Source organism: Ensifer sp. VA4, from assembly GCF_055710065.1.
In genome coordinates this window covers 1-113,788 of sequence record NZ_JBVQPO010000014.1, presented here as the reverse complement: position 1 = coordinate 113,788, position 113,788 = coordinate 1, and the positions used below count along the sequence as shown (strand labels likewise).

Genomic DNA, 113,788 nt, shown 5'->3' with positions numbered 1-113,788 from the left:
CATGCGCCGCTGGTATCGCAACGCCGCATTGCGTGCCAAGAGAGCCGGTTTCGACATCATCTATGTCTATGCCGGTCACGACATGAGCGTGCTGCAGCACTTTCTGTCGCGCCGCCACAACCAGCGCAGTGACGAGTATGGCGGCTCCTTCGAGAACCGGCTGCGGCTGTTCCGGGAGATTATGGAGGACACGCGCGAAGCGGTCGGCGATACCTGTGCGCTCGCCGTGCGCCTCGCAGTCGACGAGCTGATGGGGCCTTCCGGCATCACCAGCGAAGGAGAAGGCAAGGACATCATCTCGGCGCTCGCCGATCTTCCCGACCTCTGGGACGTCAACCTTTCCGACTGGTCCAACGACAGCCAAACAGCGCGCTTCTCCGAGGAAGGTTACCAGGAGCCCTATACGCGTTTCGTCAAATCCGTCACGACCAGGCCGGTGGTCGGCGTCGGGCGCTATACCTCGCCGGACAGCATGGTGCGGGTGATCCGCCAGGGCATTCTCGACTTCATCGGCGCGGCAAGGCCGTCGATCGCCGATCCTTACCTGCCGAAGAAGATCGAGGAGGGACGCATCGACGACATCCGCGAATGCATCGGCTGCAACATCTGTGCGTCCGGCGACAATACCAACGTACCGATGCGCTGCACGCAGAACCCGACGATCGGCGAAGAGTGGCGCAAGGGCTGGCATCCGGAAATCATGGCACCATCACGGGCGCCCGAGCCGGCGCTCATCATCGGTGGCGGTCCGGCCGGCCTCGAAGCGGCGCGTGCTCTTGCCCAGCGCGGCGTCGACGTCGTGCTCGCGGAAGGAAGCGGAGAATGGGGTGGTCGGGTCGCGCGCGAATGTCGCCTGCCGGGGCTTGCGACCTGGGGCCGTGTGCGCGACTGGCGCGTCGGTCAGCTAAGCACGCAGGTGAATGCCCAACTCTACCTGCACAGCCCGTTGAGCGCCGACGACGTTCTGCAATACGGCATGCCTCACGTCGCGATTGCGACCGGCGCGCGCTGGCGATGCGACGGCGTCGGCCGCACGCACCGGCAGCCCCTCGACTTCATTTCGCAGGGCGCTCTCGTTTCGCCCGATGCCCTTCTTGCCGACGGCGTCGCGGCCGTATCCGTCGACGGTCCGGTCGTAATCTTCGATGACGATTGCTTCTACATGGGCAGTGTGCTTGCTGAGCTGCTGGCCAGGGCTGGCCGAACCGTAACCTTCGTGACGCCCGAATCTCAGGTGTCACCGTGGAGCAAGAACACGCTGGAACAGGGACGCGTGCAACGGCGTCTCATCGAGCTCGGCGTGGACATCATCCCCGCCATGGCGCTTGCCGGCCGCACGAAGGATCGGCTCGAGCTCTCCTGCATCTATAGCGCAAAGACGCGACAGATCGACTGCGGCACACTCGTTCCGGTCACGGCACGGCTACCCGACGAAACCTTGTGGCATGAGCTGAAAGCACGGGAAGCGGAATGGGCCGATGCCGGCATCAAGACCGTTGTCCGGCTAGGCGACTGCCTGGCACCCGGCCTCATCGCTGCCGCCGTCTATTCGGGTCACGAATATGCCCGAACCTATCAGGAGCACGTCGACAGGGACATGGTCCCCTTCCGGCGCGAAGACATTGCGACCCTTCACGACAGACCTGGCGAGATTGGGATTCGCTAGGCCAAGGTGGGGCTTCATTCTATCGAAAGGACAGAGGGGCTGAGCGCTGGCGACGAGCCGCCCTTCGGTCCGCCTATCCAGTTCGAGAGTGAGAACTCCACCCTGCCGGTCGATGTCCAGATAGCCAATCCAAACGACCGCGTCGCGGCGCTCGCACGACGAGCGCCGGCATTCGGCGGCAGATTGGATGCAACCGGTCGGTTGCAGCCAAAGCGGCGCCGCCGTCACGGGACAACAAAACGCCGAAGGGCCATGGCTCAGCGCTTGCGGACGAACTCGGTACGCAGCACCAGGCCCTTGATCGTATCGTGGCGGCAGTCGACCTCTTCCGGATTGTCCGTGAGGCGGATCGACTTGATGACCGTTCCCTGCTTGAGAGTCTGACCGGCGCCCTTGACCTTCAGGTCCTTGATCAGGACGACGGAGTCGCCGTCTGCGAGAACGTTGCCCGATGCATCGCGCACCTCGGCGGCTTTTGCCTTTTCTGCAGCGATTTCGGAGGCGGGTCGCCACTCGCCTGTTGCCTCGTCATACACATAGTCGTCGTTCTGATCGCTCATTTCTTCCCTGCATCGTATCGAATTGCGCCGTGACTCTTGGTCATGCGGACGGCTCCAACCGGAGCGGCCAATGAGTGCCTCTATATCGAATGCAGCGCCGAGGCAAATCTCGGCCGAGTTGGCGTCAGATACCGAGAGGCCTTTACGCGACTTCACGTTTTGAAATGAACGGTCATTTAAAATGACTTCCCATTGCGAGCCATTGTGGTCATGTGACGATCAAAGTTCGTCTGAGCCACCGCTCGACGACCAACGGACCGAAGAGCTGACCGCATGGAAAACCCGATCGCATTCAACCGCCTTGCCGAAAACAACGTCTTTCGCAAAGGAGATGTTTTCGTCCTCTTCGGCGAGTTGTTCGGTCGCGGATACGCGACTGGCTTGCTCGACGAAGCCCGGCGGGTTGGAATGGAGATCGTGGGAATCACGGTCGGACGGCGCGACGAGAACAATGCGCTGCGTCCTCTTAACGCCGAGGAACTCTCTGCCGCCGAAGGCCGACTCGGCGGCAAGATCATCAACATACCCCTGATGGCCGGCTTCGACCTCGACGCTCCGGCAGGCGGCCCTACTGCGACCGATCTCCTGGCGAACATGACGCTGGAGAGCTGGCAAGACGACAGGCTCGACTGGGACTACCTCGAACAGTGCCGCAATATCGCCACCGAGCGGTTCACGAATTCGCTCAAACAGGTCATGGCCGTCCTCGACGGAATGATTGCCGACGGCCGTAACGTCTTTTTCGCCCATACGATGGCCGGAGGCATCCCGAAAGCGAAGGTCTTCCTGGTCATTGCCAATCGAATCTACAAGGGTCGCGGTGCCCGCCACATGTCGTCGCAAGCCCTGCTCGACAGCGACATGGGCAAGCTCATCCTGCAGAATTTCGACGAAGTCTCCGCAATCACCTTCCGGCATCTCATCGACTTCAGCACGGCGATCCGGCAGCGCATCGAGGCATCGGGCGGCCAGGTCCGCTATACGGCCTACGGCTACCACGGAACGGCCGTCCTGATTGACGGGAGCTACCGTTGGCAGACCTACACCAACTACACGCAAGGCTACGCCAAGATGCGGCTCGAAGGCATCGCGCAGGAAGCCTGGGAGGCGGGTATCAAGGCAACCGTCTACAACTGCCCCGAGATCCGGACCAATTCGTCCGACGTCTTCACGGGCATCGAGCTTCCCTTGATACCGCTGCTGCTTGCGTTGAAGAAGGAGAACGGCGGCCAATGGGCGGAGTACCAGTGGCAGGCCTGCCAGCAGCTTCTGGCAGATGGCTTCACGATGAAGGATGTGTTCCAGAAGATTACCGATATGCAGGCCAACGAGGTCATGCGTCCGTTCTACGACTTCTCGGCGTGGCCCATGGCGAACAGTCAGGCACAGTCCGACCTGACCATCGGCACGTCCAACGAGATCACACAGATGCATCGCGACAGCAAGGTGATGATCAGCGACCACCTGAGTGCTCTCGTGGTGGAGGCGACGGGGCAGCTGATCTTCGGCGCGTCTTCAGAACCGTCCGGTCCCGTCCAATGGCTTAACCACGATATCGTGGCGCGCCGGCTCAATGCTTCCCACCTGCAATGGGAGCCTCCGGCTCCGTCGATTGCGCAAGCGACGAAGGATACTCAGGTCGAGGTGGCCTAACACCTTCCCAGTGCTGGATCGGAAGCAGACATCTCCCCGGGAGCTTCAAGGGCCCGGGAGGGTCGCGCCTGCCTTCGCCTGAATGCTACGCTCGGGATCGGCATGATCCACTTCGGTCAGGATGCCGAACAATATAACTATCCCTGAAGGCCGGGCACGATTTCTCCATCGATTGCGGTGGATGTTACATGTATTGCACCGGCGAGGCGCATGACCCCTCCTCGCTACTTCGGAATGATTAAAGACCAGCCTCCTCTACCTGATGTAGAATCAGGATTCCCTAAAAAACAGGAGGAGTGCGATATGCCGAAGAGTACTCTGTGCGTCTTAACGGCGCTGACCCTCTCCACATGTGGCATTGCCCATGCGGAAACGGATGCTGTGCAGATTGCGGGCCACAAATTCAAAACCGCGGAGAATTGCGAACGCCGGGCGCCCATCGGCCAGTTCGATCAAAAATGCGACATCCCGGCTGCCGGATGGCGTGGAGCCGAGGGCATTTGGCTCCCAAATGTTTCCCAAGGTGCCGGGTAAACAAGCAGCAAATCACAAGCGTCCTCGTGCGTGGACGGATGGCCTGATGAGCTTTGGCGGTTCAGCCCTTCACTTCGATACTCCGCGGTGTCCAAACTCGCGGCTCGCGGTTGGGATTGCTGAAGAGGCGGCGCTCACCCGGCTAAAGCCGCAGTTTCTGCCCGGGGCGCTTCAACGCGATCGTTGGGAACGCCGGCAGCTCCAGTAATTTTCGCCCTTTGCCTGGACCGCGCGCCCTGGGAGCAGCCGACGCGTCAGGACGAATGGCGGACTGGGAACTCCAGTGGGATCAGCGGGGCTTGACGGTCAGCGACAGCAAGTGCGCCCTCAACGCATCAAGCTCGAGCCCGCCGACTTTTGAATCGGCGGTCACGTAGGAGAGCCATGCCCCGTCGGCCGCCAGCCGGACCACGTTAAGTGTTAGGTCGTCATCCGTGGCTCTGTGCCGTTCCAATCTTTCGCCGAACCATTCACCCCATCGGCGGCGCAGCACCGAATCGCCGATCACCGCCACAAACAGGGTCGACCACGGGGTTTCGAAGCCAAATGCCTTCCCGACAAACACGGATTTCACATAGGCGCGCGTGAAGCTTCCGTAAGGGACAGGGTCTTCTGCGATGGACGAATCTATTTCCGCGTCGAGTTTCTCGAGCAGCGCGTCGACCATACCGTCCAGCAGCGCCTGTTTCGACGGGAAATGGTGGAACAGCCCTCCCTTCGTGACCCCGGCACTATCGGCGACAGCCTGCACCGTGACGCCGGAAATTCCCTGATCCGCAGCGATCTTCGCAGCGCATTCGAGCAAGGCACGCTGTACCTGTTCCGGCTGCTTCTTTCGACTGTAGCTCATCGCCTAGTGCACCGCCGTCTGCGAGAACAGGTTGATCACGAAAACGCCAGAGACGATCAAGGCGATGCCGACGATCGCGGCGAAGTCGAGAGCCTGTCTGAATATCAGATAGCTGGCCGTCGCCGTCAGGATGATGCCTGCCCCGCCCCAGATGGCGTAAGCAATGCTCAGCGGGATTGCCTTGATTGCGTGGGTCAGGGAATAGAACGACCCCGCATAGAGCGCCACCATGGCAAGTGTCGGCCACAGGCGCGTGAACTGGACGGACTTCTGCAAGAATACAGATCCTGCGACCTCCAAGATGATTGCGAGCCCCAAAGCCGCATAGGCGAAGACGGCGGAGTTCATGGCTTTCCCTTTTTCTAACCCGACAGCCGTAAACATACCGCGCGGTCGGTATCTTTGCAAGAGGCGTTCTTTGTCGCGTATCAATGTCGATGACCGACGGGCCTGGCGCACCCTCTCAGCGCGCTCGCTGACTTAAATCGTGCTGAAGTTGCGCGCCCATAGTTCGCGCAGGTCGGGATCCGCGTCGACACGCAGCGCTATACCGAGCAGCTTTGGGCAGTTTTCCGCCAGCCAGTCACGTCCCGGTCGCCAGCGCGTCATCGCTGCGATCCAGATGTCAAGCGCCGAGAACGGCTCTCCGAGCGCCCACGGCGCAGGTGCAATCTCGTCCTCCCACTGTCGCCACAGGTCCATGCGACGTCCGAGCACGCTGCCCCGCAGCTCGTCAGGCATGCTCGGAGCCCAGCGTTCCGGGTAGTCAGCGTAGGTGAACGTCCCGTACAGGGCAGTCACGAGCCAGATCAGACGACGGAGAAAGACGGGGCGAAGCGGGTCCCCTACCGGCGGTGCAAGTCCGGCTTCCGGATAGGTCTCCGCAAGATGAAGGAGTATGGCCGCGCTCTCCGTCATCACCGTGCCATCGGGAAGGACGAGCACCGGCACCTGTGCGAGCGGGTTGACGGCGAGAAGACGGTCCCGGGCCGGTCCGGGCCTATCGAACCCCGTGACGTCCTCGAGCGTATAGGGCAGCCGCGCGCGCACCAGCACCGCTTCGACAAGAACGGAGCCCCAGCCCGGAACGCCGTAGAGGCGGTAATGTGCTTGCGTATCGGCCATCGTTATTTTCCTCACAGCGCAAGGTGCCAGTTTGATCGCCACCCCGCAAGGTTGTGCCAGAAAATCCGGCTCACACATCGGCGCACGCCAGGATTGGGATCAGGAGCGGTCGCCATTGAACCTCTCCGCGCCAACGGAACAAATTTCCAGGCCAGGCGTTCTGCGCCGAACCGGAGGTCACGCAAATGCAAGCTATGATTTGGGATCGCCCCGTCAGGGTTGGCGAGAAAGGCGAGCGCTACATCAACGGGCCACAGGATGCGCTGCAATATCTCAGCGAAATGCCGCAAGGCGGATGGCTCTACGAGCGGGCAAGAAATCGCTGCCATGCTGCCTTGGAGCGCGGCGACGAGCTTCAGCTCTCGCGGAAAGCCTTCATTGGTGCGGCCATCGAATCGTCGTTCCCGGTCTCGGACGACGACGTTCCATCCTAAGCCGCAACTGGTCGCGACCACACGGGTGGCGACGATTGCTACAGGTTCTCTCCCTGCGCGCCTGCCGCCCACGCCATTGAAGGCATTGAGCCGGAACCGCACCTCGTCCCGGCGGATCAATTGACCCGCGTGCCATCGGCGGCGAACAGATGGATCTTGTCCGTCTTTGGAGCGATGTGGATCTGCTGATCGGGTTCGAGGTCCACCCGGCGATGCAGTACGATCCCAGCTGTCTGTGTACCGACCCGCACCGAAAGATGAGTTTCCGCCCCCGTCGGTTCGACGGTGAGCACCGTTGCCGGGACGCCCGTTTCGGCGAGATCGAGGTCTTCCGGACGGATGCCGTAGGTGCGGGCCGCGCTGTGGCCGATGGCAGCCGGCAGCGGCAGAAAGAGTCCACTCTCGATGCGGAAGCCATCGTCGCTTATCGCGCCGTCAAAGAGGTTCATCGCTGGTGAACCGATGAAGGTGGCAACGAAGGTATTGCCAGGGCGATCATAAAGCTCGAGCGGCTTGCCGACCTGCTCGATGCGGCCGGCGCGCATGACGACGATCTTGTCGGCCATGGTCATCGCCTCGATCTGATCGTGCGTGACGTAGACGATGGTAGTCCCCAACCGTCGGTGCAGGTCCTTGATTTCGCTGCGCATGGTTACACGCAGCTTCGCATCGAGGTTCGACAGTGGCTCGTCGAACAGAAACACCTTGGGATGACGCACGATGGCGCGCCCCATGGCGACGCGCTGGCGCTGGCCGCCGGAAAGCTGTTTCGGCAGACGGTCGAGCAACGGTTCGAGGGCCAGGATGCCGGCCGCCTCGTTCACGAGCTTGTCGATCGTCGCCTTGTCGCGGCCTTGGAGTTTCAGGGCGAAACCCATGTTCTCGGCGACCGTCATATGTGGATAGAGCGCGTAGCTCTGGAACACCATGGCTATGTCCCGTTCCTTTGGCGCCACCTCGTTGACGACGCGCCCGTCGATACGGATCTCACCGCCGCTGATGTCTTCCAGGCCGGCCAGCATGCGCAGAAGCGTGGACTTGCCGCATCCCGAGGGTCCAACGAGCGTGACGAACTCGCCGTCCTCGATATCCACGGAAACGCCGTGGATGACGGACGCTGCGCCAAATTGTTTCAGAACGCGATCGATCGCTACCGATGCCATTTTCTTCCTCCCTCAAAGCTTGAGTTGCCACATTTTTGCGCTCACCTCGGCAGCGGTCAGCGTTGCCGAACGCGCCGCGGAAAATCCGGGGATGCGCTTGGTGCCCGTCCAGCGCCCATTGTCGGCGAAAACTTCGATGGAGCCGGCGTCGAGGAAGATGCGCAGTTCCGAAGGTTTGGCGCCGGACGCGAGATAGCGCGGAGGCGCTTTCCCAGTACCGGCATCGAAGACGATCGCCAGGCCATCGCCATCAAGCTTCACGCCGAGCTCGACGTCCGGATGATCGAAAGTGAGCGCAAACGCGGTACCGGGCTTGGGTAACGAGAGCACGATCTCGACCGCGCCGTTGCCGAGCGGAACCGTCTCGCCGGCGCCAAGCGCCGTTTCATCGAGCAGCACGTGGCGGAGGCTCTCGGCTGCTGCGACAGGCGGCGTCAGGACAGCGTCCCCATCGAGAAGCACACGACGCGGCAGGGTCATGGCCGTCGGAAAATCGTCCTTCTTGGAAAAGTCCGTCCAGTTGGCGAGCCAGGCAATGCCGACCGGCTCGTCGCCATCGACGAAGGCCTGGAAGGCATAGGCGTCGGAGCCGAAATCCAGTTCCTGCTCGAACTGCGCCGTGAAAGCGCGGCCATCGAAGCGGCCGACGGTGACGGAGGTGAGGTTGCGGCGCCCGGTGGCGGGGTCGCGGCTCGTGAGCAACCCGAAGATCAGCGCCCAGCGGGTATCCGGGTCTTCGGCCCTGCCGCCGACCGGCACCATGCAGGGGCATTCCGCTGCGGTCATACCGAAACGGTCCTCGCGATGAATGATGCTAAGGAACGTCCAGCCGGTGGCACCGTCAGGGTCCGTCGTCTCATAGAGCAGGACGACGCCGCCCGCCCTGTCGCGGCTGCCGAGCAGCATCTTCCAGCGGCCGTCCGGGCCCTTGAACACATAAGGGTCGCGGAAATCGGTGGTGAGGTTCAGGCCATCCGGACGCACTGGCAGGACCACCTCTGATTGACCGGCGACGATACCGTCGCGGCTGAGGGCGGAAAGCTGGATCTGTTCTTCCGGCTCGCGGTCACGGACATGCTCGGTATAGAAGACGCGGATCTCCTCCCCCTTCGAGCCGGAAATGGGGATGGCCGATCCGGAGAAGGCGCCGCCGCGGCCGTCGTCCGTCTCGCAAAGATGGTCTGCCGGGAAGAGGAACATCGGCAGGTGCGTCCAGCGGATGAAATCCTTTGAGACGGCATGGCCCCAGTGCATGGTGTTCCAGCGCAGGCCGTGCGGATAGTGCTGGTAGAAAAGATGACCGCGGCCGGCAAATCGACCAAAACCGTTCGGGTCGTTCATCCAACCGAAGGGCGGCCGGAAGTGATATCCGGCCGGCAGTTGCGGCGGTGCCGTGCGGGTATCGCGGAAGAGCACATGGATCCCCTCCTCCAGTACCATCTGCGGATGAAAGGCATAGGCGACGGAAACCGCCGTTGTGGTCGCGTCGCAGGCGAGCACCGTGCGCCCGCCTGCCTCCAGAGCGACCGCGAAGAATTCGAACTCCGCTGCGCGATGGGTCGACGGAGAGGCAAGATCATTGCCGCCAACGGTGACGAAGAGCTTCGCTTCGCTGCCAGCCGAGCGCGCCTTCAACCAGAGATGCAACACCGTCCCGGCAGGAAGGTCGGTCTCTATGATTTCAAGTGCGGCGTTCACAGGTTTTGCTTGGAGAGTCATAGTCAACCTTTCACGGCAGAGCCGACGAACGAGCTTACGAACCAACGCTGGAATGCGAGGTAGAGGATGAGGACGGGGATCATCATCAGGACAGACGCGGCCATGGCGCGGTCCCAGTAGATGCTGTCCTGTCCGAAGAAGGTCGCGATCGCGACGGCAATCGGCCTTGCATAATCGGTCTGGGTGACGAGCGTCGGCCAGAGATACTGGTTCCAGCTTTCGATCCCCATGAGGATCGAAACCGTCGCAAGCGCCGGCAGACTGAGCGGCATGTAGATCGATCGATAGATGCGAAAGATCGAGGCCCCATCCATTTCTGCGGCTTCGTAGAGTTCCTTCGGCAGTTGCGCGAAGAACTGATAGAAAAGGAAGACGTAGAGCGGGCTCGCCACCCAGGGCAGAATCTGTACGGCGAAGGTATCCGTCAAACCCGCCCGAGACATCATGACGACGAGGGGCATGATGATGCTCTCCTGCGGGATGACATAGAGCGCGACGACGAGCGCAAGCAGGATGGCTTTGCCGCGCAGTGAGCCCCAAGCCAGCACGAAGCCTGCCATGGAATTGATGATCAGTCCGGAAACGACTGTGACGACGAGGATCACCAATGAATTGAAGAGATAGCGGCCATAGGCGAGTTCGCCGGAGAAATTGGCGATCTCCCTATAGTTCGAGAGCGTCGGATCATTCACCCAGAAGGCTCGGAAGCTGCCCATGTCGGCGAGGATGCGGAAGCGATCATCCTTGAGGCTGGCGATGAGCAGCATGAAGAGCGGCGAGATCATCACCAGCGCGATAATGAAGATGCAAACGGTCTGGACGATACGCAGGCCGGTCTTGCTGTTGCCCCGGGAAATGGCCAGCGGGGCGGGCTGGCTGAGCACGAGGTCAGACATCGAAGCGCCTCAGGAGTTTGCGCTGGAGAAGCGCGATCAGGAGAACGATGACGAACAGGATGACGGAGACGGCGGACGCGTAACCGAGCTTCTGTTCCTCGAAACCGGCGCGCACCATGTAGTGCACCACGGTCTCCGTGCTTTCCTTCGGCCCACCCTGGGTGAGGATCGCCACCTGGGTGTAGAGCTTGAAGGCCTGGATCGTGGTGATGACTAGCACGAAAACATGGGTGGGGCGCAGCCCCGGCATGGTGACGTGCCAGAACCGGCGGAGCGCGCTTGCCCCGTCAATGCGGGCGGCGTCGTAAAGCTCCTCAGGAATACCCTGCAGGCCTGCGAGGTAGATGATCATCTGGAAGCCATAGGCCTGCCAGGCGGAGAGCAACACGATCGAGAACATCGCCCAATTCGGGTCGCCAAGCCAATCGATCGGCTGGATCGCACCGCCGGAAAGGAAACCAACGATCTGATTGAGAGGACCGCTCGGATACTGGAACAGCGTGCCCCAGATCACGCAGACCACTACCATGGAGGTGATCGCCGGCAGGAAGAACATGCCGCGTAAAAGATTGCGCATCGGCAGCTTCTGGTGGAGCAGCAGCGCCGTCAGGAAAGCAAGGCCGCATTGAACGGGCAGCACCCAGACCGTGAAACGCGTGACGTTCCAGAGCGACGTCCAGAACAACGGGTCGGTGAAGACCCGCTGAAAGTTCAGGAGGCCGACGAAACGCACCGGCGTCGGGCGCGGCACGAGCGGTTGGTTGGTCATCGCCGTCCAGAAGGACAGAAGGAACGGCGTGATCAGGAAGGTTGCGAGCAGCAGTACGGCGGGCGCGATCATGGCAACTTCCTGCCAGAACCGCTGCCGGTCGTGCCGCCTGCCCGAGCGCGGAATGGCCGGCGCGGACGTCTGTTGCAAAGTCATGGTCTCCTCCTCATCGCTCATCCTCCCGAGTGGCTGCGGGGCCGGCCAACTCACCGGCCCCGCAAAAGCGCCTTAGTGCTGTTCGTCGAAGGGCGGATAGCCAGCGTTGTCCTCGATATCCTGGTCGATTTTCTTGGCTGCAGCCGTCAGGGCTTCCTGTGCGTCGCCACCGTTGAAGATCTTGTCGACCGCCTGCATGAAGGCCGAGGTAATCGTCGGGTAGGCCGGGTGCGGCGGACGCGCGACCGCCGTCTTCGAGGCCTGTTCGAAGGCCACGGCAAGCGGCCCGCCTTCTGCGTAGAGCGGCGATTCCGCCGCGAAGCTCTTGAGGCCCGGATAGGCCGACTGGGTCTTGGCGTATTCGCGGTATTCCTTGTCCTTCAAGAGGAAACTCAGATACTTGCCGGCGGCCTCAGGGTTCTCGGATGTCGCCGAAATGCCCCAGATCCAGGTACCATTGGGGCTAACGCCCTTCTCGCCGATCTTCGGCAGCGGCATGACGACGATATCGTCCTTCATCGCCGCGGCGGCCTCCGCGTAGAACCAGTGCCCGCCCATCGCGAGTGCGGCCGGCTGACCTTCGGCATAGAACTGGTTGGTGCCGGACGACGTGGGGACGACCCAGCCATTTTTCACCCAGGTTTGCATCATGGTGAGCGCCTTGACGCAGGCTTCGCTATCGAGCGTGCCGCTCGCAGTCCAGGTCTTGCGATCGATCAGATCGCAGCCGGCGCTTTCGAGGAGCGGGCCGTAAGCATAGGTGATCCATTCCGTCTTGATGCCGTAACCGCGAAACGTGTCGATCGGCCACTTCACGCCTTCGAGCTTGGAGAGCTTTTCGAGATAACCTTCGAACTCCTCGCGCGTCCAAGCGTCATCGACGGATTTTGGAATGCGCGCGCCGATGGCCTCGAGGTATTTCTTGTTGCCATAGAGGACGACCGAGGAATCGGTGAGGCCGATCGCATAGAGGTCCTTGTCGATCGGATAGGTGCCCTGCGAGATGTTCGAGCTCGTCATGTCATCGAGGAGATCCTGATCAACGAGCGGCTTGATCGGCTGCAGGTAGCCAGACCAGACGTAGTTTGCCAGGAACGGCGCGTCGAGTTCCATTACGTCCGGAAGCTGCTTGGCCATCACCGCAGCGCTGAACTTTTCGTTATAGGCGTCGTGCGGTGCGTAGATCATCTCGACGTCAATATCCGGGTTTGCCTCCTCGAAACGTTTGGCGACATCGCCGTAGGCTTTCACCCAGCCCGGATCCCCCTGGTGCATGACATGAACGACAGTCTTTGCCTCGGCCATACCGGCAGCCCCAAGGAGCGCTGCAGTGGCAAGAAGTGTGCGAAGTAAACGATTACCCAATTGCGCAGTCATGAAAGTTCTCCTCCGTTTGAATGCGATTGAAACTGATTCCTAGACTGATGCCCGTTCGACCAGGTGGAAGGGCAATTTCCGCAGATGCGGCGGTTCAGGTTGCCCAGCCAGAAGGATCTCCATGGCGAGGCGCCCCATGGCGCGGTGCGGCAGGGCCATCGTGGTCAATGGCGGATCCAGCCGGGAGGCAAGTTCGACCTGGTTGTCAAAACTCGCCACTGCAATATCGTCAGGAATGCGACAGCCAGCGCGGGCAAGCGCCGCATAGACTTCCATTGCCACGCGGTCGTTGCCGCACAATATGGCGTCCGGCTTTTGACCGGAAACGAGCAGCGCGTCCACATGCGAAGCGACAAGACTTGGCGCGCGGTCGCTGTAGACGCTGCGGCGCACCGCCGGGAACACGCCGAGTGGCTCAATGCTCGCCTCCTCAAGCGCAGCGCGAAAGCCCTTCTCGCGCAACGTGCCAGCGAGAATGCCCGGTAGATTGATGAAGGCGATGCGGCGTCGACCGGCGGCCAACAGGTAGCGGATGATTTCGCGCGCCCCACCCTCCTCGTCGGGCACCAGTGACGTCACCCGCCCGGCAGCCTCACGGCAATTGATCATCACGCCGACTGCGCCGGCCAGTGTCCCGGGTAAATCAACGTCCTTGTGGTACATGGCGGCGTAGGCAACGGCGCGCGGCCGGAATTGCTGCACTTCGTCGAGCACCGAGCCGATCGACTGTCCGGTGCTGTGATTGACCGCGAAGACGGCCATGCCGGCGCTGCGGGCCGCGCCGTCCAATCCCCGAACGATCTCAGTGGCAAACGGCGAGGTAATCAGCCCATCGGAAACGACGCCGACGAGCGGCAGCCACCCCTGCCGGACACCACGAGCGGCAAGGTTCGTGACATAGCCAAGTTCCTCGGCAATCGCCTTGACCTTCTGGCGCGTTTCATCCGACATGCGGGCGGAGCCGCCATGCAATGCACCGGAAACCGTCTTCACCGAGACGCCCGCACGCTCCGCGATGTCAGAAAGCGAGATTGTCAACTTGGCTCTTTCCGTTGGGTTATCGATTACCCAATATTCCAAATATATGGCCATTGTCAAGCACCACGAACCGAACCGACCGGCCTTGAACGTATCTGTCGCCGCTGGGATTGATGCCTATGACGAGGCGGGCGTCGTGAAAGGAAGAAAAACCAAAGCCGGCGGCCCACCAAAAGCATGATAGCAACGAGGCAATAGGCTCGCTTGACGGTCGGCTTTCACCGTCAAGCACACTTCCGGAAACGCCCGCTTGTCCACGGCCGCCGTTTCGTGAGAAAATGAACTGAGTTGGAAGTTGCCCGAAGCCCTCAATCGGGAAGTTGGGCCAACTCCAGTCGCGTATCAGCCTGTTGTCGACAGCGCCGCGCTTCTGATTAGACGCGCAAAGGTCGCTGTAGCATTTTGAATTGCTGCATGTTTTTGTCCTTTAATCGCGTACGATTAAAGGAAACATACAGTAGAGCGCGTCGCGATCCTTCAAGTTCGCTTCTTGCGCTTTAGGTTTTTGATATTCCGCATGTCGTGGGCGCAAAACCGTTGCACACGTTGCGCGACATGCTCTAGGTGGCCGCGGAACATGGAAGTTCTCTTCGCCCTTGGCCTGATCGCCATCAAGATCGCGTTGCTGATCGCAATGCTGCTTCTCCTGCCTTTGCCTTTGACCTGGCTGGAACGCAAGATTGCCGGCCACATGCAGCAGCGGATGGGTCCCATGCGCGTCGGGTGGCATGGGCTGCTGCAGCCCGTGGCCGACGGTATCAAGCTCCTGACGAAGGAAGACCACATTCCCGCAGAGGCCGACCGTTTCCTGTTCAAACTGGCGCCAATCCTGGCGCTCGCGCCACCCTTTGTCGTGTTCGTCGCCATTCCCTTCGGCGAGACGATCTCAGTGCTCAATGCCGAGATCACCCTCTACGTTTCCAACCTGAACGTGGCGCTGCTTTTCGTCTTCGCGGTGATCGGGCTGGAAGTCTATGGCGTCATCTTCGGCGGCTGGGCCGCCAACAGCAAATACGCGGTCCTGGGCAGTCTCAGGACCTGCGCGCAGATGATCAGCTACGAAATCCCCATGGGTTTCGCGGTCATCGGCGTCGTCATGCTGGCGCAGTCGATGAGCCTCGTGGACATTGTGCGCGCCCAGAGCGACCTCTGGAACATCGTGTATCAGCCGATCGGGTTCTTCGTCTTCTTCGTCGCGGGATTGGCCGAAGCGCAACGCATTCCCTTCGACCTGGCCGAGGCGGAAGGGGATCTCGGCGCCGGGTTCCACACCGAGTACAGCGGTATCCGTTTCGCGTTCTTCATGGTCAGCGAATATGTCATCGTGCTTTTGGTATCGGTCCTCTCGGTCATCCTGTTTTTTGGCGGCTGGAACGGCGTCTTGATCCCGTTGCCGCCGCTTCTGTGGTTTGCGCTCAAGGTAGCATTCTTCATTTACGTATTTATGTGGTTCCGCTTCACCTTGCCCCGCTATCGTTATGACCAACTGATGGCGATCGGATGGAAGGTCTTGCTTCCTCTGTCGATGGCGAACATAATTATTACTGGTATTGCTTTTACTTAGGAGCCATGGCGGCTTCTCCACGTGTTTCCCTGGATCGGTGTCGATCTCAGGAAAGAACGTGCAGCGATCGAAGGGACTACAGCGACCCTCCTGCGGTGGAACGCACGCCGCTGTAGAACGACGCAACGATGTCACGCGTAGTCGACAGAGCTGGAACATGGATCGGCTGGGCGCTTTTTGTCGATCTGGCAAAAGCTTTCATGCTGACCTTTGGCTATATGTTCTCCAGGCCCGTGACCATGCAGTATCCGGACAAGGAGAAATGGCTCCCCTACTCGCGCTATCGCGGCCATCACTTCCTGAAACGGGATGAAGAGGGCGAAATCAAATGCGTCGCGTGCGAACTTTGCGCTCGCATCTGCCCCTGCGATTGCATTGAGGTCGTCCCCTATGAGGACGAAAACGGCTACCGCCACCCAGCAAAATTCGAGATCGACACGGCCCGGTGCCTGTTCTGCGGCCTGTGCGAGGACGCTTGCCCGGCGGACGCCATCGCCCTTGGTCAGCAGTATGAGTTCTCGAGTTTCTCGTCACGCGACCTTGTGATCGGACGTGATGATCTGCTTGGCAAACCTGGAAAAGCAATGACCGGCGGTGGCGTCGTCGCTGCGCGTCTGAACACGGAACAGGATGTGCTGGTCGAGACGAGCGAGCCGCATGGCTACAACTGGTGGCGCAACATCCGGCGAACGTGAAGGAATCAAACCGGGGCGCGAAGATAGGAGGCTCAGATGTTTGTCGGTGAAATCGTGAAGGACAAGGGCGTCGGGGTGATCACAGTCGCTCCCGACCAGACGATGGTGGAGGTCCTGCGGCTCTTTCGTGACAACAACATCGGCTTCGTGGTCGTCAGCCACGCGCCAGGAAGGTATCTCGGCACGCTGTCGGAACGAGATTGCTGCAACGCGCTTGCGGAATACGGTCCCGAGGCAGCGCTGATGCCGGTTGCCGACATCATGAACCGCAATGTAGCGATCTGTTCCACTCTGGATGGCCTGCCCCTGGTGATGTCGATCATGACCCAGCGGCGGACGCGTCACGTGCTGGTGATGGAGGAGGAGGCCATTGTCGGCGTCGTCAGCATCGGTGACGTGGTCAAGCATCGGCTGGACGAAGCGCAACGCACGGAGCGGCATCTGCACGAATACATTGCCGGCGCCGGTTATCATTGATGTCGCTTCGCGCCGGCTGGACGAGGACACCACGCCTTGTGGGCGTTTCGTCACGGTCCGCGCCAGATCCGGGCGCTGGCATCGATCTCATGCGCAGTTTGCGCCATTTGAACCTCGACCGGACACGGGTATTCACCTCGCCGCATCAGGCTGTTGAGGCGCAGAGACCGATAGTTTTCGGGAACGAAGACGAGGCCCATGGGAAACGCCTTCTCGACTTTGAGCCGCGCCGTCAGCGCACTGCGGGTCGAACGAACGACCACCTGATCGCCGTCCGAAAGGCCGAGTTGCGCAGCATCCTCAGCACTCAAAGCGACATAGGGGTCGTTGGCGACCGTGTTCAGGACCTCCGAGCGCTCCGAAAGATAACCATTGTGAAACAGGCAGTTGCCCGTGACGAGCATGAGCCCGTCGCCCTTCTGCGAGACAGGTGACGGAGCGCGGAAAGCGCCCGCCGGCGGCGTCGAACCGGCCTTGGTAAAGGCACCGTCGGCGCCAAGTTCGGCCCAAATCAACGCCTGATAGGCCGGGACCAGCCGGGCGATCTCTTCGAAAATCTCGACCTGCGTCGAATGCTGCAATGTTTGGCCGCGCGAAGCTGCGACAAGATCGAAGATCGCGAGATTGCCTCGCGCCTCGAAGACCGGTTCCCGGAACTTGCGCACCTGCTGGACGCGTCCCTCATTGTTGGTAAAGCTGCCGGGTTCTTCACCGTAACCCGCTGCCGGCAAGACGACTTCGGCAAGACCCGCCGTCTCCGTCAGGAAACTGTCCTGCACGATCAGCAGATCGACGGCACCGAGCGCCCGGGCCACGAACTCCCTGTCCGGATAGGCGATCAGCGGGTCGGCTCCGACGAGATAGAGCACGCCCATCTGCCCAGCGGCGCAGAGATCCAGCATCCCGTCGAGATCGGCGCCCGGCTCATGGCGGATTTCGGCCGCCCAGTCCCGGGCAAGAGCGGCGCGCCCCGTATCGTCGGCGACCGCCTGCAGCCCCGGCAAGGCACCCGCTACGACCCCCATGTCCCAGGCGCCCAATTGGTTGGCGCGGTCGAAGAGGATCTGCAATGCCAGGGTCTTGCCGAGGAGACGGAGAAGTTGCAACAGATTGCTGAGCTGCTGCAACGACGCGCGCGCTTCGGACGATCTCAGGAGGTCGACACTGACAAGCACGGTGACGGTGCTGCCTTCGTTGAGCGCGGCGGCCAGACGATCTGGCCCGTCGCTGCCATTGCCCGCCGGCCCGCCGTTTGTCACGCCCATCTCGTCAAGAGCGTCGACCGGCAGTTTCTCACCGGCTGCTACCGCAAGGCGAGCGACCACGGCCGCAAGGCTCGCGGCCTCCCCGCCGGGGGCCACGCGAACCACGACATCGGCATCGGCGTCGAGACGGGACGGCCGCGTCGTGAGCATGAGCAATCCGGTGCGCCGCCGCCGGGCGGCATCCCGCAGCAGATATTCGGTAACCGGGTTTTCCTCCGTCACATTGCCGCCGATGACGAGCACGCGATCGACGCCGATCACCTCCTTCAGCGGCGCACGCGTGTAGTTCGCCATCAGCGGGGCGAGCGCATCGAAGGGAGTAGACCAGCGCGACGAGCAGTCGATGTTGTTGGTTCCGAAGACCGTGCGCATCAGTTTCTGGAACTGATAGAGCACCTCGTTCGGCAGGCGCGGCGAGACAATTCCGCCAGCCGCCTTGCTTTCGACCGCCGCCAGCCGCCGACGCAGATAGGCTCCTGCTTCATCCCAGGAAACCGGAGCCAAGACGCCATCGCGGCGGATCATCGGTCGCTTGATCCGATCATGTCCCTCGATGAAGTCGAGGCCGAAGCGGCCACGCACGCAGAGCGTTTCGCGGTTGACGCCGTGCTCCTCCTTGGAGCGGACCCGCATGAACTCGCCTTTGCGCGCCCCGACGGTCAGCTGGCAGCCGGTGCCGCAATGCGGGCAGACGGTGTCGGTCTCGGCAAGGTCCCAGGGTCGTGCCTTGTAGCGATAGGGGAAGCTCATCAGTGCGCCAACCGGGCAGACCTCGATGCAGTTGCCGCACTGGTCGCAACTGGCAAGACTACCCTCGAACCCGGTGACGGCCGTATCCATGCCTTTCTCGACGGTGCCAAGGGCGACCGCGCCGACGACCTCCTCGCACATCCGCACACAGCGCTGGCACTGGATGCAGCGGTTGACATTCATGATGACGACTGGGCTCAGCCGAATGTCGCGGGAGTGGAAGACGCGCTTGGGATCATGAAAGCGGCTTTTCCCCGGGCCATAGGCCATCACCATGTCCTGAAGTTCGCATTCGCCGCCCTTGTCGCAGATCGGACAGTCGAGCGGGTGGTTGGCGAGCAGCATGTCGAGCATGGATGAACGCGTTTCATCAATCAGCGGCGTGTCGGTTCGCACGACCATGCCGTCCGTGACCGCGGTGGCGCAGGACGGCTGCAGCCGGCGCAGTCCCTCGATCTCGACGAGACACATGCGGCAGGAGGCAAGCGGCGGCAGGCGCTTCAGGTAGCAGAAGGTCGGAATTTCGATGCCCAATTGCTGCGCCGCCTGCAGCACCGTCGTGCCGGCATCAACGTCGAGTGTTTGTCCATTGATCGTAACGCTTACCATGACTTACTCGCGCCCTCGCCGAGGGCGTCCCTCAAACAAACGGGCAGCGCCGCTCCTCGATATGGGCGACGAACTCATCGCGGAAGTGCGTCAGCGAGGCCCGCAAGCCCATAGCCGCGCCGTCCCCCAGGGCACAAAAGGTATTGCCGAAAATGCCCTTGCACAGCATGTCCAGCTGCTCCATGTCGCCGGGCGCACCCTCGCCCGCCTCGATCCGGCGAAGCACTTTCACTACCCAGTTCAAGCCCTCGCGGCAGGGCGTGCACTTGCCGCAGGATTCGTGGTGAAAGAACTCGATGATCCGGGTAGCGACCTTGACCATGCAGGTCGTATCGTCGACGACGATCACCCCGGCCGAACCGAGCATGGAGCCAACGGCGGCAAGCGAGTCGAAATCCATCCCGACGTCCAGGCCCTGCTCCGGGATCACCGGCGCGGAAACTCCGCCTGGGATCACCGCCTTGATCTTGCGCCCGGTCGGCGGCCCGCCGGCATGATCCTCGATGAGTTCGCGAAGCGGAATTCCCATCGGCAGTTCGTAAAGCCCCGGTTTGCGCACATGCCCGCTGACGCAATAAAGCTTCGGGCCGGGGCTCTTCTCTGGCCCGATGCCGCGGAACCAGTCGGCGCCGCGCGCCACGATATGCGGCACGCAGACCAGGGTCTCGACATTGTTGATGACCGTCGGGCTGGCATAGAGCCCCGCGACCGCCGGGAACGGCGGCTTCAACCGCGGCTGCGCCCTCTTGCCCTCGAGCGAGTCGAGCATCGCTGTCTCCTCGCCGCAGATATAGGCGCCCGCGCCGCAGTGGACGTGCACGACGAAATTGAAATCCGAGCCTAATATCCGCGCTCCGAGATATCCCTTGGCCTCGGCCTCGGCGATCGCCTGTTCCAGGCGTCGGATCGCCAGCACATACTCCCCGCGGACGTAGACATAGGCGACCTCGGCCCCGATCGCGTAGGCGCTGATGGCCATGCCTTCGATCAGCTGGTGCGGGTCCCGCTCCATGATAATCCGATCCTTGAAGGTTCCGGGCTCTCCTTCGTCGGCGTTGCAGCAGAGATATTTCGGCTTATCGGCCCGCTTCGGCACGAAGCTCCATTTCATCCCCGTCGGAAACCCGGCTCCGCCGCGGCCGCGCAGGTTCGATCTCTTTACGAGCTCGACGATGTCGTCGGGCGTGTATTCCTTGAGCGCTTTCTCAAGCGCCCGATAGCCGCCGCCAGCCTCATAGGTGGCGATGAGATGTCCATCCGGCACGTACACGTTCTTCAAAAGAACCGGCTCGAACATGGCGCTATTCCCCCGGTGGTTCCGCAGCCGCAAGATCGGCGCCGATCGTCTGGGGCACCGTCGCGCGCAGCCGTGCGAGGAGCGCATCGATCCGCGCAATGTCGAGATTGCCGTGGTAGTCATCGCCGACCTGCATCACCGGGGCCATCTCGCAGGCCCCCAGGCATTCGACGGTCGAGAGCGTGAACAGGCCATCAGCAGTCGTGCCGCCCTTCTCGATCCCGAGAACGTCCTCCAGATGCCTCAGCAGATCCTCCGATCGCCGCAGCATGCAGGAAACATTGTCGCAGAGCTGCAGATGAAACTTCCCCACCGGCTCGGTGTGGAAAAGCGTGTAGAAGGTCGCAAGCTCGTAGACCCATATCCGCTCGACGCCGAGGATTTCTGCCACCTCCTCCAGCACCGGCCCAGGCAAATGGCCATGTTGCCGCTGCGCGATCAGAAGCGCGGGCATGATCGCCGAGCGCCGATCGGGGTACCGCGCCGCCGCCTGTTCGATCTTTTCGCGCATCGTCATCACGTCCAAATCCCCGCTACTTGTCCACCTCCGCCATCACGGGATCGAGGCTGCCGAGCACGGCGATCATGTCCGCCAGATAGCGGGCGTTCGTCACCCCGAAGACTGCCTGGAGGTTGACGAATGAGGGCGCCCTGACCTTCATGCGGAACGGCTTCGGCGAGCCGTCGCTGATGATGTAGAAGCCCAGCTCGCCCTTGGGCGCCTCGATTGCCGAATAGACCTCGCCCTTCGGCACGTTGAAGCCATAGGCCGACAGGTCGAAATGCTGGATCAACGCCTCCATCGAGCAATGCACGCGCTCTTTGTCGACGGGGAAGGCGACGGTCGGCATGTCGATCTGGAATGGCCCCTCGGGCATCTGCTCGATGCATTGTTCGATGATCCGGAGGCTTTCACGCATCTCATCGACCCGGCACCGCCAACGCGCATAACAATCGCCCTCCTCGCGGGTGATGACATTGAATTCAAGCCGGTCGTAAATCTCGTAAGGCTCGTCGCGGCGGATGTCCCAGTCGACACCGGAAGCCCGCAGGTTGGGGCCACTCAGGCCGAGATCAATGGCGTCCTCGGCAGCGATCACGCCGATCCCCTGGGTGCGTTTGAGGAACACCCGGTTGTTCTCGAGAAGCCGCTCGTAGTCGCGGATCCGGTTCGGGAAGATGTCGCAAAACTCCCTGATCTTCGCAAAAAACCCGTCAGGCAGATCCTCGCGCACGCCGCCGACCCGACAGAAGGAGGTGTGCATGCGCGCACCGGTGATCATTTCCAGGAGATCCATGATCATTTCGCGCTCGCGCATGACGTAAAGCAGTGCGGTCATGGCGCCGAGATCCATCGGCAGCGCACCGGTGATCAAAAGATGACCGGAGATGCGCGCGAGTTCCGCCATCATCACGCGGATATATTGCGCCCGGATCGGCGCCTCGATGCCGAGCAGTTTCTCGACCGCGAGCGCGAAGGCCAGGTTGTTCGACGGTGGGCAGAGATAGTCGAGCCGATCGGTCAGCGGGAAGATCTGGGTATAGGTAAAGCTCTCCGCCAGCTTTTCGGTGCCGCGATGCAGGTAGCCGATATGGGGATCGACGCGCTCGACATACTCGCCGTCTAATTGGAGGACGAGCCGGAGGACCCCATGGGTGCTGGGGTGCTGTGGTCCGAGGTTGAGAAGCACTTCCTTGCTATTGAGCGCTTCACCTTCCGGTCTCGTGAGCTCGGTGACTTCGGTCATCTCAACTCTCCGGCGTCGATCGGCCCGCGTAGTTTCACGATGATTTCGGATCCGTCCAAACGGAAAACCGCGCGCACCTTGCCTTCTCCCTCCCTATGGAATGTCCCGGGTGGCGAGGTCGGGCTGTGTCGGCGGCGGACCTTCGGCACCAAACGGGTTCAGCTTGTCCTTGTAACCCCTGAGCGGGAAATCCTTGCGCTGGGGAAAGCCCTCGAAGCCCTCCCACATGTAGATCCGGCGCAAATCGGGATGTCCCAGAAAGCGGATGCCATACATGTCCCATGCCTCTCGCTCGTGCCAGTTGGCGGTGCGCCAGACCCCGGTGACAGAGGGGACTTCGGGCGGATCGCCAAGTCGACACTTGATGCGGACCCGCCAACGATTGGGCAGTGAATAGAGGTGGTACACCGCCTCGAAGCGCGGTGTTTCGGGATAGTGGTCAACCCCGCAGATGTCGGAAAGGAAATTGAACCGGAGCTCCGGCTGGTCTTTCAGGAAACGGCAGAACTCGACGATCTTTTCAGGCGGAACGGCAAAGACATCAATGTCATGCGCGGTGCCGAGATCCTCGATCGCTTGCCCGAAGCGCTCCAGGATTGGAGCGCGATTGAGAGACGGCTCCACACTCATGATGCCGCAGCCCGATCGAGAGGCGTTCCGGCCAGTGCGCGGGACCTCTTGATCTTCTCTTGCAGCAGCAGGAAACCGTGCATTAGCGCCTCGGGGCGCGGTGGACAGCCAGGCACGTGCACATCGACCGGCACGAAGGTCTCAGAGCCTTGCACGACGGCATAGGTGTTGTAGACGCCGCCCGATATGGCACAGGTGCCCATGGCGATCACCCAGCGCGGCTCGGGCATCTGGTCGTAGAGCCGGCGCACGACAGGAGCGAATTTCCGGGTGACGGTGCCGGCGATGATCATCACGTCGGACTGCCGCGGCGACGGGCGGAACACCACGCCGAACCGATCTAGATCATAGCGCGCGCAGCCCGCCGAGATCATTTCGATCGCGCAGCAGGCGATCCCGAAGGTTTCGGGCCACAGGGCCGATCTTCGGCTCCAACTGATGACGCTGTCGGCCGTGGTGAACAGGACGCTATCCTGGATCGTGTTTCCTATTCCTCCCATTCCAGCGCTCCCTTCAGCCAGGCATAGGCGAAACCCACGAGAAGCAGCACGATGAAGACGAACATCTCAAGATAGCCGACGATACCGATCTCTTTGAGGACGACGGCCCAGGGGAAGAGAAACATCGCCTCGACATCGAAGACGACTAAGAGGATCGCGAGGATGAAGAACTGCACCCTGAACCGCCCGCCGGCTGCCTCGCCTGATGGGTCCATGCCGCATTCATAGGGCATGTTCTTTTCGGGGTAAGGATTGGACGGCCGCAACAGCGAGGAAACAAATAGCGTCACCCCCGCCACCAGAACAATTCCGGCGATCATGATAAGTACCGGCAGGAAATCCGCTGCAGACATATCGCGCAGCCCTGTCACCTATCGGGGGGCGTTGCACAAGCCGCGATCGACTCATTCAGGCCGGTAACGCGGTCGCCCCAGGGAAGCGACGAAGGGCATTCCTTTCCTAAACTGCTAGTTTATTCCGTCGGATAGGCCAATGCAAATCCGATCGCTCAGCCGCCGAAGGCCGACTGCTGCGCCAGCCTTAGAAACCACGCAGGAAACAAACCGATGCCGACAGTGCCGGCGGCAGTGACGGCGAGAGCAGCACCGACCAGGGGCGTTAGCGCCGGCTCGAACTCCCGCGCCGGCTCGCGCATGAACATCACCATGACGATACGGATGTAGAAATAGGCGGCAACAGCGCTCAAGAGCACTGCGATCACGGCCAGCAAGACGAAACCACGTTCGACGAGCGCCACCAGCACATAGAACTTGGCGAAAAAGCCGGCTGTCGGCGGAATGCCCGCGAGCGAGAACAGATAGAGCAACATCAACAATGCCAGCCCCGGATGCATCTTGGCGAAACCCGCATACTCCTCGATAACCTCGCCCGAGAAATTGCCGTTTCGCATCATGATGACGGCACCGAAGATACCGAGATTCATGAAGGTGTAGATCAGCAGGTAGAGCATCACGCTGGCGATCCCGTCGGCACCGCCGGCTACGATGCCGAAAATGGCAAAGCCAGCATGGGCGATGCTGGAATAGGCGAGCAGGCGCTTGAAATTATCCTGCACCAGCGCCACGAAACTGCCGAGCGCCATCGTCACCACCGCGATCACGGCCAATATGATCCAGACATTGGAGCCGGCAACAAGGGGGTTGAGGAACACTCTGAGGATCACCGCGAAGCTCGCCGCCTTGGGCCCGACAGACATGAAGGCGGTTATCGTCGTCGGTGCGCCCTCGTAGACATCCGGCACCCACATGTGGAACGGTACCGCGCCAATCTTGAAGACCAGTCCGGCGACGATGAAGACCACCGCCAGCAGCAGGCCCGGATCGAGCGGATCGCCGGTGACGGCCGCCGCCATCCGGTCCAGTTGCGTCGTGCCGGTGAGGCCGTAGACCAGCGAGACGCCATAGAGGAAAATCCCGGTCGAGACCGCGCCGAGGATCACGTATTTCAACGCCGCCTCGTTTGACCGTTGTTCACGCCGCAGGAAGCCGGTCAGCACGTAGGTGCAGAGCACCATCAATTCGAGGCCGACATAGATCGACAGGAGATCGATGGCCGAGGCCATGATCATCATGCCGGAAAGTGCAAGGAGCAACAGCACGTAGTATTCGCTGCCGCCGATCCCCTCTATGTCGGCATAATTACGCGAGAGCAGAAACGTCAGGACGACCGCCAGGTAGAACAGCGACTTGAAGAAGACGGAGAACGGGTCGGCCACGAACATGCCCGCATAGGCCGGCGGCCCACCCGACAGCGTGAATGTTGCCAGGGCGGCAAAGAGCACGACTGCGACCGAGGCCCAGACAATGATGGCTTCCTGTCCCTTCGGCACCAACTGTCCGACGATCAGCAGGATGCAGGCTCCCGCAACCACGGTGATTTCGGGCAGGCTCGCTAGGATCGACGGAAGGAGCGCTGCGGCGGTCATGGGCCGCTCCCCTTGTCGTGGAGTTGCTGCAAGAGATGCATCGCCGAGCTATCGATGATGGCGAGAAAGGGCTTTGGGTAGAGCCCGACCCAGAGCACGAAGACGGCGAGCGGCAGGATCGCTGCCATCTCGCGGCCATTGACATCGCGGACCTTGAACCGCGCACCGACGTTCGCCGGGCCAAGCGCCACTCTCCGATACATGCCGAGCAAATAGGCCGCGCCCAACAATGCCCCCAAAACTGCGATCGCGCCAAGGGCAAGGTTGGCCGCAAACCCGCCCGACAGCACCAGCAACTCGCCGACGAACGCATTCGTCCCCGGCAGTGCCATCGAGGACAGCACGAACAGCGCCAGAAATCCGGTGTAGACAGGCGCGACCTTCATCAGTCCGCCATAGTCGGCGATGCTGCGGGTGTGGGTCCGCTCGTAGATCAGGCCAACGAACAGAAACAGCGCGCCGGTCGTCACGCCGTGATTGAACATCTGCAGGATGCTGCCCTGGAGGCCGAGCGGGTTGAGAGCAAAAATCCCAAGCGTCACGAAACCCATGTGGCTGATGCTGGAATAGGCCACCAGTTTCTTCAGATCGTCCTGCGCCAGCGCAAGCAGGCCGCCATAGACGATCGCGAGTGCCGAGAGCGCCATCATCAGGGTCGAATAATATACCGAAGCCTCCGGCAGCATCGGCAGTGAGAACCTCAGGAAGCCGTAGGCGCCCATCTTCAGAAGCACTCCGGCGAGGATGATGCTGCCCGCCGTCGGAGCCTGCACATGGGCGTCCGGCAGCCAGGTATGGAACGGCACCATCGGCACCTTGACTGCGAATGCCACGAGGAAGGCGAAGAACAGCCAGGACTGAACCTCGAACGGCAGGTCAAGCGCCATCAAGGCGAGGATGTCGAAGGTCCTGCCGCCCTCGAAGTACAGCACGATGATCCCGACCAGGAACAGGAGGCTGCCCGCCAAGGTGTAGAGGAAGAACTTGAATGCCGCATAGACCCGACCGTCGCCGCCCCAGACGCCGATGATCAGATACATCGGGATCAGCATCGCTTCCCAGCAAACGTAGAACAGGAAGAGGTCGAGCGCCGAGAACACACCCAGCATCAGGGCCTGCATCGCCAGCAGGCTGATCGTGAACTGCTTCACCTTGCGGTCGATGGCGATCCATGAGGCGAGCACCGAGATCCAGCCCAGCAGCGCCGTGAGAAACACGAAGAGCGCGCTGATCCCGTCGACGCCGAGCGCAAAGGTAATGCCGAGCGCCGGCACCCATGGGCGCCTCTCGACGAATTGCATCCCGGAGGTCCCGGTGTCGAAACCGGCAAGCATCACGATGGCGAGCGCCAGGTCGAGTAAAGTGACGGTAAGTGCCGCCCATCGCACGAGATCGTCGCTGCGCAGGAACATCACAACCGCTGCCCCGGCGGCGGGTACGAGGACGATCAGGCTGAGCAGAGGGAACGCCATCACACCTCCTACTGCCACACGACGGCAAAAACGGCGACCGCCGCGATCACACCGGCGATCATGGCGAGCGCGTAGTGAGTGACGACGCCGGTCTGCAGACGCCGGAGCGCGCCACCGCCAACAAGGATCGCGCGGGCGAGGCCATTCACGGCGGCATCGACACCATTGAGATCGACCCGCAGTCCGGCCCGCGCCGTCCCATGCAGGAGCGGCAGCGCAACGGAGTCGGACACGTTGCTCACTGCCTTCTCATAGCGCGCCAGCGGCTTCTCGGCGAACCACAGGAAGGCCTGCGCGCCCTTTCGGTAGAACCAGTCCGTGTCGATGCTAACAGTGTTTTCCGGATCGAGCGCTTTCAGGAACAGGACAAAGCCCAGCGCCGTAAACATCAGCAGAGCGAGGCTCTCGGTGACGTGGGCGTCCGTATAGGGCTCGAAGGCGACAGGATGGGGAAGGAGCGCGTAGAGCGGCCCCGGGAACACGCCAATCACGATGCAAAACACCGCCGCAATCGCCATGGCAACCAGCATGTTGCGAGGCGGCTCGCGCCCTTCCAGCTTTCGATCGGTTCCGAAAAACATGTAATACGGCAGCTTGAGGCCGGTGTGCAGGAACGTCCCCGACGATGCCATCGTGAGCGCCAGAACCACGAGCGCCCGGTGGTCCTGCCCGGCGGCGGCTATAACCATCGACTTGGTGACGAAACCCGAAAAGAACGGAAAGGCCGAGATCGCGAAGGCGCCGATCATGTAGAGGGCAACCGTCAGCGGCATGGACTTGTAGAGCCCGCCCAGTTCGGTGAGCTTGCGCCGCCCGGTGACCTCGATCACCGCTCCCGCTCCCATGAAAAGAAGCGCCTTGTAGAGGATATGGGCGAAGGCGTGGCTGGCGGCTCCGTTCACGGCCATTTCGGTACCGATACCGATGCCCGCCACCATGTAACCCACCTGGCTGACGATATGATAGGCGAGCAGCCGCCGACAGTCGTTTTCCAGCACCGCGTAGATGACGCCGTAGAGCGCCATCACCGTGCCAAGCCAGACAAGAAGCTCGGTCCCCGGAAACGCGCGCGCCAGCACGTAGACGGCCGTCTTCGTCGTGAAGGCGCTCATGAACACCGCCCCCGTGACGGTCGCTTCAGGATAGGCGTCGGTCAGCCAGGCGTTGAGCGGCGGCACGGCGGCATTGAGGAGGAAGCCTGCAAGGATCAGATAGCCGCCGATACCCATCGTTCCCGCAATCGGGCCGAAGAGCAGTGAGCCGGCGGCGAGCCCGTGAAGCACGATGCCGCCAAGCAGAACGACACCACCCGTGACATGAACCATCAGATAGCGGAAGGCGGCACGGATCGCCTGTTCGCCCCCTTGCGCGAAGACCAGATAGGCCGAGGCGAGCGCCATGCCTTCCCAAAAGAGGTAGAGCGTCAGGTAATCGCCGGCGAAGACCACGCCGAGCGCGCCGCCAACGTAGACGAAGGCGGCCACATGCTGGCCCGCCGTTGGCAGATGCAGCGCGTAGATCGTGCCGATCAGCGCCATGATGGTGAAAACAGTGGCAAAGACGATGCTGAGCTTGTCGACCTTTGCAAACAGGATTTCCTGCCCGATGAATTGCCCCGCGCCATGATTGCCTGGCTCCATCGTGAGGACCGCGACGATCGCCAAAGCGGGAACCAGCACCAGGTAGGCCTTGCGGATCGATCCCTTCAGGAACGGGATTGGCACGGCGCCAAGAATGAACAGAAGTGCGGGATGGACGAAGTCAATCATAATAGTCCTCGCGCCGCATGAGCCCGCCCTGATGGCCGAGGAACTTGGAAACGAAAATGAGCAGCACACAGGAGCCGAAGCCGTAGGCGGCGGACCAGCCAGGCAAACGGTCCCATAAATATTCGGCGTGTTCGCGCGCAACCAGAAGATCGGCGACAACGACCAGAACGAGCATGAGATAGAACAATCGGCGGCGCGACCTCGCATGGCCCTCGTCACCAAAGAAATCGACGACACGCTTGATCATCTGACCACTCCTTCCGCCAAGGCGAGGAAGTAACCGGGGAAGATACCCATCAGCACCGACAAGGCCGCGGTCGCGACCAGCGGGATCGTTACCAGCGGAATTTCACGGACCGGCTCCACCGCTCCCGGCGCGTCCGCTTTGAAAAAAGCGATATAGCTCACCGGCAGGAAGTAGGCGGCGTTGAGGACCGAACTCGCCAAGAGGACGGCCAGGAAAGCCATCTCGCCAGCTTCGACCGAGCCGAGCGTCAGATACCACTTGCTGACGAAACCGGCGGTCGGCGGCACGCCGATCATGCTGAGTGAAGCGACGAAGAACGCCCCCATCGTCCAGGGCAGCCGGCGGCCAATGCCGGCCATGTCGCTGATGTTTCGTTTTCCCGAGGCGCAGTAGATCGATCCGGCACAGAAAAACAGCGTGATCTTGGAGAAGGCGTGCACCGCGATATGAATGATACCGCCGACCATCGCGACGGGGGATAAAAGCACCGCGCCTAGCACCACGTAGGAAAGCTGGCTGACGGTCGAATAGGCGAGCCGCGCCTTGAGGTCATCCCGCGTCAGTGCGTAGATCGACGCCATCAAGATGGTGAAGGAGACGAGATAGGCCGTTGCAATTCCGAGCCCCAGCCTGCCGACCAAATCCACGCCGAAGACATGGAACACGACCCGCAGCACGCAGAACACGCCCATCTTCACCACCGCCACGGCATGCAAGAGCGCACTGACCGGCGTCGGTGCAACCATCGCAGCGGGCAGCCAGGCATGCATCGGCATCACTGCGGCCTTGGCGAAACCAAAGAGGTAGCAGAAATAGATAATCGTCAGCAGCGGCGCCGAGGCATCGGCCCTCGCCAGCAACCCGCCGGGTAGAAAGTCGAGCGATCCGGCAATTTGATAGGTCAGCGCCAGCGCGGCGAGAAGCACGCTCTTTGACGCCCCCATCAAGTAGACGAGGTACTTGCGGCTTCCCGCCCAGGCCTCTTCGTCCTCATGGTGATAGACGAGCGGATAGGTCACGAGGCTCAGCACCTCGTAGAAGATCACCAGCGTGAAGAGATTGGCGGCAAAAGCACCACCGACTGCCGCCGCGAGACTGGTGGCAAAGCAGGCGAAGAAGCGGGTCTGTGCGTGCTCGTTCAGGTGCCGCATGTAGCCGATGGAATAGACTGCCGCGACAATCCAAAGGAGCGACGAGACGGTGGCAAACACCATGCCGAGCGCATCGACCCGGAAAGCAAAGTCGATCCCCGGCAGGATCTCGAACAGGCGCTGTTCGACGGTGCGGCCCGCCAGCACGGTGGGCGCCATCGAGATCACGATCGCGAACATGGCGACCGCGGCCGGAGGCGAGACGGCATCCCGGATTTTCTCATGCTTGTTAAGAAGGAGAACTGCAAGTGCCGCCAGCCCGGCGATGGCGACGGCAAGTAGCGGCCGGACTGACAGCACCGGTTCCAAGCCGCTATCCTTTCATCGTCGTCACGTCGTCGATCTTGAGGGTGGACTTGTTCCTCACGAGGGCGACCAGAATGCCGAGGGCGACGGCAACCTCCGCCGCGGTGATGGCGATGACGAAGATCGCGAATATCTGTCCGCGAAAATCATCGTAGTAACGTCCGAAGGCAATGAAATTGATGTTGACGGAGTTCAGCAGCAGCTCGAGCGACATCAGCACGACCAGGATATTGCGCCTGAGCAGCACACCCGCGGCTCCGATCACGAACAGGACCACTGCGAGCGAAATGTACCACCAGAGCGGAACCATCACCCGGACTCCTTGCGCGCCAGCACGATGGCACCGACGAGTGCCGCGAGAAGGATGATCGAGGCGACTTCAAACGGCAGGAGATAGTCGGCGAAAAGTGTCGTGCTGAGCTGCCTGACTTGGTCGCCGCCACGTGGCGCGATCGGCTCAGCCGCCGAAAAGCGCCCACTCCAGAACACCAGCGCAAGCATCTCGACGCCAAGCAGGAGGAGCAGCACCAATGCAGGCAGATTTCGCCCGGGCAGAAACCGCTGCAGCATTGCTTCGCGCACGTCGATCATCATGATCACGAACAGGAAGAGGACCATGATGGCGCCGACATAGACGAAGATCTGCACAACCGCGAGCAACGGTGCCTCGAGCAGAACGAAGATTGCCGAGATTTGCAGGAAACATGCCATCAGCGCCAATGCGCTATGAACCGGGTTGCGCGCCAGGACGACTGTCAGGGCAGTGATCACGGCCCCCGCAGCAAACAAAAGGAAGAACCCCTGGCCCATTGACGCAGCCTCTCCCGCGCGAACCATTCTGCGGCGCGTGACGGCCGGAATTTAGATAGCGCCGCACTTCAGTTGCGTTCATAAATTGTGCCTTAGGGAAGGGTTTTTCACAAGAATATTGTCGGCAACACAATTCAATGGGGCCGCACTGAGCCCAAGCCGGGTTCGCATAGGCGATCTGCCGGTGCGCGACCGCCAGGACGACCTCCGTCTTGGCCAGTCTGCGCGCGCTCCAAAACTGACGATTTCATGAGCCCACGCAAATTTGCGGTCCCTTGCGCCGGAAGGCTGAGCGCTACTCGCTCTGGCGGAAATTGCGGATGCGATCGAAAAGGACCGCGAGAATCGTCGCACTGCCGATGAACGTGCCCTGCCAAAAGGCGCTGATGCCGAGAAGCCCAAGACTGTTGCGGATCACCTCGATCAGTGCTGCACCGACGAGCGCGCCGAAGGCAGTGCCGACGCCGCCGGCGAGATTCGCCCCGCCGATCACGGCGGCGGCGATGACCTGCAGCTCCATGCCGGCGCCGATATTGGTTGTCACCGCCCCGAGCCAGCCGGTTTGGATGATACCGGCGATGCCGGCCGAGAGCGCCGAGACCATGTAGACACAGACCTTGATGGGCAGTACCGGGAGGCCCGTCGCAACGGCCGCCTGCTCGTTGCCGCCAATGGCGTAAATGTAGCGGCCAATCCGCGTCCAGCGCAGCACGAACCCGGTCAAAAGTGCCAGCACGATCATGTAGATCACCGGGTTGGCGATACCGAAGACGGACCCGCCGCCGAGCGCCAGCAGCTTGTCGTGGTCTGGGCCGAACTGGAAGACCACGGTATTGTTGGACGCGACCATCGCCAGGCTCCGGGCAATCGAGAGCATGCCGAGCGTCACGACAAAGGGCGGAAAGCCGAGATAGGCAATGAGGATGCCATTGAACGCGCCGATCACCAGCGCCGTTGCGACAGAGACGGCAATTCCCGTCTCGATGCCGTATCCCGCGTGCATCGTGACCGCGAGCACCATGCTGCACAGGCAGAGGACCGAGCCCACCGAGAGGTCGATCCCTCCAGTGATGATGACGAGCGTCATACCGAGTGCGATGATTGCGACGAAGGTGACGTTGCGGGTGATGTTGTAGAGGTTCTTTGCCGTCGCGAAGCTGTCGGTGGCAAAGGACAGAAAAATGCAGGCAAGGATGACGGCAACCAGAACCCAGAAGGTCTGATTGCCAAGGATCGCTCCTCCGAGCGTGCGCTGCCTGCGGGCGATCGTCTGGTCCAGCGTCGTTGCCATCGTTCCTCCCGTTCCTCCGGTGCAGACGATTGAGTTTGCCTTCCCCTCATCCACCCTCGATGGCGCCGGTAATCAGCCCCGTCACCTCCTCCGGCGAGGTCTCTGCGATCGGCTTGTCCGCCACCTTGCGGCCCCGGCGCATGACGACGACTCGATCGGCGACCTCGAAGACATCGGGCATACGGTGGCTGATGAGCACCACCAGGATGCCGCGATCGCGCAGTTGCCGGATCAGATGCAGTACTTCGGCCACCTGGCGCACGGAAATTGCCGCTGTCGGCTCGTCCATCAAGACGATCTTCGCCTGCGAAATCATCGTACGCGCAATCGCCACCGCTTGCCGCTGCCCACCCGACATCTGCCGCACGAGGTCGCGTGGCCTGGTCTCAGAGCGGAGTTCCTTGAAGATCTCCCCGGCGCGGCGGTACATTGCCTTATAGTCTAGCACGCGCAAGGGGCCGATACCGCGCCTCAGTTCGCGGCCGAGGAAGACATTCGCGGCCGCGGAGAGGTTGTCACAAAGAGCCAGATCCTGGTGAACGATCTCGATGCCGAACTGCCTTGCCTCGATGGGGCGATGCAGGACGATATCGTTGCCGTTGAGACGCATGGTTCCGTGGCTCGGACGGAAATTGCCTGCGATCATTTTGACAAGCGTCGATTTGCCGGCGCCATTGTCGCCCATAAGGCCGACAACCTGACCGGCCTCCAACGACAGCGAAATGTCGTTCACGGCCTGTATGGCCCCGAAGTGCTTGGAAATATTGCTGAGTTCTAGCAGCACGACCAGCCTTCCAGACTCGCCAAGACGCGCCAATCCGCCAGGACGCCTCGCCGTATGCCCGCCTCCTCGCGAGCAAACGGCTGCTTATTTACGCAAATCGTCATGAACGCGTCAATGATCTCTCACCCGATAAACCTGTTTTGTATGACAAATAGACATTGACGGGCGAAGCAATCGTATATTAGCTAGTGCTTGGGAGATGAGCATGCTTATCCTTGTCACCGGGGCAACTGGCAAGGTCGGGCGGCACCTCATAGCAACGCTGCTTGATCGGCCACGTTTTTCGCAAGCGCGCATTCGCGCGCTTTGCCACAACCGCGTGCTCGCTCCGACCGAGCGGCTTGGCATCATCCGCGGCTCCATAGCCGATCGCGCGGTCGCAGAAGGTGCGATTGCCGGTGTCAGCCACGTCGTGCATCTCGCGACCTGCAAGGAAACACCCGCCGACGTCATGGACGTGACGGTCAAGGGCCTCTTCTGGCTGCTCGAAGCGTTCAGAATGAGCCCAACAGCCCGGCAGTTCATCCTGATCGGCGGCGACGCAGCGGTCGGCCATTTCTTCCATGCTCATGACGGACCGATAACCGAGGCGACACCGCACCGCGCCTATCCCGGCTGCTACGCGCTCTCGAAAGTGCTCGAGGAGGTGATCGTCGAGCAGTACGCAATCCAATACGGGATGAACGTCTGTTGCCTTCGGGCGCCGTGGATCATGGAAAAGGACGACTTCAAGTACTCGCTCTCCTTCGGCGACGACGTGTTCGGCGGACCCGACTGGAAGACTTATTTTGCGCCCGACGAAGCCAAGCGTCACGCCGAAGCCGGAACGGTGCCGCTGCTGCGCGATGCCGATGGAAGGCCGCTCAAGCGCAACTTCGTCCACGTCAGCGATCTCGTGTCGGCAGTGCTTAGCGCGATCGACAATCCGCGCGCAGCGCGCCAGCGTTTCAACATCGCCATGGACCGCCCGGTGGATTATGGCGAGGTCGCAAGCTACCTCAAGCGCACGCGCGGCTTGCCGTCCGTCGACGTTCCAAGCCATTTCCACTCAAACTGGATGGACAACAGCAAGGCAAAATACCTGCTCGACTGGCAGCCAGAATACGATCTCGAAAGGCTTATCGACCAGGCCTGGCAATACGAGCGTCCGCAAAACGATCCTCGCATCGTCTGGTATCCGGGTTGATTTGTGCCGCGGACGGATAGTGTCCGCTTGTTCAACGGGAGGATAGAATGAGGAAAGCATTGGTGCTTGCAGTTGCAGCACTCGCGCTGGCCACCGGCCCCGCCGGAGCCCAGTCGAAGAAGCAGCTCGTCATTGTCGTCAAGGGCCTCGACAATCCGTTCTTCGAGGCAATCAATCAGGGATGCCAGAAGTGGAACAAGGAAAACACAAGCTCGGAATATGAGTGCTTCTATACCGGCCCTGCGTCGACCTCCGACGAAGCCGGCGAGGCGCAGATCGTCCAGGATATGCTCGGCAAGTCCAGCACGGCTGCGATCGCCATTTCGCCATCCAACGCCAAGCTGATTGCCCAGACACTGAAGACAGCCAACCCGACAATCCCGGTCATGACACTCGACGCCGACCTCGCGAAGGAGGATGCGGGCTTGCGCAAGACCTATCTCGGCACCGACAACTACATGATGGGGGCGCGGATCGCCGAATACATCAAGAAGGCCAAACCGAACGGCGGCAAGATCTGCACGATCGAAGGCAACCCTGGTGCCGACAACATCCTGCGGCGTGCCCAGGGAATGCGTGACGTTCTCACCGGGAAAGAAGGGCTGACCGAACTGAAGGGCGAAGGCGGCTGGACGGAGGTCGCAGGTTGCCCGGTCTTTACCAATGACGACGGCGCCAAGGGCGTGCAGGCGATGACGGATATCCTCGCTGCCAATCCCGATCTCGACGCCTTCGGCATCATGGGCGGCTGGCCGCTTTTCGGGGCACCGCAACCCTATCGCGACCTGTTCAAACCGATGGCGGACAAAATCGCCAAGAATGAATTCGTCATCGGCGCGGCAGACACGATCGGCGAGGAAGTGGCGATTGCCAAGGAAGGCCTCGTAACTGCGCTCGTCGGCCAGCGCCCGTTCGAAATGGGCTACAAGGCGCCGTCGGTCATGATGGACCTTATTGCCGGCAAACCGGTGGAAGATCCGGTATTCACGGGTCTCGACGAATGCACCAAGGACACGGCGGACACCTGCATCCAGAAGTAAATCGCCGCCGGGGCGCCCTTTGACGAGTTCCCCGGGCCATCGCCCTATCCGCTACGACCGTGGTCAGCGCCCCGTCTTGCTGGCTGGCCGCGGCAACCTGTAACGACGCCGCTTGGAAGATCCCCCTTGCGAACTATCATCGATAGGGATCATCCACCAATCTTGCAGGATATGGAGAATACAATGAGCAAGCGGATCATCTTCACCGGAGGCAGCGGCAAGGCCGGCCGCCATGTCGTACAATACCTCGTCGAGCACGGCCACCAGATTCTCAACCTCGACACAAGGCCCCTCGACAACCCGAAGGTGCGCACGCTGCTCACCGACATCACAGACAGCGGCCAGGTGTTCAACGCGCTGTCGAGTTACACGGGCCTGCACGAATTCGATCCGTTGCTCGCACCACAGCCAATCGATGCCGTCGTCCACTTTGCCGCAATCCCGCGCATCCTGATCGCCCCCGACAACGAGCTCTTCCGCGTCAATGCGATGGGCACCTACAATGTCATTGAGGCGGCGGTAAAGCTTGGCATCCGCAAGATCGTCATTGCATCGAGTGAGACGACCTACGGCCTCGTCTTCGCCAACGAGCCGCGGAACCCTTGCTATTTTCCGCTCGACGAAGACTATGATGTCGACCCGATGGATAGCTATGCGCTTTCCAAGGTCGTCAACGAAAAGACCGCGCGCGCCTTTGCACTCAGGAGCGGCGCCGACATCTATGCGTTGCGGATCGGCAACGTCATCGAGCCGCACGAATACCATCTCTTCCCAAGCTGGTTCGCGGATCCGGGCTTTCGCAAGCGCATTGCCTGGAGCTATGTCGATGCGCGCGACCTCGGCCAGATCACGCTCAAGGCCGTGGAAACCGATGGCCTCGGGTTCCAAGTCTTCAACGCGGCAAGCGACGATACGTCTTCCGACGTTCCCACCCTGGAACTGATCGACCGCTTCTACCAAGGCGTGCCGGTCAAGGGACAGCTCGGCGAATACGAGACGCTCTTATCAAACCGCAAAGCACGCGCGATGCTCGGTTTTCAACCGCAACACAGCTGGCGGAAATATGTTGCCGTCAGATGACGCAATGCGCGGCAGGGCGGCATAGACGCGAGAAAATGACGAAAATGGCCGAACGACAATCAGGAAAAGTCTCCACCGGAGCGGCCGCGGTGGAGGCGGCGCGTGCAAGCCGACGTCTCGACGCGCCGCGCATGTCGGGACCCAGCGTTCACATGTCGCTTGCCGATGACATAGGGCTCAAGATCGTGCGTGGCGACTATCCGCCTGGATCGATCCTGCCGAACGAGGCGCAATGGGCGGAAATCTTCGACGTCAGCCGCACTGCGGTCAGAGAGGCGATCAAGATATTGATGGCTAAGGGGCTGCTTGCCTCGCGCCCGAAAATCGGAAGTTGGGTCGAACCGAAGGAGCGTTGGAACCTGCTCGATCGCGATGTGCTTGGTTGGTACGCGGCCTCACCTGACCGACTGCAGTTCCTCAAGACCGTGCAGGAATTTCGCCACATCCTGGAGCCGGAAGCGACGGCGCTTGCTGCCACCCGCCGAAGCAGCGAGCAGATGGCCGAAATCAACGCGGCATTGAGAGACATGCAACAGGCGTCAACGCTGCAGAGCCGCATCCAGGCTGACACGCGCTTCCACCTTGCAATCCTGCATGCCTCCGGAAACGATCTCCTGGTACCACTGGGGGCGCTGATCGAATCTGCGCTCAACCACCTTTTCCAATTGGTAACTCGGGAGGACAGCAGCTCCGTCCATGCCCTGAAACTCCATGAGAACATCGAGAAAAGCATTCGCCTTCGACGCCCGAACGCGGCCCGCACCGCCGTGCGGCGGCTTCTGGCCAATACCGATGAACTCATTGCGCAGCCGGAGCGCAAGGTGTGATCGTGAGGTCATACGACAGGGAGGCGTGAGCGGCTGGCCTTGCCGCTTGCTCACGGTCGAAATCCAGACGCCAGCCCCAGAATCCTTCTTCAGTTCGCTCTCGAATATATTATAATCTACTCATATAACCTTGGAGAGAGAACCATGAAGGACTCCGGGATCACAATGAACGCCGAGTTCCACGGCAGCGCCGTCAGTGTATTGTCGAGCGACCCGCTTCTGGGCACTTTCGAACTCGCCGGCTCGACCGGCGGAACAATCGAGGTCTTGCTCGATCGCTACAGTGCGGAGGCATTGCTTTCAGCCCTGACGCAATTCCTCGCTCATGATGAGGATGCACGGGCATCCTGGTTGCAGTGAAGGAGTTGGTTTGGACTGGCTGAACAAGCAGGTTTAACTTTTACACTCCCCGAACGATTTTACGCTCCGGATGCCGTTCCCCGCCCTTTCGGATCATAAGAAGGCAATCACCGATAGCGAAGCCGGTGATCGCGTTCGCATCCGGCGCTTGGCGGCGAGAAGCCCGCAAGGTAATCCCGCGGGCTACGCGCAGAGTGCGGCAATCCGATTGCCGCCGAAGTCATCTATTGCTGTGCCGGAGCCGTCTTTTGAAGTTCTGCCTGGACCTTCTTGGCGACGGCCGGATCGCTCTGCGCTGCGGTAAGGATCGCCGAATATTCTTCGACCGAAATGGACGGCGAGGCCTTGACGGCTTCGACCATTTTCTTGCTGCCTTCGGTCTCCAGCGCTTTCTTTGCCGCCGCGTCCGATGTCGCTTCTATCTTTGCGGAATATTCCTGCCTGACCTTGTCGACCTGCAGATAGGCAACAGCAAAGGCTTCGATCTTTTGATCGCTGATGACGGCCCCCGTGCCCTTGTTGTCGGTCTGTCCCTGCGTCGGCTGCGTCTCTTGCGCCTGAGCAATTTCAAGGGCAGATGCCGGAGTGAAGACCATGACGCTGAAGATTGCAGCCGTCAGCGACGCAATGGATGTGTAACGAGTCATCATATTCGTTCCTCTGTGATGTGCATGACGTGATCGGCAGCGGAACTGCCTTCAATCGCCCCTCACGTCGGCCGGATACCGAACGCGGCCGGAACGATGAAGCCCTTGCAAGGGCTCGCTGCGGCGGTACCGGGGCAATTTGCTGACCATTGAACGGCAGCTTTGTGGCTCACGGGGCGAGCCAGAGCAGAAATAGTGGGGGGCTGGACCGGCATTCACAGCCGGTATCTGAGTGGTTTTGCAGAGTTCGTTGCTTGATCGGGTCGATCATCACTTCGCATTCCTGTGATCGGCAATAACCAGCAGGCGGCCACAGGAGGTCATCAGAATCTGCATCGCCATGCGGCTTTTCATGCGCATGGCGATGCAGATTTCCGTTACCGCTGCGCCACTGGGCGCACCAGCGGTGTCACGCGGCGGATGGTCACGCGGCGGTTTTCCTCCTCCGGCTCCTGCGTGCGGATCTTCAGGAAGCGCTCACCATAGCCTTGAGTGACCAGGTTTTCCGCCGGGATGCCATAGACCTCGGTCAGGAGGACTGCGACGGACTCGGCGCGCTCGTCGGAGAGCACCAGGTTCGAGCGGTCGGAACCGACAGCGTCCGTGTGCCCCTCGATGAAGAAGGTTTCACCGGGATCCTTGTCGAGGATCTTCTGCATTGCGTCGGCGACCTTTCGCAGTGTCTTTGCCTGGGACATCGATACTTCGGCGCTACCCGTCGCGAAGTGGATCGTGTCGAGATCGATGCGCCGGACCTTGTCACGGAGGCGGGCCGAATTGCGGACCTCATCGATCGTATAGACTCGCTCGACCTGTTCGACCGGCGGCTCGGACAGAAATTCGTAGTAGTCCAGATCCGGTTCTTCCGAGTAATCGACGATGTACTCGTCGACCGGAATCGTCAGGCGCATCGGCGGCAGCTCGTAACCGACGTCGATGATCGCCGGACGTTCCTCCTGATAGTCCGGTGCGTAGATCAGCACATATTCGTTGCCGTCGCGGTCGATGCGCGAACGCTGCAGGATGTTGCCGTACCGATCGTAGACCGTGACGATCTGGTAGCCACCCGGGCGAACGATCGTTTCACGAACGCGGCCGCGCGACAGCTGATCGTAGTAGCTCTCCTCGGAATCGCGGCGGAGCCTCGGCCGATCGTCGCCACGCACGAAGATCTGGTCACCGACGCCGAGGACAACGCGATCGTCGACCCTCTCGACCACCTGCACCTCGGTCACGTTCGTCGTGTTGTTGACCGTCGTATTGTTGATCACCGTGTTGTTGACAATGTTCGTCGTCTCCGGGACGGCGAAGGCCGGCGCCGCTTCGACGCGCTCGCCCTCTTCCTTCATCGCAGCCGCGATCCTCTTTGGAGCCGCCTGCCGCACCTCGGCCGGAATCTCCGCCTGGGCCGCGGCGTCGTCGGTCGGCGGTGCTACGTTCTTCTCCTGGGCGCGCAGTTTTTCGCGCTGTTTGCGCCGGGCCTCGCGCGCCCGCTCGCCACCGGCGTTGTCGGCGTCCTTGTCACTGTCGAGCACAGCCGCGCCGTTATCGACGGGAAGCACCACGGTTTCGTCGGTCGCCGCAGGATCCTGGGCGATCTTGCGCTTCTCTTCCTTCGTGCGCTTGTCGACGACGATCGGAGCGGGCTTGGCCTGAGGTTCCTCACCCTGGCGCTGCTCGGCCGTTGCGGGTTGTTCGGTCCCCGGAACCGGCTGCTGCTCACCTTCGCCGGTCTGCGGCGTTGGCTGCTCGGCGGAGGGTTGATCGGTTGCGCCTTTCGGTGAGGCACGCTGTTCGATGGCCTTCTGCTCCTCCGGTTGCTGTTCTTCAGCCTGCTGCTTGCGCTTCTTGGGCACAGGTACCTGCTGTTCCTCGGCCTTCTGAGGGGTGCCTTCCTCTACGCCGGGCTGCTGTTCTTCGGCCTGCTGCTGGCGCTTCTTCGGCACAGGTGCTTGCTGCTCCTCGGCCTGCTGCGGAGCGCCTTCCTCGACACCAGGCTGCTGCTCTTCGGCCTGCTGCTTGCGCTTCTTGCGCGCAGGAGCTTGTTGCTCCTCAGCCTGCCGCGGTGCGCTTTCCTCTACGCCGGGCTGCTGTTCTTCAGCTTGCTGCTTGCGCTTCTTGCGCACAGGTGCCTGCAGTTCTTCAGCCTGCCGGGGTGCGCTTTTCTCTACGCCGGGCTGCTGTTCTTCGGCCTGCTGTTTACGCTTCTTGCGCACCGGCTCTTCTACCTGGCGCTGCGGCTCATCGGCCTGTGGTTGCTGCTGTTCTGTCTGCCCTTCCTCGGCGGCACGCTGCTTCTTGCGCTTCTTGAGCAGCAGCAAGTCCTCGGGCGACGGCTGGTCGGCCCCTTCCTGCGCTACCTGAAACGGCGCCTTCAAGCTCTCCGCCAGCGCCGGCTGCATAGCGAATGATACGGCGAATACAGGCCATGCCACCGTCGCGAAAAGTTTGGATCGAATCGACATGATCTTTCTTCCTCTTATTCTGAGGTCCCCGCGCCAGTTGCGCTTATCGCCCGCGTCAAAGCCGATCGGGCGGCGCGCCTGTTCGCGCGTCCCAAGGGGCCCATGACCCGCGGCTCCGACTTTTTTGTGTCAGCCACCGGCTAATCCCAACGCCGCAACAACCGATCGGTTCCGCTTGCGGGCCGATCCCGGACCTGCTGAAAGCAGATCACTTCGTCCGTCGTATTGTTCCAAAAGGTGAAAATGCGGAGGCTGCCGGCTGGGGCGCGCGACCGGGTCGCCCCGCCCATGTTGGCCGATACACCTGCCTGTGACCAACCCGCAACAGCGGTGAGGTCCGGCCGCCTACGATTGTCAACAAACCTAATGTGAACAGTACGCATAATTGTCGACAAAATCGTTGACAAACCATCCCTGTGTGCGATGGTGCCATCAGCAAGACACGAGCTAGGGAGGAGCCAGTGTTAATGCAACGTCTTTGCAGGAACATCGCGACCGCGTATCCGCGGGACTTTTGGCGACGGCCGCACATGCCGACACGCTCCGCCGGGCCGGCCCGCGTGACATCTCTCATTCGATCCCTATTCCCACGCCCGACATCGAACCGCGCGTTCCTCAACCACATTCATGAAGGATTGGTGCGGGAACGAGCCTGAGCTGAAGGTGGTGTCTGCGCCGGCTATCGACTGGCCGTCGATCGACGACGAGCTTCGACGCTTCAAGCTGTGCCAGAACGTCAAATGACGGTGCGGATTCCAACGCTGACGATTTGATGGCCTCGCTGGCCAAGGAACTCGACCGCCAAGAGCGTCTGGCATCGAAACGGCGTCGCCTAAGCTGGTGGCCAGGACGCATGATCCCGCTGCTCCTGCGGCCGATGGCCGACAGGATCGAGCAGGTCATGTCCGCGCCGACAACAAGTCGCGACACTGGCCGACCCGTGTCGCCGATTAGACATACGGCTTGCGGGTCGTCCTTGCCTTCAAAGACGAAGATTCCCCTTCACGGGATAGGTAACCTCAACCAGGGAGAACTGCAGAATGCTCAAGAAATTGACCCTCGCGGCCGTCATGTCGGCCGTGCTTTCCGCGGCTGGCCATGCGGAAACGCTGAAATGGGGCGCCTCGCGCGACATTTATTCGCTCGATCCCTATTCCTATGGTGACAGCTACACGCTGTCCTTCCTCAACCACGTCTACGAGGGGCTTGTCCGCTACGACGCCAATCTGAAGATCGAGCCGGCGCTGGCTACGTCCTGGGAAACCGTGTCGGATACGGTCTGGCGGTTCCATCTGCGCGAGGGCGTCAAGTTCCACGACGGGGCCGACTTCACCGCGGACGACGTGATCGCCTCTCTCACTCGGGTCAGCGATCCAGCCTCTCCGCTCCGCGGCAACCTTCCGGCCTACAAGTCGGCAAAGAAGGTCGATGACCACACCGTCGATATCGAACTCACCGGCCCCTATCCGCTGCTGCTGAACGACCTGACCAACATCCACATTTTCGATCTTACCTGGCTCACCGACAATAACTCGCTGAAGCCGACGGACGTCGGCAAAAAGATTGAAGGCTACGCCACCTACCACACCAACGGCACCGGTCCGTTCAGGCTCGAGAGCCGCACACCTGACAGCAAGACCGTCCTCGTCAAGAACGCCGAGTGGTGGGACAAGTCGCAGTCCAATATCGATCGTATCGAGTTCACGCCGATCGTTTCGGCCGCAACGCGGGTAGCCGCGCTGTTGTCGGGCGAGATCAACTTCACCGAGAACGCGCCCGCACAGGATATTCCGCGCCTTGTCGCGCAGCCGAATCTGAAGGTCATGGAGCGCACCGACCTGCGCACCATCATGATGGGCTTCAACCGCAAGCCGAAACTGGCTGACGGCGTCGACAACAAGTTCAACGACCTGCGTGTCCGCCAGGCTGTCGCCCATGCGCTCGACAAGGATCTCATCCAGAAGCGGGTCATGCGCGGCAAGTCTAGGACGGCGGGCGCGATCATTGCACCGGAGATTCCGGGATATGTCGAGGCCCTGGACACGGTGGTACCGTACGATCCCGAATTGTCGAAAAAGCTGCTCGCCGAAGCCGGCGCCAGCGATCTCCCCTTCACCCTCGTCTGCACGAACGAGGCTTATGTCAACGAGGAGGAGCTTTGCCAGAGCATCGTCAACATGCTGAGCCGCGCCGGTTTCAAGCCGCAGCTCGACATCGGCCCGACGGCCGCACAGGCGCCCAAGCGCACGGGTGGTCTGTCTGACGTCTACATCATCGGCTGGGCGAACGAGCCGATGCTCGACAGCTACTCGATCCTGCTCCAGATGATCGAAACGCGAAGCGACAAGGCGGGCGTCTTCAACTGGGGTGGCTGGAGCTATCCAGAGATCGACAAGCTGATCATCCAGGCATCGACCGAAATGGATCGCACGAAGCGGCTCGAGCTGCAGACCAAGGCACTCCAGATGGTCAAGGACGAAATGATCATGCTGCCGTTGCACCAGCAGCCAATGGCCTGGGTGATGAGCAACAAGATCGACCGGGTCGCCCAGCTGGCGGACAACAAGCCGCGTCACTGGCTGACTCATTTCACGGAGTAGCCCGAATGCGGAGCTGGAACGGCAATCGTTCCAGCTCCTGCTCAACTTGCGAGGCTTCGGCGTGCGCCGTGGGGTCGTTCTTGCCCGTGGCGATCACCTCGCATTTCTTGACTGCCACCTGCCGCATGGACGCCCCGCGGCCCCCACGGACCTTCAGTCCACACAGGGATGCCCGGCCGAAGGCACCCTCGCACGCCACTTACGCAAATAACGTATACAATACTTCCATATTATGTTGACAATACCATACATTAGCGCTTCCTTATTCTGATCCGCCGCGCCATTCGTGCCGGATGCCAAAAATGGGGAGTGAGATGATCAACAGACGCTCGACATTGAAATCGTTGGCGCTCGGCGCCGTTTCGATCCTGGCAATTGCAGTCGCAAGCACCCTTCCCGCACAAGCGGAAAACAAGGAACTCAAGATTGGCTTCGTCGGCGTGACCAGCGGTCCCGCCGCGGCCTGGGGCACATCCAACGTTCGCTCGATGCAGACACGCGCAGATTGGCTCAACGAGACTGGCGGCGTGAAGATCGGCGAGGACACCTACAAAATCACCATCGTTACCTTTGACGACCAGAAGGATCCCAAGCGGGCCATCGCCGGCATGGAGAAGATGGCCCAGGAAGGCATCCATTATGTCGTCGGTCCGAACGTCGATGACGGCGCGGCAGCCGTTCGGCCTGTGGCGGAATCCAAGGGGATAATCTATTTCCCCTACGCGTTCCCGAAATCGCTTTATGTCGCACCTGCCTCGAATGCAATTCTCGGCATGGTCGCCAATTATCAGTCCGGGCCGGCGATCTATAAATATCTGAAGGAAAACAAGGGCGTGAAGAAGGTGGCCTTCATCGCCGCCAACGAATCCGACCCGATCAGCCAGCGCGACAGCGGGGTCGCTGCCGCTAAGGAACTGGGGCTGGAAGTTGTCGCCGAGACCGACACCTACCAGAACGACACACGCGACTTCACACCGGTGTTGACGCCTATCGTCCAGTTGAAGCCGGATCTGCTCGTCCTGTCCGGTGTGGCCCCCGCCAACGCGCCGCTGTTGATCCGCGCCGCACGCGAACTCGGTTATGAGGGTCTGATCTCGGCGGAAACGGCGCAGGACGCGACCGTGCTGCAGGAAGGTGCCGGCGAACTCGCCAACGGCTTCATCTCAGTCGGCGGCGCATCGACCCCGGAGATCCGTACGCCCCTGATGGAGGAATTCATCGAACGCTACACCAAGAAGTTTGGCGAATACAACGATGAGTCCAACACCAAGGTCTACGCGCTCGAATACATCATTGAAACGCTCAAGGCGAACCCCAAGGCGATCGACAACGTGGAGGAGTTCAAGAAGACCATCGACAGCTTCTCCGCACCCAATCCCTACGCCAAGGACAGCACGCTGAAATATGTCGGCAGCACCTCCTTCGGCCAGAAGCGCCAGCTTTCGGTACCGATGGTGGTGACCGAGTTCGAAAACGGTACCTTCAAGACTTTGTTTGTCGGCGAAGTGGACTGACGTGACCTGATTTAAAGTCAATCGAGGTTCGGGACCGGTCCCGGACCTCCCGTCGACCGGATTTGCAGCCATGGAACAAGTCATTGCCAACGGTCTCTATCTGGGTGCGCAATATGCGCTGATCGCGCTCGGTCTGACGCTGATCTTCGCGCTCATGAACGTTCTCAACTTCGCGCACGGACAAATGTACGTGCTGGGCGGCTTCGTGACATACTCGGTTTACGGCCAGCTCAAGCTGCCTTTCGTGGTCGCGCTGGTCTGCTCGGGGGTGACGCTGGCGGTCGTCGGCGCGCTGATGGAGAAGTTTCTTTTCCGGCCGGTGATCCAACGCAGCAAGCGCGAGGAAAGCACGATGCTGCTCGCCGCTGCCACCGCCTTCTTCCTCGATGCCATCATCCTGCTTCTGTTCGGCGAGAAGCAGCGTGGCGTGCCGAAGATCATCAGCGGCGTTTTCATCTCCGACCGGGTGATCTTGCCTTATGATCGCATCGTCGTCGGCGTGGTCGCGATACTGATGATCGCCGCCTTCATGCTCTACATGCAATACAGCAAACCGGGCCGCGCCATGCGGGCGCTGGCGCAAGACCGCATTGCCGCACAGCTGATGGGGGTCAAGGTCGAGCGCTATTCCATGATCGGCTTCGCGCTCGGGGCGATGCTCGCCGGGGTCGTTGGCGGCTTGCTGGTGACGATCACCGGCGTCAATTCCGGTATCGGCGGACCGATCTCGATCAAGGCTTTTCTGATGGTGATGATCGGCGGTGCCGGTGTGGTTGCCGGTGCCATTGCCGGCGGCTTCATCCTCGGCATGATGGAATCGGTTGGCCTTACCGTGCTGCGCGAATACGGTGACGTCACCTACCTCGCCATTTTCGCGCTGCTGATGATCTTCCTGAGCATCCGCCCGAACGGGCTGATGGGCAAGCCGTGGGGCTGATGCGATGAAACCATCCGCAACTCCAAAGATCGTCTCGGCCGCACTCTTCCTCATCGCCCTTCTCGTCGGAGTGCCGTTGCTCATCAACGCCACCGGGCGGACCGATCTCTATTACACGCTGACCTCGGTGGCGCTGCTCAGCATCATCAGCGCGGGCGTGTGGATCACTTTCTATATCGGCCGCATCAATATCGGCCAGGGCGCCTACGCGCTGACGGGCGGCTATGTTTCCGCCATCCTGGTGATGAACTATGGCGTGTCCTTCTGGCTGACCCTGCCTCTGGCGGGCCTCTTCTGTGCCGCGGCGAGCGTTCTCATCGGGCTGCCCATTCTGCGCCTGCGCGGCGTCTATTTCGCCATGGTGTCGCTGGTGCTGACGGAAGTCGCGCGCCTGCTTGCCCTTGCCATACCGATCACCAACGGCGCCAAAGGCATCGTCAGCATCCCGCTGCCGGGCGGCATAAGTTTTTTCGGCATCACTCTCGTTCCGGATTTCTCGAGCCTCGCCAATCCCCGGCTCGCCTTCTACATCGTCGCCGTATTGCTGATGGCGCTGTGTTTCCTCGGTCTCTATCGGCTTGCCCATTCGCGCATCGGCCAGCTCTGCCAATCACTGCAGCAGAACGAGGAGCTCGCCTCTTCGATCGGCGTCAACGTCGCCTATCTGCGCGTCGTCGCCTATGCGCTCTCATCCTTCCTCGGTGGTCTGGGTGGGGCGATGTTCGCAGCGATCTCCCAGTCAATCTATCCGTCGAGCTTCACGGTCGCCGACTCGGTGAATTTCATGCTCAATTGTTTCCTTGGCGGGCTCGGCTATGTGCTCGGGCCGATGCTTGGAACCTTTGTCCTCTATTTCGGCTGGGACGTGCTGTTCCAGACGGGCGAATACCAGCTCTTGATCTTCTCGACCGTGCTGATCGTGCTGATGCTGGTCCTGCCCAACGGTCTGTTGAGCCTCGCCTTGCCCGGCAAGAGGAGCCTCTAGCGCCATGGCCGACATTCTCGAAATCATCGGCCTTACCAAACGTTTCGGCGGGCTCGTCGCGGTCAACGACGTCTCCTTTTCGGTGCGTGAGCGCGAGATCCTTTCGGTCATCGGGCCAAACGGCGCCGGCAAGTCGACGCTGTTCAAGCTGGTGGCCTCGTTCCTCAGGCCAACCGAAGGCGAAGTAAGGTTCAATGGGAAGAGAATCTCCGGCCTGTCGCCACACGTCGTGGCTCGCAAGGGCGTCGTGCGGACCTTCCAGGAGACCACGATCTTCAAGAACATGACCGTGCGCGACAATGTCGTGACGGCGCATCACTTGCGCTCGAGCGCCACCCTCGCCGGCTTCTATTTCGGCAGTGCCTCGGCACGCAGCGATCTGGACGCGTTCGGGAGATCCGCGGACGAAATCCTCGACTTTCTCGGGCTGGGAGCGATGCAAAGCGAGATCGCCAGCAACCTGCCCCACGGGCATTTGCGGGCGCTCGGCATCGCCATCGCCCTTGCCACCGATCCGTCTGTGATCCTGCTCGACGAGCCATTCGCGGGCATGAATCACGACGAGACCAGGCGTGCGGTCGAGATCGTGAGAAAGCTGCGTGAGCGCGGCCTTACCGTGCTCCTGGTCGAACACGACATGCCGGCCGTCATGAACATTTCCGACCGCATCGTCGTCCTCAACTTCGGCCTGAAGATCGCCGAGGGTACTCCGGCGGAAATCAAGCAGAACCCGAAGGTCATCGAGGCCTATCTCGGTGTCGAAGACGAATCGATCGGATTGTAGGCCATGGAACCGCTCCTCAAATTCGACGACGTTGAACTCTACTACGACCACGTCTATGCCCTGAAGGGCGTGTCGATCGAGGTCAAAGAAGGGGAAACCGTCGCCCTGATTGGGGCCAACGGTGCGGGCAAGTCGTCGATCCTGCGGGCGATCACCGGTCTCAGAAAGATTCGAAAAGGTGAGATCCGCTATCGCGGCAATCGCATCGACGGCGTCGCGCCGGACGAGATCGTCCGCATGGGTATCTCGATGGTGCCCGAAGCGCGTCGCGTCTTCCCTTTCATGACTGTGCGCGACAACCTGCTGATGGGCGCCTTTACCCGCTCAGACAAGGTCGAGATCCGGCAAAGCATGGACATGGTGCTGACGCGCTTCCCGCGACTTAAGGAGCGCTACACGCAACAGGCGGGCACGATGAGCGGCGGCGAGCAACAGATGCTGGTGATCGGGCGAGCCCTGATGGCGCGCCCGCGCCTGTTGCTCCTCGACGAACCGTCACTCGGCGTCGCGCCGAAGCTGGTGCAGGACATCGCGCGTTCGATCGTGGCCATCAACCGCGACGAAAAGGTCAGCGTTCTGCTTGTCGAGCAGAACTCGCGCATGGCGCTGCGTATCTCCCAGCGCGCCTACGCGTTGACGACCGGCCGGGTTGCGCTCAGCGGAACCTCGGCGGAATTGCTGAGCGACGATCGCGTCAAGCATCTCTATCTCGGCGGCGAAGTGTAGTCAGGACCGAATATGCGCATCCTCGTCATAAACCCCAATACGACGACCTCCATGACCGGCAAGATCGGCAAGGCCGCAAAAATCGCCGCGTCGGCCGGAACCAGGATCATCGCAGTCAATCCCAAGGACGGTCCACCAAGCATCGAGGGCTATTTCGACGAGGCCTTCGTGGTGCCTGGCATTCTCGCCGAGATGTTCGAGGCAGGTGATATGGACGCCTATGTGATCGCCTGTTTCGACGATACGGGTCTCGATGCGGCGCGCTGCGCTACGAGCGCGCCGGTGATCGGAATAGGTGAAGCGGCGTTTCACATTGCAACGCTGATTGCCGGCAATTTCAGCGTCGTCACCACGCTCGCGCGCTCGGTGCCCGCGATCGAGCACAATCTATCGAAATACGGCCTGTCTTCTCGCTGTGCCAAGGTGCGGGCATCGGATGTCGCCGTCCTTGACCTCGAAGAGCCGGGTTCTGAAGCCCGTCAAAAGATCTCGGTTGAAATTTCCCGTGCGATCATCGAAGACAAGGCGGAGGCGATCGTACTCGGTTGTGCCGGGATGGCCGATTTGGCCCACCAGCTTTCCACCGAACACGGGGTGCCGGTGATCGACGGTGTGGCCTGTGCGGTCAGGCTTGCCGAAGCCATATCGAGCTTGGGCCTGAGAACCTCGAAGGTCGGCGGTTATGCCAGCCCGCTTGCCAAGCAATTTGCCGGTCACTACGCGCCATCGTCGCCGGGGTTGAACAAGCTGCGATAAGGATGCATCGCGATGTCCAAGGACGTTGTCCGCCGGCGCAAGAGATCAGAGACGAACCCGCCAGAAGCGCCGGATATGTTGGCGGCACGCGATCCGGAACCCCATAGTCGGATACCGGCCACGCGTTGGTCGCCGATTTATCACGGCCTCCGGGACGCAATCGTCGGTCATCGGCTCGCTCCGGGCACGAAGCTGCCGGAAGACGAGCTCGCGTCGATCTATTCGGTCAGCCGCACGGTCATCCGCGCCGCTCTTCAGGCGCTCGCCCACGACCGTCTCGTGCGCCTCGAACCCAATCGCGGCGCCTTCGTCGCCCAGCCGTCAACCAGAGAGGCGCGCGAGGTTTTCGAAGCGCGCGCGCTGATCGAACCCAGGGTCGCCGCCCTTGCGGCGGAAGTGGCCAAGCCGGAGGACATCCTGCTGTTGCGGCACCACCTCGACAAGGAGCATGAGGCGTTGCATGCCGGCCGCGACAGCGACGCGATCATGCTGTCGGCGCGATTTCATGTGGGCATCGCGGAAATTGCCGGCCATTCCGTCCTGACCAGCTTCGTACGTGATCTCGTTTCCCACTCCTCGCTGATTATCGCGCTCTACTGGAAGCGGCGCGACACGACCTGCGAAAGCCACGCGCATCATGCGCTCGTCGACGCCATCGAAGCGGGCGAAGCCGCCAAGGCCGCCGAGCTGATGAAGGAACATCTGCTCGACCTTCTGTCGGGCCTGGAGCTCTCCCCGCCGGCAAAGAAGCCGGAGAGCCTCGCAGAGATGCTGTGCTGATATCGCCGCCGGACCGTCAACAGGTCCGGTCGCGGCGGATCAGGAATTCGGCGATCTCGCTGGCAATTTCGGTTCGCGCCAATGAACCGCCGGCCGGGGCGGCAACGATGCGCCGTAGCTCAACCGGCAGGACGCCTCCGCGCTTCGCCATGAGGTCATCGAAAAACGCCGGTGCGAATTCCGGATGCGGTTGATAGGTGAGCGCGCGGTCGTCATAGCGAAGCATCGCATTGGCGCAGAACGAGCTTGAACCGATGACTTCCGCCTCAGGCGGCAGATCGACAACCTGGTCCTGATGCCAGGCGAGCAGCGTCTGCATCTTGCCGAGATCGTGCCGGTGATATTGGACCGGGCCGACCGACCATCCATCGCCGTATTTCTCGACCCTTCCGCCGAGCGCCTGCGCGATAATCTGGTGGCCGAAGCAGATGCCTACCATAGGAAGGCGCTTCGCATAGATCTCGCGCACAAGGTCTTCCAGCGGGGCGATCCAGGAATGCGGCTCGTAGACGCCGAACCTGGAGCCGGTAATGAGCCATGCATCCGCGACGGTCGCATTCTCCGGAAAGCATCCGTCAACGACGGCATAGGTTACGAACTCCACGTCGTTGCCGGCCAGCAACGCCATGAAGAAGGTGTCGTAATCACCGTGTTTTTCAATCAACCCATCCGGAGCATGCCCGGTCTGGAGAATGCCGATTTTCATCTCTACCTGCCTTGCCTTGTAGCGGCCTTGTGGACGGGAGCAAAAATCACTATCGAAGGCCATGTTTCCGTGTGTCGATCGCCGCCGTTCTATGCACGCCCGTCAAGGGTGGCAATCGGACCGTAGAGTTCGGGACGGCGATCGCGGAACACACCCCAGGAGCGGCGCTGCCTTTCGATCGCATCGAGATCGAAGGTCGCGGTTAGTACCGTTTCGTTCTGCCGGTCGGCTTCCGCCACCTTCATTCCGGTCTGATCGGTGATGAAGGAAGAGCCGTAGAAGGTGATTTCCGTTCCCGCCTTGCCGGCCTCGTTGCCTATCCGGTTGGCGGCGACGAGCGGCATGATGTTGGCGGCGGCACTGCCCTGCATCGTTCTTTGCCAATGACCGGACGTGTCCATCTCCGGTGCTGGCGGCTCGGAGCCGATCGCCGTCGGATAAAAGAGGATTTCCGCGCCGAGCAGCGCCATGGCGCGAGCGGATTCGGGAAACCATTGGTCCCAGCAGATCCCGACGCCGATCGCGGCATAACGGGTCCGCCAGACCTTGAAGCCTGTGTCGCCCGGCGAGAAATAGAACTTTTCGGTGTAGCCGGGGCCGTCCGGAATGTGGCTCTTGCGATAGACGCCGAGAATGCTGCCATCCGCATCGACAATGGCAGCGCTGTTGAAGTAGGCCTTGCCTTCGCGTTCGAAGAAGCTGATCGGCAGGACGACCTCGAGCTCGGCGGCGAGCTTGGCAAAATGCTCGATCAGCGGATTGCCGTCCGCCGGATGGGCGAGATCGAAGAATTCACCGCGCTGGTCCTGGCAGAAATAGGGCGTCTCGAACAGTTCCTGGAGCAGGATGATCTGGGCGCCGCCGTCGGCTGCTTGCCGCACCAGCCGTTCCGCGTTGGCGATGTTTGCCGCCCTGTCCCAGCTACAGGCCATCTGTGTTGCCGCTATCGTGACGTTCCGCATTCGATTGTCCTTCCGTGAGAAATCAGAGACCGAGCCTGTCGCGCAGCCCGTACCACCAGGCGCCGATCATGGTGAACGGCACGCGGAACCTCTTGCCGCCGGGAAACGGCAGGTTCGGCAACGAGCTCCAGATGTCGAAGCGCTCGGCATGGCCGGCGACCGCCTCGCCGAGGATCTTGCCCAGGAGATGCGTGGTCGTGACCCCATGGCCACTGTCGCCGTGGGAAAAGTAGACGTTGTCGCTCAAGCGGCCCATATGCGGGATGCGCGTCAAAGTCAGCGCGAAATTGCCGCTCCAGGTATAGTCGATCTTCACCTTGGCAAGCTCCGGGAAGGTCCTGAGCATGTTCGGACGGATGATCGCCGTCAGATCCTTCGGATCCTGCCCGCCATAGCCGATGCCGCCGCCATAGAGCAGCCGATCGTCGGCGGTGCGACGGTAGTAGTCGAGAATGTAATTGGCGTCCTCGACACAATAATTGGCCGGCAGAAGCCTTCGGATGAGTTGGGGATCGATTGGCTCGGTCGCCATCACCTGGCTCGACACCGGCATCATCCGGCCGCCGATTTCCGGCAGAAGCGTGCCCAGATAGGCGTTGCCGCAAACGAGCACGTATTGCGCCCGCACCGCCCCTCGCTCAGTCCGCACCAGCGGCTTTGCGCCCTTCTCGACGCTGGTCACGCGGGAGTTTTCGAAAATTCGCCCGCTAAGGCTTTCGACTGCCGCCGCCTGCCCAAGCACCAGGTTGAGTGGGTGTATGTGGCCGCCGAGCCTGTCGATCATGCCACCGACATAGCGGCCGCTGCGGACATAGTTGCCAACTTCGGCCTTCGAGACCATTTCCAGCCCGTCGTGGCCATGCTTTTGCCAATGGGCCCGGTGCGCCTCCATTTCACGCACCTGTTTTTCGGTGAAGGCGGCGAAGAACCCACCGTCGACGAGATCACAGTCGATGCCGTATTTCTTCACGCGGTCGCGAATGATCCTGCCGCCTTCGAGCGACATCGCGCCAAGCTTGGCGGCCTTGTCCTGGCCGTAACGCCCGGCGATGGTTTGAAGGTCGCGGCTATAGCCGTTGACGATTTGTCCGCCATTGCGGCCAGACGCGCCGAAGCCGATCCGATCCGCTTCAACGACGACGACCGAGTAGCCTCGTTCCGCGAGCTCCAGAGCCGCGGAAACACCGGTGAAGCCCGCGCCGATGATGCAAACATCGGCCTCCACCTGTCCCTCGAGCCTGGGGCGCACGCGCTTGTCGCGGGCGGAAGCGGCATACCAGGATGGCGCATGGCCGGAATTGGCCGTGGTTTTCGATGTGAAGGTCATATCGTTCATGTCACACAGTCCTGATATAGGCGTCATATTCCACGTCGGTCACTCGCAACGAGAACTCGGAAAGTTCCTGCTGTTTGCACGCGGTGAAGAGCGCCCGGTATTTCTGTCCGAGCGTGGCGTATGCGAAGCCGGAACGCGCGAAACGCTGGAGCGCGTAGTCCCAGTTTGTCGGTAGAGGCTCATGGCTGACGGCATGGTCGTCGCCGGCGATGGCCCCGCCGGGATTGATCCTCTCGCGCATGCCGCAGAGTGCCGCGTTGAGGATCATCGCGAGCGCCAGATAGGGATTGGTATCGGCGCCGGCGACGCGATGCTCGATCCGCGTCGCGGGTTTGCTCGCGGTGATCACCCGAACTGCCGCCGAGCGGTTGTCGAAGCCCCAGGAGGCGTAGGTCGGCGCGTGTTCACTGGGCCTCAGTCGCCTATAGGAATTGGCGTGCGGCGCAAACACCGCCATGCTCTCTCCCATGTTGGCAAGCAGCCCGCCGACCGAATGCATGAGCGTTTCGGCCGGACCATCTTCGCCGACATAGATATTGCGGCCATGCTCGTCGAGGACACTGAAGTGAACATGCATGCCGGAGCCGGCCTGCACACCATAGGGCTTGGCCATAAAGGTGGCGTCGAGATCATGCTTGCGGGCAACGCCCTTGACGACGCGCTTCAGCAAAACCGCATAGTCGGCCGCCTGCAACGCATTGGGCACATGATTGAGATTGATCTCATACTGGCCCGGTCCGTTTTCGCGCAGGGTCGTGTCGGCGGCAACTCCCTGGGCCCGGCAAGCAATGGCGATGTCATGAAAGACATGCTCGAAATCCTGCAGCTCCGAGATGGAGAGGACTTGGGTTTGGCCCGTGTGCCAGCGTCCTTCCCGGCTGTTCGGCGGACGCACCGGATCGAGCGCCGAGCGGACCGGGTCGATCAGATAGAATTCGAGTTCCGTCGCGACGACAGGCGTCAGCCTAGCCTGCGCGAACCGTTCCAGCACGTCTGCCAAAATCTGGCGCGGGTCACCGTAGAAGCCGGTACCGTCCGGATTGCGCATGGCGAGCATGACCTGAGCCGTTGGCCGATTGAGCCAGGTGACACGCGAAAGCGTGTTGGGCACGGGGAAGCACAGGCCGTCAGGGTCGCCCGTCCCCTCTGCGAGGCCCGCGCTGTTGACGTCACGGCCCCAGATATCGAGGGCGTATACAGAGCGCGGGATGGCCATGCCCTTGCTCAGGACATCGAGCGCTCGCTCGCGTGGGATCCATTTGCCTCGCGGCACGCCGTTGACGTCGATCACGAACGCTTCAAGCACTTCGATATCGGGGTTTTCGCGCAGGAAGTCCTGCGCTTCGCTTTCATTGCTCATATCGCACCAGGATGGACGCGCGGGTTTTCAGGCCGAGGCGGGTTGCGCGCTGCCGCGCCGTCGGTCGCCGTTCCTCACATTTCGAGTAGCTTCGGCGCTGACAGGCTCCGGAGAACCTGCCTGCTTTCCGTGGTGTCACGCTACGTTCCGTAGCCGATGACGCCCTTTACCTCGAGGAAGTCATCAAGTCCGAACTCCGCATATTCGCGTCCGTTACCGGATTGCTTGAAGCCCCCGAACGGTGCGCCAGTGTCCCAGTCCGGATAGTTGATGTGGACGTTACCTACCCGCAGAAGGCGTGCGACCCTGCGGGCGCGACCGAGGTCGGCCGACTGGACGTAGGCCGCCAGTCCGTAGGGGGTATCGTTGGCGATGCGGATTGCCTCCTCTTCGCTGGCATACCCAAGGATGCAAAGCACCGGCCCGAATATCTCCTCACGCGCGATCCTCATGTCCGGATCGACGTTGCCGAACACAGTGGGCTTGACGAAGTGGCCGCGGTCGAGCCCTTCGGGCCGCCCTACGCCGCCCGCCACAAGCGTCGCGCCCTCGTCGATACCCGCCCGGATCAAGGCCTGGATTTTGGCGAATTGCACATCGCTGACCACAGGTCCGAGATCCACGCCGGGCCGATCGGCCGGACCGACATTCGGCTCGGCGGCGACCGCGCGCGCCACCTCCAGCGCCTCTGCCATGCGATCCGCCGGCACCAGCATGCGGGTCGGCGCGTTGCAGGACTGGCCGGAATTGTCAAAGCAGTCGAGCACCCCCTGGCGCACGGCAGCCTTCAGGTCGGCGTCATCGAGGATGATGTTGGCGGACTTGCCGCCGAGTTCCTGGTGCACGCGCTTGACAGTGTCGGCCGCCGCCTTCGCCACCAGCACACCGGCCCGCGTCGAGCCGGTGATCGAGACCATGTCGACATCCGGATGGCGGGCGAGCGCCTCGCCGACGGTCGGGCCGTCACCGTTGACAAGATTGAAGATGCCGGCAGGGACACCCGCCTCATGCATGACCTCGGCAAAGATCATCGCACTCACGGGCGCGATCTCGCTCGGCTTCAGCACCATGGTACAGCCGGCCGCCAGCGCCGGCGCGACCTTGCAGGTGATCTGGTTGAGCGGCCAGTTCCACGGCGTGATCATCGCAACCACGCCCACGGCCTCCTTGGTGATGAGCGTCGAGCCCTTGAGCCGATCGAAACGATAGGTCTTCAGCGTCTCGATCATCGTGCGGATATGCGCTGCCCCACTCCCGACCTGGTTGTTGAGCGCCATTCGGCGCGGCGCCCCCATTTCCTGCGAAATCGCCAGGGCGAGGTCAGCCGATCGCTTCTCGTAAGCCGAAAGAACGCGCTCAAGAAGATCGAGGCGCTCCTCGCGGCTGGTCAGCGAAAAGGCCGGAAACGCCTGGCGTGCCGCGGCCACGGCGCGATCGACATCCGCCGCGCTGCCGAGTGCAATGGTGGCGAACGCCTCCTCTGTGGATGGATCGATGACGTCGAGCGTGACCGGATCGACCGGATCGACCCAGGCGCCGTCGACATAGAACTGCGGATAGTTACGCATTTTGATATCTGCCTTCGTGTCAAAATTGTAGAATTCAGGCGGCCCTCGCCTCGTAGGTGAAACGCCCATCGCAGATGGTCGCCAGCGGTCGGATCGCCGCGAGCCCTTCATAGGGTGTCGCTTCGACGTCACCATCGAGAATGACGATGTCGGCGAGATAGCCAGGCTTCAGCACGCCCTTTCGGTCTTCCATGAATTCCACCCAGGCGCCGGTGCGGGTGTAGGCGGCGAGCGTTTCGAGGAGGCTGAGCCGCTGGTCCGCCATGCCGTTCTTCCAGGTCCTGCGGGTCATCGCGTCGTGGATGCAGCTCATCGGCGGCAGCGGCGAGACCGGCCAGTCGGTGGAGAAGACGATCTTCGCACCGGCGTCCGTTAGTGTCCGCCAGGCGAAAGCATAGGGCCAACGTGCCTCACCGATGCGGCTGAGATAGGGCTCGAGCGGCAGGCCGGCGGACCCCGGCGGATGGGTCGGCTGCATCGAGGCGACGGCCCCGAGTTCGGCGAAGCGTGGGATGTCGTCCGGATGGACCACCTCGATATGCTCGATGCGGTGGCGGCTGTCGCGCCTGCCATTGGCACGGGCCGCCGCTTCGTAACCATCGAGAACCAGCCGGACGGCGCCGTCACCGATCGCGTGGACTGCGATCTGGAAGCCCAGCCGGTCCGCCTCGATGGCGATGCGGGCGAAATGCTCGCGGGCGAATAGCGGATCGCCGCGCCAGCCCGGCTCGTCGGCATAGTCGTCGATGAAAACCGCGGTCCCGGATTCCGTGACGCCGTCGGCGAAGACCTTGATGAAATCCGATCGCAGCCGATCGCCATCGAAACGCGCGCGCCAGGCGGCGGCCTTTTCGGTCAGGATATCCAACGACATGAAGTTCTTCATGTGGAAAGGAATGCGGGCACGCACCGGCAGCCCGCCGTCGTGCTCGATCTCTTCAAGCATCTCGAGCTGGTAGAGATTGCCATCCATGTTCTGGATCGAGGTAATGCCGAGCGAGGCGCAATAGTCGAGGCCGCGGCGGATGGCGGCAATGTCGCCGGCGCGCGCCTCGGCCGTCACATGATCCGGCTCGCCGCCGGTACCGATGCCAAGCCCCTCGCGGCCGCCGCTCTCGCCGAGCTCAGCCACCGGCGTGATCGCATTGGTTTCCTTTAGCTCCCCGTTGGCAAGACCGTCGGCTCCCATGACGATTTCGTTACCAACGCCGACATCGCGGCCCTCGAGGATTCCAGCCGCCTTCAGCGCCGCCGTGTTCGCCCAGGCGGTGTGGTGATCGGGCGCGATCAGGAGCAATGGCCGGTCGGGAAGGATGCGATCGAGATGATGGCGCGTGACCCGTTCCGTCTCCGACAGGATCGTGTAGTCGGCGTACTGAGCGACAAACAGTTTCAGCGCAGGATTGGCGGCCGCATAGTCGCGCACGGCGTCCTGCAGGGCGGCAAAGCCATGTACGCCGAACAGCGAAAGCTGCGTGAGCCCGACCGAACCACCGAAGATATGCATATGCGCCTCGTTGAAGCCCGGCAGCACTGTGCCGCCATGGGCGTCGAAGACCCGGGTCTTGGACCCCGCGAGGGCCATGATCGTTGACTCGTCACCGGTGGCGAATATCCGGTTGCCGACGATTGCCAGGGCTTCGGCGCGCGGCGCCTCGGTGTCCATCGTCAGTATGCGACCGTTACGGATGATGATGTCGGCGATTTGCATGAAGAGCCTCGTCAGATCGGGTGCGACTGGCGCAGCCGGCACGGGACGCGCCGGCTGCGGTTTCCATCAATGAAGGGGCGCGTCACTTGCGCAGGTTGGTCCAGATCTTGTTGTAGATCTCGACGACCTCGGCCGGGCACGGCTTGACAAATTCCGGGGCCACGCCGTCCGGGCGCTTGATTTCCGGAGCCCCGGCAAAATCGGCCGGCATGAACTTGTCCGATCCCGCAACGCCGTTGTCGTATTTGTTGTAGTCGGAGTTCATTCCGGCGTTTTCCGGGTCCATCATGAAGTTCAGGAACAGCTTGGCGTTTTCCAGGTTCGGCGCGTCCTTCAGCACGACGACGTTGTCCATGAAGCCTTCGATCCCTTCCTTCGGATAGGCGAACTTCATCGTTGGCCTTTCCAGCCGCGCGCGGTAGGCGTTGCCGTTCCACATCATCGAGGCATCGACGTCGCCCGACGTCATCAGGGACTGGCCGTCATAGCTGAAGGTGCGCCAATGTGGCTTGGCCTTGTTCAGCAGGTCGCTGATCTGCTTCAGTTGCGCCTTGTCGCCGGTGCAACGGGGAAAGCCGAGGTAACGCTCGGCTGCATGCATGACCGAGTTCATGTCGTCGAGCATGTTGATGCGGCCCTGCAGCTCCGGCGGCGGGTCGAAGAGAATGGCATAGGTGTCGATGTCGCCCTTATAGATCGCCGTGTCGACGGCAAACGCGGTCAGGCCGTGCATCCACGGGATCGAATAATGGCGGCCCTCGTCCCAATAGACATCGACCATGTCGGGCCGCAGGTTCTTGAAGTTCGGCATGGACGCGGGCTCGGCCTTCGCCAGCATGCCCTCGTCGACCATAATCTTCACGGTATAGTCGCTCGGCATGGCAACGTCGTAGCCGGAGCCGCCCGCGCGGATCTTCGACAACATGGTTTCATTGGAGTCATAGGAGTCCACCGTCACCTTGACGTCGAATTCCTTGGAGAACTTCTCGAGCATCGCGGGGCTGACATAGTCGCCCCAGTTGTAGATGTGCAGTTCGCCGGCGGCGAGGCAGGTGGTCGCCGAGAGCATCACGGCGGCGGCGGTGAGGTACGAGAGTCTGCGCATTTCAAGGACCTTTCCGTTGTGGCAAGCGTGTGGGCAAGTGTGGGGCGTTAGGCACGGCGGCGGTGCGAGAGGACGAAAGAGAGCACGATGAAGGCGAGCGAAATCAGGAGCAGCAACGTGCACATGGCGTTGAGCTCCGGTGTAAGCGTGCGGCGAATGCGCCCCCAGATGTAGAGCGGGAGCGTCGTTTCCCCCGGCCCGGCGATGAGCTGGGTGATGGTGAAATCATCGAAGGAGACGATGAAGGCGAGTGCGGCACCCGACGATATCCCGGGAACGAGCAGCGGCAGCGTTACGTAGCGGAACGTTTTCCAAGGCGTCGCGTAGAGGTCGGCGGCGGCATTGTCGAGCGTGGTATCCATGCCCTCCAACCGTGCACGGATCGGCAGATAGGCGAAGGGGATGCAGAAGGCAGAGTGCGCCAGGATGAGCTTCCAGATACCGAGATCGATGCCCGTCACGGTCGAAAGGAAGGCAAAGAAAGAAAGCAGCGAGATGCCGGTCACGATCTCGGGCACGACGAGTGGCGTCGTGATCGTGAGATAGGCGGATCCCTGGCCGCGCCAGGGGCGGCCACGCGTCGTGCCGAGCGCTGCGGCGGTGGCGAGCACCGTCGAGATCAGGGTTGCTGCGACTGCGACGATCACGGAAAGGATCGCGGAGTCGTAGAATTCACCATTGGCCAGGACCACGTTGTACCAGCTCGTCGTAAAGCCATGCCATTTGGCGGCGAGATTGTTGGCCGAATTGAACGAATAGGCGATGACCACCAGCATCGGCAGATAGAGGACGGCAACGCAGCTTGCGGCGATGAAGGCGAAACCAGACTGTTTCTTGATATCCGGCGAACGGACGACGGCGACGTCAGCCATGGCTCACTCCTCCTGCATTTTTGCGGATCTGGAAGAACAGGGCCAGCATGACGAAGGCCATTAGGATCATCGAAAAGGCCGAGCCGAGCGGCCAGTTGCGCGACGAGCCGAACTGCAGAGCGATCAGGTCCCCGATCATCAGGTGCCGGCCGCCACCGAGTAGAAGCGGAGTGACATAGGCGCCGAAAGACGGGATGAAGACGAGCAGGGAGCCGGTCGCAATTCCCGGCCAGGTCAACGGGATGATGATCCGGGTCAGGACCTGGAAACGGCTGGCATAGAGATCATAGCCCGCTTCGACCAGTCGGAAGTCCAGCTTCTCGAGTGAGGCGTAGACCGGCAGGATCATGAAGGGCAGGAAGCTGTAGAACAGCCCGAGCAGGATCGCGAAATCCGTGAAGATCATCGTCACCGGTTGGTCGACAACACCGAGCGACAAAAGGACGGTGTTGATCAGCCCCTCGTCGCGAATGATGAACATGACCGCGATCGTGCGCACCAGCAGGTTCGACCAGAAGGGAATGGTGATCAGCAGCACCCACCAGTTGCGGGTCTGTGGCGGCCGGGTCGCCATGTAGTAGGCGGTGGGGAAGCCAATCAGCAGGCAAACCACGGTGGTGGCGATGCCGAAGAGGAAAGTTCGTGCGAAGATGAGGAGATATTCCGACGAGAACGTCAGGCTATCGTCGAAGATGTCCTTCTGGAAAAGGAAGCCAACATAGGCGTCGGCCGACAATTGCCATTCGACGCCGCCATAGGTGGCCGGTTTCATGAAGGAATAGGCGAGCACGACCAGCAGCGGCAGGGCGGCGAAGGCCAGGATGAACAGCACGGCAGGCAGGGTCAGCAGCCGGCGGCGCGCGTCATCGAGGCGTTGCATGTCCTTGATCTCAGCCATCGGATCAGTCCTTCAGAACTTGTGCGACGCCATCGGGGATCGAAAGTCCCACTTCGGCTCCGACATCCGGCGGCCTCGTGCCGTCGCGGCGGTTCTGCTGGCGCACGATCACCGGGCTGCCATCCGCCAGCCGCAGATGCACATGGCTGTCGGTGCCGAAATAGACGACCGTCTCGACCGTCGCGCAAAGGGCGGCGTCCTTGTCAGCGGCGATCTGCAGGTGCTCTGGGCGCACGACAATGGTCACGTCGCCGGTGGTCGGCGGGCCTTCGGCCATAGCCGCCGCGACATCGGCTCCGGACTTCAACCGGACGCGCGCCACCTTACCTTTCGCCTCGACAATCGCGCCTTCGAGAAAGTTAGTTTCGCCGATGAAGCCGGCGACGAATCGGTCCGCGGGATGTTCGTAGATGTCGCGGGCGGATCCGACCTGCAGCACCCGCCCCTTGCTCATCACCGCGATCCGGTCCGACATGGTGAGCGCCTCTTCCTGGTCGTGCGTCACGAAGACGAAGGTGATGCCGGTTTCCGCTTGAAGCCGCTTCAGTTCTATCTGCATCGATTGGCGCAGCTTGAGGTCGAGCGCGGATAGCGGCTCGTCGAGCAGGAGCACCTTCGGTCGCGGAGCCAGTGCGCGTGCCAGCGCGACGCGCTGCTGCTGCCCGCCCGAAAGCTTGGTCACCGGACGATCGCCGGCGCCCTCCAGCCGTACCAATCGCAACATCTCTTCGACAATGGGAGCGATCTCAGCGCGGGATCGGCCCAGCATCTTCAGGCCGAAGCCGATGTTTTCGGCAACGGTCATGTGTGGGAAAAGCGCGTAGTTCTGAAACACCGTGTTGATCGGCCGCTCGTTCGGCAGCAGGCCCGCGATCGAGCGCTTGTCGAGCAGGATTTCGCCGCTCGTTGGTGTCTCGAAGCCCGCCATCATCCTGAGCAAAGTGGTCTTGCCGCATCCGGACGGCCCGAGCAGCGTGAAGAATTCGTTCGGCTCGATGTTCAGCGTCACGTGATCGACCGCCTGGAAGTGGCCGAATTCTTTCTTCACGTTCAGCATAGAGATCGCTCCGCCGGCGATCGCCGCGGTTCGCAATTGTTCCATAGGTTCCCCTACTCAAGGTCAATCGGGCGTAGTTTCGACGGCTTTTCGTCGTCGGACCGCGCATCCGTTGGCGTTGACAGACAGTCGTATTCAGATACGATCTTCAATAATTTGATCATAAGAGTCCATAATGTGATCAAATTGTAAAGAGGCAAACTTGCGCATTATCTAATTTCGCTTCAGAGCCAGCAGGGGCAAGCCGGCCTTTTGGCAGCGTGAGGTCTTTGCCGTGGAAAATGCGGGGGGGGTTGGACACAGTGAAATACGCAGACACAATCAGGCTGGTCTCGGACGAGAAGCGCCCGTCCGAAACGGTGAAGCAATGGGTTTATCGCGGCCTGCGTCAGGCCATCATCACCGGCCGCTTCCCGCCCGGGCAGCCAATCACCATCCAGGGTATCGCCGAACGGCTCGAAGTCAGCGCCATGCCGGTGCGCGAGGCGCTTCATCGACTCGTCGCCGACGGCGCGCTTGAAAATCTCGACAACCGCCGCGTACGCGTCCCGGATATCGACCCGGACAAGTTCGACGAGATCATAACTGCCCGCATCGCGCTCGAGACGATCGCCGCCGAACGCGCAATGCCGTTCATCGACTACCTGCGGCTCGCACGCCTGCAGCAACTCGATGCGGAAATCGACGCGGCTTACGGCGCCGGGAATATCGAATCCGGCATCGAGAGGAATTTCGCCTTCCATCGCTGTCTTTATGAAGTTCGCGCCTCAGCAGTCCTGCTACCGCTCATCGAGTCGGTGTGGCTGCGCCTCGGTCCCTTCATGCGCGAGGCTACTGAAAACTTGGACGAGAGCTACCGCGTTGACCGTCATGGGGAGGCGATGGACGCGATCCGTCAGCAGGATGCCACTGCGCTGAAGGCGGCCATCACCGCCGATATTCAGGAAGGAGCCGGCCATCTGGGGCACAAACGGTTTCTCGATGTCGAGCTTTCTTCATCAACCTTCTCGCTTTGAAACGGTGTGACAGAACCATGATCGATCCTTTAAACATCGCAATCTCCGTTTAGCTTCCACCGTCGACGTCAGCGCTATCGGCACCTGCGTCTCGACGATGCGGAAGGCGCGCTTAATGATGGGGGCGCGGCAGGTTGCGGGGGCCTGATTACGCAGAGACTTGCACTTTCGCGCTGCAAGCGAAACCGTTGCTCCGCCATTCGCTGACCCGCGGAGGCCGAGCAGATCCGTGGGTGGCCAAGCGGGCTGGTGTAGAGCGACAATCTGGCTGAGATCACGTCTCATCTTGTCGAGCTGCAGGCTGGACGGGAAAGTGCCACTCGGACTGCGTCACAATCGCAATTCGACACCGCACTTGGCGCGCGCATCGATGAGGTCTCGACGGCAGACTTGCCCCAAATGGCGCTGCTGATTTCTCCGGCCTTTATTGATCGCGCATAAAGCCCTGCATCTCCTCGGGCGTCACCTTTCCGTCTTTGTTTGCATCGATCTGGGCGAAGATCCGCTTATGGATCGCGGTGACTTCTTCGACCGAGAGCGCACCGTCGCCATCGACATCGGCAATGGCAAACATGATTTTCATCATATGGCCGTGCATCATGCCTTGTTGCATGCCACCCCTCATGCCGTATTGCCGCCCCCCCATCATCGCACCCGGCATCATCTCGGAGTAACCAGTTTGTTCATCCTGTTTTTCGACCGGGGCCTGCTGAGCGAAGGACAGCGTCGGGTTGCTGGATAAGAACGTGGCGGTAATCGCAACATATGCGAGTTTTGCCGTGGTCATGTGGGTTCTCCCTTCAAAGGCAGGAAATCGGCGGCACCAGACGTGGATTTGCTTCGCGAGTCGGCACATTCCTGCAATCGTGCAAGCACGCATCAATTTACCTCGAGAACCGGACGGGTTCCTTGCGCTGCATCAACTGAACCCAATACTCAATCAGGATGGACATCATCACCGTGAAGCTTTGCGCTGTCTAAGGAGGGCGGACCTCACCATTGATGCGGGGCCATCCATCGGCAACGGATCTCTGCAGCTCCTCACGTGGCAACGTCGAATTGGCTGCTCGCTCGCCGTTCCACCCACCATATCAATGTGCGCGTTCGAGCTTAGGGAACGAGAACGGCTGCCCCGTTCAACCTGCCACGGCGAAGATCCTCGAGGGCTTCATTCGCTCTCTCAAGCGGGTAGATAACCGTGTGTGTCTTCACTTGAGCTTTCTCAGCAATGGGAAAGAACTCGCGGGCATCGGCGCGCGTCAGGTTTGCGACTGAAACGACTTCGCGCTCTCCCCACAGGATCGAATAGGGCATCTGAGGAATATCGCTCATGTGTATGCCACCACATACGACCCGTCCGCCTTTGCGCACCGCCCGCAGCGCCGTCGGCACCAGTTCGCCCGCCGGCGCAAAGATTATGGCGGCGTCAAGCAAATCGTCCGGCGCCTCGTCCGATCCACCCGCCCAGCTTGCACCAAGACTGATGGCGAAGCGCTGGGCCTGAACGTCGCCAGACCGGGTGAAAGCAAAGATTTCGCGCCCCTGCCATACTGAGATCTGGGCAACGATGTGGGCAGCGGCGCCGAAGCCAAAGAGACCGATGCGCCTTGCCTTACCTGCCTTTTTCAGAGCCCGCCAGCCAATCAGGCCAGCACAAAGAAGCGGCGAAACAGCCACTGGGTCTGCTGCGGGCTCCAGCTTGAAGGAAAAGCGTTGGTCGGCAATGACGTGAGTGGCAAATCCACCATCGCGTGTAAAGCCCGTGAAGAGCGGCTTATCGCAAAGGTTCTCCCGTCCGGAACGGCAATAGGGGCAATGGCCACAAGTGGAGCCCAGCCAAGGCACGCCAACGCGGCTTCCAACAAGAGACGGATCGACATCACCGCCAACCGCTTCAACGACCCCGACGATTTCGTGGCCCGGCACCAGCGGAAGTTTCGGATGATCGAGTTCTCCGTCTACCACGTGCAAGTCGGTGCGACAGACGGCGCAGGCCTCCACGCGAATTCGGATTTCGCCAGGGCCTGGCGGCGCATCGACAAGGGTTTTCAGGACCAATGGCGTCCCAGGTTTTTCGAGCACCATCGCCTTCATCACATACCTCAACTGCCACGATATGGCGAAAGAGACCTAAGCCGCGCTCCAGGACAATTTCGCTCCGCTCTGGGTCAGTCGTCCGGGGCGGAAAGCCTGAGCGGGCTCGTCAATGTGATGATCTGGCGGTGTTGATCTGAATCCACGATCTCCAGACCACGAAGCCCGTCGACCCCTTCGAGAATTGCTATGCTGGCCGGCTTGTGAATGAGATGATCAAGCCCTTCCATAGCAATCTCAAGAAGCTCTCCCTTGGGATCGAAGGTGATGCCGACCAATGGGACCGACTTCGCCTGGATCTGGTCACCCAGTCGAAGGCCGGTTATCTCGACCTGCACCCGCTTGCCTCGAAGGGCCTTTGCCATGCGGTCGAAAAAGAAATGCCACTCGGACCGAGCTAGAATGCGACTGGTCATATTCATCACTCCTGTTGATCAGCGGGCAGAGGACGCGCAAGCCAGCGTCTCCCGATTTTCATATAGCGCCGCTTCACCGCCCCCCAGGCTATTCGATGCGAAGCCTCCTCCTGACGCGGGTCATTGGCGTGAGAGACAAACGCATGATTGAATGCCTTGCGATATATGTCTTGCGCATGCCCGGGCAAGATTCGCCTGAGGGATGCCGGCAGGTCGTCGTTGGAAACATAGGGCATCGGTTTCACTCAACGTTTGCTCCGGGGACCGAAAGTGTCCGTCCACCTTACGTCCGCACGTCCATAAGCGCATGGGCGTGCTGACGATTAGCCATTGAAGATAGGCTACTTCTGGACAGTCGGCTTTGTCGGCGATCAATGACGGAGTTAACCCGCCCCGGCAGGCAACAACCCTCAACGCAAGCGGCCCAAGACATCCCCGCGCCTGTCGAGTTCATCTCCCGGTGCCACGCCGTCGCCGCCCAGGCAGCAATGCCAAACCGAAATGCATGTTCCATTGGCCCAAACAAGTCCCCCCCGGCCATCAATGGTGGCGTTGAGCGCAATCGCGAGAACAGACTTCGCTCACCGCAGCGAGCCAGGAGGTGCGCAATCGGCCTCGTTGGCAATTCGAATCTCGTTTCTCACGCATCCGAGACCGCACACCGCTTCCGCCGCAACACGAGCAGCCAGGCGCTTGACACCGCTTTCGACACTGCCGCACAGGGCAACAACGCCGCCCTCCACCCTCACCTCAATAGCGCCTTGCTCGATACCAAGATCGGACGACAAGCGCGCCAGCACTGCACGCTTCATGGCTTCATCGCTGGTGGCAGGCCTGTCGGGCCTGGCCGCAACGATCGCCTCGAGAATGTCGCGACGGCTAACGATCCCAACCAGACGGCCCTGATGAACAACCGGTATGCGCTTGATGGAACGGGTCTCCATCAGGGCGGCAATATGGGCCACCGACGCATCCGCATCCACTGTCACTGCACCTGATGTCATCGCGTCTCCGACACGCCAACCGTGACCTTTGCTGTAAGGATAGGGATACGGTTGTGGAGCGCTCCCACTGGACCCCATTAATGCAGCCGAACCCAGTTCCGAGCGGTGCAGCAAGTCCCCCTCGGTCAGCATACCGACAAGGTTCCCACCCTCGTCGCACACCGGCAAGCCACCAATCCGGTTGGCGAGCATCATTCTCGCGGCATGCCGGACATTATCGTCAGGCCTGACGGTTATGACCTTTCTGGTCATGATGTCTGCGGCGCGCATCTGCGACCCCGAGCAAGACTGGAACGCTCGAAACATATCTCAACTGTCAACATGTGAGATTGACGCCGGTCAATAAAGGACCCCAAAGAGTTCCAATCGCGACCAAATGGAAAAGCATTGATCGGCGTCAACGACACGGATGCCGGGGCTCGATAGCGTGCGCGTTGGTTTCGCCGGCGTTTCGGCGCTTGAGCAGTTGCCAAAAGATAAGGCCAATTCAATCAATATCAACTCCGGGTGGAGCGAAGGGCATGCAAAGAACACTTGGACATCAATCGAGCGCAGCCTTCTGGCCCGTTCCATCTTCGAGAGTTTCCCCGATGGAAGCAGCGGGCATGCTGTGGTCGTTCGGGCGTATACAAGCCGCCACGATAGAGGCGACTCTTCGCTATCAGATCGAGGCGTTGAAGTTCCTGGAGAGCCGCCTCGAGAGCGATCTGCACTTTCTCGAAGATTGCCAATCGCCAGATCACGCGGGCGATCTGTTCGACGTCTGGTGCAGCTTCTGGCAAGACGCCGTCCTTGGCTATTTCAGAGAAGGCACGCGGATCACGGAAATTGGCTCGGCCGCCATGCGCAAGGCGGCAAAGCGGCTTCACGAAAACGAGAAGCACCTGGTCGAGAACATGGCCGCGCAAGCGGTAATTTAGATGCGGGCGGGCGGGCCGATGACGAGAAGCTGTGGTTTGAAAGTCGCGGTTGCTCTCCTTCTTCTGCAGAGCGAGCAAACTGTCGCGGCCGATGTCGCCCGCGGTCGTGCCATCGCCGCCAGGTGGTGCAACGAATGTCACGTTGTTGCACCAGGACAGAAACGCGGATCAGACTCTGTTCCGACATTTTCCGAGATCAAGAAAACAGAGCAGCTCGACGAAGCCCGTTTGTCGGCATTCCTGTCGGCGCCACAGCATTCGCGGATGCCCGATCTGTCTCTGACACGCTTCGAAATCGCTGATCTCATCGCCTACATCAAGGCGCAGCAACCGTAGCCGAGCCGGCCTCATCGACTGGCGCGAGCCGTCGATGGAGACAATCGAGCGGACGAGTTGCGATCAACAGTGGCGTTGCGACGAAAAATCCGTGGTTCTGTTCATCCTCTCTTTGACGGGAATCAATGCATTCAGCACCAATTTCGAGAGACTTTACGCGATGGAGGAAGCCATAATGATCAAACATATCCTTGTGGCGACCGACGGATCCGATGAAGCCCGACAAGCCGTTGAGATCGCCGCGACTATCGCCAAGAGTTTGGACGCACGCATTACGATCCTTCACGTCATCCTGCACGGTGTGAGAGCCAAGGAAGCAACCCGGCTCGCCCGCGCCGATCCTCTCCTACGGCGCAGGTCAATCGTCCAGGAGCGGACGGTCGTCTCGGCGAATGACTTGTTCCAGAGTGTGCAAGGCGACCTTGGAGAGGCGGCATCCGTCTTGGGCGCGGTTATCGCGGAGAATGCTGCCGAAGACGCACGGTCCATCGGGGCTGGCGACGTGCACACGCGGGTCGAACCCGGCGATTATGCTGAGACCATTCTCGCCGTGGCAGAGGAGATTGGCGCCGACATGATCGTTGTGGGCAGCCGAGGGCTGGGACGATTAGCGGGCATGGTGCTTGGGAGTGTCTCGCAGAAGATCGTGGAGCATGCCGGCTGCTCTGTCACGGTCGTGCGTTGAAATATCAGAGAAAGCTGCGGATCTGTCGCGTTCGGCTTCCGGGCAAACGGCCCCCTTGGCTGGAGAATGGTCAATGACGACATGCCTGCGGAAAATCACTGCCAAGCTTGCGACATCACGCACCCGCAATACCTGCTCGCCTGAAGCATTCCATGGACCCAGGCAGCGTCATTTTCGCTGTCCGAACGGTCTGATCACTACGCTGCTGGTGATCACGGTCTATTTCCCGGTTCAGTCTTTCGCACAAGCGTCAGTTAGTACAGCTTTGCCAGAGGCCGAGTTCGGTGCGCGAAAAGTGTTCCTCATGCTTTTCTTGATGCTCGGCCCGATCAAGATCTTGGTGCCGTTTGTGACGATAACAGACAACTGGGAGACCCACTTACGGCGTCGGCTGGCCCGGAGAGCTATCCTTTTCTCGGCCGGTGCTCTGGCAATCGCCGGATTTCTTGGGCGCACCATGCTTGAAAACTTTGAGATTTCACTGCCCGTTCTAGCCATGACCGGCGGCATCATCTTGTTTCTGGTGGCGCTGCGAACCATCCTGCAGCAGTCCGTCAGCTCGGTCGATCACGCGTCGGCACCCGATCGAGCACCAGACCTGAAGCTTGCCCTTGCACCACTGGCTTTTCCGACGATCGTTACGCCTTACGGGGTAGCCGCGGTAATTGTCTTCGCGACGCTGGCAGGCGGTCGCCAAGCGGAAGGCTTCACCGTGGCCGCTATCGTGTTGTTGATCCTGGCGCTCGATTGGCTCGCGATGCTGTTCGCGGAAACCATTTTAAAATGGATCGGAACCTCGCTTCAGGTCTTGGCGGTAGTGCTCGGGGTCACCCAAGCAGCACTCGGTCTTCAGATCATTCTACATAATCTTAGCATGATGGAATGGTAAGAACTCTAGCGGCATGCGATGCGCAGCCTTCGGCCGGACACTCACGTCTCCGCTGGGCCACCCAGTCCTTGCGTGTCGGCAATGCGTGCCAAAGCAGCGTCCTCCGGCAATAGGTAGGCGCGGTCGATCATTCGGTCGAGTAGATCGCGCTCAACCTGCAACGCCTGTTTCCGGCTCTCGGACAACACATTTTCGAGATTGTCGATCATGGCGCGAAGCCTCCTTGCGATCTGAAGATTCTCTACTCCGTAGATCCTAATCTCGCGACAGGTGAGTTGTACGAAGTCTTCCCAGTCCGGTGTTGGATACACCACACGAAGCCGTCCGCCCCCATCGCAGAGATACTCATTGCGTAGATCGCGTCCGCCAACGCTGCGCAGTAAGCGATGCAGTTGGTCGATGGCCAGCACTGCAGTCGTCGCGTCGTTGATCGCTTTGGAGAGTGCCTTCGTGGCAATATCGACAATGACCCTGAGAGCGAAAGTTGGATCCTGCTCGATAGTTCGCTCACGCCCAAACGCAACGCTGTTGCAAAGTTCGCTGGCAGGAATTTTCGCGGCACCACCGTATAGCCGGAACAGGGGCTGGCCATATGCCACGAAGTCGCCGACGCGTGCTGCAAGCTCAACTATACCGTCTGCCCGGGTTGCTTGGGCCAGCAGGGACTTCACGTCCACGGCAAGAATGATATCTGATGAACCGGCATGCAAGACGACCTCGTCCGGCTTTCCAAGCGCGTCACGCGTCTGAAGTTGCCCCACAGTCTCCTTCCAGCGCTCAGGATAAACGCTTTCGATGACGGTGAACCCCTGCTCGGCGACACTATGGATGATGCTGACGGGACGTAGCAAACGAGCTGAATAATCAATCAAGTAAAGAAATGCTGCCAGCGAGAGGACGCCAAGGGCCGCCGAGATCCACACTATGGAGGCCGGAGCCGACGCGTTCACGCGACTTATCGCGCCGATGGCGAACAGCAGCGTAAAGATGAACAAGCCCACGGTAAACCGGATGACATTATCTCGCAGCAGCGTGGTCGCGATGATCCGGGGCGTAAGCTGTCCGCTTGCTATTTGTATCGCCACAAGCAGTGAGCCGAACGTGAAGACGAGAAACGAAAGCGCCAGGCTTATGATCGCCTGCATCGCAGCAACCGTGCCATCGGCCCCTAACGGCCAGGGCGGGATCCACCCTATCCATTTCTCCGAAGTAAGAACCGCGCGAAAAAAGGCCTGCTGCACGATGAGCGCAAAAAACGGGATGATCCACAAGGAGGCACGCACGTAGCTCTTGAGCGCATACAACCTGTTCCAACTCATCTCTTGTCACACCCTCCTCGGATCGGACGAGCCTCCTGTCGCACTTCTCGCAGTGTTGGCGAAGAAGCCTCATCAAGCCACGGCTTGACCCGCCGCTTCGGCGATTTGTGCCGCCTTCGCCGACTGCTGGATCTGATGGGCGGCCGCAGCCGCAGATTCGCCACTTCCTTCCACATGGACCGTCGGCACGACGATCTTGATGCCATTTTCATCGAAGGCCTTCTTGATCATCATGAAGGCGCGCCGCTTGATGGCAAACTGCGCGTTGGGCTTGGTCATGAGTTTGTGCCTCAGGACGATCGCAAAATCCCCGAAGCTATCGACGCCCTGCATTCTCAAGGGCTGCAGCGTGTCCGCCGCGAACTCTGGGTCCGCGGCCAATTCCTGGCCGATCTTCTTTATGAGCTCGCGCGCCAATTCGATGTCGGAATCGTAGGTGACGTTGATCGTCATTTTGTCGATCACCCGGTCTCGTCTCATGTTCTCGACGGGTCGAAATGCGGTGCCATTCTGGACGTCTCTGGTCGCAGCGACGAGCTGCCAACTCACAGTTCCGGCGGCCACGCTGCAAATACCGCTAAAAAAGATATTTCTAAATCTACAGCCGGACATTGACGCGGATCAATTTAAGCGAGCAGCGACGCAGGCATAGTAACAACGGCCGAGGCTCGCAATGAACAAGGATGGCGGTCAAATGGTCATCGAATTGTTCTCGAACAGCGTTCACGACAACCCGGCTCAGGGTTGGCGGTTGTCCATCTGGCGCAGTCAGTGAGGCAGATATGGCGGCGGAGATAGAGAGAAAATTTTTGGTCTTTGACGATCGCTGGCGACAGCATGCCTCTGAAGGTTCCGTCCTGCAGCAAGCATATCTCGTGGCAACGAAGGGCGAAACCGTACGCATCCGGACGATAGATGGCCGGCGGGCCACGTTAACAGTCAAGATCCGAACCAGTCGCAATCGACGCGAAGAGTACGAATACGAAATTCCCTATACGGACGCGAAGGAAATGTTCGAGCACGCGCGAGGAGTCCTCCAAAAAACACGTTTTGAGGTGGAACATCAGGGTTACGTCTGGGAAGTTGATGTCTATTCCGGCCACCATCGTGGCCTCGTAGTTGCGGAAGTTGAACTCGACGGTAGCAACGATACTCCCCCGTTGCCAGATTGGCTTGGACCTGAGGTTACTGGAAATCCACGTTATTCAAACCGGGTTCTGGCAAAAGGAAAGTTTATTCCAACGAATGCGACGTCGTGCTTTAGGGTACCTAATCGTAGACGCGCTTAAGTGCCGGACTAGGTCCAATCGACATTCAGGATTCCCAAATCAGTTGATCGCTGATTCATAGGAGACCGTGTTGAACGAGGGTCTTTTGCATGGCGGCGAAGCGGTATGAACTGAGCGATGCTCAGTGGGTCAGGATTGCATCTTTGTTGCCTGGTAAGGCTGGTGATCCCGGGCGCACCGGCTCGGACAACCGCTTGTTTATCAATGGCTGTCTTTGGGTGCTGCGTTCCGGCGCCCATTGGCGCGATCTGCCGGAGCGTTATGGCAAATGGAAGACGGTGCATAAGCGCTTTAGCCGCTGGTGCCATGCCGGCATATGGGAGCGGGTGTTCGAGACGCTGACGGCTGACCGTGACAACCAGTATCTAATGATCGACAGCACCATCGTTCGTGCCCATCAGCAGGCGGCATCCGGAAAAGGGGGGGCAAGGATCAGGCGCTGGGGCGTTCCCGAGGCGGACTGACCACCAAGATCCACATGTTGGCCGACACGCTTGGTCGGCCGCTACGTTTCATTGTGACGGCTGGCCAAGTTGGCGACATCACGCAAGCGCCGGCTCTTCTGGATGGCCAGAGCGGCGATGCCGTTCTGGCTGACAAAGCCTATGACAGCCATGCCTTGCGTGAGACGATCGCCGACATGGGAGCCGTGGCGGTAATCCCGTCAAACCGCTCGCGCAAGGTCATCATCCCCCACGACGAACTCGTCTACAAACATCGCAACCGCATCGAGCGATGCTTCAATCGGATGAAGCACTTTCGTCGCTTCGCCACGCGCTACGACCGTAGAACCATTCACTTCCAAGGCTTCCTCTATCTCGTCGCCGCAATGAGTTGGCTCCAGTGAATGTCGATTCGCCCTAGCCCTCCAGCGGAGCGCGCGAAAGTAGTTACCCCTTAATGGCAACATCTCTCACGCACTCGGCGTCCTTGTTCAGGGCCCGCTTCAGCCCCTGGCTGCAGGCCAACACGCGGCGCGATGTCGGCTTCCGTATGAAGCAGGTGTCTCATCTTTTCAGCTCACTTTTGCCGGCTGATGTCGTTCGACGCTCGACCCAGAAGGATCGCTGAATTGTCTCGGCACTCACGCAGCCTTTTCAGGTTCGAGGATCTCTTGAACGATTTTGTCGACCCGACGCTCTGCATTGATCATGCGCCAGGTAAGCCCCTCCCTCTCACCGGAAATCTGCCGTGCCAGGACGCTCAGGTCCGCATCAGAAGGCCCCCCATCTCTATTGGCAACGCGCTTTCGCAAGATGGACGTGCCAGCATCCAACCAGACGGCTTTGCATTGGACTCCGGCGCTCTTGGCGGCGGCCTCGATGAGCTGGCGGTTGGCCAACCGGTCGAACACCGCATCCGCGACAACAGATCCCCCGGCCTTCAATAGAGCCAGGCTGCGGCGGGCCATCTCGGAGTAGACTGTATCGGATACGCTTGAACGATAGGCATCTGCACCGAGGTGTACCTCGGCTGGAACCCCATGCAGCGCCTTCCTGATGCGGTCGCTTTCAATAATGCGAGCGCCGGGAGGGGCGCCGAGCCACGCAGCCAGCGCATCTGCCACGGTTGTCTTGCCGGAGCCGCTGAATCCGCCGATCACGATCAGGCGCGCGGGAACCGCGGTGAGCAGCGAGCGGGCGAGCTGAAAGTAGGACCGCGCCTCGGCGACAAGTTGCTCCGGGCGACTTCCACCTTCGGCAACCTGGGTGGCAATGACATGGGCTCTGACGGCGGCCCTTATGGCCATGAAGAATGGCAGAAGCACGAAACCGTCCTCGTCATCGGTTTGGTCGAGATACCGGTTCATGACCAGATTGGCGAATTCAGGGAAACCACGGTGCCAGAGGTCCATCAGCAGAAACGCCAGGTCATAGAGCGTGTCGACAGTGGCAATCTGATCGTTGAACTCGATGCAATCGAACAATCGGGGTTCACCGTCGAGGAGGCAGATGTTGCGCAAGTGCAAATCGCCATGGCATCGCCGAACCTTGCCGGCCGCCTCGCGGGCATCGAGGAGACGCTTGAACTGGGCGAGCGTTTGCTCGAAGCGGCGTGTAATCTCTGTAAGTTCGACAACCCCAAAGACCCTGCTCGTCGCGAAGCCGGCGGCATTGATGGTAAGTACCGCCGCAGTGTTCACCGATCCCGAATACTGGTGGATGACGGGTGCTGAGCGGTGGTAGCTCGCGATCATGCGCGCCGCCTTTGTCATCAGTGTCTCATCGAGCCGGCCATCGACCGCCATGCGGTCCAACAGAGCGTCCTGGTCGAAACGAACCATCTCGACGACTGCATCGACAAGTTCGCCCTCGCCGAAGGCCAGTTGCCCATCCTTGTCGCACGCGATCCGCCGGACGCCGAGGTACAGGCCGGGCGCAGTCGCCTTGTTCAGCTCGAACTCCTTTTCGCAGGCTCTCAGCCGTAGCTCCGGCGTCGAAAAGTCCACATAGGGAAGCTTCACCGCGCGCTTCATTTTGAAGGCTCGGTTGCCGGCGAGGAAGATCTCGGAGATGTGAGTTTGGATATGCTCGACCCTCTCGCATCCATGCGTTTTCCGGTCGCTAAGAAATGTCACTGTAGCAGTCTGGTCTTGGACGAGCATGCATTTGCCTCGCTTGGATCGCGAATCTCGACGCCCCGGTGCCGGCCTACCGGCTTCGAACGAGGCGCGGGGCCGGGACAGATGTGCTGGCCCGGCAATGATGGAACGCACGCGACAGTATTTCGTTGATGCGGATCAATGGTGCGCCGGTGATTTCACGGCGTCCGACGCCACTTTCCGTGACGATCCGCCCGTTTGACACGCATCAAAGCGCAGATTCGAATTTGCGATCAGATTCAGTGTGTTTGGCGTCGCAGGATCAACCTTGCGCCGCCAGGTCATTGCGCGCGTCCCGATTGCTGATGTGGCGCTCTGGCGTCTGAACGATCTGAAATTGCTAGTTGGAGAAGACAGATGAGTGGAACCTGGAACTTATCCCTCGCGCCGGAGACCGTCTGCTATCTCATCGTCAAGGCACGCGAGTTCGACGTCAAGGATGTCGCCTCGGAGCTCAATCCCGCATCGAACGCCACCGACGACAGCATGATCTCCGTGCTCGAGGATCAGCCCGACGACCCCGTCGAGTCCGAACTGGCGGGCATCATCTCTGACATGAACGAGGACCAGCAGATAGACCTCGTTGCCCTGTGCTGGCTGGGCCGTGGTGACGGCAACGTGGATGACTGGGAGAGTATCCGCGCCGATGCGGCTGAAGCCCACAATGAGCGCACCGCCGCCTACCTCCTCGGCACGCCGCTACTGGCGGATTATCTGGAGGAGGCGATGGCCCAGTTCGGCGAGTCCTGTCAGGAGTATGAGAAGGGCCACCTTTAGCCACTCCAGGCTCGCTCTCACGGGTCAATCTATCGGAATCCCTTATGAGAGTATGGCTTGCGCTTGGGAGCAAGGTCCATGGAAAACCAAATCATTCAACAACCGTCTCACGCCCGGGGACAGACGTTTGCTGAAAACCTGGCGATTGCCGAAAAGCTGCGTGACTATGCCGATCTTCTAGACCAACACGAGGACGACCGTTTCCGATCGCGAGCCTATCGCCGTGCTTCCGACGTTGTCGCCGCGCTGGATCGTCCGGTTGCCACCATACTGGCCGACGAGGGGCGCGAGGGCCTCGAAGCCCTGCCGGCAATCGGTCAGGCCATTGCCGGCGCCATCGCTCAAATGGTGGCGGGAGGCCGCTGGCCCCAACTGGAAAGGCTGCGCGGCGAACTCACTCCGGAGGTCCTCTTTCGCACTATTCCCGGAATCGGAAAGCGGCTAGCGGGCCTGCTCGCCGAAGATGGCCGACTTGAGACTTTCGAGGACCTAGAGCAGGCTGTATTTTCCGGCGAACTCGCCGTAAGGGGTATCGGCCCGAGGCGAAAGAAAATGATATCTACAGCGCTGAGGGAGCGCCTGGGACGGTGGCCGGCAGCGCGCACATGGAAACAACCGAGCCAACCACCAGCCAGGGTCCTTCTGGCGGTCGATCGCATATATCGCGCAAAGGCGGCTTCGGGTGAGCTCCGCACGATTGCCCCCAGACGCTTCAATCCGACGCATGAGGCCTGGCTTCCGATTATGCACATGAGCAAGGGCGACTGGCTTTTCACGGTACTCTTTTCCAATAGCAGACGCGCTCATGAGCTCGGCAAGACACGGGATTGGGTCGTCATCTATCATCAACGCGATGGTGAACCGGAGGGCCGAAGCGTCGTGACCTCCGAAACGCGTGGCCCTACGGCGGGAAAACGCGTGGTTCGGAGTAACCAGGTCGGGCAGACGTTCGCCCCGCAGGAGGTGATGGCGCGCTGTCGGTGATCACCCGATGGCCCGTCATTGCGCCTGTCGATCTTGATCGCCGTCAAGGAACCGCAGCCGCTTTCGTACGATGCTGGAAATATGCGGATTTTTGCACTGAACGGAACGAAAGCGCTCGGACGGACCATAGCCGACCATGTTGGGGGCGCATTGGCCGAGCATGAGGAGCGCGACTTCGAAGGCGGCGAGCACAAGGCGCGCCCACTCGTCAGCGTGCGCGGTGAGGACGTCTACCTCATTCACACCCTGAACGGCGCCCCAGATGAATCGGCCAATGACAAGCTTTGCAAACTTTTGTTCTTTGCCGCCACGTGCCGAGAAAACGGCGCTTCGCGGGTGACCGTCGTCACTCCCTATCTCGCTTACTCGCGCAAAGATCGACAAACCAAAGCGCGCGACCCGGTGACGACGCGCTATGTGGCGCAACTGTTCGAAGCGGTGGGGGTCAACACGGTGGTGACGCTCGACGTACACAACCTTTCGGCGTTTCAGAACGCCTTTCGTTGCTGTACCGTTCACCTGAACACCCGGCGTCTGTTCAGCGAGACCATTGCCCGCCTGGCCGGAAGCAAGCCAGTCTTGATTTTCTCCCCTGACGCAGGCGGGATCAAGCGGGCACAGCTCTTGAAGGAATCCTACGAGCTCCTGTCCGGCAACGAGGCACAACTCGGGATCATGGAAAAGCGCCGCAGCCGCGGAGTCGTTTCCGGCCATCTCTTCGCGGGCGACGTCCAAGATGCCGTCGTCTTCGTCGTGGACGACATGATCGGCACTGGTGGGACCATGCTGCGGGCAGCGGAAGCTTGTCGGGAGCGGGGGGCAAAGACGGTATACGCGCTCGCCGCGCATGGTTTGTTTGACCGAGGCGTAGAAGCGGTTCTTGCCCATCCTGCAATCGATCGCACGATCGTGACAGACTCCGCTTCCCCCTTCCATGTGTCGGAAGACATCCTGCGCTCCTGCGTCGAAGTCGTTCCAAGCGCACCGCTTTTTGGCGAAGCCATTCGCCGGATGCATTCGGGCGGCTCCATTGCCGCACTTTCAAGCGATGATGATTGACATGTGTTTTCTGGCAGCCGTCAGGTAGGCGAGTGCCAGTGGTCGCCATTTCTCCGCTTGGCGCACCGGGTGCTCGAGGAGGTGAACAAGACAAAGCCGTGCCCGCAGCAGGGCGCGAAATCCGCTGTATAGAGCCAGCAAGCGATCGTCCGGACGATCACCAAGCATCCTGTCCAAAGTTGAAAGAAGCAGCGGCCTAATCCAGCCTGCCCCGAGGATCTCGCATTCCAGTGCCAGATAGTTCATCTCGTCGTAGGGATCGATGATCCGCATCGAACGGTTGAATTCGAGGCAATCGATGATTTGCGGCGGGGTGATCAGGCATATATGCTCCGGACGCAAGTCACCATGGCCTTCCACGATCTTTCCTCTCTTGATCCGCGCTTCGATTGCACAACGCATGTCGCGCAACCCTCGGCCGACCCCATCGAGCAGCATAGCGGCGCCTGACGCAGCCAGATCGAATTCGGGGTCCAGCAAGGTTACTCGATTGACCTCGTGCTCTTGCAACAGATGATGTATGTAAACCGGTCCGTCGGAAGGCTCGGACGGGCGGGCGATATAGAAGCGCGCAAGGCGCTCTTCGATATCGACAAGGTCCGCAGGCGCGACCCGGTTAGCTTTGATGCGCGCGTCCAGCATGTCGTCTGCAGGAAGTCTTCGCATCTCGACGAGCCAGTCGACGACGCGCGCCGAAGGTTCAAAGGTCAACGCCCCCTCGTCGTCGCAGTAGAGTGGCTTGACGGCGCGGTACGTCTCTCGCGCCAGCTGGCGGTTGAGGCGAACCTCTTCGCCGCAGAAGAACTGGCGTGCTTCGACCGTGCTGAAATCCAAGTAGGACAGTTTGACCGGCTTCTTCAGTTTCAGCACCCAGTCGTCGGCGACGAAGACCCAGGACATGTGGGTTTCCTTCGCCTCAATCCTGGACGGTGGCTCGGGATATGATGCCGGATCGCTGAGAAAGCGAAGTTTTGCGTCAAGTGCCGCCATCGATCCCCCTCTTTGCCGCCTCGCCGACAAGGATCCGGGCCAGGGCACATGCCTTGCGGATCAGGATGACATCAGGCGATTGAGAGAGGTTTCGCGCAAAAGCAAGCGCGTAACCCCTCCCAGCAGCCACTCGCGGAGCCGGCTATGGCCATATGCTCCCGAAACTATCAAATCCGCGCCAAATTGCCTGGTTATACTGATGAGGGTCTCGCCGTCCGAGGGAGCATGACAGCTGAAGATCTCCCCGCGGGCCCTTGCACCATGGTGGATCAGGTAGCGGACAACATCATTGACCGTCTCCATGGCATGCTGCCTCTCTTGCTCCTCGACTGTTGCGACAAGGACTTCGCGAGCATGAACGATGAACGGCATCGCATCCGCCACCGCCCGCCGTGCCTCGCGCGTATCCTTCCAGGCGATCACGATCTTATGTGCTCCGAGTGGCTCAAGATCGTCCCTCGGAATGAGGATGGGGCGACCGGCCGAATGGATCAATTCACCGAGATCCACGGGCTTGCTGCCGCCACGGGATGTGCCTGCGATTACGAGGTCTGCCAACCGCGCGGCTGAGGCGAGTTCCTTCGTTGGGTCACCGACGCTCGTTCGCAGCAAATCCGTGGCTCCCTCTTCCGCCTCGAATTCGTTTCTGAGCAATTCCAGGCTGCGTTCGATGTCGACCGCTTCGAGGCGCATGAATTCATCATCCATGACCACACCGGGGGGCGGTGCCGCGATGATGCGAATATCGCCGGCGGCGAAACCGACGAGTGTTGCCTCGAAGCGCGATGCGACGCCACGGGCAAATTTCAGCTGCCGCGCGACACTTTCGTGCATACTCAGGTTTACCAGTATCGTATTGTAAATCATCGCAACGAACCCCGTTCTGGTGTTCCGGTTGGTCCATCAAAGCACCAATCGACCGGCGTTACCTTGACCGCCGTCAAAGGACCAGAGTTGCGCGACCGAGGATGTCTTTGACGCCCATCAAGGTTGCATGTCCCCGTATGTGCTAGAGATTGCCAATCGGAGGATTGGAGCGATGGCGCACAAGCAAGTCCTTTTCCACTCAGCCGCGCGCGAGAAGATCCTGAGGGGAACGGCCCAGCTTGCCGATGCGGTCCGGGTCACACTTGGACCTCGGTCGAAGGCCGTATTGATAGAGAGAAAATGGGGGTCGCCGATCGTCTGTAACGACGGCGTGACGATCGCCAAGGAATTCGATCTGAAGGATCCCGAGGAAAATCTCGGCGCGCGGATGCTGCGACAGGCGGCGGAAAAGACCGGCGAAATCGTCGGCGACGGAACGACTACATCTACCATCCTCGCCCATGCGATCTTCGCCGACGGGCTGCGCAACGTCGTAGCCGGCGCGAGCGCAATCGATATCAAACGAGGTTTGGATCGCGCGCTCAAGCGCGCCGTCGCGGAACTAAGAAGGAATTCGCGCCCAGTTTCTTCGAAGCGTGAAAAAGAGCAGGTGGCAACCATCTCGGCGCACAACGACACGCACATCGGCACACTCATTGGAGAAGCGATGGAGAAAGTCGGCGACGAAGGGGTCATTAGCGTCGAGGAATCGAAATCAACGGAGACGGTCTTCGATGTACTCGAAGGCATGCAGTTTGATCGCGGCTACCTTTCGCCCTACTTCGTCACCGACATGGAGCGGATGGAAGTGGCGCTCGAGAGCCCTGTCATTCTGCTTTTCGACCGCAAGATCACATCCCTTAAGGACTGCGTCGGCCTGCTCGAGGCCGTCGCCAAATCTGGCACGCCGTTGCTGATCATCGCTGAAGACGTTGAAACGGAAGCGCTTGCCACTCTGATCGTTAACCAGATGCGCGGAACGCTTCGAAACTGCGCGGTAAAGACGCCCGGCTTCGGCGACCGAAGAAAGGCGCTGCTTCAGGACATAGCCATACTCACAGGCGGTCAGCTGATTTCCGAAGAATTGGGCATCAAGCTGGAAGCGGTGACACCCGAACAACTTGGCCGTGCCGAACGAGTGATCATCACCAAGGATACGACGACGATCATCGGCGGCGCGGGAGATAAGAAGTCGATTGCCGGCCGCGCCGACCAGATAAGGCGGGAAATCTCCACGACGACGAGCGACTACGACCGAGAGAAACTTGAGGAGCGACTGGCAAAGCTCTCAGGCGGAGTTGCTGTCATCAAGGTGGGCGCGGCCACGGAGGCGGAACTCAAGTCGAAAAAGGAGGCGCTCGATGATGCGATCAGCGCGACTAAAGCGGCCGTTGCCGAAGGTATTCTACCAGGAGGCGGACTCGCTCTCCTGAGATGCATGGCTGCGGTCGCCGATGAGGAAGTGGCGTGCGAAGGCGACGAGCGCACGGGGGTGCAGATCCTTAAACGCGCGCTCGAGCTTCCGGCGCGCCAGATCGCGGAAAACTCCTCCACTGATGGCGGCGTTGTAGTGGCGAAGATGATGGAGGGGGAAGGCAACTACGGCTTCGACGCCGGACGGAAGGAATATGTCGATCTGATGTCTGCCGGGATTATTGATCCCACCAAGGTCGTCCGCGTAGCGCTTGAAAATGCCGTCTCGGTCGCCAGTGTCCTGCTGCTGACCGAAGCCACCATGACGGAAATTCCGGAGCCGACGAGGGACGCCCTCGTCGATACCACGATGCAATCATAGCCTCCCAACACATCGGAGCACCATGATGACGGCACTGAACGAACGCGAAAAGGCCCTTGAAGAGAAGTACTTTCTCGATTTCGAAAGGGCAATTAGGGTTCGAGATCGGCGTAATCGCATTCTGGCGAAATGGGCGGCCCAAGTTATCGGACGCGCAGACACGTCGGCCTATGTGGAAGAGGTGATCACGGCCGGTCAAACAGAGCCGGGAGACGATGATGTCTTGCTGAAGGTTCTCGGTGACCTCCGTGCAGCTAACGTGGCGGCCGATAAGGGAATGCTGCAGGAGAAAATGCGCGCGCTCCTGTTTGTGGCAGCCGAACAGCTCGAGGCCGAGGAATGAAGCTGGCTTGCCTCAGTCTCTACCTTGTCTCGTGCGTCGCTCCGCGGCGGCGATCGTCCGTTTTACCGCGACGAAACTGTTGGGCGTGACGGAATCGATGCCGCAATCGACGAAATACCGGAGCGCTGGCCACTTTTCAATAACGACATGATTGGCAATGCCTCGCGTCGCGCTGCGTCAAAGCAGCGACACACGACCTTTGACGGGCGTCAATGCGCTGCCTTCGAGAACGCGGTCTAATTGCGAAGTCTGCTGGTCGGGCGGCACCAGGCCGCAGAGGAAGGATCGGAAGATCGGCTCTCTCACGTGTCGCCGGCCGCACGCCACGTCCATTCAAAGGAGAAACCAGTCATGGCTGAGCCAGCAACCAAACTTCCCATCAAGCAAGACGAAAAGACAGCTCGTTCCCGCCCGGAGTCGTGGTTGCCTGTTGAAGGCCTTCGGGCCGAAATCGACCGCCTGTTCGACGACTTCACGCCGAGTTTCTGGCGGCTCCCCTTCGGGCCGGCTCAGGTTCAGCGGGCATCTCTCTTGCCGACTTGGGCAATCGCACCGGCCGTCGATCTCGTGGAAAAGGAGACAAGCTACGAGATCACCGCTGAGCTGCCAGGGATCGACGAGAAGGATATCGAGGTGAAGGTATCCAACGGAAACCTGACAATCCGCGGGGAAAAGCAGGAAGTTAAAGAAGAAAAAGACAAAGAGTACGTGCTGTCGGAGCGGCGTTACGGCTCATTCCAGCGCGCCTTCAGAATGCCTGAGGGCGTGAAGGCCGACGAGATTGCAGCGACCTTCTCGAAAGGCGTACTGACAATCACCCTGCCAAAGACCAAGGAGGCTCAACAGAACGACCGCAAGATCCAGGTGAACGCCGCCTAGCGCTCGAGCGCCCCGCTCCGCAATGAGCTCAAGCACTCTGCGGAGCGCTGCGCGTAGAAAGTAGAAAAGGGAGGAAATCATGTCATTCAAGACAATTCTGAACGTGCTCGGCGAGCATGAAAGCGCCGAAGATTTGGAGACGGCGATGAAACTCGGCGGCGAGGTGAGCGCTCATCTCAGCGCCCTTCTCGTTGTTATGGCGCCCGTGCCTACCGGGCGCTACCAGACGCTATCGCCGAGCTGGCTGGAAGTGCGCGAGCGCAACCTGCAGCAACTTTCCGAGCGCATTGTCAAGATCCGCGAGCGCCTCGCAACGGCCGAGTTGTCATTTGATGTCGACAGCATATATGCGGAAGTCGCAGGCCCCGCCTACGACATCGGCGAAAGAGCCGTCTACGCGGATCTGGTCGTGGCCGGCCCGGGGGTCTTCGCGAACGACGACTTGAAGTCGCAGGTAGTCAGCGGTGGGCTTTTCCAAGCGGGACGGCCCGTCTTGTTCGTCCCGCGTGACGCGAACGCAACATTGAGACCGAAGACGATACTGCTGGCGTGGGATTCGCGCCCGAGCGCAGCGCATGCCGCAAGGGATGCGCTCGAAATGATGAAGCTGGCTCAGTCCGTTCACGTCACAATGGTCGACCCGGTTGCCGCGTCGAGAGTGAGCGGCGACGAGCCGGGAGCCGATATCGCGACTTATCTCGCGCGCCACGGCGTCAACGTCTCGGTCGAGACCCTGCCGAGCGCGGGCCGCTTCGTGACCGACACCCTGCAGCGGCATGCACTGGACATCAACGCCGATATGATTGTCATGGGTGCCTACGGGCATTCCAAACTGCTGGAGCTCATCCTCGGAGGTGTCACGAAATCCATGCTCAAGGAGGCGAAATTACCGATTTTGATGGCGCATTGAACGGATGAATATCCCAGACGTTCCTAGGCAGAAAGGGCACAGTCATGAAGCCGAGAATTCCGCACGATTGCTGGGTTTTCGCATGCGACGGGGGCCGCGCCCTTGTCATACGCAATGCGGGGGATGCCGAACGCCTCAACTTTATTACGATGGATTCCATCGTAAACTTTGAACCACCGACGCGAATGATGGGAAGCGATCGCGAGGGCAGGGTTTATCAGTCGACCGGCAGCGCACGAAGCAAGGTTGAGCAGACCGACTGGCACGAACAGGCCGAAGAACGATTTGTCGCCAACATTGCAGGCAAACTATCGGCTCTCGCACGCGACGAGGACATCAAGAATCTCGTGCTTGTTGCGCCCCCGCGCGTACTTGGCCAGCTGCGCAGGCAGCTCGCCCCCCGTGCGCGGTCCGTGGTTACTGCGGAACTGGCAAAAGATCTGGTCAAATTCGAAGTCGCGGACATCGAAAGATACTTCTCTAATTAAGGCGTGGACGGCGTTAGCGTGACGTCTGGCGCCCGTAATCACAGAGCGGCACAAGGGATGGTTCAGATCATCCTTTTGGAGGGCCAGGTGCTCAAACCGCCACTACTGCATGTCTCCTTAAATCGACCTCGATTTAAGGGCGAAGACATGCAGAAAATCAAAGTCCTACAGCGACCTTTGCGCGTCTGAAAAGACGCGCGGCGCTGTAGGCGCAATGTTCCGGCAAAGGGGCAAATGGGTGGTTTTCATCGCTAAGAACGGCCACGCCCGATCAAAAAACAGTCCTTGTGGGGCAGCGCAACAGCCTGGAAGTGGAGATCCGCGACGGGATGGTTTCGGGTGAGAGGGTCATTCTTTATTCAAGTGACCGCATCGCGGAAGGGGTCGCAGTCGTCGAGCGATAGACAGCAATTGTGTGCCTATAGCGCCGTGCGTTCATGTGAATGCACAAAGGATGCCCTAGCACTTTGATTCTAGAGCATCTTTCTGCTTTCAAGCGATACCACTTGAAAGCAGAATGCTCTAGCGCGAGCGGCGCACGCGACCGCCCGGCCGAAAGCGCCCATCAGCGTTGCGAAGCATCAGCAGTTCCCCGATGGTTTCGTAATTCATGAGGCCGACAACTCGTTGGTTGTGATCTACTACAGGCACAGCCGACGTGCTTGCTTCCTGCATGAGCCTCACGCTCGCGTCGATCGGAGACTGACCATCCACCGTGGGGATGTCGCGACGCATCACCGTGATCACGGGCGCGCCAGCACCCCTTTCTCTCATCGCCTGGACTATGCCTTCGCGCGTCATCAGTCCTTCGAACCGGCCCGCCTCGTTCAAGACGGGAAACTCGCTCTGGCTCGTCGCAAGCAGGAGCTCTACGGCCTCGCCGACACAGGCCCGGGGCCCGAGCGTCGCAAAGTCGGTAATCATCACGTCAGAGACGCTCGTGCCGGCGGAGATTGCCTGAAGTTCGCTGCCTTGCGCTTCTGTCTCCGCCGCGAGATAGACGAAGATGGCAATCAGGATAAGCAATGGGTTGAAGAAGACACCAAAAATTCCCATTGCCAAGGCAATGGCTTGCCCGGTGCGAGCCGCAAGCGTGGTGGCGCGCGTCCATGACAAACGCCAGGCTAGAATTGCCCTGAGGACGCGCCCGCCATCCATCGGGAAGGCGGGGATCATGTTGAATACGACCAGAAAGATATTGACGCCCGCGAGCCGCGCCAGGAAATCGACGCGGGGGTCCTGCGGCGACAGCAGTTGTTCCCAGCCCAGTGCGCCTCCGACGACTATGATCACGAGACCAGCAATCACGACATTGACCAGCGGTCCCGCAATGGCAATCACAAATTCTTCGAGCGGCTTGGTTGGGTTGCGCTCTAACCGCGCAAGGCCCCCAATCGGCAAGAGAGTGATGTCCGGTGTCTTGATGCCAAAGTGGCGAGCAGCGGCAATATGCCCGAACTCATGAAGCACCACACAGAGAAAAACACTGATGACGAAGGCAACTCCCTCCCAGGCAGCCGGCGGGCCCCCGATCCGGTAGTGCATGACCCAGATCCAAACGAGCAGCAGGGCGAATGTTACGTGCACGCGGATTTCGGTCCCCGCGACGGAGCCAAGTTTGAAGGACCATTGCATGACGTTCTCTCGTTCTAATAATCCGTGAACTGACCCCGAGCATAGCAAAGAAAAGAGATGCGCCTAATCAGCCTCGATTCGATAGGCTGTACCTGCGCGCAAGATATCGAGCGAAATCTTATCATCAGACGCGTCCAACAGGTCTTGAATTTGCGCCGCCGAGATGGCCGGCTCGCCATTGATCGAGGTCAGATAGTCACCCGTCCGGAGGCCAGCGGCGTATGCAATGCTGTCGGATGGTACCTCCAGAAAAATCGGTCCGTTTGGCGTGCACGCGCGCGAACGTGATGAAACAGGCAAGCCGAGGGTCACCGCTTCCAAAGCGCGATGGACCGGAGCGCTTTGCACGCTACCGGGATCGGCAAGCGTCAACTCCAATCTCTGCACCCTTCCACCGCGCCGGATGTCCAGGATGACGCGGGCATCGGGCGCCAGCAGGCTGACTGCATTCTTGAAAGCGGCCTCGGTCGAGACCGCGTGGCCGTTGAGTGCTGTCACGGCATCGCCAAGCTTCACCCCTTGCCTCTCGGCCGCCGAATTGCAGACCAGCCGGTCAACGACCAGATTTTGCGTCGCGCCCACATCTGCCTGCGAAAGAGTGACTGAAACACCAAGCCATCCGCGCCGGACCTCGCCGTCCTTAACAAGAGCGCGAACGATTTTGGACGCGAACTCGGATGGAATGACAAAACCAATACCCTGGGCGCCTTCATTCGGTGGCGGCACCCCGCGTATCACGCCCAGGAGCTCGCCTGTTGCGTTGACAAGCGCCCCACCAGAGTTTCCGGGGTTGAGGGCTGCATCAGTCTGAATATAGTCCTCGTACTCATCGATACCGAGACCGGACCGCCCCAGACCACTTACGATCCCAAAAGTTGCGGTCTGTTCCAAGCCGAGCGGACTGCCGATGGCAGCCACAAAATCGCCAACCTTCAGACCGGATGAACGCCCCCAGTCAAGGGCAACCAGGCCCGGTGCACCAATCTTGATCACAGCAAGATCAGTTGGCGCATCACTGCCCACAACTTCGGCCTGCAAAATACGGCCATCCTTTAGCGTCACCACGATGTCGTCGGCATCGGCGATCACATGACTGTTTGTGACGATGTAACCGTGCTCGCTGTCGATGATCACGCCGGAGCCCGTGACGGTAGCACCGCTTTGCACGATAAGAACACCATCCGGGAGGCCCAGGATCTTTCGCACGTTCGCATCGTCCAGCAGTTCGTTCGTCAGTATGCGGTTGGCGGTGCTGCTGATACCGACAACCGCAGATCTAACTCGCGCCAAGGTGCCAGAGAAATCGGCGTCAAATCCACTTGCTGGAGTCGACGAAGCGGCGAACGCGCAGATCGCTACGGCAAGTATGAACCTCCGGAAATTCTGCATATCCTGCACTCCTAGCAAGGATATTAGAATCTCACCTGTGTGCACCCGCGCATTGACGCGCATCAAGGAAAAACCAGGATGTCAGAACGATAGTACCCGGACTTCCGCTGCGGCCAGACGACGATAGAGCCGGCGCCTTCGCATGATCGGCCACCAGTCGTAGAGAAATATCTCGAGCGCCCGCCAATTTGCGACCCAACCGAAGATGACGAGGCTTTCGCTGGTGACACGCGACAACGCACCCTCCCCTGACAGATTGGTCACAAGCTGACTTGCGATCAAACTGAATGCGAGGATCGGAATACCGATGAACAATGCTTGCCGTCCCTCCCTCAGAAGTTGACGCAACTCGCGACTGGCTTGCTTGCAGCGGCTTTCGAAATTGTAGCGCATCGCGTCCTGAACGACACGTGTGACCGCCATGTCGGCTTCCCCTGGAGGCAACTGTACGACGATTGCAATTACTCGATCTTTAGGGGCTTCCTCAGCCCATTCGACAATGAAGCGCTCGGCGTCCTCGTCCAGATCCCGCTCATGGAAAGGTGTAGGATCAAGCGAATTGAAGAGCCGAGCCAACTGATCGATGCGGATCAGGATCGTATGGCGCTCGCCGGTTGATGATGTCTCGTCCAACGTGCCTGCTCCAGGTTGAATCGCTTCGTCGCTGGCCTGTGCGGCGGCTCAAGCGTCCGCATTCAGTGCCCGCCGCACGCGGCGAATGACCACGCCTCGGGCCTTGTCGTCGGCTGCCTTGGCCAGTTCCGCTTGCAAGTCGAGTACCAGTGATTGCAAGTCGTTGTTCCAGTCCATCCGCCCTGCGCGAAGTGGATCGATACGTGGTGGGGAGACGCCTTCGGATACTTCGACCGCTCCCTTCACGTCTAAACGGAACGCTGCGTCCAAACGCGGACGAACCACCTTGTCCTCCGGCAGGAATGTCTGAAGCCGTTGCCTCAACCCATCCAGAGCCGCATCTTCACCGTGCACCAAGAATACGCCGGCACCGATTGGCTCGCGGGATCGCACCCATTCTGCAAGCTCTCTGCCATCGGCATGCCCGCTATAGATGTCCAGCTTCCTGATGCGTGCGCGCACGCGAATGTCCTCGCCTTGAATGCGCACCACCGATGCCCCGTCTGCAAGAATTCGTCCCAAGGTGCCGGCGGCTTGGTAACCGACAAGGAGCACCGTACCCTCGTCCCGCCAGAGCCAATTCTTCAAGCGATGCCTTATACGACCAGCCTCGCACATTCCGCTGGCGGCAATGACAATGTGAAATCCCTTGGTGAAATCGATCGCTTTCGATTGCTCGGGCGTCTCGGTAAAGCGCACGTGCTTGGCTTGCAGGGCCTTGACGAGCAGGTCACCATTCTCGAGTTCCTTGGCGTGCCTGCGAAAGATCTCGCTCGCGCGGGTCGCCAAAGGCGAGTCGATGATAATCGGACAAGTCGCGATTCTACCGGTGTCCATCAGGTGGACAAGATCAGTGAGGAGTTCCTGCGTTCGCTCCACCGCAAAGGACGGAATGATCAAAGCGCCCGCAGGATGGGTGGCTTCCGTCACTTCCGAGCGCAAAATGCGCCGCCTGGTTTCGTCGCTGGCGTCTTCCCGCTCGACATCGCCGTAGGTGCTTTCGCATACGACATAATCCCAGCCCGTCGGTGCGGCCGCGTCATATTGAAGAAGTTTGTGACGTGGGCCGATATCACCCGAAAAAAGTACCCTGAGGGGAGTGGGGGACGTGTCGAGCTCGACTTCTACCGAAGCGGAACCGAGCAGGTGGCCCGCATTCCAGAACCGAAAGCGCACCCCGTCGGCCGCTCTCTCCCACACACCAAGGCGCACCTGCCTGAATAGCGTGACCGCCACCGCTGCGTCTCGGGCAGTGTATATCGGCGTCACGGTGCCGCGTCCGCGCCTGAGGTTGCGGCGATTGAGTTGGTCGACCTCACTCTCCTGGATATGGGCAGAGTCCGGCAGCATCACGGAACACAGGTCAGTCGTCGCGGGCGTCGCGAAGATCGGCCCCTCGTAGCCAAGTTTGACGAGCTTCGGGAGCAGACCGGAGTGGTCGATATGGGCATGTGTCAGGATCACTGCGTCGATGCTGTCAACATCGAAGGGGAACGGGCGATAGTTAAGTTCCTTCTCCGTCTTGGACCCTTGGAACAGCCCACAGTCAACCAGAATTCTCGTCGCCCCCAGCTCAATCAGTTGGCATGAGCCGGTAACTGTGCCTGCGGCGCCGTGAAATCGAATGAGGGGTTGAGTGACCATCTGCACAAACTCCATTTCTTATCGTCGGGCAGGCATCCCCGGGGGACCGCGTCATTTCGAGTATAACCTGGGCGCTCGCGGAAGGGCCGGACCGCCGCGCTCAACCGGCAAGCGTGGCCACGAGAAGCGCCTTGATTGCCGGCATGCGATTTTCGGCCTGATCGAACACGATTGAGGATTTGGACTCAAAGACGCCATCACACACCTCCATGCACTCGACGCCGAAGCGCTTGGCGATGCGCGCCCGGACCTCATCTTCCCGCCAGTGCCAGGCGGGTAGGCTGTGCATCAGCTTCGTGTGCGGGTTGTAAGTTGCTTCCATTACGTTCTCTCTGACCGCAAAAGGTGCAAGGTGCCTCACCCGCTCCGCCCAACGGACGTCTCCCTCGGCAAACCAGGGAGCCGTGTAAATAAAGTCAGCGCCGAGGATGCCGGTACCGACATGCTCCAGCACGGTTATCTGCCCGCCATTGTCCCTTGCCATCGACGTCACACGTTCGACGAAGGGGATCTCCGGCCAGAAATTTTGCGGCGATACGATGCGAAGGTCGATGCCAAGCCTTGACGCGGCCACTGCCAGTGATCTTGCGACGTTGCTGCGTCCATCCCCAAGGAAGGCCACGATCATTTCGTCGAGAGGCTTGTCGCTGCATTGCTGCATTGTCACAAGGTCGGCCAAAGCCTGCGTAGGGTGTGACTCGTCCGTCATCCCATTGTAAACAGGCACACAACTCCATTTGGCGAGCTCTTCCGCAGTGGCTTGGGAATGCCCGATATATCCAATTGCGTCGTACAGTCGGCCGAGGAAACGAGCCGTGTCCCTGACCGACTCCCGATATCGCGTGTGACCGGTTGACGGTCCAATCAACGTAACATTCGCACCTTGGTCGTGGGCCGCGACTTCAAAGGCGGCATGCGCGTGGATCGAATCTCGCTCGCACAGAAGCGCGACATTCCTGGTACTCAATTGCTTGACCTCGGTCCCGGCCCGCTTCTTTTCCTTGAGGTCAGCGACGAGCCGAAGCAAGTAGTGGATTTCCTCGGCAGTCAGATCATCGAGGGTGAGCACGCTGCGACCGCGCAGATCGATCGACATGACGCATTCTCCTTATCGAGGCGCTCTTTGAGACAAATAAAGGGCAGATATCAGTTGGCGGCATTGACGCGCGTCAATGACGGCTTCCCGGCTGACGGGAAAAGTAGTCTCGTGGTGAGCATTGCCACCATCCTGGAGAAGAGCCTGCGATCGCACGGCGCTAAGTTCCGGGTTCGGCAGGTTCGTTCAATCCGATCCATTCATCGGGAAGGATATCATGGCTTCCGCCTATGCCGTCGCCCCAATCAAAGCAGCACAGGTCGAACGGGCCTACTGCCTTATAGGCGCCCTGGGCTACGGCATCGACCGTGCTGCATGGCGGCAGACCTGTGCAACGGCTCTCGTACGAAAGTATCCCTCTCCCTATGTGGAGGAGATTGCAGTTGCCGAGAATTCACTCGGTTACGTCAAGGGTATAGCCATCCTTCGTGTGAGGCATCGTGAATGTCTGGGCCGATACCTCTCCGTTCCGGTCTTTGTCATAGCCAGCGTCGGCGACGCGCGTGGCGTCTGCGGCGCCCTGCTCGGATATTTGAGGGTAACGGCGCTCGATAGACATTGCGGCGCCATTCATATCGCAAGTCTTACGCCGGACCGATGGCCGGTTGCCAACGGAACGTCTGATTGGGAGGCCGACGGGATAGTTATCCCGCTGCGCTGAAATCTGCGCGACCGGGTGATCGAAACGAAAGCCTAAGCGTCCTGCTTCACCGTCCGTGCGCTGAAGACATAGCCCACTCCGCGGACGGATTTGATCAGCTCCGGACGGCGCGGGTCCCTTTCGACCTTGCGGCGCAATCTCGCGATCTGGGCGTCGATCACGCGGTCGTAGGCCTCCAGTGATCTGCCGCGGGTCAGGTCCATCAATACGTCTCGTTTGAGGACACGGCCGGCATGTCTCACAAGAGTGCAGAGCATATCGAACTCGGCCGTCGTCAAGGCGATTTCGCGGCCGTCCTTAGATGTCAACCGACGACAAGCGACGTCGAGACGCAACCCTTCGAAACAAAAGGTCTCGCTCGTTTGCACTTCCGGAGCCACCGCGGCAAGAGGACGCCGACGGCGAAGCGCACCCCTCACCCGTGCGAGGACTTCGCGAAGGTGAAAGGGCTTCGTGATATAGTCATCGGCGCCGATTTCAAGGCCAACCACACGATCAACCACATCGTCCCGGCCGGTCAGCATGATAATGGGAATGTCGGAATGGGCACGAAGTTCGCGGGCCAGCGACAGCCCGTCTTCTCCCGGAAGACCCAGATCGAGCAAAACGATATCCACATGGGTTTTCTCGAGCCTGTTGCGCATTTCCCGACCATCGCCAGCGAGGCTTACCCGGTAGCCTTCCCCTTCGAAATAGCGAGACAACATCTGCCTTATACGTGGATCATCATCCACGACAAGCACAAGCTCTGGCTCGTTTCGAGCGTTCGCCATAACCTGCCCCGAAGCGCTGTTACATTCCGTCACACTATAGCACCAATTGTTGCAGGCGCGTCGATACCGGTTCACGCACAGATGTTGAAATCCTTGCTACCCAGCGTCAGATGGAGGATGTGCGATGACCCTTCAATCAGTTGCTATGCAGGACGGTCTCGGAACATTGGGATGTTCCCTCGCTCCACCGGATCTATCATCCGTCTTCAGTCTTCAACCAGTCGTGGAGGCTGCGCCAGGCCAAGCGCTTTTCTGGCAAGGTGACGATGCCAAATATGTGTTTCAGGTTGAAGGCGGCATGTTGCGCGCATTGCGCCTGCTTGCCGATGGCCGCAGGGTCATCGTGGGGTTTCTGCATCCCGGTGATCTCTTGGGCGTCTCCCTCAAGGACCGTTACCTCTACACGGTCGAAGCGATAACTGAAGTCAAGCTACGTCGATATCCTCGTCGTCGTTTTGAAGACGAAGTGGCGCGCCAGCCGCACCTTCGACAACAGCTCTTTTCCAAGCTTTGCGACGAAATGACTGCAGCCCAGGACCAGGCGGTGTTGTTGTCACGCCGCAGTGCCGACGAGAAGGTTGCGAATTTTCTGCTTCTTATGGCGAAAGACAGAGACGCCGAACCAATTGCCTTCGTCGATCTTCCAATGACCCGGCTTGATATTGCCGACTATTTGAACATGACCATCGAGACGGTATCTCGCACCATAACGAAATTCGCGAGCAACGGTATTATCGTTGCTCCCGACCGGCGCTCGATCATAATCTTGAAAAGGCATATGCTTCAATCGATCGCGGATGGCGACGGTTGCGATTTTCGTCCGGCTCCGATGTCCAATGGAGGAAGACGAGCCGGTTTCGCCTAAGAACGTGGCGGTGATGATGACACAAACGAGGGTCGGCACAATCGTTGGTCTCCTCAAGGACGCGAACCTGATCGTGCATGAGACCAGCGGAAGGATCAGTCACTGGAGCAAAGGCTGCGAGCGACTTTACGGTTGGCCACGGGCTGAAGCGCAAGGTGAAGTGGTTCACCATCTGCTTGCCACCACATTTCCCGAACCAGTCAAAGATATCCATCAGCATATTGAACGACACGGGTCATGGTCCGGCGAACTCGCGCAAAAGCGCAAGGATGGAAGCAAGGTCTTCGTTTCAAGCCTCTGGGTCGGTCTTCTAAATGGTGAAAGCGATCTTATCGTACAGCTTGACAGCGATATCACCAATTTGAAACACGCTCAGGCCGACCTGGTTTCAAGAGAATCCCATCTTAGGTCTATCCTTGACACCGTGCCGGAAGCAATGGTGGTGATTGACGAGATGGGGCTGATCACCTCGTTCAGCGCGGCGGCGGAACGGCTCTTCGGCTTTGCGGAGAATGAGGTCCGCGGGTCGAACGTGAAGATTCTGATGCCGTCTCCTGACCGCGAGGCGCATGATCGCTATCTCGCAAATTACCTGCGCACGGGGGAGCGGAGGATCATTGGAATAGGGCGAGTTGTGACTGGCAGGCGCAAGGACGGCACAACCTTCCCTATGGAATTGTCCGTCGGAGAAGCCCGATCCGCCGAAGGTCGGATCTTTACCGGCTTCATTCGGGATCTGACAAGCCGTCAACGCATTGATGAGGAACTGCGACAGGCACAGAAGATGGAGGCCGTCGGGCAACTCACCGGTGGGCTTGCGCACGACTTCAACAATCTGCTGACTGTCATCATCGGCAACCTCGAAATGATCGAGGCTCGCCTCGAGGATCAGAACCTCAGGCATCTTCTGCAAGAGGCACAGGCCGCAGCGGATGACGGCGCAAAGCTCACGGCGCAACTGCTTGCCTTTGGCCGACGCCAGCCCCTTGCTCCGAAACTCGTAGACGTCGGCGGACTAATCGGCACCTTCGCGAACCTCCTGGGGCGAACGCTCGGCGAAACAGTGGAGTTGTCGACATTGGTTCGCGGCTCCGACAACGTCGTTCTGGTTGATGTCGCACAGTTTCAGAACGCGCTTTTGAACCTCGCATTGAATGCGCGCGATGCGATGCGGGCGGGCGGGCGGCTCACGATCGAAGTCTCGAAGGCAACCCTGGACCAGGATTATGTCCTCATGTATCCGGATGTGCGAATGGGACGCTATGTCCTCGTTACCGTCAGCGATACCGGTGTCGGTATGTCGGACGATGTCAGACGCCGTGCGTTTGAGCCCTTTTTTACGACCAAGCCCACTGGAGCGGGAAGCGGGCTCGGTCTCAGCATGGTCTATGGCTTCGTCAAACAGTCCGGCGGTCATGTGCAGCTCTATAGCGAACCGGACCGCGGCACGAGCGTACGGCTCTTCTTGCCGGCGGCGAAGGAAAAATTACAGACCGACGAGACAGGCGAGCCGAAGGATCCTGCACTCGAGCCCGTACCACAAGGGCGCGAGACCATTCTCGTCGTCGAAGACGACGCCCGCGTTCGCAGCATTGTGGTCGCACGGCTCCTGGACGCCGGCTATGGGGTTGTCGAAGCCGAGACTGGCACTGAGGCCCTTCAGCTTCTCGCCGACCACCCGGAGGTTTCTCTTGTGTTCACCGACATGGTCATGCCTGGCGGGATGACCGGTAACGAGCTCGCGCAGCACGTTCACCGGTTCCGCCCTGGAATGAAGATACTCGTAACATCGGGCTATGCAGCCCCGAGCCTCACCGAAGAAAAGCTTCCCGAAGGCGCTTCGTGGCTGCTGAAACCCTATACGACGAGAAAACTCGCAAAGCGCCTGCGAGAACTGCTCGATTGATGCGGTCGACTTGATCGCGCGCCGGGCCCCCGCTGAACTGTGCATCGAGTGCATGCCAAACACAGTCCGGGTATCTTCGATAGGCGGAGATTGGAGATCGCCACCATGACGATTCGCAACCTTCACCATGCCATCAACCCCTCATCGCTCGCCATCATCGGAGCCTCGAAACGGCCCGGGTCGCTGGGACGTGTTGTCATGAACAACCTGCTGGCGAGCGGGTTCCCGGGTCAAATTTGGCCTATCAATCCCAAATATGAACAAATCGCGGGACTTCGTTGTTTTGCTCGTGTTGCGGACATTCCGGGCGTTCCCGACCTCGCTATCATCGTCACACCGCCAAGGACAGTGCCCGAGCTCGTGCATGCGCTCGGGCTACACGGCACCCGAACAGCAGTGGTGATCACCGCCGGACTTGGCGAGGACAGTGGTCTCAAGCAGGCCATGCTGGATGCAGCAAAGCCCTTCCTCTTTCGCATTATTGGTCCCAACACCGTCGGCATGATCATTCCGCCTGCACGGCTCAATGCGAGCTTCGCTCACTTGCTTCCCTCGCCCGGCGACATTGCGTTGCTGTCGCAATCAGGGGCGATCGCGACAGCGTTGATCGACTGGGCTGTCGAGAACAATGTCGGCTTCTCCAAAGTCATCTCTCTGGGTGACATGACCGATGTGGACGCCGGCGACTTCATCGACCTCCTCGCGACCGATCCAGGAACCCGGGCGATCGTTCTTTATCTCGAAGCAATTCCCAATCCTCGCAAGTTCCTTTCGGCCGCACGCGCCGCGGCACGTCTAAAGCCAATTGTTGCCATCAAATCCGGCCGACATCCCGAGGCGGCCAAAGCGGCAGCAACTCATACAGGTGCGCTATGTGGAGGCGATCGAGTTACCGACGCAGCCTTTAGGCGGGCGGGAATCTTGCGGATCCATGATCTGGCCGACTTGTTCGACGCAGCAGAAACGATAGGACGCTTTGCGCCGCTTGGCAGAAGCCGTGTTTCAATTGTTACGAATGGCGGAGGAGCGGGCGTACTCGCTGTCGACCGCCTCATGGATCTCGGGTGCGAACTCGCCGAATTTTCCGATCAGACAATCCAGGCCCTTGATCGGCTCCTGCCTGCAACCTGGTCACGTGCCAACCCCGTCGATATCATCGGCGACGCGTCCCCCGAGCGCTACAGGGCGGCAATCGAGGTGGTTGCTCAAGCGCCAGAGACAGACCTCCTGCTCATCATGAATTGTCCCACGGGCCTGGCTTCCCCTGTCGATGCCGCCCGCGCTGTTGCCGGGCTCAGCCAGTCCGGTGTGATTTCGACCAAACCAACCCTCACGTGTTGGCTGGGAGAGCACACGGCCCGCGACGGGCGCCGTGTCTTGCAGGAGGCTGGACTGGCAAGCTTCGATACGCCCGCCGACGCCGCGCTCGCGGCTTCTTATCTGCGCAATTGGTCAAGAGCTCACCAAACATTGTTGCGCGTCCCGGAGAACCCGGTCGAGGGGATCTCCTACGACCGGAAAGCGGTTCAGTCGATCTTCCACCAGGTCGCTACCGAAAAGCGTCAATGGTTGACCGAACTCGAAGCAAAAGCAGCCATCGCAGCCTATGGAATTCCCGTACCGCAGACAATTCTTGCGAAATCCTTTGACGAAGTGGAGGCGGTCGCGACCGACATGCTGCGCGAAGCGCCAGCGATCGCCGTCAAGCTCGTGTCCAGCACGATCACCCATAAGTCGGATGTCGGGGGTGTGGCTCTCGATATCACCTCGCCCTTGGACGCGCGGCGGGCCGCAGAGTGCATTTCTGCGCGGCTGACGTCGAAAAGATCCGCAGCCGTCATCGATGGCTTCGCTGTTCAGCCGATGATCAAACGCGAACATGGTCGAGAGCTGATCCTCGGCATCGACCGCGATCCCGTGTTCGGTCCCTTCATCCTGTTCGGATCTGGAGGGGTCGCGGTCGAGATCCTTGCCGACAGCGCGATCGAGTTACCGCCCCTCGACGAGGATCTCGCAGACGATCTGATCGAGCGCACGCGCATAGGCAAGCTTCTCGCCGGCTTCCGTGACGAGCCGCCTGCAAACCGGTCGTCAATTCGAAGGGCACTGCTCGCCATTTCACAAATGATCATCGACCTTCCCTGCCTCGTTTCGATGGACATCAATCCGCTCCTTGCCGATGCGCAAGGCGTCATTGCACTCGATGCCCGGATCGAGATCGATCCCAAATCGGTCGAATGTCCAGCCCCCAACCCAGCCCTCGCGATCCGCCCCTATCCGCGCGACTGGCAGAAGAACGTCGTCTTGAAAGGAAGAACCTACCGCATTCGCCCGATCAAGCCGACGGACGCCGCTCTCTACCCTGCCTTCCTAGAGAAGACCTCTGGCGACGACATTCGAATGCGCTTCCTGGCGGCGAGCAAGAGCAACTCGGACCAGATGCTCATCAGGCTCACGCAGATAGACTACGAGCGCGAGCTGGCGTTCGTCGCACTGGATTTCGGCACTGGAGAGCTCGCAGGGATCGCTCGGTTTTCCGCCGATCCCGACCACGAGTGCGCCGAATACGGCTTGCTGGTGCGTACCGACCTGCAGGGGCTCGGAATTGGCTGGGCCCTGTTTTCGCAGCTAAGGGATTACGCGACGGCCGACGGCCTGAAGCGGATGGAAGGGATTGTTCTGGCAGAAAACACCAAGATGCTGAAACTGTGCCGGGAGTTCGGCTGCTCCATCGCCGATCATCCCTTCGATGCTCGCTTGAGAATTGCGACGCTTCTGCTGGGCTCCTGAGGATGATCTTTGATAGCCATCAATGCCGTTTGCGAGACCGTGCGTAGATTGGCTGATAGCCCAAACATTAATTCGGGAGATGGAGCAATGACGTATAAGACCGTCCTATTGGTTGCCGATGCCGAAAACTATGACATCGATCTGAGAACTGCGGCAGATCTTTGCGTGGCCGGGAACGCGCACCTGTCCGTTTTTCTTGTGAAGCTTGCCGCCCCTGTACCCCTCGGTGACTACGCGGCGATGTCGGTCGCGTGGCTGGACATGCGCGCCGGCGATACCGAGAAACTCGGCGACGCCGTTATGAAATCCCGCGCGACCCTGGAAGCGCTTGGCGTCTCGTTTGATGTCTATGGGAGCTACCCTGAGGAAGCGTGGGCGGAGGATGAGATTGGAGAACGGGCACGTTACGCTGACGTGACCTTGATCGGGACAAGCCTTAAGGCGAGTTCGCGGCTGCGCTCGCACGCCATTGAGGGTGCGCTCTTTCGTTCAGCCCGGCCGGTCCTTCTATCTGGCAACCGACAATCGGTGACGCTGACACCGAAAAAGATCCTGCTTGCATGGAATTCCACCATCGAAGCCGCGAGAGCCGCGCGCGAGGCGCTTGAGATGATGAAGAGTGCCGGCAGCGTCAACGTTGTGCTGGTCGATCCCAAGGCTTCGCCGGCAAAGAACGGGGAAGAGCCGGGGGCGGATATTGCGACCTACCTCGCCAGGCACGGCATTGAGGTCACCGTGGACAGGCTCCCTAGTGCCGGACGCCCGGTCAACGAGGTGCTCCTGCAGCATGCGCTCGACACCGCGGCCGATCTCATCGTCATGGGCGCCTATGGCCATTCACGCGTTCGCGAACGCATGTTCGGGGGGGTGACCAAGGCCATGATCGAAGCCCCGAACGTGCCGGTGCTAATGATACATTGAGCCACAGCAACAAAAGAATGAGGTGCGCCGTTTTCGAGTGGCGCACCTCTCTAGGTTCAAGCCTCAGCACAAATAGGCGTCCGCCCGGTCATTTCGAGCACATCGATACTGAAGAAAAGGTGCGGGTAATGGCCGGATATTTCTTGCGGAGCCGGCTTCAGCCCACCGGGTTCCCACCAATTTGCTCTCTTTTCGAGAAGTGACCAGGCGTGCAGGTACTCCCGGTGCCACTGCCCGGTCGGGGCAAGTTCCTGATAGCGCCCGAAGATCACGACGCTTTTCCACTCGCTTCCTGAGAATGCATCTATCTGCAGGCAGACGTTGGGATTCTTGCGCATCCAGTCGATCTTCTGACCGGGCATGGAAAATGCGTAGAGGCAATTTCCGGCGTAGGCATATGTGATCGGAACAACGTAGGGCTTGTCGTTCAGGCAACAGGCAAGGCGTGCCACATGGCCTTCCTGAACGACACAGCTGCAGTCGTGACGCGACATCTCCTTGACGATCATGATCCACCTCCTTGGACCAACCATTTCGAAATTAAGTCCTCAAGCGCCGCGGCGCTTTGACGCCCCTCAAAGACCGATGCCCGACGGTGAAGCATACTTTTGGCGCGAACTGCACGAGGAGACCTTTGGAGGTGACCACCATGAACGACATCCGTTTACGACAGGATATTCTCGACGAACTCGAGTATGAGCCCAGCATTGACGCCGCAAACATCGGCGTAACGGTTGAGAAAGGGGTCGTGACCTTGACTGGTCATGTCCACAGCTTTGCCGAAAAGCACGCCGCCGAGCATGTGGCTCAACGGGTCAAGGGCGTACGCGCGATCGCGGAGGAAATCGCGGTGCGGTTGCCCGCGCACAAGAAGGCCGCCGATGACGAGATCGCAAGCCGTGTCTTGAAGATTCTCGACTGGGGCGCGGCTATTTCAGAGCCGAGCGATATAAAGGTCAAGGTGGAGCAAGGGTTCGTCACTCTTGTCGGCACCGTTGATTGGTATTTCCAACGCTCGGCGGCCGAACACTCGGTCCAACAACTCTCCGGTGTAACGGGCATCGATAATCAGTTGAGGATTAGACCGAGGATGGATGTCGTCGACATCCGCCACGGCATCAAGCAAGCCTTGCGCCGGAATGCCGAAATCGAGGCCGAGGACATCGAGGTCGAAGTTTCTGGCAGCCACGTGACCTTGCGGGGGAAAGTCCAAAGCCCGCGTGAGCGTATCACGGCCGAGCAGGCTGCCTGGTCCGCAAAAGGGGTGAGCGGCGTCACCGACTATCTAACAGTTTCGGACAAATAAGCACCTTCGTGCTTTGCCACGAGGGCCCATGATGACCGACACACTGCTCGACAGCCTCGCTAGAAACAAGGAGGACGATAGCGCCGATACCGGGCTGACGAACGAGGAAGCCCTCACCCGGCTGACCAAGTACGGTTCAAATGCCCTTCCCGAACCGAGGGAAGGGTCGCTGGCCGCAACATTCGTGCGTCAATTCCGTAGTCCATTGATTTACATTCTGCTGGCGGCGGTCTTGGTGTCCTTTCAGCTGGGCGATGTTAGGGACGCGTTCTTTATTGGGATTGTTCTCGTTGCCAACGCCATCGTAGGAACCATTCAGGAACACTCTGCCGGTCAGGCGGCATTGGCGTTGCGCAAACTCGAGCAGCCGAAGGCTAGCGTTGTGCGAGATGGGCACTTGCTCGAGCTCGATGCACGACTGATCGTGCCGGGCGACCTGGTCGCTCTGGAATCGGGCGGACGCGTACCGGCAGACATGCGACTAACCGTTGTTGACGGTCTCTTTTGTGATGAGTCCTTGTTAACAGGCGAGTCGTCGCCAGTTCGAAAGTCGGCTGCTCCGGCGTCAATCACAGGCGACGAGCAACGACGCCACATTGCATACGCTGGTAGCCTTGTCACACGCGGCCGCGCACGTGGCGTGGTCGACGCGACGGGCAAGAACAGCGAAATAGGCAAACTAGCAAGCGACATCGGGAGGGCGCCTCTTGCCAAATCACCGTTGTTGATCCGGCTGGAGGGCTTTTCGAAACTCATTGCCTTGGTTGTCGCAATTGTCGTGGCCCTACTGATATTTGTCGGTGTTGCCCGCGACATGCCGTCGAGCGATCTGTTCATGATGGCCGTCGGGCTGGCCGTGAGCGCAATCCCCGAGGGCCTCCCGATCGCGATCTCGGTCGCCTTGGCGATCAGCATGCGCCGGATGACCACGAGACACGTCATCGTTCGCCGCATGCCCGCTGTCGAAGCGCTAGGGTCATGCACGATAATCGCAACCGACAAAACCGGGACATTAACGCTGAATGAGTTGACGGTCACCGAAATTCGCCTACCCGATGGAACCGACCTTTTCTGCGACACGCACGCCGAAATCGAGTCCTGCCGCATCCGCGGGAAGGACGCGTCCCCCGTCCAGGCGCGCAATCGCGCAACCTCCCTTCTCCGGGCGGCCTCGCTACCGAACGAAGCATCGCTTGTAAGGGGTGAAAATGGGTGGACCAGTGTTGGTGACACGGTCGATGTCGCGCTGCTGGCCGCCGCCCACAAGGCGGGCCTGCCGCGGGAGTCGATTGAGGACGACTATCCTCTGATTGCCCGAATTCCCTATGAGCCGGAGAACAAATATGCCGCATCGTTTCATCGACATGGAGACGTGGTGCGCATCTTCGTGAAGGGAGCGGCCGAAACCCTCATCGCGATGTCGGACCGAATGGAGGCGAATGGCCGTGCGGTAACGATCGACCGCGACAGGCTTTTGCGCCAGAAGGAAGAAATGGCTGCCCGAGGTTTGCGCGTACTGGCGTTTGCGGAGGGCGAAACAGCAGTCGCAGACGGTGGCGGGTTTGGCCGGCATCTCCTCGTCGACCTGATCTTTCTCGGGCTCGTCGGCATGCAGGATCCAATCAGACCGGAAGTGCCGAGGGCCATCCGCGACTGTCACGATGCGGGGGTGCAGGTGGTCATGCTTACCGGAGACGATCCAAAGACCGCCGCGGCGATCGCGGCTGATGCAGGCTTGTCCTTCACGATCAGTCAGGTCGTCACTGGCGAAGAGGTGAGCCAGGCCGAGAAGCGAGGGTACGCAAGCCTCGACGCGCTCGCCCGCCGGGGGCGCGTTTATGCACGCATCGCTCCCTCGCAAAAGCTGGCGGTTGTGCGCGCGCTTTCGCGCAACGGACACTTCGTCGCCGTCACGGGTGACGGGGTCAACGATGCGCCTGCGCTGAAGCACGCACATATCGGGGTGGCGATGGGGCGCAAAGGAATGGACGTCGCCAAGGAGAGCGCCGACATCATCATCACGGACGACAATTTCGCGTCAATTGTCAGCGCCATCAGGGAAGGTCGCGTCGCCTACGCCAATATCCGCAAGGTCATCTTCATGCTCGCGTCCACGGGATCGGCGGAACTTGTGCTGTTTCTTTTGGCCGCCGCCCTCGCACTGCCAATTCCGCTTCTCCCGGTGCAACTCCTCTGGCTCAACCTTGTCACAAACGGCATACAGGATATCGCTCTTGCAAGCGAAGGCCCCGAAGGCGATGAACTCTCGCACGCCCCGCGCAGGCCGAATGAGCCGATCTTTGATCGAGTGATGATCCGCCGTCTCTGCCAGACAACGCTCGTCATGGGCGGCGGAGGTTTTGCGATGTTCTGCCTCGCTCTCCAACAGGGCTACAGTGAAAGCGATGCCCGCAACATGCTTCTGCTGCTGCTTGTTCTCTTCGAAAATTTCCAGACTTTCGCAAGCCGATCGGAACGGAAATCCGTGCTCGCGCTGGGCGTATTTGGCAACCCGCTCCTGCTCTTTTGCATTGCCGGAGCCTTGGGTCTCCACGTCGTCGCCATGCATATTTCGCTTCTCAGTAACACCCTTCAGATTTCACCGATGGATCCGGCCGAATGGGCAATGCTTTTGACCGCTGCCTCTTCTGTTCTTTTCATTATGGAATTCGATAAATGGCGAGGCCGCTGCGGATCCATTAGATAGTTATGAAATAAGTACCTGCGGCAACACGCGAGATGAGCCCGAGCGGCAGCCAGTATCCGGCGGTACCGGAGAGGATCGCGACGAACATCCGACCCCCGGCATTGACAAGCGCGGCTGCGAGGACGGCGGCGCCAACAGTGTCGAGCGGCATCGCTCCGCCAGCGGAGCGCAACGCCGTGAGTACGGCCACGTCGACGTCGAAGATGCCAGATTGCCCCCGAAATGCCAATCCAAGCTGTTGTTTCCAATCCTCGTTACCGCCGCCGCACCAAGTGCCGCCGTGACGGAAAACAGCCCTGCAAAGACAAGGAGCGGCATGAGTTCAAGCGGATTTCGTGCTTCGACATCTTGGCCTTCACCGGGCGCCCCCTTGACCAAGAAAAGGCTCCCGCAAACGAATACGAGACTTGTCGTCAGCAGAATAAGCGGAAGAAGTCGGGGGGATAGCGCAAAGACGATAACGAGTACGCGCAGCAATGAAATGGCCGCAGCGATACTTGCTGCAGTTCCGGCCAAGTTAGTCTCTTGAGGAGATTGTGAAGAAGCTCTCTGCTTGCAAGCACCGCTGCCAGCGCCGCGCCGCCGGCAGCCGCAGCCTTATAATCGCCCGCAACCGCCAGCCCACCCAGCGAAAATACGCACAGTCCGGCTACAATGCTGGTCACACTGAAATCTTCATCGCGTCGAGCCTCACGTGACTTAAATCACGTCAAGCTCATCGAAAACCCAGCAAACTTGCAGCAAAAGCGAATTGGCTCTGCTGGGCTTCCGACACCGCCGCGACGATACCGCCAAGAAGGCCGGATATCCCGAAGGTTCGAATGCCGGCGGTTCGGCTGCCTTCCGGCGCATCCCTCTGCAAGTGCGAGCCCCAGACGAAAGATAAGCGGTTCCATTTTGCACTGCTCCAAAGGTCGTATTCGCGCTGAGATCAACCCATCTCACTTTTGGCCAGCGAACTTCAATCCTGTCTTTGACGACGATCAATGCTTGCGGATTGACAATACAAGAGGCTGTTTTGGGAGGAGCTTTCCATGGTTGACCATATTCTTGTCGCGACCGACGGATCCGACAAAGCGCGCGACGCTGTGGCGATGGCCGCAAAGCTTGCCAAGGCGATTGATGCTCCCCTGACCGTTCTCCATGTCGTTCCACCTGGTTTTGCAAGCGCAACGACCGGCTTTCCCGGTTCGGGGCGCGTCTTTCCCATCGGCAACATGATCCCGGGAATATCGAGGCTGACCGAACTCTCGCATACGCCGGGCGATGGCATCGACGAGAGCGCCTTGGCGCTCGGCACGGGTATTGTAGAGGAGGCCAGCAACGAGGCACGCGGGCTGGGCGTTGAGAATGTCACGGCGCGATTGGAAATGGGCGATTGTGCAGAAACCATTCTGGAAATTGCAAGAGAGATCGGCGCAAGCATGATCGTCGTTGGCAGCCGGGGCATTGGCAAACTTGAGGGCATGATCCTCGGGAGCGTGTCGAAGATGGTCACCAAGCGTGCACATTGCTCGGTCCTGATCATACGCTGAAGATTGCGATGAGAACGGTTGTGCCCACCCGCAAAGGACTTTTAGCAACCCAACCTCGCTAACGATTTAAGGAACTTGGCTCTTGGGCGCGCGGCTGGCATTTGCAAGTGGATGGCATGAAGAAGCATGGCTTAAACGCACGCTTCTTGCGGTGAGCGCGGCCTCGCTCACGGCGGGTGCGCTTGCTTGGTTCACGGACCGCCCGGACCCCAGTGCATGGCTATGGGGAGTAGGAACGGCAATTATCCTTGCGAGCCTCGTGACAGAGATTGGGATCAGCCTGGGAAGAGGAGAATTCGGGCTGGACTTGATCGCTGCTCTGGCCATGGGCGGTGCGCTTTTCCTGGGCGAGTATTTCGCCGGGATTATCATCGCGATGATGTTCACCGGTGGAGAGGCGCTTGAGGACTTTGCCCAACGGCGAGCACGACATGAACTGACGGCGCTGCTCGACCGCGTTCCCCGCACCGCGGCGCGTTTCACGGGCAAGCAATTTGAAGAAGTCGCGATCGAAGAAATTGAGCCCGGTGACCGGATCCTCGTGCGAAGCGGTGAGGTGCTGCCAGTTGATGGTCGCTTGGCAGGCGACTCAGCAATGCTCGACGAGTCCGCTCTGACCGGCGAGGCCCTACCGGTCCTCCGTCGATCTGGCGAATACTTGATGAGTGGCTCGATCAACCCTGGAAATCCGTTCGAGATGGTTGCGTCGCGCATCGCGAACGAGAGCACCTATGCAGGCATTGCAAGGTTGGTCGAGGCGGCGAAAACCGCCAAGGCGCCGATGTCTCGCCTCGCGGACCGTTACGCGCTTTGCTTTCTCGCGGTGACGCTTCTCCTCGCGGCGATCGCCTGGGCACTTTCGGGACAAGCAACAAGGGCACTTGCGGTGTTGGTTGTCGCGACCCCCTGCCCTCTCATTCTCGCAGTTCCGGTCGCTCTCATCTCAGGTGTCTCTCGCTGCGCGGGCAAAGGTATCCTCGTTAAGGGTGGCGGTGCCCTCGAAATGCTTGCGCGCGCTAGGACGGTAATGCTCGATAAGACCGGGACGATAACAGACGGCCAGGCACGTCTCTTGGAGACAAAGATTCGCAATGACCGTGCCCCCGAAGAGGTTCTGCGATTGGCAGCCTCGATCGACCAAGGTTCCCGTCACGTTGTCGCCTGCGCCCTCGTTGCCGCTGCCCGTGAGCGCGGGCTCGTCCTGTTATCGGCATCCGATTTACGGGATTTTTCTGGCTCCGGCATCACTGGTTGCATCGAGGGTCGGCAGATCGCAGTCGGCGGATGGGACTTCATCCGTCCTATCGTCGACGACGACGATTTCTCGCGCGAGATCGAGATCTGGATCAGGAGAGAGGGAACAATTGCGGTCGCGATCGCCGAGAATGGCGTTCTTGCAGGCGCATTCCTGCTGGCCGACGAAGTCAGGCCGGAAGCCGGGACGGTTCTCAGACAGTTGCGCGAAGCTGGCGCCCAACGAATTGTTCTCGCCACAGGGGACCGGGCGGATATCGCCGAAAGCCTCGCCTCGTTTCTTGGCGTCGACAACATCGTCGCCGAAATGAAACCGGAAGATAAGACACGGTTGGTGGAAAGTGAGAAGGCTACCGCGCCCGTCATGATGGTGGGCGATGGCGTCAATGATGCTCCCGCCCTCGCCGCGGCCGATGTCGGTGTCGCGATGGGTGCCCGCGGGGCCGCAGCCTCGGCGGAAGCTGCCGATGTTGTCATCCTGGTCGACAGACTGGACCGTCTTGTCAGTGCCGTGCACATCGCGCAGCGATCCAGGCGCATTGCCCTCCAGAGCATCTATACCGGAATGGGCCTCTCATTTGTAGGGATGGTCGCTGCTGCCGTCGGCTATCTCTCGCCGGTCGAGGGGGCCCTTGTTCAGGAAGCGATTGACGTCATCGCCATCCTCAACGCTCTGCGTGCTCTCGGCCACCCGTTGCGCCTATGGGGTCAGCGCGAGCACCTGTCACAGCAAGAGCTGATTGAACTGGAAGCGGAACACCGTAATCTCATGTCGGTCGTCGATGAGATACGCCACACGACCGAACGGATACAGCATCTTTCTGGACCGGAAGTCCGTGAACGTCTGGCCCAATTGGATGCGCTGTTGCGCGAACGGCTTCTTCCGCACGAACGGCACGACGATTGCGTATTGTACCCGCTGCTACGCCAGCGCCTCGGCGCATCGCATGCCCTCGCCGGGATGAGCCGGACCCACATGGAAATCCGACGCCAAGTCCATCACCTTACATCCCTTCGCCAGGCGATCGCCTCTACGAAACCAAACCGCGAGCAGCTTTATGAGATCCAGCGCCTGCTCCATGGGCTCGAAGCGATCGTACGACTGCACTTTGCACAGGAACAGGAAATCTACCGCGCATTTGAAAGGAGTAGTTGAAGACGATGGGCTATGAGTTCGATGGCACGCGCGCGTGGCGGAACCATGCTTAGGTTCCAGCGGCCGCGGATTGTGAAGCAACGGACACTCCAGTTGACCCTTGCCCCCAAGTTCTATTCAGCTTTGAGTTCGCTCCAGCGGTTTTGGGTTGCTGTAATTGGGGCAACAGCGGCGGGTTGCGGTGCGGAGCCATTTCGGCTGCGCAGCACCGCATCCGTCGCGGGTTGATGGTCTGAGCGAACTTGGCAGGTGTCATCCAGCCGAGTCCAGAGTGCGGTCGGTGATCATTGTAATCGCTGCGCCAGTTTGAAAGCGCTGATCGAGCATGGGTCAGTGACGAGAAGAGGGTTTCATTCAAGAACTCGTCTCGCAACCGCCCATTGAAGCTCTCGATGCAGGCGTTCTGGATCGGCTTGCCAGGCGCGATGTTGGGTGCCATTCCACCTTGGCCCGGTCCGTCCATTGCAGGATCGCGGTGGGCCGTGCCTTGTTCACGGGTGGTTTCCTGGTCGCTCTGCAGAGCGGGTGCTTGCATCGTAGCTGCTACCACGACGCAACAAAACGACAGCCGATGCCTTTAAAACCGACGTCCACGCGTATGCCGGCTCGGTCGAACCCAAATACGTCCAATCGGCTTCAATCGAACATGCAAGGCCAGTTCGCCGGCGCGGAAAGGCTCGGCGGCAGCTTCGTGGAGGCGTCGCCGCAAGCTATGTCGATTTGGGACTGCCGCAAACCGGTTGCCCGTGACAAATCAATTCCCTCAATTCGCGTCAGGAAGAGAATAGCATGGTCGAATGCGGTCGATCCCGCGAACGATGTGCCGGTGAAGTCGACCCGAGACAAGTTTGCGAGCGAAAATCGAACGCTTTCCAGTCTCGCGCCGGTGAACCTGGCTCGGCCAAGCTCTGCTTTCTCGAAGTTGACATCGATCAGCCGCGCGAGGCTGAAATCAGCGCGCTGCAATTCGGCGCCGGTAAATGAGGTGCGCTCAGCTGAAAAGCGAACGAAGCTCGCACGGTGGCCTTCCACGCGCGAAAAGTTTGCTGATTTAGCGATGGCCCCGGCGAGCGTAGCTCGCACGAGCTTCGCCTTCTCAAGATTGGCTGTGCTTAAGTTAGCATCACGAAGATCGGTCAAGCTAAAGTTAGTGCCGGATAGGTTTGCGCCCTCCAGATCGGCCCCCCCGAGCATGAGGTGGCTCTTATTACAGCCGCTCCAGTTCAAACCAGGCGTCGGCCAGCTTTTGCAGTGCGAGGCCTGTGCAAAGTCCCAAGAGACAAGAGCCACCATCCCCAGTGCGAGCATCAATGTGAGCGACATTGACATCAAGCCTTGGCGCGTTCTGGAGATGCGCGCCGTGGTCATTCCGACGCCACGGGTAGGCGCGGCCTCGATCTCAAAGTCATTGTGTCGCATCACGATCCCAATCCGATGACTCTTGCCACATCTCGCGCCCTTGAATCGCCAGTATAATCCAGCGGTCCACTAATGTTACCGAGCTTCGGTCGCGCAAACATTGACGCGCATCAATGGGAACCGATCAGTCATGCGTGCCAGAACCGCCTCCCCGGTCGATGGCTGCTGGGTGGACCGTCGCCTTGTCACCAATTGGGATTATGACCGCTTTTTCCACGACATAAGGCACGTGACGCCTGGCCGAACTGCTAGCGAATCCCGCGGACTATCCGGGGACCTTGCCGGAGATGTTTGCGCCCGCCTCGTCCGTTTTAATGAAACCGCTGCACCCGGTCGATTTGAACAATCCGTATAACTGGTGGGAAAAAGTACCGGTAGCGGGCTGGCGTCACAGCCGTTGGACGTTGACCGCAAACCAGTATTCTTCCGCCTCCTACTTGAGAAGGTCCTCGATCTTCTCGCCGATCTTTTGCTTGACCATGTCCTTCACATCGATCTCAAAATCGTAGGGAAAGTTCCTCACCGGTTCGCGCTAGACATCCTTCGGATAGTAGAGGTGCAGGTCGAACTCCTGATCGCGGACGAACTGTTCCTGAACGGCCTCGACACTGTGGCGCGGACTGGGGAACTTCACCTCTGTGTTTCTAAGGGACAAATCGAACAGTGCGATCGCCTCGCTTGGGCTGGGCCTGACGGGCGAGGCCGAATCCGGCAACGCCGCCTTCCGCGTCCAGATCGCATCCATCGTCACGTTGACGACGACGTCGTCGGGCGCGCCAAACTGGAAGAGTCCCGGCCAGTGCACGCGAAATCCCGCAACAATCTCGGAAACCTCGCCCTCGTCAAAGGCGACGTGGGTTGCCGTCGCCGCGCGCGGATTGACCTGTTTGAACAGATAGCCCGTCGCGTAGTGGGGCGTGTGCGCCGAATCGATCGTCATGTTGGTCATGATCGGCGGCATGCCGTATTTCAGCGTGGTCAGCCGCGTCTCGGTGACGAACACATCGACGCCCTTCGCGAGCATCGCCGTCAGCGCATCGGGCTTGCCGTCACCGGTCCAGACGAAGGAAAGCCCGTTCCAGTCCAGCCGGTGGGCAGAGGCTCCATCCTTCGTGTCCTCGACCTCATAGCCATCGCCGATCGGAAAGCTGTTGAAACTGTCCGTATGCCAGTGGGTCATGATCTTCATGCCGTCGATCATGGCTCTGGTTCCATCCTTCGGCGTGCGGCCGGTGGGACCATGCACACGCAACAGCTTCCATCGGCCCATCCACGGCGCGAAGCCGAAGAGATAGGGCAGGTCGGCGTTGTGATCGATGTGCAGGTGGGTCAGAAGATGTCGTTGACCGTCTGGAACGGCACCTGTGGAATCGGCGTGCTGCCGCGGCGAGTTCCTCCGTTCCAGGAAAATAGGTGTTGTTGTTCTTCAGGCTCGGCGTCGGCTGGTAGTAAGGCGGATAAGTAAGACCCGTGCCGGGGCCGCCACCGTAGGGGTTGCGAGCCTCTGGGCCCTGGGCGTCCTGTGCTGAAGCCGTGCCTGGCACCGCCGCCGCCGCCAGGGTGGCAGCCGCCGCGTTGCCTATGGTCTTGAAGAACTCGCGGCGCCCGGCGAGCGTCGCTCGATTATGATCTATCTAGGGTTTTGCATCGTCATCGTCGTCCATGGCATGCCCCCGTACAGGACATCAAGAACGCGTAAGTGAGCGCGGCAGGGCCGAGGCCATGCACCCTGTCAATGCAGCAGCATCAGGCGGCTCAATAGCAGGTCGTCACCGCGCGGCCGTAGGCATCGTAGACGGTCCGGCAGCCGGTCGTCGCCGCCGCGCCCACGGCAACGGTTCGGCGTGTCGTTCGCCTTGCCACGCCTGCGTAGCTCATCGGAGTTGCCGGCCGGCCGACGCGCGCCTCGGCCTTGCCGATCCAGGTCTCGGGGTTCGACATTGAGGCGTTGTCGGCCACGAACAGAGCGCTGAGGCCAACCATGCCAGCGATCATCGTTTTCGTGATGTTCATTGTTGCGCTCCTTCTGTCGCGGCAGGCGGCACCTCGTCCAGAGCCGAAAGGTCCTTGATCTCCACCTTCTTGCCCGCGCCATCCGCCTTGAATTCAAACGCCGCGGCCTCGATTGCCTCGCCCGGCTTCCAATCCCGGATCTCGACCGTGTATTGCGGCGCGCCGGTCACCGACTTGCTGGTGATCACCATTTTGCAGGGGATCGGTTCAGGCCCTGTCCTGACCCAGAGCTGCCAGTCGGTTTCCGCGTTCCTGAAGGCGAGGTGTTCGCACTCGACCCCATCGATGACGCCCTGGCCGATGTATTTTGCGGCCAGCACGTCTTCGCTCAAGGCGGTATAGACATCGCTTAACAGCAGATCAGCACCCGGCGCGCCGATACCGAACTCATGGCGCATCCGATCGACCAGGGCATCAATCGTCCCGCCGGCGCTCGCCTGCGCATATTCCTTCTTGTCGATGTCATGGATCGTCAGCGTGGTCCCGTCGAAGATCATCTCCACGGCCGCATAACCGCCAAGACGCTCCACTCTCAGTTTGTCGGGACGCTTCACCTGCAAGGTCGTCGAACTGTCGAACTGGATCTTCTCAAGCTCTGGCGTGATCACCTCGATGCTCGAGTTGAACCTCGCCGAGATCGTCGATTGCCTTGCCAGATAGTCCGACATCGACTTGAGAACGGCTTTGGGATCGACTTCGCTGCCGTTCGCAAACGAGGGCGCGATCACTGCGCTTGACAGGCCCAAGGCGATGATTGCCCTGCGACACGCCCGCAGGCCCAAGAGCTCTGATCCCAGATATGGTAGTCGGATATCCATCAGTCTTCTCCTTCGTCCGGGCAAAAAACCAACCATCGATGCCGTCTTCGCCTTAGAAACGGATCGAACATGCTCGATCGGGTAGCGTGGTCGACGCGAGCAATATGTTCAGGGAGTCTGGAGCAGCAGCGCCGATATTGTGCGCTCTCGCCAGTTCGATTGACAAAAGGGCTGTCAGTAATGCCACGGCAAGACCACATTCTCCTTCCCCTCCAAAGGAAATGCCGTGGAGTCGCTTCTTGACAACCCCAATTTCGGCTCCGCGCCAGACGCGAGTTGCGTCGCGAATCCGAACCACTCTTCAAACCAAAGGTATCGCGAAAAATTAGAATGCCAACCGGTATTTCCGACTTTTCTAATCTAGCTGCTCGCCGATATCATCGACATTGACGTGGATCAATTCGACAGGACTTCCCGCCTATATTTTCATGGCCGCATAGACGCCGAATAACTTTGCGTGTTTCGCCATGTTGAGGTCAGAACGAGAAGAGTACGTTCATGGTCATCGTGCCGGTCGAGCTTGGTAACGATCAGAACATCGCCGGACTCCAGCTTCTACATGAGCCGGCGAAGCATTGGGATCAGGCGACAGCCATGCCGGACGACGAAAGGGAGATCGCCAAGCATTATGCGCTCGACCGGTCAGGTCTCGACCTGGTCATGCGGCAGAACCGGCCACACAATCGCCTGGGGCTCGCCTGCGTTCTGGCGATGCTTCGCTACCCCGACCGACCGCTCGCAGATAGCGGGATCCTCCCGCATGGTGTCCTGAAATATCTGGCGCGGCAGATCGGTGTCGATCATCGTGAGATTCACAAGTTTTTCGAGCGGCCGCGGACGAGACGCGGAACGTCGCAAGGCGGTTCACGCCGGAGAGGGATACGTTTCTGTCTTCGATATGGGAACAGGGAATCACGCTCACAAGGATGCGTCAAGTGAGGGTCCAGCTTTGTGCTAGTTGTGTGCAAGGACATTTTGAATGCAAAATGGGCTGCGAGGAGCCCTTCGATGGATTTGGAAGAATTTGGTTGCGGGGGCCTGATTGCACCGAGACTTGTACTTCCGCGCCGCATCGAGAACGGTTTACCGGACGTGGTCGCCATTCGAGAAACGATCCTAGAGCAGCCCCTAACTTGCAACGGCGGCGCGGCATGACGAGAGTATCTCCTCCCATGGGCGCTTGGCGCCTTTTTCGCTCGCGTGGGCGAATCGCTTGTTTCCTGATGCCTTGCGAACCGCAGACACGATTCTTTGAAAATCGGCATCGTCTGTCGGTTCAAACCGGACGCCCAGGCGAGCGAGACGACCATTCACTGCCCCGATGATTTCAGCAGCACCGTCCCAATTCTTTTTCGCTGCGAGCACTCCGCTTATCGCTGCGACAGCAAGGTTCACCACCATCGGGTAGTCATATCTCTCGCCGATGGCCAGGGCCTCGCCAGCGAGCGCTGCCGCGTTCCTCCAATCACCGTTGTGCAGTCTGAAATGGGCAAGGTTTTGCAACAGGTGGCCATGCCAATAGGTGTCACCCAGTTTGTCGAGCAGTTTGAGGGCATCCAGATAGTAGGCCTCGGCGGCCGCGTCGTCCCCTTCGGCGCGTGTTCCTTCCCCAATTGCAATAAGGGCAACCACGGTTCCATGGTCGTCACCGATCAGCTTCGCCAGTTCGAATGACTCCACGATCAAAGCACCGCCTGCCTCGGGGTCACCTGTGGTGGCTTTGGCAATGCCGGCAATGATCCCGGCATTCGCAATTCCGGCCTTGTGCCCCAACTCGCTGTAGATACGATGACTTTCAACGCCATTTTCACGCGCTGTTTCAGGATCACCGGACATGTACCGGATGAATGCGGCCGAGTTCAAAATGCGCGCCAACGGCTCTGGTTCGCCTGTGGTCCGCGCATGTTGCAAAGCCTTGTCCGACCATGTTCTCGCTTCCGAAAACTGGCCTCTCGATATCCAGAGCCACGTCAGCGCCTCGATGAGCTTGGCGGATTGAAAGGCGCTGGATTGCTTCATTCGCCATTCGAGTGCCACCCGAATGTTCCCGGACTCTTGCATCAGGTGCTCGACCGAATCGCGCTGGTTGAACCTCATCACGTTTGGCGCTGCGGATAGGACGAGCTCGGTAAAATAGTCCGCCTGACGGTCGCGGATCGTTTCGTACCCATCCGACCCTTGCAGTTTGTCGAGCGCATAATCGCGAACCGTGTCCAGCATGTTGAGACGCGGATGGCCCAGAGCCGTCGTTCTGAACAAGAGGCTTTTGTCCAGAAGAGCTTCCACGTGGTCAACGACATCGATGTCGTCCTCGAACAAGGAGGCGACGGCACGAAGACCGAACCCGCCGTTGAAGACGGCCGACGCATAAAAAACCCGACGCTGGCTTTCCGTCAGGAGATGGTCGCTCCATCCGATCATCAGACGAAGGGTACGGTGACGGGGATCAATATCCCGCGCCTTACTGCGAAGGTCTTGCATACTGCTTTGAAGGCGGTCCTCCAGCTCGGCTACACTGAGGAGTCCTACCTGCGAGGCTGCCAGTTCAAGCGCCAGTGGTAGCCCGTCAAGTTTCCGGCATATTCTGGATACCGGCCCCAATGTGTCATCCCCCAGGCTGAAGTCCGGCCGCTCGCGGCGTGCGAACTTCTCGAAGAGCTGCACGGACGGGTTCTCCAGCATCCGATCGAAGCCCTCCCCTTCGTCCGGTACGCTGAGGGGAGGCACGACGAATTCCGTCTCCGCGCGCAATTTGAGGGGCTCACGACTGGTGCTCAGAACGGTGGTCGCCGGACATGTTTTGCGAATGGCATTGATGACCGGTGCCGCTTCGACCAGATGCTCAAAGGTGTCGAATATCAACAACACCTCAGCGCCGCCCAGCGAGTTGCACACCGTTTCGATGGCGGAGATACCGGGTGCCTCTTGCAGGCCTATGGCCTTGCAGATCTCCGAACCGATCAGGTCCGGATTGTCAATTTCTCTCAACTGTATGAAAAACACGCCCCGTGAAAACAAGCTCAGCGCCGATCTGCCAGCGTGCATCGCCAGGCTTGTCTTGCCCACGCCGCCGGCGCCCGTCAGCGTAACAATACGGCTCTTTTTATCCGCCAGGATTTGATTTAGCCGGGCTAATTCCAGGCGCCGACCGTAGAGAACCGGCAAATCGGACGGGAGGTTGGTGCGATTGGCGCCGATCGATGAGATAGGTGCAAATTCGCTTTGTAGTCCCGGGACCACCAGATCGAACAGCGCTTCAGGATAGCGAAGATCCTTGAGGCGATGAAATCCGAGATCGCGGACCTTCACGGTCGCTCCGATGAGGCCTTCTGCCAGCTCATCGCGGACAACGTTCGAAATGACGATCTGACCTCCGTGTGCCACCGATGCGATACGAGCCGCACGATGCACCTCTATCCCGGTTATGGTGTCGTCGTGTCTTCTCACAGGTCCGGAATGCAGGCCCATCCGGACCAGTGGCTTGCATCCTTGAGCCCATTCTTCTTTCGTTAGAGCAAATTGGGCGTCAATCGCTGCCTGAACCGCTTGGGTGGAGGCGGGAAAGAGTGCGAATACAGAGTCGCCAACAACGTTTATTTCCTCGCCACCATAGGAGTGGATGGCGTTGCGCAGCAACTCATTGTGCCGAAGGAGCATCTCATCGTAGAGGTCGGGATAAGAATCCACCAGGTTTGTCGAACCCTCGATGTCAGTGAAGAGCATGCAAACGCTGTTGCCTGACGTTTGGCTTTCTACTGGGGGTGCCATAACAAAACCTCTCTCGGCTTCGTTGACGTAGCCTCTCCGAACAAGGATGTCCGTCGAAGGCATTTGGTCAGAGCAAGTTGAGTGCAATGTATGCTCAGGCGCTTGGAGAAGGACGAACCACTTCCTTTGCAATCGAGGAGCTCATTCCATGAGCCCACACGATGGGCGTTGGCCAGTTGACGTTCCGCTTGCCGGAAGTCCTCGATTTCCGGCCGAAGGCCGCATCGCCGAGCTTCGGCGACAGCCCTGCAAAAGACGTTGAACCTCATCAGCTCGGCCTCTAGCTCACCCGAGCCGTCAAGGATATTCCAAACCGACGCCGTCG

106 protein-coding genes and 3 pseudogenes (1 of these 109 cut by a window edge) are annotated in these 113,788 nt (G+C 60.2%); 46 read left to right on the top strand and 63 right to left on the bottom strand.

Annotated features, from left to right (window positions below):
- A protein-coding gene (locus AC0C6X_RS24105; protein WP_173515037.1) for an oxidoreductase crosses the window boundary here: on the top strand, positions 1–1,666 show its 3' portion. 440 nt of this gene lie to the left of the window's left edge; the window shows 1,666 of its 2,106 coding nt (coding positions 441–2,106); its start codon lies off the left edge, out of view; it ends in the stop codon at positions 1,664–1,666.
- A 257-nt stretch (positions 1,667–1,923) separates the two neighbouring features.
- Here AC0C6X_RS24105 and AC0C6X_RS24100 read toward each other — a convergent pair whose 3' ends face one another.
- Positions 1,924–2,226 (bottom strand): alkylphosphonate utilization protein, encoded by a 303-nt coding sequence (locus AC0C6X_RS24100; protein ID WP_173515036.1) that lies wholly within the window; start codon positions 2,224–2,226, stop codon positions 1,924–1,926.
- 273 nt (positions 2,227–2,499) lie between these two features.
- Here AC0C6X_RS24100 and AC0C6X_RS24095 point away from each other — a divergent pair, with 273 nt between their 5' ends.
- Entirely contained in the window at positions 2,500–3,879 is a 1,380-nt protein-coding gene (locus AC0C6X_RS24095) for an enoyl ACP reductase FabMG family protein (RefSeq protein ID WP_173515035.1), read from the top strand.
- 823 nt (positions 3,880–4,702) lie between these two features.
- On the opposite strand, the gene AC0C6X_RS24090 is transcribed toward AC0C6X_RS24095, so the two are convergent.
- From AC0C6X_RS24090 to AC0C6X_RS24080, 3 genes are all read right to left on the bottom strand, one after another.
- Complete coding sequence (locus AC0C6X_RS24090; protein WP_173515034.1) at positions 4,703–5,263, bottom strand: TetR/AcrR family transcriptional regulator; 561 nt, start codon at positions 5,261–5,263, stop codon at positions 4,703–4,705.
- A 3-nt stretch (positions 5,264–5,266) separates the two neighbouring features.
- Complete coding sequence (locus AC0C6X_RS24085) at positions 5,267–5,611, bottom strand: DMT family transporter (protein WP_173515033.1); 345 nt, start codon at positions 5,609–5,611, stop codon at positions 5,267–5,269.
- Positions 5,612–5,743: 132 nt separating this feature from the next.
- A complete protein-coding gene (locus AC0C6X_RS24080) occupies positions 5,744–6,388 on the bottom strand; it encodes a glutathione S-transferase family protein (RefSeq protein WP_472955592.1) in 645 nt (214 codons plus the stop codon).
- A gap of 185 nt (positions 6,389–6,573) precedes the next feature.
- On the opposite strand from AC0C6X_RS24080, the gene AC0C6X_RS24075 reads away from it, so the two are divergent.
- The gene (locus tag AC0C6X_RS24075; protein ID WP_472955590.1) at positions 6,574–6,822 is read left to right on the top strand and encodes a DUF982 domain-containing protein; all 249 of its coding nucleotides are present in this window, start codon (positions 6,574–6,576) and stop codon (positions 6,820–6,822) included.
- Positions 6,823–6,938: 116 nt separating this feature from the next.
- Here AC0C6X_RS24075 and AC0C6X_RS24070 read toward each other — a convergent pair whose 3' ends face one another.
- The 6 genes from AC0C6X_RS24070 to AC0C6X_RS24045 all read right to left on the bottom strand — a co-directional run bounded on the left by AC0C6X_RS24070 (position 6,939) and on the right by AC0C6X_RS24045 (position 13,994).
- Entirely contained in the window at positions 6,939–7,985 is a 1,047-nt protein-coding gene (locus tag AC0C6X_RS24070; RefSeq protein ID WP_247959915.1) for an ABC transporter ATP-binding protein, read from the bottom strand.
- 12 nt (positions 7,986–7,997) lie between these two features.
- Positions 7,998–9,704, bottom strand: a complete 1,707-nt coding sequence (locus AC0C6X_RS24065; RefSeq protein ID WP_472955588.1) for a GH32 C-terminal domain-containing protein — start codon at positions 9,702–9,704, stop codon at positions 7,998–8,000.
- 2 nt (positions 9,705–9,706) lie between these two features.
- Positions 9,707–10,600: a carbohydrate ABC transporter permease gene (locus tag AC0C6X_RS24060; RefSeq protein WP_173515028.1), complete on the bottom strand. Its 894-nt coding sequence runs from the start codon at positions 10,598–10,600 to the stop codon at positions 9,707–9,709.
- Positions 10,593–11,525: a carbohydrate ABC transporter permease gene (locus tag AC0C6X_RS24055; RefSeq protein WP_247959912.1), complete on the bottom strand. Its 933-nt coding sequence runs from the start codon at positions 11,523–11,525 to the stop codon at positions 10,593–10,595. Before AC0C6X_RS24055 ends, AC0C6X_RS24060 begins: the two co-directional genes overlap by 8 nt.
- A gap of 72 nt (positions 11,526–11,597) precedes the next feature.
- Positions 11,598–12,890 (bottom strand): ABC transporter substrate-binding protein, encoded by a 1,293-nt coding sequence (locus AC0C6X_RS24050; protein WP_247960081.1) that lies wholly within the window; start codon positions 12,888–12,890, stop codon positions 11,598–11,600.
- A gap of 51 nt (positions 12,891–12,941) precedes the next feature.
- Positions 12,942–13,994 carry a LacI family DNA-binding transcriptional regulator gene (locus tag AC0C6X_RS24045; protein ID WP_472955585.1) on the bottom strand — a complete coding sequence of 351 codons (1,053 nt, stop codon included), beginning with the start codon at positions 13,992–13,994 and terminating at the stop codon, positions 12,942–12,944.
- Between AC0C6X_RS24045 and AC0C6X_RS24040 the strand changes: the two genes are divergently transcribed.
- From AC0C6X_RS24040 to AC0C6X_RS24025, 4 genes are all read left to right on the top strand, one after another.
- Positions 13,942–14,121 carry a hypothetical protein gene (locus tag AC0C6X_RS24040; protein WP_173514873.1) on the top strand — a complete coding sequence of 60 codons (180 nt, stop codon included), beginning with the start codon at positions 13,942–13,944 and terminating at the stop codon, positions 14,119–14,121. The two genes, AC0C6X_RS24045 and AC0C6X_RS24040, sit on opposite strands and share 53 nt — an antisense overlap.
- Positions 14,122–14,517: 396 nt before the next feature.
- Positions 14,518–15,504: an NADH-quinone oxidoreductase subunit NuoH gene (gene nuoH, locus AC0C6X_RS24035; RefSeq protein WP_173515025.1), complete on the top strand. Its 987-nt coding sequence runs from the start codon at positions 14,518–14,520 to the stop codon at positions 15,502–15,504.
- A 128-nt stretch (positions 15,505–15,632) separates the two neighbouring features.
- On the top strand, positions 15,633–16,199 hold the full coding sequence (locus tag AC0C6X_RS24030) for an NADH-quinone oxidoreductase subunit I (protein ID WP_472955583.1): 567 nt from the start codon (positions 15,633–15,635) through the stop codon (positions 16,197–16,199).
- A gap of 36 nt (positions 16,200–16,235) precedes the next feature.
- The gene (locus AC0C6X_RS24025; protein ID WP_173515023.1) at positions 16,236–16,676 is read left to right on the top strand and encodes a CBS domain-containing protein; all 441 of its coding nucleotides are present in this window, start codon (positions 16,236–16,238) and stop codon (positions 16,674–16,676) included.
- Between the two features lie 50 nt (positions 16,677–16,726).
- Here AC0C6X_RS24025 and nuoG read toward each other — a convergent pair whose 3' ends face one another.
- From nuoG to AC0C6X_RS23945, 16 genes are all read right to left on the bottom strand, one after another.
- Positions 16,727–19,300 (bottom strand): NADH-quinone oxidoreductase subunit NuoG, encoded by a 2,574-nt coding sequence (gene nuoG, locus AC0C6X_RS24020; RefSeq protein ID WP_472955581.1) that lies wholly within the window; start codon positions 19,298–19,300, stop codon positions 16,727–16,729.
- A gap of 31 nt (positions 19,301–19,331) precedes the next feature.
- On the bottom strand, positions 19,332–20,597 hold the full coding sequence (gene nuoF, locus AC0C6X_RS24015; protein ID WP_472955579.1) for an NADH-quinone oxidoreductase subunit NuoF: 1,266 nt from the start codon (positions 20,595–20,597) through the stop codon (positions 19,332–19,334).
- 4 nt (positions 20,598–20,601) lie between these two features.
- Positions 20,602–21,114 carry an NADH-quinone oxidoreductase subunit NuoE gene (gene nuoE, locus AC0C6X_RS24010; RefSeq protein WP_472955577.1) on the bottom strand — a complete coding sequence of 171 codons (513 nt, stop codon included), beginning with the start codon at positions 21,112–21,114 and terminating at the stop codon, positions 20,602–20,604.
- A gap of 16 nt (positions 21,115–21,130) precedes the next feature.
- A complete protein-coding gene (nuoD, locus tag AC0C6X_RS24005; RefSeq protein ID WP_472955575.1) occupies positions 21,131–22,345 on the bottom strand; it encodes an NADH dehydrogenase (quinone) subunit D in 1,215 nt (404 codons plus the stop codon).
- Positions 22,346–22,438: 93 nt separating this feature from the next.
- Positions 22,439–22,975, bottom strand: a complete 537-nt coding sequence (locus tag AC0C6X_RS24000; RefSeq protein ID WP_173515018.1) for an NADH-quinone oxidoreductase subunit C — start codon at positions 22,973–22,975, stop codon at positions 22,439–22,441.
- Positions 22,972–23,475: an NADH-quinone oxidoreductase subunit NuoB gene (nuoB, locus tag AC0C6X_RS23995; RefSeq protein ID WP_173515017.1), complete on the bottom strand. Its 504-nt coding sequence runs from the start codon at positions 23,473–23,475 to the stop codon at positions 22,972–22,974. Before nuoB ends, AC0C6X_RS24000 begins: the two co-directional genes overlap by 4 nt.
- Positions 23,463–23,828, bottom strand: a complete 366-nt coding sequence (locus AC0C6X_RS23990) for an NADH-quinone oxidoreductase subunit A (protein WP_173515016.1) — start codon at positions 23,826–23,828, stop codon at positions 23,463–23,465. Before AC0C6X_RS23990 ends, nuoB begins: the two co-directional genes overlap by 13 nt.
- A gap of 155 nt (positions 23,829–23,983) precedes the next feature.
- On the bottom strand, positions 23,984–25,420 hold the full coding sequence (locus tag AC0C6X_RS23985) for an NADH-quinone oxidoreductase subunit N (protein ID WP_173515015.1): 1,437 nt from the start codon (positions 25,418–25,420) through the stop codon (positions 23,984–23,986).
- Positions 25,417–26,892, bottom strand: a complete 1,476-nt coding sequence (locus tag AC0C6X_RS23980; protein ID WP_173515014.1) for a complex I subunit 4 family protein — start codon at positions 26,890–26,892, stop codon at positions 25,417–25,419. Before AC0C6X_RS23980 ends, AC0C6X_RS23985 begins: the two co-directional genes overlap by 4 nt.
- 8 nt (positions 26,893–26,900) lie before the next feature.
- Positions 26,901–28,661 carry a Na(+)/H(+) antiporter subunit D gene (locus tag AC0C6X_RS23975; RefSeq protein ID WP_472955570.1) on the bottom strand — a complete coding sequence of 587 codons (1,761 nt, stop codon included), beginning with the start codon at positions 28,659–28,661 and terminating at the stop codon, positions 26,901–26,903.
- Positions 28,654–28,908, bottom strand: coding sequence for a hypothetical protein (locus tag AC0C6X_RS23970; RefSeq protein WP_173515012.1), 255 nt, complete (start codon positions 28,906–28,908; stop codon positions 28,654–28,656). Before AC0C6X_RS23970 ends, AC0C6X_RS23975 begins: the two co-directional genes overlap by 8 nt.
- Positions 28,905–30,368 carry a monovalent cation/H+ antiporter subunit D family protein gene (locus AC0C6X_RS23965; protein ID WP_173515011.1) on the bottom strand — a complete coding sequence of 488 codons (1,464 nt, stop codon included), beginning with the start codon at positions 30,366–30,368 and terminating at the stop codon, positions 28,905–28,907. Before AC0C6X_RS23965 ends, AC0C6X_RS23970 begins: the two co-directional genes overlap by 4 nt.
- Before the next feature lie 4 nt (positions 30,369–30,372).
- Positions 30,373–30,675: an NADH-quinone oxidoreductase subunit NuoK gene (gene nuoK, locus AC0C6X_RS23960; RefSeq protein ID WP_077965613.1), complete on the bottom strand. Its 303-nt coding sequence runs from the start codon at positions 30,673–30,675 to the stop codon at positions 30,373–30,375.
- The gene (locus AC0C6X_RS23955) at positions 30,675–31,175 is read right to left on the bottom strand and encodes an NADH-quinone oxidoreductase subunit J family protein (protein ID WP_173515010.1); all 501 of its coding nucleotides are present in this window, start codon (positions 31,173–31,175) and stop codon (positions 30,675–30,677) included. The genes nuoK and AC0C6X_RS23955 overlap by 1 nt, the downstream gene beginning before the upstream one ends.
- Before the next feature lie 295 nt (positions 31,176–31,470).
- A complete protein-coding gene (locus tag AC0C6X_RS23950; RefSeq protein WP_173515009.1) occupies positions 31,471–32,466 on the bottom strand; it encodes an ABC transporter permease in 996 nt (331 codons plus the stop codon).
- A 46-nt stretch (positions 32,467–32,512) separates the two neighbouring features.
- Positions 32,513–33,283 carry an ATP-binding cassette domain-containing protein gene (locus AC0C6X_RS23945; protein WP_173515008.1) on the bottom strand — a complete coding sequence of 257 codons (771 nt, stop codon included), beginning with the start codon at positions 33,281–33,283 and terminating at the stop codon, positions 32,513–32,515.
- Between the two features lie 172 nt (positions 33,284–33,455).
- On the opposite strand from AC0C6X_RS23945, the gene AC0C6X_RS23940 reads away from it, so the two are divergent.
- From AC0C6X_RS23940 to AC0C6X_RS23920, 5 genes are all read left to right on the top strand, one after another.
- Positions 33,456–34,436 (top strand): NAD-dependent epimerase/dehydratase family protein, encoded by a 981-nt coding sequence (locus AC0C6X_RS23940; RefSeq protein ID WP_472955566.1) that lies wholly within the window; start codon positions 33,456–33,458, stop codon positions 34,434–34,436.
- Between the two features lie 47 nt (positions 34,437–34,483).
- Entirely contained in the window at positions 34,484–35,476 is a 993-nt protein-coding gene (locus tag AC0C6X_RS23935) for a sugar-binding protein (RefSeq protein ID WP_173515006.1), read from the top strand.
- A gap of 183 nt (positions 35,477–35,659) precedes the next feature.
- A complete protein-coding gene (locus tag AC0C6X_RS23930) occupies positions 35,660–36,556 on the top strand; it encodes an NAD-dependent epimerase/dehydratase family protein (RefSeq protein ID WP_472955563.1) in 897 nt (298 codons plus the stop codon).
- Positions 36,557–36,600: 44 nt separating this feature from the next.
- Positions 36,601–37,383: a FadR/GntR family transcriptional regulator gene (locus AC0C6X_RS23925; RefSeq protein ID WP_173515004.1), complete on the top strand. Its 783-nt coding sequence runs from the start codon at positions 36,601–36,603 to the stop codon at positions 37,381–37,383.
- Positions 37,384–37,527: 144 nt separating this feature from the next.
- Entirely contained in the window at positions 37,528–37,743 is a 216-nt protein-coding gene (locus AC0C6X_RS23920; RefSeq protein WP_247959903.1) for a hypothetical protein, read from the top strand.
- A 224-nt stretch (positions 37,744–37,967) separates the two neighbouring features.
- On the opposite strand, the gene AC0C6X_RS23915 is transcribed toward AC0C6X_RS23920, so the two are convergent.
- On the bottom strand, positions 37,968–38,393 hold the full coding sequence (locus AC0C6X_RS23915) for a DUF4168 domain-containing protein (protein WP_173515002.1): 426 nt from the start codon (positions 38,391–38,393) through the stop codon (positions 37,968–37,970).
- Between the two features lie 374 nt (positions 38,394–38,767).
- Positions 38,768–40,336: an OmpA family protein gene (locus tag AC0C6X_RS23910; protein ID WP_472955560.1), complete on the bottom strand. Its 1,569-nt coding sequence runs from the start codon at positions 40,334–40,336 to the stop codon at positions 38,768–38,770.
- A gap of 6 nt (positions 40,337–40,342) precedes the next feature.
- Here AC0C6X_RS23910 and AC0C6X_RS23905 point away from each other — a divergent pair, with 6 nt between their 5' ends.
- From AC0C6X_RS23905 to AC0C6X_RS23865, 9 genes are all read left to right on the top strand, one after another.
- The gene (locus AC0C6X_RS23905; RefSeq protein ID WP_472955558.1) at positions 40,343–40,801 is read left to right on the top strand and encodes a hypothetical protein; all 459 of its coding nucleotides are present in this window, start codon (positions 40,343–40,345) and stop codon (positions 40,799–40,801) included.
- Between the two features lie 1,094 nt (positions 40,802–41,895).
- The gene (locus AC0C6X_RS23900) at positions 41,896–43,455 is read left to right on the top strand and encodes an ABC transporter substrate-binding protein (RefSeq protein WP_173515000.1); all 1,560 of its coding nucleotides are present in this window, start codon (positions 41,896–41,898) and stop codon (positions 43,453–43,455) included.
- A 314-nt stretch (positions 43,456–43,769) separates the two neighbouring features.
- Positions 43,770–44,969, top strand: coding sequence for an ABC transporter substrate-binding protein (locus tag AC0C6X_RS23895; RefSeq protein ID WP_247959899.1), 1,200 nt, complete (start codon positions 43,770–43,772; stop codon positions 44,967–44,969).
- A 70-nt stretch (positions 44,970–45,039) separates the two neighbouring features.
- Positions 45,040–45,906: a branched-chain amino acid ABC transporter permease gene (locus tag AC0C6X_RS23890; protein WP_472955555.1), complete on the top strand. Its 867-nt coding sequence runs from the start codon at positions 45,040–45,042 to the stop codon at positions 45,904–45,906.
- Positions 45,907–45,910: 4 nt separating this feature from the next.
- Entirely contained in the window at positions 45,911–46,891 is a 981-nt protein-coding gene (locus AC0C6X_RS23885) for a branched-chain amino acid ABC transporter permease (protein WP_247959898.1), read from the top strand.
- A 4-nt stretch (positions 46,892–46,895) separates the two neighbouring features.
- The gene (locus AC0C6X_RS23880) at positions 46,896–47,675 is read left to right on the top strand and encodes an ABC transporter ATP-binding protein (protein ID WP_247959897.1); all 780 of its coding nucleotides are present in this window, start codon (positions 46,896–46,898) and stop codon (positions 47,673–47,675) included.
- A gap of 3 nt (positions 47,676–47,678) precedes the next feature.
- A complete protein-coding gene (locus AC0C6X_RS23875) occupies positions 47,679–48,401 on the top strand; it encodes an ABC transporter ATP-binding protein (protein ID WP_173514995.1) in 723 nt (240 codons plus the stop codon).
- 12 nt (positions 48,402–48,413) lie between these two features.
- The gene (locus AC0C6X_RS23870; RefSeq protein ID WP_472955552.1) at positions 48,414–49,157 is read left to right on the top strand and encodes an aspartate/glutamate racemase family protein; all 744 of its coding nucleotides are present in this window, start codon (positions 48,414–48,416) and stop codon (positions 49,155–49,157) included.
- A gap of 75 nt (positions 49,158–49,232) precedes the next feature.
- Positions 49,233–49,937, top strand: a complete 705-nt coding sequence (locus AC0C6X_RS23865) for a GntR family transcriptional regulator (RefSeq protein ID WP_173518045.1) — start codon at positions 49,233–49,235, stop codon at positions 49,935–49,937.
- Between the two features lie 16 nt (positions 49,938–49,953).
- Here the strand turns inward: AC0C6X_RS23865 and AC0C6X_RS23860 are convergent, their stop codons facing one another.
- The 10 genes from AC0C6X_RS23860 to AC0C6X_RS23815 all read right to left on the bottom strand — a co-directional run bounded on the left by AC0C6X_RS23860 (position 49,954) and on the right by AC0C6X_RS23815 (position 61,557).
- Positions 49,954–50,643 carry a type 1 glutamine amidotransferase gene (locus AC0C6X_RS23860; protein ID WP_472955550.1) on the bottom strand — a complete coding sequence of 230 codons (690 nt, stop codon included), beginning with the start codon at positions 50,641–50,643 and terminating at the stop codon, positions 49,954–49,956.
- An 89-nt stretch (positions 50,644–50,732) separates the two neighbouring features.
- Positions 50,733–51,605 carry an N-carbamoylputrescine amidase gene (aguB, locus tag AC0C6X_RS23855; protein ID WP_173514992.1) on the bottom strand — a complete coding sequence of 291 codons (873 nt, stop codon included), beginning with the start codon at positions 51,603–51,605 and terminating at the stop codon, positions 50,733–50,735.
- Between the two features lie 22 nt (positions 51,606–51,627).
- Positions 51,628–52,932: an NAD(P)/FAD-dependent oxidoreductase gene (locus AC0C6X_RS23850; protein WP_472955748.1), complete on the bottom strand. Its 1,305-nt coding sequence runs from the start codon at positions 52,930–52,932 to the stop codon at positions 51,628–51,630.
- A 10-nt stretch (positions 52,933–52,942) separates the two neighbouring features.
- Positions 52,943–54,301, bottom strand: coding sequence for a glutamine synthetase family protein (locus AC0C6X_RS23845; protein WP_173514990.1), 1,359 nt, complete (start codon positions 54,299–54,301; stop codon positions 52,943–52,945).
- 140 nt (positions 54,302–54,441) lie between these two features.
- Complete coding sequence (locus AC0C6X_RS23840; RefSeq protein ID WP_173514989.1) at positions 54,442–55,869, bottom strand: aldehyde dehydrogenase family protein; 1,428 nt, start codon at positions 55,867–55,869, stop codon at positions 54,442–54,444.
- A gap of 34 nt (positions 55,870–55,903) precedes the next feature.
- Positions 55,904–57,580 (bottom strand): amidohydrolase, encoded by a 1,677-nt coding sequence (locus AC0C6X_RS23835; RefSeq protein ID WP_472955547.1) that lies wholly within the window; start codon positions 57,578–57,580, stop codon positions 55,904–55,906.
- Positions 57,581–57,662: 82 nt separating this feature from the next.
- The gene (locus tag AC0C6X_RS23830) at positions 57,663–58,685 is read right to left on the bottom strand and encodes an extracellular solute-binding protein (RefSeq protein ID WP_173514987.1); all 1,023 of its coding nucleotides are present in this window, start codon (positions 58,683–58,685) and stop codon (positions 57,663–57,665) included.
- Positions 58,686–58,732: 47 nt separating this feature from the next.
- The gene (locus tag AC0C6X_RS23825) at positions 58,733–59,557 is read right to left on the bottom strand and encodes an ABC transporter permease (RefSeq protein ID WP_173514986.1); all 825 of its coding nucleotides are present in this window, start codon (positions 59,555–59,557) and stop codon (positions 58,733–58,735) included.
- Positions 59,550–60,455, bottom strand: coding sequence for an ABC transporter permease (locus AC0C6X_RS23820; RefSeq protein WP_173514985.1), 906 nt, complete (start codon positions 60,453–60,455; stop codon positions 59,550–59,552). The genes AC0C6X_RS23825 and AC0C6X_RS23820 overlap by 8 nt, the downstream gene beginning before the upstream one ends.
- Before the next feature lie 4 nt (positions 60,456–60,459).
- Positions 60,460–61,557, bottom strand: a complete 1,098-nt coding sequence (locus AC0C6X_RS23815; RefSeq protein ID WP_472955544.1) for an ABC transporter ATP-binding protein — start codon at positions 61,555–61,557, stop codon at positions 60,460–60,462.
- Between the two features lie 257 nt (positions 61,558–61,814).
- Between AC0C6X_RS23815 and AC0C6X_RS23810 the strand changes: the two genes are divergently transcribed.
- Positions 61,815–62,528 (top strand): GntR family transcriptional regulator, encoded by a 714-nt coding sequence (locus AC0C6X_RS23810; RefSeq protein ID WP_472955541.1) that lies wholly within the window; start codon positions 61,815–61,817, stop codon positions 62,526–62,528.
- Between the two features lie 424 nt (positions 62,529–62,952).
- On the opposite strand, the gene AC0C6X_RS23805 is transcribed toward AC0C6X_RS23810, so the two are convergent.
- The 5 genes from AC0C6X_RS23805 to AC0C6X_RS23785 all read right to left on the bottom strand — a co-directional run bounded on the left by AC0C6X_RS23805 (position 62,953) and on the right by AC0C6X_RS23785 (position 66,312).
- Positions 62,953–63,315, bottom strand: a complete 363-nt coding sequence (locus tag AC0C6X_RS23805; RefSeq protein WP_247959892.1) for an EF-hand domain-containing protein — start codon at positions 63,313–63,315, stop codon at positions 62,953–62,955.
- A gap of 323 nt (positions 63,316–63,638) precedes the next feature.
- Positions 63,639–64,622, bottom strand: coding sequence for a zinc-dependent alcohol dehydrogenase family protein (locus tag AC0C6X_RS23800; RefSeq protein WP_173514982.1), 984 nt, complete (start codon positions 64,620–64,622; stop codon positions 63,639–63,641).
- Positions 64,623–64,696: 74 nt separating this feature from the next.
- Positions 64,697–65,044 (bottom strand): DUF5335 family protein, encoded by a 348-nt coding sequence (locus AC0C6X_RS23795; protein ID WP_472955747.1) that lies wholly within the window; start codon positions 65,042–65,044, stop codon positions 64,697–64,699.
- Positions 65,044–65,274, bottom strand: a complete 231-nt coding sequence (locus AC0C6X_RS23790; RefSeq protein WP_173518043.1) for a ChaB family protein — start codon at positions 65,272–65,274, stop codon at positions 65,044–65,046. Before AC0C6X_RS23790 ends, AC0C6X_RS23795 begins: the two co-directional genes overlap by 1 nt.
- 345 nt (positions 65,275–65,619) lie before the next feature.
- Positions 65,620–66,312, bottom strand: a complete 693-nt coding sequence (locus AC0C6X_RS23785) for a CBS domain-containing protein (RefSeq protein WP_173514980.1) — start codon at positions 66,310–66,312, stop codon at positions 65,620–65,622.
- Positions 66,313–66,632: 320 nt separating this feature from the next.
- Between AC0C6X_RS23785 and AC0C6X_RS23780 the strand changes: the two genes are divergently transcribed.
- From AC0C6X_RS23780 to AC0C6X_RS23765, 4 genes are all read left to right on the top strand, one after another.
- Positions 66,633–66,962 (top strand): hypothetical protein, encoded by a 330-nt coding sequence (locus AC0C6X_RS23780; RefSeq protein ID WP_173514979.1) that lies wholly within the window; start codon positions 66,633–66,635, stop codon positions 66,960–66,962.
- 36 nt (positions 66,963–66,998) lie between these two features.
- The gene (locus tag AC0C6X_RS23775) at positions 66,999–67,298 is read left to right on the top strand and encodes a c-type cytochrome (protein WP_472955537.1); all 300 of its coding nucleotides are present in this window, start codon (positions 66,999–67,001) and stop codon (positions 67,296–67,298) included.
- Between the two features lie 34 nt (positions 67,299–67,332).
- Positions 67,333–67,983, top strand: a complete 651-nt coding sequence (locus AC0C6X_RS23770; protein ID WP_472955536.1) for a universal stress protein — start codon at positions 67,333–67,335, stop codon at positions 67,981–67,983.
- A gap of 73 nt (positions 67,984–68,056) precedes the next feature.
- Complete coding sequence (locus AC0C6X_RS23765; RefSeq protein WP_173514978.1) at positions 68,057–68,872, top strand: MarC family protein; 816 nt, start codon at positions 68,057–68,059, stop codon at positions 68,870–68,872.
- 41 nt (positions 68,873–68,913) lie between these two features.
- Here AC0C6X_RS23765 and AC0C6X_RS23760 read toward each other — a convergent pair whose 3' ends face one another.
- The gene (locus AC0C6X_RS23760) at positions 68,914–70,191 is read right to left on the bottom strand and encodes a DUF2254 domain-containing protein (RefSeq protein WP_472955534.1); all 1,278 of its coding nucleotides are present in this window, start codon (positions 70,189–70,191) and stop codon (positions 68,914–68,916) included.
- 72 nt (positions 70,192–70,263) lie between these two features.
- Positions 70,264–70,680, bottom strand: a pseudogene (locus AC0C6X_RS23755) (mechanosensitive ion channel family protein); the annotation flags it as partial.
- Positions 70,681–70,973: 293 nt separating this feature from the next.
- On the opposite strand from AC0C6X_RS23755, the gene AC0C6X_RS23750 reads away from it, so the two are divergent.
- Together AC0C6X_RS23750 and AC0C6X_RS23745 are read left to right on the top strand one after the other, a co-directional pair.
- Positions 70,974–71,480, top strand: coding sequence for a CYTH domain-containing protein (locus tag AC0C6X_RS23750; RefSeq protein WP_472955531.1), 507 nt, complete (start codon positions 70,974–70,976; stop codon positions 71,478–71,480).
- Positions 71,481–71,569: 89 nt separating this feature from the next.
- A protein-coding gene (locus AC0C6X_RS23745; RefSeq protein WP_472955529.1) for an IS5 family transposase occupies positions 71,570–72,327 on the top strand; the annotation gives its coding sequence in 2 pieces (ribosomal slippage) (positions 71,570–71,912 and positions 71,912–72,327; 759 coding nt in all).
- A 237-nt stretch (positions 72,328–72,564) separates the two neighbouring features.
- Here the strand turns inward: AC0C6X_RS23745 and AC0C6X_RS23740 are convergent.
- Positions 72,565–74,085, bottom strand: a complete 1,521-nt coding sequence (locus tag AC0C6X_RS23740; protein WP_472955528.1) for a bifunctional aminoglycoside phosphotransferase/ATP-binding protein — start codon at positions 74,083–74,085, stop codon at positions 72,565–72,567.
- A gap of 354 nt (positions 74,086–74,439) precedes the next feature.
- Between AC0C6X_RS23740 and AC0C6X_RS23735 the strand changes: the two genes are divergently transcribed.
- The 3 genes from AC0C6X_RS23735 to AC0C6X_RS23725 all read left to right on the top strand — a co-directional run bounded on the left by AC0C6X_RS23735 (position 74,440) and on the right by AC0C6X_RS23725 (position 76,902).
- Entirely contained in the window at positions 74,440–74,859 is a 420-nt protein-coding gene (locus AC0C6X_RS23735; RefSeq protein WP_472955526.1) for a DUF3775 domain-containing protein, read from the top strand.
- Positions 74,860–74,937: 78 nt separating this feature from the next.
- Entirely contained in the window at positions 74,938–75,843 is a 906-nt protein-coding gene (locus tag AC0C6X_RS23730) for a DNA-binding protein (protein WP_472955524.1), read from the top strand.
- Between the two features lie 18 nt (positions 75,844–75,861).
- A complete protein-coding gene (locus AC0C6X_RS23725) occupies positions 75,862–76,902 on the top strand; it encodes a ribose-phosphate diphosphokinase (protein ID WP_472955522.1) in 1,041 nt (346 codons plus the stop codon).
- On the opposite strand, the gene AC0C6X_RS23720 is transcribed toward AC0C6X_RS23725, so the two are convergent.
- Complete coding sequence (locus AC0C6X_RS23720; protein WP_472955520.1) at positions 76,885–77,892, bottom strand: hypothetical protein; 1,008 nt, start codon at positions 77,890–77,892, stop codon at positions 76,885–76,887. The genes AC0C6X_RS23725 and AC0C6X_RS23720 overlap by 18 nt on opposite strands.
- Positions 77,893–77,952: 60 nt before the next feature.
- Complete coding sequence (locus AC0C6X_RS23715) at positions 77,953–78,759, bottom strand: universal stress protein (protein ID WP_472955519.1); 807 nt, start codon at positions 78,757–78,759, stop codon at positions 77,953–77,955.
- A 172-nt stretch (positions 78,760–78,931) separates the two neighbouring features.
- On the opposite strand from AC0C6X_RS23715, the gene groL reads away from it, so the two are divergent.
- The 5 genes from groL (at position 78,932) to AC0C6X_RS23690 (ending at position 83,174) form a co-directional block, all read left to right on the top strand.
- Positions 78,932–80,554 carry a chaperonin GroEL gene (gene groL, locus AC0C6X_RS23710; protein WP_472955745.1) on the top strand — a complete coding sequence of 541 codons (1,623 nt, stop codon included), beginning with the start codon at positions 78,932–78,934 and terminating at the stop codon, positions 80,552–80,554.
- A gap of 25 nt (positions 80,555–80,579) precedes the next feature.
- Positions 80,580–80,897, top strand: a complete 318-nt coding sequence (locus tag AC0C6X_RS23705; protein ID WP_173514970.1) for an ATPase inhibitor subunit zeta — start codon at positions 80,580–80,582, stop codon at positions 80,895–80,897.
- A gap of 351 nt (positions 80,898–81,248) precedes the next feature.
- Complete coding sequence (locus AC0C6X_RS23700) at positions 81,249–81,776, top strand: Hsp20/alpha crystallin family protein (protein ID WP_472955517.1); 528 nt, start codon at positions 81,249–81,251, stop codon at positions 81,774–81,776.
- A gap of 79 nt (positions 81,777–81,855) precedes the next feature.
- On the top strand, positions 81,856–82,686 hold the full coding sequence (locus AC0C6X_RS23695; protein WP_472955516.1) for a universal stress protein: 831 nt from the start codon (positions 81,856–81,858) through the stop codon (positions 82,684–82,686).
- Positions 82,687–82,730: 44 nt separating this feature from the next.
- On the top strand, positions 82,731–83,174 hold the full coding sequence (locus AC0C6X_RS23690; protein WP_472955515.1) for a baeRF12 domain-containing protein: 444 nt from the start codon (positions 82,731–82,733) through the stop codon (positions 83,172–83,174).
- A 522-nt stretch (positions 83,175–83,696) separates the two neighbouring features.
- Here the strand turns inward: AC0C6X_RS23690 and AC0C6X_RS23685 are convergent.
- The 5 genes from AC0C6X_RS23685 to argF form a co-directional block, all read right to left on the bottom strand.
- A complete protein-coding gene (locus AC0C6X_RS23685) occupies positions 83,697–84,809 on the bottom strand; it encodes a site-2 protease family protein (RefSeq protein ID WP_472955513.1) in 1,113 nt (370 codons plus the stop codon).
- Between the two features lie 63 nt (positions 84,810–84,872).
- Complete coding sequence (locus AC0C6X_RS23680; protein WP_472955511.1) at positions 84,873–86,198, bottom strand: trypsin-like peptidase domain-containing protein; 1,326 nt, start codon at positions 86,196–86,198, stop codon at positions 84,873–84,875.
- An 81-nt stretch (positions 86,199–86,279) separates the two neighbouring features.
- Complete coding sequence (locus tag AC0C6X_RS23675) at positions 86,280–86,831, bottom strand: hypothetical protein (RefSeq protein WP_472955509.1); 552 nt, start codon at positions 86,829–86,831, stop codon at positions 86,280–86,282.
- 48 nt (positions 86,832–86,879) lie between these two features.
- A complete protein-coding gene (locus AC0C6X_RS23670; RefSeq protein ID WP_472955742.1) occupies positions 86,880–88,475 on the bottom strand; it encodes an MBL fold metallo-hydrolase in 1,596 nt (531 codons plus the stop codon).
- Between the two features lie 100 nt (positions 88,476–88,575).
- Positions 88,576–89,571 carry an ornithine carbamoyltransferase gene (gene argF / locus AC0C6X_RS23665; protein WP_472955508.1) on the bottom strand — a complete coding sequence of 332 codons (996 nt, stop codon included), beginning with the start codon at positions 89,569–89,571 and terminating at the stop codon, positions 88,576–88,578.
- A gap of 217 nt (positions 89,572–89,788) precedes the next feature.
- On the opposite strand from argF, the gene AC0C6X_RS23660 reads away from it, so the two are divergent.
- Entirely contained in the window at positions 89,789–90,232 is a 444-nt protein-coding gene (locus tag AC0C6X_RS23660; RefSeq protein WP_472955505.1) for a hypothetical protein, read from the top strand.
- A 32-nt stretch (positions 90,233–90,264) separates the two neighbouring features.
- Here the strand turns inward: AC0C6X_RS23660 and AC0C6X_RS23655 are convergent, their stop codons facing one another.
- Positions 90,265–91,005 (bottom strand): response regulator, encoded by a 741-nt coding sequence (locus tag AC0C6X_RS23655; RefSeq protein WP_472955504.1) that lies wholly within the window; start codon positions 91,003–91,005, stop codon positions 90,265–90,267.
- A gap of 124 nt (positions 91,006–91,129) precedes the next feature.
- On the opposite strand from AC0C6X_RS23655, the gene AC0C6X_RS23650 reads away from it, so the two are divergent.
- From AC0C6X_RS23650 to AC0C6X_RS23635, 4 genes are all read left to right on the top strand, one after another.
- The gene (locus AC0C6X_RS23650) at positions 91,130–91,870 is read left to right on the top strand and encodes a Crp/Fnr family transcriptional regulator (RefSeq protein WP_472955503.1); all 741 of its coding nucleotides are present in this window, start codon (positions 91,130–91,132) and stop codon (positions 91,868–91,870) included.
- Positions 91,842–93,776, top strand: a complete 1,935-nt coding sequence (locus AC0C6X_RS23645) for a hybrid sensor histidine kinase/response regulator (protein WP_472955500.1) — start codon at positions 91,842–91,844, stop codon at positions 93,774–93,776. The genes AC0C6X_RS23650 and AC0C6X_RS23645 overlap by 29 nt, the downstream gene beginning before the upstream one ends.
- Before the next feature lie 105 nt (positions 93,777–93,881).
- Positions 93,882–96,566 (top strand): bifunctional acetate--CoA ligase family protein/GNAT family N-acetyltransferase, encoded by a 2,685-nt coding sequence (locus AC0C6X_RS23640; RefSeq protein WP_472955498.1) that lies wholly within the window; start codon positions 93,882–93,884, stop codon positions 96,564–96,566.
- A gap of 87 nt (positions 96,567–96,653) precedes the next feature.
- Positions 96,654–97,487 (top strand): universal stress protein, encoded by an 834-nt coding sequence (locus AC0C6X_RS23635; RefSeq protein ID WP_472955496.1) that lies wholly within the window; start codon positions 96,654–96,656, stop codon positions 97,485–97,487.
- Positions 97,488–97,543: 56 nt separating this feature from the next.
- On the opposite strand, the gene AC0C6X_RS23630 is transcribed toward AC0C6X_RS23635, so the two are convergent.
- Positions 97,544–97,996, bottom strand: coding sequence for a pyridoxamine 5'-phosphate oxidase family protein (locus tag AC0C6X_RS23630; RefSeq protein WP_472955493.1), 453 nt, complete (start codon positions 97,994–97,996; stop codon positions 97,544–97,546).
- A 140-nt stretch (positions 97,997–98,136) separates the two neighbouring features.
- Between AC0C6X_RS23630 and AC0C6X_RS23625 the strand changes: the two genes are divergently transcribed.
- Both AC0C6X_RS23625 and AC0C6X_RS23620 read left to right on the top strand, forming a co-directional pair.
- The gene (locus tag AC0C6X_RS23625) at positions 98,137–98,793 is read left to right on the top strand and encodes a BON domain-containing protein (protein WP_472955490.1); all 657 of its coding nucleotides are present in this window, start codon (positions 98,137–98,139) and stop codon (positions 98,791–98,793) included.
- Positions 98,794–98,824: 31 nt separating this feature from the next.
- On the top strand, positions 98,825–101,500 hold the full coding sequence (locus AC0C6X_RS23620; RefSeq protein WP_472955488.1) for a cation-translocating P-type ATPase: 2,676 nt from the start codon (positions 98,825–98,827) through the stop codon (positions 101,498–101,500).
- Here the strand turns inward: AC0C6X_RS23620 and AC0C6X_RS23615 are convergent.
- On the bottom strand, positions 101,493–101,690 hold the full coding sequence (locus AC0C6X_RS23615; RefSeq protein WP_472955759.1) for a hypothetical protein: 198 nt from the start codon (positions 101,688–101,690) through the stop codon (positions 101,493–101,495). The genes AC0C6X_RS23620 and AC0C6X_RS23615 overlap by 8 nt on opposite strands.
- 104 nt (positions 101,691–101,794) lie before the next feature.
- Positions 101,795–102,016 (bottom strand): annotated as a pseudogene (locus tag AC0C6X_RS23610) (DUF4010 domain-containing protein); the annotation flags it as partial.
- Positions 102,017–102,534: 518 nt separating this feature from the next.
- Between AC0C6X_RS23610 and AC0C6X_RS23605 the strand changes: the two are divergent.
- Together AC0C6X_RS23605 and AC0C6X_RS23600 are read left to right on the top strand one after the other, a co-directional pair.
- A complete protein-coding gene (locus AC0C6X_RS23605; RefSeq protein WP_472955486.1) occupies positions 102,535–103,035 on the top strand; it encodes a universal stress protein in 501 nt (166 codons plus the stop codon).
- A gap of 82 nt (positions 103,036–103,117) precedes the next feature.
- Positions 103,118–105,445: a heavy metal translocating P-type ATPase gene (locus AC0C6X_RS23600; protein ID WP_472955483.1), complete on the top strand. Its 2,328-nt coding sequence runs from the start codon at positions 103,118–103,120 to the stop codon at positions 105,443–105,445.
- 113 nt (positions 105,446–105,558) lie between these two features.
- On the opposite strand, the pseudogene AC0C6X_RS23595 reads toward AC0C6X_RS23600, so the two are convergent.
- The 5 genes and pseudogenes from AC0C6X_RS23595 to AC0C6X_RS23575 all read right to left on the bottom strand — a co-directional run.
- Positions 105,559–105,919: pseudogene (locus AC0C6X_RS23595) on the bottom strand (integrase core domain-containing protein); the annotation flags it as partial.
- A 162-nt stretch (positions 105,920–106,081) separates the two neighbouring features.
- A complete protein-coding gene (locus tag AC0C6X_RS23590) occupies positions 106,082–106,768 on the bottom strand; it encodes a pentapeptide repeat-containing protein (protein ID WP_472955739.1) in 687 nt (228 codons plus the stop codon).
- Positions 106,769–107,396: 628 nt separating this feature from the next.
- Positions 107,397–108,065: a hypothetical protein gene (locus AC0C6X_RS23585; RefSeq protein ID WP_472955481.1), complete on the bottom strand. Its 669-nt coding sequence runs from the start codon at positions 108,063–108,065 to the stop codon at positions 107,397–107,399.
- 554 nt (positions 108,066–108,619) lie between these two features.
- Positions 108,620–108,877, bottom strand: a complete 258-nt coding sequence (locus AC0C6X_RS23580) for a hypothetical protein (RefSeq protein WP_312032930.1) — start codon at positions 108,875–108,877, stop codon at positions 108,620–108,622.
- Positions 108,874–109,695, bottom strand: a complete 822-nt coding sequence (locus AC0C6X_RS23575; RefSeq protein WP_246304212.1) for a DUF2092 domain-containing protein — start codon at positions 109,693–109,695, stop codon at positions 108,874–108,876. The genes AC0C6X_RS23580 and AC0C6X_RS23575 overlap by 4 nt, the downstream gene beginning before the upstream one ends.
- A 498-nt stretch (positions 109,696–110,193) precedes the next feature.
- On the opposite strand from AC0C6X_RS23575, the gene AC0C6X_RS23570 reads away from it, so the two are divergent.
- Positions 110,194–110,634, top strand: a complete 441-nt coding sequence (locus AC0C6X_RS23570; RefSeq protein WP_472955478.1) for a DUF4158 domain-containing protein — start codon at positions 110,194–110,196, stop codon at positions 110,632–110,634.
- 189 nt (positions 110,635–110,823) lie between these two features.
- Here AC0C6X_RS23570 and AC0C6X_RS23565 read toward each other — a convergent pair whose 3' ends face one another.
- Complete coding sequence (locus tag AC0C6X_RS23565) at positions 110,824–113,463, bottom strand: ATP-binding protein (protein WP_472955737.1); 2,640 nt, start codon at positions 113,461–113,463, stop codon at positions 110,824–110,826.
- Positions 113,464–113,788 lie beyond the last annotated feature (325 nt).

Coding starts and splice junctions, on each gene's coding strand:
- AC0C6X_RS23865 (WP_173518045.1), top strand. CDS start 49,233: ATGTTGGCGGCACGCGATCCGGAACCCCATAGTCGGATACCGGCCACG.
- AC0C6X_RS23635 (WP_472955496.1), top strand. CDS start 96,654: ATGACGTATAAGACCGTCCTATTGGTTGCCGATGCCGAAAACTATGAC.
- AC0C6X_RS23565 (WP_472955737.1), bottom strand. CDS start 113,463: ATGGCACCCCCAGTAGAAAGCCAAACGTCAGGCAACAGCGTTTGCATG.
- AC0C6X_RS23900 (WP_173515000.1), top strand. CDS start 41,896: ATGCTCAAGAAATTGACCCTCGCGGCCGTCATGTCGGCCGTGCTTTCC.
- AC0C6X_RS23990 (WP_173515016.1), bottom strand. CDS start 23,828: ATGTCTGCAGCGGATTTCCTGCCGGTACTTATCATGATCGCCGGAATT.
- AC0C6X_RS24060 (WP_173515028.1), bottom strand. CDS start 10,600: ATGTCTGACCTCGTGCTCAGCCAGCCCGCCCCGCTGGCCATTTCCCGG.
- AC0C6X_RS23705 (WP_173514970.1), top strand. CDS start 80,580: ATGACGGCACTGAACGAACGCGAAAAGGCCCTTGAAGAGAAGTACTTT.
- AC0C6X_RS23740 (WP_472955528.1), bottom strand. CDS start 74,085: ATGCTCGTCCAAGACCAGACTGCTACAGTGACATTTCTTAGCGACCGG.
- AC0C6X_RS23650 (WP_472955503.1), top strand. CDS start 91,130: ATGACCCTTCAATCAGTTGCTATGCAGGACGGTCTCGGAACATTGGGA.
- nuoG (WP_472955581.1), bottom strand. CDS start 19,300: ATGGTAAGCGTTACGATCAATGGACAAACACTCGACGTTGATGCCGGC.
- AC0C6X_RS23625 (WP_472955490.1), top strand. CDS start 98,137: ATGAACGACATCCGTTTACGACAGGATATTCTCGACGAACTCGAGTAT.
- AC0C6X_RS24055 (WP_247959912.1), bottom strand. CDS start 11,525: ATGACTTTGCAACAGACGTCCGCGCCGGCCATTCCGCGCTCGGGCAGG.
- AC0C6X_RS23875 (WP_173514995.1), top strand. CDS start 47,679: ATGGAACCGCTCCTCAAATTCGACGACGTTGAACTCTACTACGACCAC.
- AC0C6X_RS24000 (WP_173515018.1), bottom strand. CDS start 22,975: ATGAGTGTGGAGCCGTCTCTCAATCGCGCTCCAATCCTGGAGCGCTTC.
- AC0C6X_RS23660 (WP_472955505.1), top strand. CDS start 89,789: ATGGCTTCCGCCTATGCCGTCGCCCCAATCAAAGCAGCACAGGTCGAA.
- nuoK (WP_077965613.1), bottom strand. CDS start 30,675: ATGGTTCCGCTCTGGTGGTACATTTCGCTCGCAGTGGTCCTGTTCGTG.
- nuoE (WP_472955577.1), bottom strand. CDS start 21,114: ATGACGATGCGCGAAAAGATCGAACAGGCGGCGGCGCGGTACCCCGAT.
- AC0C6X_RS23575 (WP_246304212.1), bottom strand. CDS start 109,695: ATGGATATCCGACTACCATATCTGGGATCAGAGCTCTTGGGCCTGCGG.
- AC0C6X_RS23700 (WP_472955517.1), top strand. CDS start 81,249: ATGGCTGAGCCAGCAACCAAACTTCCCATCAAGCAAGACGAAAAGACA.
- AC0C6X_RS23780 (WP_173514979.1), top strand. CDS start 66,633: ATGGAAGCAGCGGGCATGCTGTGGTCGTTCGGGCGTATACAAGCCGCC.
- AC0C6X_RS23770 (WP_472955536.1), top strand. CDS start 67,333: ATGGAGACAATCGAGCGGACGAGTTGCGATCAACAGTGGCGTTGCGAC.
- AC0C6X_RS23715 (WP_472955519.1), bottom strand. CDS start 78,759: ATGATTTACAATACGATACTGGTAAACCTGAGTATGCACGAAAGTGTC.
- AC0C6X_RS23670 (WP_472955742.1), bottom strand. CDS start 88,475: ATGGTCACTCAACCCCTCATTCGATTTCACGGCGCCGCAGGCACAGTT.
- AC0C6X_RS23950 (WP_173515009.1), bottom strand. CDS start 32,466: ATGGCAACGACGCTGGACCAGACGATCGCCCGCAGGCAGCGCACGCTC.
- AC0C6X_RS23850 (WP_472955748.1), bottom strand. CDS start 52,932: ATGACCTTCACATCGAAAACCACGGCCAATTCCGGCCATGCGCCATCC.
- AC0C6X_RS24065 (WP_472955588.1), bottom strand. CDS start 9,704: ATGACTCTCCAAGCAAAACCTGTGAACGCCGCACTTGAAATCATAGAG.
- AC0C6X_RS23980 (WP_173515014.1), bottom strand. CDS start 26,892: ATGGCGTTCCCTCTGCTCAGCCTGATCGTCCTCGTACCCGCCGCCGGG.
- AC0C6X_RS23815 (WP_472955544.1), bottom strand. CDS start 61,557: ATGGAACAATTGCGAACCGCGGCGATCGCCGGCGGAGCGATCTCTATG.
- AC0C6X_RS23880 (WP_247959897.1), top strand. CDS start 46,896: ATGGCCGACATTCTCGAAATCATCGGCCTTACCAAACGTTTCGGCGGG.
- AC0C6X_RS23915 (WP_173515002.1), bottom strand. CDS start 38,393: ATGATGACTCGTTACACATCCATTGCGTCGCTGACGGCTGCAATCTTC.
- AC0C6X_RS23620 (WP_472955488.1), top strand. CDS start 98,825: ATGACCGACACACTGCTCGACAGCCTCGCTAGAAACAAGGAGGACGAT.
- AC0C6X_RS24085 (WP_173515033.1), bottom strand. CDS start 5,611: ATGAACTCCGCCGTCTTCGCCTATGCGGCTTTGGGGCTCGCAATCATC.
- AC0C6X_RS23735 (WP_472955526.1), top strand. CDS start 74,440: ATGAGTGGAACCTGGAACTTATCCCTCGCGCCGGAGACCGTCTGCTAT.
- AC0C6X_RS23820 (WP_173514985.1), bottom strand. CDS start 60,455: ATGGCTGAGATCAAGGACATGCAACGCCTCGATGACGCGCGCCGCCGG.
- AC0C6X_RS24090 (WP_173515034.1), bottom strand. CDS start 5,263: ATGAGCTACAGTCGAAAGAAGCAGCCGGAACAGGTACAGCGTGCCTTG.
- AC0C6X_RS23935 (WP_173515006.1), top strand. CDS start 34,484: ATGAGGAAAGCATTGGTGCTTGCAGTTGCAGCACTCGCGCTGGCCACC.
- groL (WP_472955745.1), top strand. CDS start 78,932: ATGGCGCACAAGCAAGTCCTTTTCCACTCAGCCGCGCGCGAGAAGATC.
- AC0C6X_RS23835 (WP_472955547.1), bottom strand. CDS start 57,580: ATGCAAATCGCCGACATCATCATCCGTAACGGTCGCATACTGACGATG.
- AC0C6X_RS23585 (WP_472955481.1), bottom strand. CDS start 108,065: ATGATCGACGGCATGAAGATCATGACCCACTGGCATACGGACAGTTTC.
- AC0C6X_RS23930 (WP_472955563.1), top strand. CDS start 35,660: ATGAGCAAGCGGATCATCTTCACCGGAGGCAGCGGCAAGGCCGGCCGC.
- AC0C6X_RS23605 (WP_472955486.1), top strand. CDS start 102,535: ATGGTTGACCATATTCTTGTCGCGACCGACGGATCCGACAAAGCGCGC.
- AC0C6X_RS23890 (WP_472955555.1), top strand. CDS start 45,040: ATGGAACAAGTCATTGCCAACGGTCTCTATCTGGGTGCGCAATATGCG.
- AC0C6X_RS24100 (WP_173515036.1), bottom strand. CDS start 2,226: ATGAGCGATCAGAACGACGACTATGTGTATGACGAGGCAACAGGCGAG.
- AC0C6X_RS23695 (WP_472955516.1), top strand. CDS start 81,856: ATGTCATTCAAGACAATTCTGAACGTGCTCGGCGAGCATGAAAGCGCC.
- AC0C6X_RS23765 (WP_173514978.1), top strand. CDS start 68,057: ATGACGACATGCCTGCGGAAAATCACTGCCAAGCTTGCGACATCACGC.
- AC0C6X_RS23750 (WP_472955531.1), top strand. CDS start 70,974: ATGGCGGCGGAGATAGAGAGAAAATTTTTGGTCTTTGACGATCGCTGG.
- AC0C6X_RS23790 (WP_173518043.1), bottom strand. CDS start 65,274: ATGCCCTATGTTTCCAACGACGACCTGCCGGCATCCCTCAGGCGAATC.
- AC0C6X_RS23680 (WP_472955511.1), bottom strand. CDS start 86,198: ATGCAGAATTTCCGGAGGTTCATACTTGCCGTAGCGATCTGCGCGTTC.
- AC0C6X_RS23840 (WP_173514989.1), bottom strand. CDS start 55,869: ATGCGTAACTATCCGCAGTTCTATGTCGACGGCGCCTGGGTCGATCCG.
- AC0C6X_RS23730 (WP_472955524.1), top strand. CDS start 74,938: ATGGAAAACCAAATCATTCAACAACCGTCTCACGCCCGGGGACAGACG.
- AC0C6X_RS23685 (WP_472955513.1), bottom strand. CDS start 84,809: ATGCAATGGTCCTTCAAACTTGGCTCCGTCGCGGGGACCGAAATCCGC.
- nuoF (WP_472955579.1), bottom strand. CDS start 20,597: ATGTTCGAGCCGGTTCTTTTGAAGAACGTGTACGTGCCGGATGGACAT.
- AC0C6X_RS23895 (WP_247959899.1), top strand. CDS start 43,770: ATGATCAACAGACGCTCGACATTGAAATCGTTGGCGCTCGGCGCCGTT.
- AC0C6X_RS23805 (WP_247959892.1), bottom strand. CDS start 63,315: ATGACCACGGCAAAACTCGCATATGTTGCGATTACCGCCACGTTCTTA.
- AC0C6X_RS23645 (WP_472955500.1), top strand. CDS start 91,842: ATGGAGGAAGACGAGCCGGTTTCGCCTAAGAACGTGGCGGTGATGATG.
- AC0C6X_RS23830 (WP_173514987.1), bottom strand. CDS start 58,685: ATGCGCAGACTCTCGTACCTCACCGCCGCCGCCGTGATGCTCTCGGCG.
- AC0C6X_RS23985 (WP_173515015.1), bottom strand. CDS start 25,420: ATGACCGCCGCAGCGCTCCTTCCGTCGATCCTAGCGAGCCTGCCCGAA.
- argF (WP_472955508.1), bottom strand. CDS start 89,571: ATGTCGATCGATCTGCGCGGTCGCAGCGTGCTCACCCTCGATGATCTG.
- AC0C6X_RS23640 (WP_472955498.1), top strand. CDS start 93,882: ATGACGATTCGCAACCTTCACCATGCCATCAACCCCTCATCGCTCGCC.
- AC0C6X_RS23825 (WP_173514986.1), bottom strand. CDS start 59,557: ATGGCTGACGTCGCCGTCGTCCGTTCGCCGGATATCAAGAAACAGTCT.
- aguB (WP_173514992.1), bottom strand. CDS start 51,605: ATGCGGAACGTCACGATAGCGGCAACACAGATGGCCTGTAGCTGGGAC.
- AC0C6X_RS23580 (WP_312032930.1), bottom strand. CDS start 108,877: ATGAACATCACGAAAACGATGATCGCTGGCATGGTTGGCCTCAGCGCT.
- AC0C6X_RS23975 (WP_472955570.1), bottom strand. CDS start 28,661: ATGATTGACTTCGTCCATCCCGCACTTCTGTTCATTCTTGGCGCCGTG.
- AC0C6X_RS23920 (WP_247959903.1), top strand. CDS start 37,528: ATGAAGGACTCCGGGATCACAATGAACGCCGAGTTCCACGGCAGCGCC.
- AC0C6X_RS23690 (WP_472955515.1), top strand. CDS start 82,731: ATGAAGCCGAGAATTCCGCACGATTGCTGGGTTTTCGCATGCGACGGG.
- AC0C6X_RS23845 (WP_173514990.1), bottom strand. CDS start 54,301: ATGAGCAATGAAAGCGAAGCGCAGGACTTCCTGCGCGAAAACCCCGAT.
- AC0C6X_RS24075 (WP_472955590.1), top strand. CDS start 6,574: ATGCAAGCTATGATTTGGGATCGCCCCGTCAGGGTTGGCGAGAAAGGC.
- AC0C6X_RS23860 (WP_472955550.1), bottom strand. CDS start 50,643: ATGAAAATCGGCATTCTCCAGACCGGGCATGCTCCGGATGGGTTGATT.
- AC0C6X_RS23760 (WP_472955534.1), bottom strand. CDS start 70,191: ATGAGTTGGAACAGGTTGTATGCGCTCAAGAGCTACGTGCGTGCCTCC.
- AC0C6X_RS23655 (WP_472955504.1), bottom strand. CDS start 91,005: ATGGCGAACGCTCGAAACGAGCCAGAGCTTGTGCTTGTCGTGGATGAT.
- AC0C6X_RS24030 (WP_472955583.1), top strand. CDS start 15,633: ATGTCACGCGTAGTCGACAGAGCTGGAACATGGATCGGCTGGGCGCTT.
- AC0C6X_RS23800 (WP_173514982.1), bottom strand. CDS start 64,622: ATGAAGGCGATGGTGCTCGAAAAACCTGGGACGCCATTGGTCCTGAAA.
- AC0C6X_RS23870 (WP_472955552.1), top strand. CDS start 48,414: ATGCGCATCCTCGTCATAAACCCCAATACGACGACCTCCATGACCGGC.
- AC0C6X_RS24070 (WP_247959915.1), bottom strand. CDS start 7,985: ATGGCATCGGTAGCGATCGATCGCGTTCTGAAACAATTTGGCGCAGCG.
- AC0C6X_RS23590 (WP_472955739.1), bottom strand. CDS start 106,768: ATGTCGCTCACATTGATGCTCGCACTGGGGATGGTGGCTCTTGTCTCT.
- AC0C6X_RS23570 (WP_472955478.1), top strand. CDS start 110,194: ATGGTCATCGTGCCGGTCGAGCTTGGTAACGATCAGAACATCGCCGGA.
- AC0C6X_RS23885 (WP_247959898.1), top strand. CDS start 45,911: ATGAAACCATCCGCAACTCCAAAGATCGTCTCGGCCGCACTCTTCCTC.
- AC0C6X_RS23955 (WP_173515010.1), bottom strand. CDS start 31,175: ATGGGCCAGGGGTTCTTCCTTTTGTTTGCTGCGGGGGCCGTGATCACT.
- AC0C6X_RS23940 (WP_472955566.1), top strand. CDS start 33,456: ATGCTTATCCTTGTCACCGGGGCAACTGGCAAGGTCGGGCGGCACCTC.
- AC0C6X_RS24045 (WP_472955585.1), bottom strand. CDS start 13,994: ATGGCCATATATTTGGAATATTGGGTAATCGATAACCCAACGGAAAGA.
- AC0C6X_RS24095 (WP_173515035.1), top strand. CDS start 2,500: ATGGAAAACCCGATCGCATTCAACCGCCTTGCCGAAAACAACGTCTTT.
- AC0C6X_RS24080 (WP_472955592.1), bottom strand. CDS start 6,388: ATGGCCGATACGCAAGCACATTACCGCCTCTACGGCGTTCCGGGCTGG.
- AC0C6X_RS23795 (WP_472955747.1), bottom strand. CDS start 65,044: ATGAATATGACCAGTCGCATTCTAGCTCGGTCCGAGTGGCATTTCTTT.
- AC0C6X_RS23925 (WP_173515004.1), top strand. CDS start 36,601: ATGGCCGAACGACAATCAGGAAAAGTCTCCACCGGAGCGGCCGCGGTG.
- AC0C6X_RS23970 (WP_173515012.1), bottom strand. CDS start 28,908: ATGATCAAGCGTGTCGTCGATTTCTTTGGTGACGAGGGCCATGCGAGG.
- AC0C6X_RS23785 (WP_173514980.1), bottom strand. CDS start 66,312: ATGCGCGCCGCAGACATCATGACCAGAAAGGTCATAACCGTCAGGCCT.
- AC0C6X_RS24025 (WP_173515023.1), top strand. CDS start 16,236: ATGTTTGTCGGTGAAATCGTGAAGGACAAGGGCGTCGGGGTGATCACA.
- nuoD (WP_472955575.1), bottom strand. CDS start 22,345: ATGACCGAAGTCACCGAGCTCACGAGACCGGAAGGTGAAGCGCTCAAT.
- AC0C6X_RS23720 (WP_472955520.1), bottom strand. CDS start 77,892: ATGGCGGCACTTGACGCAAAACTTCGCTTTCTCAGCGATCCGGCATCA.
- AC0C6X_RS23630 (WP_472955493.1), bottom strand. CDS start 97,996: ATGATCGTCAAGGAGATGTCGCGTCACGACTGCAGCTGTGTCGTTCAG.
- nuoB (WP_173515017.1), bottom strand. CDS start 23,475: ATGGGAGGAATAGGAAACACGATCCAGGATAGCGTCCTGTTCACCACG.
- nuoH (WP_173515025.1), top strand. CDS start 14,518: ATGGAAGTTCTCTTCGCCCTTGGCCTGATCGCCATCAAGATCGCGTTG.